At 58.2% G+C, this 115,343-nt stretch carries 98 protein-coding genes and 1 tRNA gene (1 of these 99 cut by a window edge); 52 read left to right on the top strand and 47 right to left on the bottom strand.

From position 1 onward, the window contains the following. Window positions 1-861: the 5' portion of a sn-glycerol-1-phosphate dehydrogenase gene (locus DD236_RS00300; protein WP_109092396.1), read on the bottom strand. 483 nt of this gene lie to the left of the window's left edge; 861 of the gene's 1,344 nt are visible here — the first part of the coding sequence; it begins with the start codon at window positions 859-861; its stop codon lies beyond the left edge, outside the window. A gap of 17 nt (window positions 862-878) precedes the next feature. Then, window positions 879-2,435 (bottom strand): FGGY-family carbohydrate kinase, encoded by a 1,557-nt coding sequence (locus DD236_RS00305; protein ID WP_109092397.1) that lies wholly within the window; start codon window positions 2,433-2,435, stop codon window positions 879-881. Window positions 2,436-2,686: 251 nt separating this feature from the next. On the opposite strand from DD236_RS00305, the gene DD236_RS00310 reads away from it, so the two are divergent. The 4 genes from DD236_RS00310 to DD236_RS00325 all read left to right on the top strand — a co-directional run bounded on the left by DD236_RS00310 (window position 2,687) and on the right by DD236_RS00325 (window position 6,116). After that, complete coding sequence (locus tag DD236_RS00310; protein ID WP_109092398.1) at window positions 2,687-3,448, top strand: amino acid ABC transporter ATP-binding protein; 762 nt, start codon at window positions 2,687-2,689, stop codon at window positions 3,446-3,448. A 71-nt stretch (window positions 3,449-3,519) separates the two neighbouring features. Continuing rightward, complete coding sequence (locus DD236_RS00315; RefSeq protein WP_109092399.1) at window positions 3,520-4,365, top strand: glutamate ABC transporter substrate-binding protein; 846 nt, start codon at window positions 3,520-3,522, stop codon at window positions 4,363-4,365. A 138-nt stretch (window positions 4,366-4,503) separates the two neighbouring features. Continuing rightward, window positions 4,504-5,190: an amino acid ABC transporter permease gene (locus DD236_RS00320; protein WP_109092400.1), complete on the top strand. Its 687-nt coding sequence runs from the start codon at window positions 4,504-4,506 to the stop codon at window positions 5,188-5,190. Then, window positions 5,187-6,116 carry an amino acid ABC transporter permease gene (locus DD236_RS00325; RefSeq protein ID WP_109092401.1) on the top strand — a complete coding sequence of 310 codons (930 nt, stop codon included), beginning with the start codon at window positions 5,187-5,189 and terminating at the stop codon, window positions 6,114-6,116. Before DD236_RS00320 ends, DD236_RS00325 begins: the two co-directional genes overlap by 4 nt. On the opposite strand, the gene DD236_RS00330 is transcribed toward DD236_RS00325, so the two are convergent. Both DD236_RS00330 and DD236_RS00335 read right to left on the bottom strand, forming a co-directional pair. Further along, window positions 6,070-8,145, bottom strand: a complete 2,076-nt coding sequence (locus tag DD236_RS00330) for a heavy metal translocating P-type ATPase (protein WP_243409861.1) — start codon at window positions 8,143-8,145, stop codon at window positions 6,070-6,072. The two genes, DD236_RS00325 and DD236_RS00330, sit on opposite strands and share 47 nt — an antisense overlap. Before the next feature lie 704 nt (window positions 8,146-8,849). Continuing rightward, window positions 8,850-9,707, bottom strand: a complete 858-nt coding sequence (locus DD236_RS00335; protein WP_109092402.1) for a hypothetical protein — start codon at window positions 9,705-9,707, stop codon at window positions 8,850-8,852. Between the two features lie 234 nt (window positions 9,708-9,941). On the opposite strand from DD236_RS00335, the gene DD236_RS00340 reads away from it, so the two are divergent. From DD236_RS00340 to DD236_RS00370, 7 genes are all read left to right on the top strand, one after another. Further along, window positions 9,942-10,463, top strand: a complete 522-nt coding sequence (locus DD236_RS00340) for a peptidylprolyl isomerase (RefSeq protein ID WP_109092403.1) — start codon at window positions 9,942-9,944, stop codon at window positions 10,461-10,463. A 10-nt stretch (window positions 10,464-10,473) separates the two neighbouring features. Next, complete coding sequence (locus DD236_RS00345) at window positions 10,474-11,172, top strand: rhomboid family intramembrane serine protease (protein ID WP_109092404.1); 699 nt, start codon at window positions 10,474-10,476, stop codon at window positions 11,170-11,172. Window positions 11,173-11,497: 325 nt separating this feature from the next. Next, window positions 11,498-12,109 (top strand): sugar transferase, encoded by a 612-nt coding sequence (locus DD236_RS00350; protein WP_165819774.1) that lies wholly within the window; start codon window positions 11,498-11,500, stop codon window positions 12,107-12,109. A 309-nt stretch (window positions 12,110-12,418) separates the two neighbouring features. After that, window positions 12,419-14,191 carry a polysaccharide biosynthesis protein gene (locus DD236_RS00355; RefSeq protein WP_109092406.1) on the top strand — a complete coding sequence of 591 codons (1,773 nt, stop codon included), beginning with the start codon at window positions 12,419-12,421 and terminating at the stop codon, window positions 14,189-14,191. Then, window positions 14,188-15,333 (top strand): DegT/DnrJ/EryC1/StrS family aminotransferase, encoded by a 1,146-nt coding sequence (locus DD236_RS00360; RefSeq protein ID WP_207785638.1) that lies wholly within the window; start codon window positions 14,188-14,190, stop codon window positions 15,331-15,333. Before DD236_RS00355 ends, DD236_RS00360 begins: the two co-directional genes overlap by 4 nt. Beyond that, window positions 15,330-16,517 carry a glycosyltransferase family 4 protein gene (locus DD236_RS00365; RefSeq protein WP_109092407.1) on the top strand — a complete coding sequence of 396 codons (1,188 nt, stop codon included), beginning with the start codon at window positions 15,330-15,332 and terminating at the stop codon, window positions 16,515-16,517. The genes DD236_RS00360 and DD236_RS00365 overlap by 4 nt, the downstream gene beginning before the upstream one ends. After that, window positions 16,514-17,782 carry a hypothetical protein gene (locus DD236_RS00370; RefSeq protein ID WP_133246017.1) on the top strand — a complete coding sequence of 423 codons (1,269 nt, stop codon included), beginning with the start codon at window positions 16,514-16,516 and terminating at the stop codon, window positions 17,780-17,782. The genes DD236_RS00365 and DD236_RS00370 overlap by 4 nt, the downstream gene beginning before the upstream one ends. On the opposite strand, the gene DD236_RS00375 is transcribed toward DD236_RS00370, so the two are convergent. From DD236_RS00375 to DD236_RS00415, 9 genes are all read right to left on the bottom strand, one after another. Continuing rightward, window positions 17,724-19,073: a tyrosine-protein kinase domain-containing protein gene (locus DD236_RS00375; RefSeq protein ID WP_109092409.1), complete on the bottom strand. Its 1,350-nt coding sequence runs from the start codon at window positions 19,071-19,073 to the stop codon at window positions 17,724-17,726. The genes DD236_RS00370 and DD236_RS00375 overlap by 59 nt on opposite strands. 41 nt (window positions 19,074-19,114) lie before the next feature. Next, window positions 19,115-20,074: an ATP-grasp domain-containing protein gene (locus DD236_RS00380; RefSeq protein ID WP_165819775.1), complete on the bottom strand. Its 960-nt coding sequence runs from the start codon at window positions 20,072-20,074 to the stop codon at window positions 19,115-19,117. Further along, window positions 20,071-21,255, bottom strand: coding sequence for a type III PLP-dependent enzyme domain-containing protein (locus tag DD236_RS00385; protein ID WP_109092411.1), 1,185 nt, complete (start codon window positions 21,253-21,255; stop codon window positions 20,071-20,073). The genes DD236_RS00380 and DD236_RS00385 overlap by 4 nt, the downstream gene beginning before the upstream one ends. Next, window positions 21,252-22,238 carry an ATP-grasp domain-containing protein gene (locus DD236_RS00390; protein ID WP_109092412.1) on the bottom strand — a complete coding sequence of 329 codons (987 nt, stop codon included), beginning with the start codon at window positions 22,236-22,238 and terminating at the stop codon, window positions 21,252-21,254. The genes DD236_RS00385 and DD236_RS00390 overlap by 4 nt, the downstream gene beginning before the upstream one ends. Continuing rightward, entirely contained in the window at window positions 22,235-23,437 is a 1,203-nt protein-coding gene (locus tag DD236_RS00395) for a type III PLP-dependent enzyme domain-containing protein (RefSeq protein WP_109092413.1), read from the bottom strand. Before DD236_RS00395 ends, DD236_RS00390 begins: the two co-directional genes overlap by 4 nt. Beyond that, entirely contained in the window at window positions 23,434-24,663 is a 1,230-nt protein-coding gene (locus DD236_RS00400) for a lipopolysaccharide biosynthesis protein (protein WP_109092414.1), read from the bottom strand. The genes DD236_RS00395 and DD236_RS00400 overlap by 4 nt, the downstream gene beginning before the upstream one ends. Before the next feature lie 13 nt (window positions 24,664-24,676). Continuing rightward, complete coding sequence (locus tag DD236_RS00405) at window positions 24,677-25,372, bottom strand: sugar transferase (protein ID WP_109092415.1); 696 nt, start codon at window positions 25,370-25,372, stop codon at window positions 24,677-24,679. A gap of 104 nt (window positions 25,373-25,476) precedes the next feature. Further along, entirely contained in the window at window positions 25,477-26,505 is a 1,029-nt protein-coding gene (gene galE, locus DD236_RS00410; protein WP_109092416.1) for a UDP-glucose 4-epimerase GalE, read from the bottom strand. Between the two features lie 21 nt (window positions 26,506-26,526). After that, a complete protein-coding gene (locus DD236_RS00415; protein WP_109092417.1) occupies window positions 26,527-26,814 on the bottom strand; it encodes a cell division protein CrgA in 288 nt (95 codons plus the stop codon). 159 nt (window positions 26,815-26,973) lie between these two features. On the opposite strand from DD236_RS00415, the gene DD236_RS00420 reads away from it, so the two are divergent. The 3 genes from DD236_RS00420 to DD236_RS00425 are packed head-to-tail and all read left to right on the top strand — an operon-like array spanning window position 26,974 to window position 28,568. Then, window positions 26,974-27,783, top strand: a complete 810-nt coding sequence (locus tag DD236_RS00420; protein WP_243409862.1) for a class E sortase — start codon at window positions 26,974-26,976, stop codon at window positions 27,781-27,783. A 9-nt stretch (window positions 27,784-27,792) separates the two neighbouring features. Then, on the top strand, window positions 27,793-27,948 hold the full coding sequence (locus DD236_RS11985) for a hypothetical protein (RefSeq protein ID WP_165819776.1): 156 nt from the start codon (window positions 27,793-27,795) through the stop codon (window positions 27,946-27,948). Continuing rightward, a complete protein-coding gene (locus DD236_RS00425) occupies window positions 27,948-28,568 on the top strand; it encodes an anthranilate synthase component II (RefSeq protein ID WP_109092418.1) in 621 nt (206 codons plus the stop codon). Before DD236_RS11985 ends, DD236_RS00425 begins: the two co-directional genes overlap by 1 nt. Here DD236_RS00425 and pknB read toward each other — a convergent pair. From pknB to DD236_RS00455, 6 genes are read right to left on the bottom strand one after another with little or no spacing between them, the layout of a single operon-like run. After that, window positions 28,565-30,412: a Stk1 family PASTA domain-containing Ser/Thr kinase gene (pknB, locus tag DD236_RS00430; RefSeq protein ID WP_109092419.1), complete on the bottom strand. Its 1,848-nt coding sequence runs from the start codon at window positions 30,410-30,412 to the stop codon at window positions 28,565-28,567. The genes DD236_RS00425 and pknB overlap by 4 nt on opposite strands. Before the next feature lie 33 nt (window positions 30,413-30,445). Further along, entirely contained in the window at window positions 30,446-31,894 is a 1,449-nt protein-coding gene (locus DD236_RS00435) for a peptidoglycan D,D-transpeptidase FtsI family protein (RefSeq protein WP_109092420.1), read from the bottom strand. After that, window positions 31,891-33,342, bottom strand: a complete 1,452-nt coding sequence (locus tag DD236_RS00440) for an FtsW/RodA/SpoVE family cell cycle protein (RefSeq protein ID WP_109092421.1) — start codon at window positions 33,340-33,342, stop codon at window positions 31,891-31,893. The genes DD236_RS00435 and DD236_RS00440 overlap by 4 nt, the downstream gene beginning before the upstream one ends. Next, window positions 33,339-34,604 (bottom strand): Stp1/IreP family PP2C-type Ser/Thr phosphatase, encoded by a 1,266-nt coding sequence (locus DD236_RS00445; protein WP_109092422.1) that lies wholly within the window; start codon window positions 34,602-34,604, stop codon window positions 33,339-33,341. Before DD236_RS00445 ends, DD236_RS00440 begins: the two co-directional genes overlap by 4 nt. Beyond that, window positions 34,601-35,089, bottom strand: a complete 489-nt coding sequence (locus tag DD236_RS00450) for an FHA domain-containing protein FhaB/FipA (RefSeq protein ID WP_109092423.1) — start codon at window positions 35,087-35,089, stop codon at window positions 34,601-34,603. The genes DD236_RS00445 and DD236_RS00450 overlap by 4 nt, the downstream gene beginning before the upstream one ends. Then, window positions 35,086-35,781: an FhaA domain-containing protein gene (locus tag DD236_RS00455; protein ID WP_109092424.1), complete on the bottom strand. Its 696-nt coding sequence runs from the start codon at window positions 35,779-35,781 to the stop codon at window positions 35,086-35,088. Before DD236_RS00455 ends, DD236_RS00450 begins: the two co-directional genes overlap by 4 nt. Window positions 35,782-36,261: 480 nt before the next feature. Here DD236_RS00455 and DD236_RS00460 point away from each other — a divergent pair, with 480 nt between their 5' ends. Further along, entirely contained in the window at window positions 36,262-36,852 is a 591-nt protein-coding gene (locus tag DD236_RS00460; protein WP_109092425.1) for a hypothetical protein, read from the top strand. A 285-nt stretch (window positions 36,853-37,137) separates the two neighbouring features. Next, window positions 37,138-37,224 (top strand) — tRNA-Leu (locus tag DD236_RS00465). A 22-nt stretch (window positions 37,225-37,246) separates the two neighbouring features. On the opposite strand, the gene DD236_RS00470 is transcribed toward DD236_RS00465, so the two are convergent. Next, window positions 37,247-38,308 (bottom strand): NAD(P)-dependent alcohol dehydrogenase, encoded by a 1,062-nt coding sequence (locus tag DD236_RS00470; RefSeq protein ID WP_109092426.1) that lies wholly within the window; start codon window positions 38,306-38,308, stop codon window positions 37,247-37,249. Between the two features lie 94 nt (window positions 38,309-38,402). Continuing rightward, window positions 38,403-39,728: an MATE family efflux transporter gene (locus tag DD236_RS00475; protein ID WP_109092427.1), complete on the bottom strand. Its 1,326-nt coding sequence runs from the start codon at window positions 39,726-39,728 to the stop codon at window positions 38,403-38,405. Between the two features lie 391 nt (window positions 39,729-40,119). On the opposite strand from DD236_RS00475, the gene dnaB reads away from it, so the two are divergent. Continuing rightward, entirely contained in the window at window positions 40,120-41,478 is a 1,359-nt protein-coding gene (gene dnaB, locus DD236_RS00480; RefSeq protein ID WP_109092428.1) for a replicative DNA helicase, read from the top strand. 44 nt (window positions 41,479-41,522) lie between these two features. Here dnaB and thiD read toward each other — a convergent pair whose 3' ends face one another. Continuing rightward, window positions 41,523-42,356, bottom strand: a complete 834-nt coding sequence (thiD, locus tag DD236_RS00485; protein ID WP_109092429.1) for a bifunctional hydroxymethylpyrimidine kinase/phosphomethylpyrimidine kinase — start codon at window positions 42,354-42,356, stop codon at window positions 41,523-41,525. A gap of 102 nt (window positions 42,357-42,458) precedes the next feature. Further along, window positions 42,459-43,280 (bottom strand): aldo/keto reductase, encoded by an 822-nt coding sequence (locus tag DD236_RS00490; RefSeq protein WP_109092430.1) that lies wholly within the window; start codon window positions 43,278-43,280, stop codon window positions 42,459-42,461. 74 nt (window positions 43,281-43,354) lie between these two features. Between DD236_RS00490 and DD236_RS00495 the strand changes: the two genes are divergently transcribed. Next, the gene (locus tag DD236_RS00495) at window positions 43,355-44,716 is read left to right on the top strand and encodes an alpha/beta fold hydrolase (protein ID WP_109092431.1); all 1,362 of its coding nucleotides are present in this window, start codon (window positions 43,355-43,357) and stop codon (window positions 44,714-44,716) included. On the opposite strand, the gene DD236_RS00500 is transcribed toward DD236_RS00495, so the two are convergent. The 3 genes from DD236_RS00500 to ilvA all read right to left on the bottom strand — a co-directional run bounded on the left by DD236_RS00500 (window position 44,713) and on the right by ilvA (window position 47,144). Next, window positions 44,713-45,138, bottom strand: a complete 426-nt coding sequence (locus DD236_RS00500) for an ArsR/SmtB family transcription factor (protein ID WP_109092432.1) — start codon at window positions 45,136-45,138, stop codon at window positions 44,713-44,715. The two genes, DD236_RS00495 and DD236_RS00500, sit on opposite strands and share 4 nt — an antisense overlap. A 73-nt stretch (window positions 45,139-45,211) precedes the next feature. Beyond that, window positions 45,212-45,823 (bottom strand): 1-acyl-sn-glycerol-3-phosphate acyltransferase, encoded by a 612-nt coding sequence (locus DD236_RS00505; protein ID WP_109092433.1) that lies wholly within the window; start codon window positions 45,821-45,823, stop codon window positions 45,212-45,214. A 67-nt stretch (window positions 45,824-45,890) separates the two neighbouring features. Further along, window positions 45,891-47,144 carry a threonine ammonia-lyase IlvA gene (gene ilvA, locus DD236_RS00510; protein ID WP_109092434.1) on the bottom strand — a complete coding sequence of 418 codons (1,254 nt, stop codon included), beginning with the start codon at window positions 47,142-47,144 and terminating at the stop codon, window positions 45,891-45,893. An 81-nt stretch (window positions 47,145-47,225) separates the two neighbouring features. Between ilvA and DD236_RS00515 the strand changes: the two genes are divergently transcribed. From DD236_RS00515 to tgt, 5 genes are all read left to right on the top strand, one after another. Beyond that, window positions 47,226-47,894, top strand: coding sequence for a CYTH domain-containing protein (locus DD236_RS00515; protein ID WP_109092435.1), 669 nt, complete (start codon window positions 47,226-47,228; stop codon window positions 47,892-47,894). Window positions 47,895-48,046: 152 nt separating this feature from the next. Further along, window positions 48,047-49,585, top strand: a complete 1,539-nt coding sequence (locus DD236_RS00520; protein ID WP_207785639.1) for an HNH endonuclease — start codon at window positions 48,047-48,049, stop codon at window positions 49,583-49,585. A 244-nt stretch (window positions 49,586-49,829) separates the two neighbouring features. Next, window positions 49,830-50,651: a DUF4261 domain-containing protein gene (locus DD236_RS00525; RefSeq protein ID WP_109092437.1), complete on the top strand. Its 822-nt coding sequence runs from the start codon at window positions 49,830-49,832 to the stop codon at window positions 50,649-50,651. Window positions 50,652-50,811: 160 nt separating this feature from the next. Further along, window positions 50,812-51,510, top strand: coding sequence for a queuosine precursor transporter (locus DD236_RS00530; RefSeq protein WP_109092438.1), 699 nt, complete (start codon window positions 50,812-50,814; stop codon window positions 51,508-51,510). Next, window positions 51,510-52,760 carry a tRNA guanosine(34) transglycosylase Tgt gene (gene tgt / locus DD236_RS00535; RefSeq protein ID WP_109092439.1) on the top strand — a complete coding sequence of 417 codons (1,251 nt, stop codon included), beginning with the start codon at window positions 51,510-51,512 and terminating at the stop codon, window positions 52,758-52,760. Before DD236_RS00530 ends, tgt begins: the two co-directional genes overlap by 1 nt. Window positions 52,761-52,832: 72 nt before the next feature. Here tgt and DD236_RS00540 read toward each other — a convergent pair whose 3' ends face one another. From DD236_RS00540 to DD236_RS00560, 5 genes are all read right to left on the bottom strand, one after another. Further along, window positions 52,833-54,464, bottom strand: coding sequence for a sensor histidine kinase (locus tag DD236_RS00540; protein WP_109092440.1), 1,632 nt, complete (start codon window positions 54,462-54,464; stop codon window positions 52,833-52,835). Next, window positions 54,445-55,191, bottom strand: a complete 747-nt coding sequence (locus DD236_RS00545) for a response regulator transcription factor (protein ID WP_109093236.1) — start codon at window positions 55,189-55,191, stop codon at window positions 54,445-54,447. The genes DD236_RS00540 and DD236_RS00545 overlap by 20 nt, the downstream gene beginning before the upstream one ends. 80 nt (window positions 55,192-55,271) lie before the next feature. Next, complete coding sequence (locus DD236_RS00550; protein WP_165819777.1) at window positions 55,272-57,017, bottom strand: carbohydrate-binding domain-containing protein; 1,746 nt, start codon at window positions 57,015-57,017, stop codon at window positions 55,272-55,274. Further along, window positions 57,001-57,822, bottom strand: a complete 822-nt coding sequence (locus DD236_RS00555; RefSeq protein ID WP_109092442.1) for a polyphosphate polymerase domain-containing protein — start codon at window positions 57,820-57,822, stop codon at window positions 57,001-57,003. The genes DD236_RS00550 and DD236_RS00555 overlap by 17 nt, the downstream gene beginning before the upstream one ends. Further along, window positions 57,819-58,505 (bottom strand): DUF4956 domain-containing protein, encoded by a 687-nt coding sequence (locus tag DD236_RS00560; protein WP_109092443.1) that lies wholly within the window; start codon window positions 58,503-58,505, stop codon window positions 57,819-57,821. Before DD236_RS00560 ends, DD236_RS00555 begins: the two co-directional genes overlap by 4 nt. 152 nt (window positions 58,506-58,657) lie before the next feature. On the opposite strand from DD236_RS00560, the gene DD236_RS00565 reads away from it, so the two are divergent. Then, the gene (locus DD236_RS00565) at window positions 58,658-59,647 is read left to right on the top strand and encodes a phosphodiester glycosidase family protein (protein WP_109092444.1); all 990 of its coding nucleotides are present in this window, start codon (window positions 58,658-58,660) and stop codon (window positions 59,645-59,647) included. Continuing rightward, window positions 59,644-60,747, top strand: coding sequence for a bifunctional glycosyltransferase family 2/GtrA family protein (locus DD236_RS00570; protein ID WP_109092445.1), 1,104 nt, complete (start codon window positions 59,644-59,646; stop codon window positions 60,745-60,747). Before DD236_RS00565 ends, DD236_RS00570 begins: the two co-directional genes overlap by 4 nt. A 177-nt stretch (window positions 60,748-60,924) precedes the next feature. Here the strand turns inward: DD236_RS00570 and DD236_RS00575 are convergent, their stop codons facing one another. The 4 genes from DD236_RS00575 to DD236_RS00590 all read right to left on the bottom strand — a co-directional run bounded on the left by DD236_RS00575 (window position 60,925) and on the right by DD236_RS00590 (window position 66,126). Further along, window positions 60,925-62,004 carry a transaldolase family protein gene (locus DD236_RS00575; protein WP_109092446.1) on the bottom strand — a complete coding sequence of 360 codons (1,080 nt, stop codon included), beginning with the start codon at window positions 62,002-62,004 and terminating at the stop codon, window positions 60,925-60,927. Window positions 62,005-62,121: 117 nt separating this feature from the next. Beyond that, window positions 62,122-63,756, bottom strand: coding sequence for an MFS transporter (locus DD236_RS00580; RefSeq protein WP_109092447.1), 1,635 nt, complete (start codon window positions 63,754-63,756; stop codon window positions 62,122-62,124). A 121-nt stretch (window positions 63,757-63,877) separates the two neighbouring features. Next, the gene (locus DD236_RS00585) at window positions 63,878-65,062 is read right to left on the bottom strand and encodes a Gfo/Idh/MocA family protein (protein WP_109092448.1); all 1,185 of its coding nucleotides are present in this window, start codon (window positions 65,060-65,062) and stop codon (window positions 63,878-63,880) included. Window positions 65,063-65,361: 299 nt separating this feature from the next. Next, on the bottom strand, window positions 65,362-66,126 hold the full coding sequence (locus DD236_RS00590; protein WP_109092449.1) for a GntR family transcriptional regulator: 765 nt from the start codon (window positions 66,124-66,126) through the stop codon (window positions 65,362-65,364). 157 nt (window positions 66,127-66,283) lie between these two features. Here DD236_RS00590 and iolC point away from each other — a divergent pair, with 157 nt between their 5' ends. The 9 genes from iolC (at window position 66,284) to DD236_RS00635 (ending at window position 77,276) form a co-directional block, all read left to right on the top strand. Further along, the gene (iolC, locus tag DD236_RS00595) at window positions 66,284-67,273 is read left to right on the top strand and encodes a 5-dehydro-2-deoxygluconokinase (protein ID WP_109092450.1); all 990 of its coding nucleotides are present in this window, start codon (window positions 66,284-66,286) and stop codon (window positions 67,271-67,273) included. A gap of 6 nt (window positions 67,274-67,279) precedes the next feature. Further along, on the top strand, window positions 67,280-68,143 hold the full coding sequence (locus DD236_RS00600) for a Cgl0159 family (beta/alpha)8-fold protein (protein ID WP_109092451.1): 864 nt from the start codon (window positions 67,280-67,282) through the stop codon (window positions 68,141-68,143). Continuing rightward, complete coding sequence (iolB, locus tag DD236_RS00605) at window positions 68,140-69,015, top strand: 5-deoxy-glucuronate isomerase (RefSeq protein WP_109092452.1); 876 nt, start codon at window positions 68,140-68,142, stop codon at window positions 69,013-69,015. The genes DD236_RS00600 and iolB overlap by 4 nt, the downstream gene beginning before the upstream one ends. Before the next feature lie 62 nt (window positions 69,016-69,077). Beyond that, window positions 69,078-70,991 carry a 3D-(3,5/4)-trihydroxycyclohexane-1,2-dione acylhydrolase (decyclizing) gene (gene iolD / locus DD236_RS00610; protein WP_423716451.1) on the top strand — a complete coding sequence of 638 codons (1,914 nt, stop codon included), beginning with the start codon at window positions 69,078-69,080 and terminating at the stop codon, window positions 70,989-70,991. Window positions 70,992-71,410: 419 nt separating this feature from the next. After that, window positions 71,411-72,904 carry a CoA-acylating methylmalonate-semialdehyde dehydrogenase gene (locus tag DD236_RS00615; RefSeq protein ID WP_109092454.1) on the top strand — a complete coding sequence of 498 codons (1,494 nt, stop codon included), beginning with the start codon at window positions 71,411-71,413 and terminating at the stop codon, window positions 72,902-72,904. A 231-nt stretch (window positions 72,905-73,135) separates the two neighbouring features. After that, on the top strand, window positions 73,136-74,068 hold the full coding sequence (locus tag DD236_RS00620; RefSeq protein WP_109092455.1) for a sugar phosphate isomerase/epimerase family protein: 933 nt from the start codon (window positions 73,136-73,138) through the stop codon (window positions 74,066-74,068). 47 nt (window positions 74,069-74,115) lie between these two features. Then, window positions 74,116-75,123: a Gfo/Idh/MocA family protein gene (locus DD236_RS00625; RefSeq protein ID WP_109092456.1), complete on the top strand. Its 1,008-nt coding sequence runs from the start codon at window positions 74,116-74,118 to the stop codon at window positions 75,121-75,123. 191 nt (window positions 75,124-75,314) lie between these two features. Continuing rightward, entirely contained in the window at window positions 75,315-76,181 is an 867-nt protein-coding gene (locus tag DD236_RS00630; RefSeq protein ID WP_109092457.1) for a sugar phosphate isomerase/epimerase family protein, read from the top strand. Between the two features lie 96 nt (window positions 76,182-76,277). Further along, window positions 76,278-77,276, top strand: a complete 999-nt coding sequence (locus tag DD236_RS00635; RefSeq protein WP_207785640.1) for a LacI family DNA-binding transcriptional regulator — start codon at window positions 76,278-76,280, stop codon at window positions 77,274-77,276. Here the strand turns inward: DD236_RS00635 and DD236_RS00640 are convergent. Together DD236_RS00640 and DD236_RS00645 are read right to left on the bottom strand one after the other, a co-directional pair. Then, window positions 77,273-78,238 carry a sugar phosphate isomerase/epimerase family protein gene (locus DD236_RS00640; RefSeq protein ID WP_109092458.1) on the bottom strand — a complete coding sequence of 322 codons (966 nt, stop codon included), beginning with the start codon at window positions 78,236-78,238 and terminating at the stop codon, window positions 77,273-77,275. The genes DD236_RS00635 and DD236_RS00640 overlap by 4 nt on opposite strands. Continuing rightward, window positions 78,238-79,269 (bottom strand): Gfo/Idh/MocA family protein, encoded by a 1,032-nt coding sequence (locus tag DD236_RS00645; RefSeq protein WP_109092459.1) that lies wholly within the window; start codon window positions 79,267-79,269, stop codon window positions 78,238-78,240. The genes DD236_RS00640 and DD236_RS00645 overlap by 1 nt, the downstream gene beginning before the upstream one ends. A 372-nt stretch (window positions 79,270-79,641) precedes the next feature. Between DD236_RS00645 and DD236_RS00650 the strand changes: the two genes are divergently transcribed. Continuing rightward, complete coding sequence (locus DD236_RS00650; protein ID WP_109092460.1) at window positions 79,642-81,228, top strand: MFS transporter; 1,587 nt, start codon at window positions 79,642-79,644, stop codon at window positions 81,226-81,228. Between the two features lie 170 nt (window positions 81,229-81,398). Here the strand turns inward: DD236_RS00650 and DD236_RS00655 are convergent, their stop codons facing one another. Further along, window positions 81,399-82,385, bottom strand: coding sequence for a LacI family DNA-binding transcriptional regulator (locus tag DD236_RS00655; RefSeq protein ID WP_133246019.1), 987 nt, complete (start codon window positions 82,383-82,385; stop codon window positions 81,399-81,401). 313 nt (window positions 82,386-82,698) lie between these two features. On the opposite strand from DD236_RS00655, the gene DD236_RS00660 reads away from it, so the two are divergent. After that, complete coding sequence (locus DD236_RS00660) at window positions 82,699-83,700, top strand: sugar phosphate isomerase/epimerase family protein (RefSeq protein WP_109092462.1); 1,002 nt, start codon at window positions 82,699-82,701, stop codon at window positions 83,698-83,700. 136 nt (window positions 83,701-83,836) lie between these two features. Then, complete coding sequence (locus tag DD236_RS00665) at window positions 83,837-85,030, top strand: Gfo/Idh/MocA family protein (protein WP_109092463.1); 1,194 nt, start codon at window positions 83,837-83,839, stop codon at window positions 85,028-85,030. A gap of 18 nt (window positions 85,031-85,048) precedes the next feature. On the opposite strand, the gene DD236_RS00670 is transcribed toward DD236_RS00665, so the two are convergent. Continuing rightward, window positions 85,049-86,038 carry a LacI family DNA-binding transcriptional regulator gene (locus DD236_RS00670; RefSeq protein WP_109092464.1) on the bottom strand — a complete coding sequence of 330 codons (990 nt, stop codon included), beginning with the start codon at window positions 86,036-86,038 and terminating at the stop codon, window positions 85,049-85,051. Window positions 86,039-86,360: 322 nt separating this feature from the next. Between DD236_RS00670 and DD236_RS00675 the strand changes: the two genes are divergently transcribed. The 4 genes from DD236_RS00675 to iolE are packed head-to-tail and all read left to right on the top strand — an operon-like array spanning window position 86,361 to window position 89,401. Further along, window positions 86,361-86,558 carry a hypothetical protein gene (locus DD236_RS00675; RefSeq protein ID WP_109092465.1) on the top strand — a complete coding sequence of 66 codons (198 nt, stop codon included), beginning with the start codon at window positions 86,361-86,363 and terminating at the stop codon, window positions 86,556-86,558. A gap of 12 nt (window positions 86,559-86,570) precedes the next feature. After that, window positions 86,571-87,560, top strand: coding sequence for a Gfo/Idh/MocA family oxidoreductase (locus DD236_RS00680; protein ID WP_109092466.1), 990 nt, complete (start codon window positions 86,571-86,573; stop codon window positions 87,558-87,560). 26 nt (window positions 87,561-87,586) lie between these two features. Further along, the gene (locus tag DD236_RS00685) at window positions 87,587-88,477 is read left to right on the top strand and encodes a sugar phosphate isomerase/epimerase family protein (RefSeq protein WP_109092467.1); all 891 of its coding nucleotides are present in this window, start codon (window positions 87,587-87,589) and stop codon (window positions 88,475-88,477) included. A gap of 36 nt (window positions 88,478-88,513) precedes the next feature. Next, a complete protein-coding gene (gene iolE, locus DD236_RS00690) occupies window positions 88,514-89,401 on the top strand; it encodes a myo-inosose-2 dehydratase (RefSeq protein WP_109092468.1) in 888 nt (295 codons plus the stop codon). Window positions 89,402-89,527: 126 nt separating this feature from the next. Here iolE and DD236_RS00695 read toward each other — a convergent pair whose 3' ends face one another. From DD236_RS00695 to DD236_RS00710, 4 genes are read right to left on the bottom strand one after another with little or no spacing between them, the layout of a single operon-like run. Next, a complete protein-coding gene (locus DD236_RS00695) occupies window positions 89,528-90,160 on the bottom strand; it encodes a YczE/YyaS/YitT family protein (protein WP_109092469.1) in 633 nt (210 codons plus the stop codon). Window positions 90,161-90,193: 33 nt separating this feature from the next. Further along, the gene (locus tag DD236_RS00700) at window positions 90,194-90,991 is read right to left on the bottom strand and encodes a sulfite exporter TauE/SafE family protein (RefSeq protein WP_109092470.1); all 798 of its coding nucleotides are present in this window, start codon (window positions 90,989-90,991) and stop codon (window positions 90,194-90,196) included. 9 nt (window positions 90,992-91,000) lie between these two features. Then, on the bottom strand, window positions 91,001-91,990 hold the full coding sequence (locus tag DD236_RS00705; protein WP_109092471.1) for a Gfo/Idh/MocA family protein: 990 nt from the start codon (window positions 91,988-91,990) through the stop codon (window positions 91,001-91,003). A 10-nt stretch (window positions 91,991-92,000) separates the two neighbouring features. Continuing rightward, the gene (locus DD236_RS00710) at window positions 92,001-92,525 is read right to left on the bottom strand and encodes a heme-degrading domain-containing protein (protein ID WP_109092472.1); all 525 of its coding nucleotides are present in this window, start codon (window positions 92,523-92,525) and stop codon (window positions 92,001-92,003) included. A gap of 333 nt (window positions 92,526-92,858) precedes the next feature. Between DD236_RS00710 and DD236_RS00715 the strand changes: the two genes are divergently transcribed. Next, entirely contained in the window at window positions 92,859-93,992 is a 1,134-nt protein-coding gene (locus DD236_RS00715; protein ID WP_243409863.1) for a zinc-binding dehydrogenase, read from the top strand. A gap of 168 nt (window positions 93,993-94,160) precedes the next feature. Here the strand turns inward: DD236_RS00715 and DD236_RS00720 are convergent, their stop codons facing one another. Both DD236_RS00720 and DD236_RS00725 read right to left on the bottom strand, forming a co-directional pair. Further along, window positions 94,161-94,409, bottom strand: coding sequence for a hypothetical protein (locus tag DD236_RS00720; protein WP_109092473.1), 249 nt, complete (start codon window positions 94,407-94,409; stop codon window positions 94,161-94,163). A gap of 153 nt (window positions 94,410-94,562) precedes the next feature. Continuing rightward, a complete protein-coding gene (locus DD236_RS00725; protein WP_109092474.1) occupies window positions 94,563-96,053 on the bottom strand; it encodes a hypothetical protein in 1,491 nt (496 codons plus the stop codon). Between the two features lie 107 nt (window positions 96,054-96,160). Here DD236_RS00725 and DD236_RS00730 point away from each other — a divergent pair, with 107 nt between their 5' ends. The 4 genes from DD236_RS00730 to DD236_RS00745 all read left to right on the top strand — a co-directional run bounded on the left by DD236_RS00730 (window position 96,161) and on the right by DD236_RS00745 (window position 101,717). Beyond that, a complete protein-coding gene (locus tag DD236_RS00730; protein ID WP_165819778.1) occupies window positions 96,161-97,189 on the top strand; it encodes a LacI family DNA-binding transcriptional regulator in 1,029 nt (342 codons plus the stop codon). A gap of 9 nt (window positions 97,190-97,198) precedes the next feature. Continuing rightward, on the top strand, window positions 97,199-98,638 hold the full coding sequence (locus DD236_RS00735; protein WP_109092476.1) for an NAD(P)H-quinone dehydrogenase: 1,440 nt from the start codon (window positions 97,199-97,201) through the stop codon (window positions 98,636-98,638). A gap of 192 nt (window positions 98,639-98,830) precedes the next feature. Then, on the top strand, window positions 98,831-100,201 hold the full coding sequence (locus tag DD236_RS00740; protein ID WP_109092477.1) for an MFS transporter: 1,371 nt from the start codon (window positions 98,831-98,833) through the stop codon (window positions 100,199-100,201). 40 nt (window positions 100,202-100,241) lie between these two features. Next, the gene (locus DD236_RS00745; protein WP_109092478.1) at window positions 100,242-101,717 is read left to right on the top strand and encodes a glycoside hydrolase family 32 protein; all 1,476 of its coding nucleotides are present in this window, start codon (window positions 100,242-100,244) and stop codon (window positions 101,715-101,717) included. Between the two features lie 4 nt (window positions 101,718-101,721). On the opposite strand, the gene DD236_RS00750 is transcribed toward DD236_RS00745, so the two are convergent. Both DD236_RS00750 and DD236_RS00755 read right to left on the bottom strand, forming a co-directional pair. Next, entirely contained in the window at window positions 101,722-102,360 is a 639-nt protein-coding gene (locus DD236_RS00750) for a hypothetical protein (protein WP_109092479.1), read from the bottom strand. A gap of 6 nt (window positions 102,361-102,366) precedes the next feature. After that, entirely contained in the window at window positions 102,367-103,734 is a 1,368-nt protein-coding gene (locus DD236_RS00755; RefSeq protein ID WP_109092480.1) for a PspC domain-containing protein, read from the bottom strand. A gap of 103 nt (window positions 103,735-103,837) precedes the next feature. Here DD236_RS00755 and DD236_RS00760 point away from each other — a divergent pair, with 103 nt between their 5' ends. From DD236_RS00760 to DD236_RS00785, 6 genes are all read left to right on the top strand, one after another. After that, window positions 103,838-105,034 (top strand): ATP-binding protein, encoded by a 1,197-nt coding sequence (locus tag DD236_RS00760; protein WP_109092481.1) that lies wholly within the window; start codon window positions 103,838-103,840, stop codon window positions 105,032-105,034. 89 nt (window positions 105,035-105,123) lie between these two features. Continuing rightward, window positions 105,124-106,023, top strand: coding sequence for a glycine betaine ABC transporter substrate-binding protein (locus DD236_RS00765; RefSeq protein WP_109092482.1), 900 nt, complete (start codon window positions 105,124-105,126; stop codon window positions 106,021-106,023). 317 nt (window positions 106,024-106,340) lie between these two features. Continuing rightward, window positions 106,341-110,219, top strand: a complete 3,879-nt coding sequence (locus DD236_RS00770) for a glycoside hydrolase (RefSeq protein WP_109092483.1) — start codon at window positions 106,341-106,343, stop codon at window positions 110,217-110,219. 216 nt (window positions 110,220-110,435) lie between these two features. After that, window positions 110,436-111,089: a LuxR C-terminal-related transcriptional regulator gene (locus DD236_RS00775; protein WP_109092484.1), complete on the top strand. Its 654-nt coding sequence runs from the start codon at window positions 110,436-110,438 to the stop codon at window positions 111,087-111,089. A gap of 56 nt (window positions 111,090-111,145) precedes the next feature. Continuing rightward, on the top strand, window positions 111,146-111,973 hold the full coding sequence (locus DD236_RS00780; RefSeq protein ID WP_165819779.1) for an HAD family hydrolase: 828 nt from the start codon (window positions 111,146-111,148) through the stop codon (window positions 111,971-111,973). Between the two features lie 18 nt (window positions 111,974-111,991). After that, complete coding sequence (locus tag DD236_RS00785; protein WP_109092486.1) at window positions 111,992-115,264, top strand: efflux RND transporter permease subunit; 3,273 nt, start codon at window positions 111,992-111,994, stop codon at window positions 115,262-115,264. The last annotated feature ends 79 nt before the right edge of the window (window positions 115,265-115,343 follow it).

The raw sequence follows: 115,343 nt of genomic DNA on the forward strand, positions 1-115,343 counted from the left end.
CTTGAAGCCGTGGCTGAGCGGAGGATCTAGTTCAGCGCCCAGATGGTCCAGCTCCCAGAGGTGACTGAAGTAGTGCTCGGCCCCAGAGGCCGGCCGGGTTCCGCCGGCTACCTGCATGGCTAGCCCGGACATGATAAGGCCGTTGCACAGTCCCTCGTAGGCCTCGGGAATTCCGGCGGCCAGATCGCTCGGCCGGGACAGAGCCTCTTGGACCCCTCCCTGGACAAGCTTCCACGCGAGGGGATGGATAGCATCAACGCCGGCGGCATCCGCGAGGATCCAATCGGCTCCAGCGGGGATCTTTGCCGAAAGATCGCCGTAGCCGGAGGCGGCCATCGGGGCGGGCGCTGCAGCGGCCACGTCCAGATCAAACACCACCACACGCGGGGCCGGGCAGGGCATCGTGATCTTCAGGCCACCGCGGGTCATTGGCGCACCGAACCCGCTGTACCCGTCCATCGAGGCGGCCGTGGCTAAAACTCCGTACGGCTGCTCGAGTTCGCCGGAGGCCAGCTTCGCTAGATCGTTCAGTGTGCCTGATCCGATCGCAATGGCGAGTGCCCCGGTTCTGCGTAGCTCCTCGCGTATTTCCTCAGCGTGATCGTAGGAGGCGTACAGCGTGGGCTGGCCGGGATAGATCAGTGGATCTACCAGAGTAGCCCCAGCGGCCTTGAGTTCCTCGGCAAGCGTGGCGCCAGCGGCCGCCCACGTTCGCTCATCGGCCACGAGGAGGCAGGGCCGATCCCCGAGAAGGCCATCGACGAACGTTGAACCCGCCTGGTTGATTACTCCGCGACCAACCGAGATTACCTTGGTGGATTCAGCCTGCTTCAGTGCCTCGTCAACAATGGCTGTGCTCATGGAGATGTCCTTCCTTCTTAACCCTCGAGATCACTCATGTGATCCGCGATAGAGTGCTGGATATCGCGCATTGCTGGATGAATCTCCGTGTACCGATCCACCCAGAACTTGTACTCCTCGTGCTTTTCCGGATCTGGCGAGAGCGTGTAGTGCTCGTGCACCATGGCCTGCGCCGCCTCCTGCAGGCTAGCGTACCGGCCCGCGGCAACTGCGCCGAGGATAGCCGAACCCAGAGCGGGCCCGTCCTGAACCTTTGTCACGTTAACATCCATACCCAAGATATCCGCGTGCATCTGGAGCCATGCGGGGCTCTTGGTGGCACCCCCGCACACAGTTAGCGACCGAGGGTGATACCCCAGAGACTTCATTGTGCGCAGATTGTGCTCTACCCCGTAGCAGTTGGCCTCTTGGATGGCGTGATAGATGTGTTCGCGCCTATGGTGCAGGCTGAGTCCGGTGATCGTGCCACGCGCCCGGTTATCGGTGTAGGGGCTGCGATTGCCCTGAAAGTACTCGGTCACAACCACGCCGTCCGAACCAGGCGGTATGTCATGAGAGAGCTCGTTGAGAACCTCGAAGGCGGATGGTCCGCCGCCCGCCTCCTTCTCCATGAGATCAACGGCCGATGTGCGTAGGAACCACTGCATCACTGAACCCGCGGATCCTTGGGAGGCCTCGAGCGTGTACTGCCCGGGAACAACGGCGTCCTTATGCCCGCCGAACATGCCGGGGCCGTGCAGAGCCGTGGCGCTCTGAGCCAGCAGGCAGTTGCTGGAACCAGTAATGAGGGCCATATCGCCGGGAGTCAGGACGTTCATGCCCACCATCCCGGCCTCCGCGTCGATTCCGCCCTGCCCCACGGGAGTTCCGGCCACGAGGCCGAGCTCCTCTGCCGCGGCAACACTCAGTCCGCCCAGCAGGCTCCCCATTGGCTGGACCTTCGAGGGGACTTTGGACAGGATGTCCTCGCCGCCAAGCTTCGCGAAGAAGTCCTCTGGCCAGCCGCCGTGATCGGAGTTGTAGTAACACTTGATGGCCGCCGAACAGGTGTTGTATGCGAGCTCGCCCGTAAGCTGAAGCCCTATCCAGTCTGGAGCATCGAGCAGCAGGGCCGTCTGCTCCCATATCTCCGGCTGGTGCTCCTTGAGCCAGATCGCCTTGAACGGGAACCATTCGGCCGAGGCATCATCTTTACCTCCGCCGTTGTACAGACGAGCCCAGTGATCGATATCTGAGGCCCGTGCGGCAATGGGGGCCGAACGTACGTCTGCCCACAGGATCGCTCGGCGCAGGGGCCTACCATGGGAGTCTAGCGAAACGGGCGTGGCGGATGTGGCGTCATACCCGATGCCAGCCACCTCCTGTGGGCGCACACCGGCATCGGCGATCACTCCCCGCACTGCGCCAACGATGGCCCGCCACCACTCGTCCGGATCCTGTTCCACCCAACCGGGCCGCGGATAGTAGCTTTCAACTGACTGTGCACTGAAGGCCAGCGCCACGCCATGCCCATCGAATAGCCCCGCCCGGGCACCACCCGTGCCCAGATCGATTCCTAGATACACGCTGTCCATGGGATTGCCTCCTTGCAATCGCAGTTATCTGTGATCTCAGCAAGTCTACTGGCATGAGGTGGTGGGCGTCACTCTTCGTCGTCGTTACGGATATTTCGCCGAAGGCAAGACCAACGAGACGATGCTCCACCGGTTATGTCACGAAACTGTTCTCCACCAGAAACTCGGAAGAAATATCGCTCTGTGAGCATTGGCTACAAGTCACTTCCACTTAGGTGGTCACGAAACCCAGACTGACACGGTGAGGACCCATGCACAAGGAAATCGAACATCGCGGAGAACCACTGGTGCAGCTTGAGAACGTCAATAAGTGGTTTGGGGACCTGCACGTCCTCAAGGACATAAACCTGACGATATCCGAAGGCGAAGTAGTGGTGATCGTGGGCCCGTCGGGCTCCGGCAAGTCCACCCTTTGCCGGACGATCAATCGCTTGGAGCCCATTCAAGGAGGAACCATCATCCTTGGAGATAAGGAGCTGCCGTCTGAAGGCCGCGCTCTTGCCCAGCTTCGCGCCCAAGTGGGAATGGTATTCCAGTCGTTCAACCTCTTCGCACACAAGTCTATCTTGGACAACGTGACGATCGGCCCCATCAAAGTCAAGAAGGTCTCCAAGAAGCAGGCAGAAGCCGAAGCGATGGACTTGCTGAAGAGGGTAGGCGTTGATTCTCAGGCATCGAAGCGGCCGGCACAGCTCTCCGGAGGGCAGCAGCAGCGAGTGGCTATCGCCAGGGCGCTCGCCATGAAGCCAGATCTGATTCTCTTTGATGAGCCGACTTCAGCACTTGACCCAGAAATGGTGAACGAGGTGCTGGATGTTATGACGAGCCTTGCCCGCGAAGGGATGACGATGGTGGTGGTGACCCACGAAATGGGCTTCGCACACCGGGCCGCGGACCGAGTGATTTTCATGGACGACGGCCTCATCGTTGAAGAAGGAACCCCCGATGAGTTCTTCAACAATCCCCAGTCCCCAAGAGCCCGGGACTTCCTATCCAAGATTCTTGTGCACTAGTTGGCCTTCAGGTTGACTCGCAGCACTCCAAGTACCACTCGAAATACACCGTTGGACGAAGGGAAAGAACAATGCGTCAGAATAAGTATGGCGTTCCAGCAATGGCGGCCGCGGCCGCGCTCATGCTCAGTGCGTGTTCCAGTTCCGGGGACGATGAATCCTCGGGCGGTGACGGTGGCAGCGGTGACAAGCTCACCGTTGGCATCAAGTTCGATCAGCCGGGGCTCGGCCTGCAAAAAGGTAGCGAATACTCCGGTTTTGACGTGGATGTAGCCTATTACGTGGCTGACAAACTCGGCTATTCGCAGGATCAGGTGGAGTTCGTCCAGTCCGTCACCGCTCAGCGTGAGACCATGCTGGAGAACGGGCAGGCGGACATGATCGTGGCTACCTATACTATGTCCGACGCCCGCAAGGAGCAGATCGATTTCGCCGGTCCATACCTCGTGGCGGGCCAGAGCCTCTTGGTTGCCGCGGATGACAATTCGATTAGCGGTCCGGACAACTTGGATGGAAAGAAGCTCTGCTCAGTTTCGGGAGCTGTCCCCGCCCAGCGCATTAAGGATGAGTACGCTTCCGATGTTCAGCTCTACGAAGCCTCAACCTATTCGGAATGCGTTGAGCTTCTAGGCAACGGCACCATCGATGCCGTGACCACCGATGACAGCATTCTTGCTGGGTATGCTGCCGTTCCCGAGTATGACGGCAAGTTCAAGCTGGTTGGAGAGGCCTTCTCGGAAGAGCCGTACGGCGTGGGATTCCCTAAGGGCTCCGATAAGTGCGAACCCGCAAATGAGGCGCTCACCGAAATGATTGACGATGGCTCGTGGGACCAGTTCCTCCAGGACAATCTTGGGGACGCCTACACGCCCGATGCTTCGCTTAATCCTCCCGAGGTGGGAGGCGCCTGTTCCTAACGGGCTGGGGCTAGCCCGGTTCTTGGTTGACGCGATCCGAGCCGGCCTGACTTTAACCTCACTGCAATAACGGTCTAGCAGATCGGGAATCTATGAGGTCTGCATGCTTTGCATACGCAAGACGATGGGAGCGGACGAGTGGGTGACTTCTTTTCGAGTTTCGGCACACTGTTTAGCGATTATGAGATCTTCTCTGCCTTCTGGGTAACGATCAAACTGACCTTCTTCTCGGGGATCTTCGCACTGATCCTCGGAATTGTGCTCGCGGTTTTGTGCGTTTGCCCGGTTCCTGTTTTCAGGAAGTTCGGCAGCGGTTACATCAACATCGTGCGCAACACCCCGCTCACTCTGCTGATGGTGTTCTGTTCTCTGGTCCTGTGGTCCTCCTTGGGTGTGGAGTTCTCTAACGACATTGCGAACAACTCCTTCTGGCTGGCCGTACTGGCGCTTTCCGCGTACACCTGCAGTTTCGTAGCCGAAGGGATTCGTTCCGGGTTCAACACGGTTCCGCCGGGTCAGGCGGAAGCCGCCCGGGCACTTGGCCTCACCTTTACGCAGACCTTGGGGACCATCGTGCTGCCGCAGGCGCTGCGAGGTTCGATTGCCCCGATCGGTAATGCCATGATTGCGATGACGAAGAACACCACGGTTGCCACCGCCGCGGGCGTGGTGCAGATGTCCACAGTAATGAACGAGATGCTGGAGAATCGCCCAGATCTCCTCATTCCGATCTTTCTCACGGTGGCATTCTTCTTTGTGATTCTTGTGCTTCCCCTCGGGATGATCACTACATACTTCTCACGAAAGATGGCGGTGGCGCGATGAGCCGAACAATCTCTGACTTCTTTGATGAACCGGGGCCGATCGCACGGCGCAGAACCAACATCATAACCGCCGTAGGGCTAGCCATCTTTATCGGTGTGATCGCCTGGATCGGCTACATGTTAGCTGACAAGGGGCAGTTCGCCGCCGAAAAGTGGACGCCCTTCCTTGAGACATCCACGTGGACAACATACTTCATTCCCGGAATCCTCGGCACGCTGAAGGCGGCCGCTCTAGCCATAGTCTTCTCTAATGCCCTTGGCTTGATCTTGGGAATCATGAGGCTTGCCCGAAACAGGCTAATCCGGATCGTTGGAGGAACTCTGGTGGAGTTCTTCCGGGCCGTGCCGGTATTAGTCCTTATGCTGTTCTTCTACTTCATGTTCGCGGCCGCGCTCGATAACCCCGCCGATGCGCCGTTCTGGGGTGTGGTGTGTGGATTAACCATGTACAACGGAGCAGTCATCGCGGAGCTTGTTGCTTCGGGCGTCAAGAGCCTTCCTTCTGGCCAGAGCGAAGCTGGGCTTGCCTTGGGGATGACCAGCGGGAGAACCCTTGTATCGATCCTGCTTCCGCAGGGACTAATCGCGATGATGCCATCGATGGTGGCCCAGCTTGTTGTTATCCTCAAGGACACGGCGCTTGGCTACACAATCACTTACTTTGAGCTGCTCAACAGGGCGAAGACGTTCGGTTCGGCATACCAGAACTACCTGCCCGCACTCTTCGTTGCCGCGGTGATGTTCATTATCGTGAACATCCTCCTTGGGCAACTGGCGCGAATCCTCTCGAGGAAGCTCGAATCAGCAACCGGATTAACCGCGCCTGAGCAACAGGGAGACCCCGAGGAGGACCTCGCGCTCAGCGAGATGAATGCTGATATTACCCCGCCGATGAAAGATCTATCCGCCGCAAAAGCTGCGCATTGAGGGCAACCACAACGGTGGAAAGCGACATGAGGATCGCGCCCACGCTCATCGGAAGGATGAAGCCAATGGGTGCTAGCACGCCAGCGGCCAGCGGCACGGCCAGCAAGTTGTAGCCGGCGGCCCACCAAAGGTTCTGCTGCATCTTGGAGTAGGTGGCGCGGGAAAGCTTGATCACGCTTAGGACGGACTCCGGGTTGGAGGACGCAAGGATCACGCCAGCCGAGCCAATCGCAACGTCAGTTCCAGCGCCAATCGCGAGTCCAACATCAGCGGTGGCGAGGCCCGGCGCATCGTTCACGCCGTCTCCCACCATCGCGACCTTATGACCCTCGTCCTTGAGCTCGCCGATCTTCGAGGCTTTATCTTCGGGTTTTACCCCAGCGAACACGCGGTCAATCCCGAGTTCGTCGGCCACGGCATTCGCAGCGGCCTCAGCATCACCGGTAATCATCACTACGTCTGTGCCCTGATCGTGCAGGGCCTGAACGGCGGCCTTGGATTCGGGGCGCACCTCATCTGCAAGCCGTAGGGCACCGGCAACTTCGCCATCAACCACAACGTGGAGCACGATAGCGCCCTCATTCTTCCAATTGCCCACGGCCTCCAGTTCGGTCAAATCCCGTGAATCGAGGAGGTTCGGCCCGCCAACCTCGATCTTCTGCCCATCAACCTTTGCGCTAACGCCAAGCGCCGGTTCTGAGGAGAAATCTTGGGCGTGTGGGACATCGATCTCCTTGTCGCGGGCGGCGGCGGTGATGGCGCGCGCGAGCGGATGCTCACTATCAGCTTCAGCCGCGGCGGCCAAGGAGAGGAGCTGATCCTCTGAATCAGCTGCGCTGTGATCCGCCAAGGCGGTACCGGTCACGCGCGGCTCTCCAACGGTGAGCGTACCGGTCTTATCAAACACAACCGTGTCCACGGTTCGCATGGATTCGAGTGCCAGCCGGTCCCGGATGAGGATACCGCTCTTGGCGGCGCGTTCCGTGGCAATCGAGACCACGAGGGGGATGGCCAAACCGAGTGCGTGTGGGCAAGCGATCACTAGCACAGTCACCGCGCGGGTCACGGCGTCTTCGGGTGCTCCCACGATCAACCAGACGATAGTTGTGATGGCCGCGGCGATCAGCGCGTACCAGAAGAGGAGGGCGGCCACGCGGTCCGCGATGCGTTGGGCGCGCGAGGACGAAGACTGAGCATCCGAGACGAGTTTTTGTATGCCTGCGAGCGTGGTTTCCTCTCCCGTCGCAGAGACTTCCACGCGCAGTCCCGAGTCCGTTGAGATCGTCCCGGCCACCACGCGATCGCCTTCGCTACGGGAGACGGGCCACGATTCGCCCGTAATCATCGATTCGTCCACGTGGGCGGAACCTTCTACAATCGTCCCGTCCGCTGGGATCGAGGATCCGGGACGAATAACGACGACGTCGCCCTCCTCCAAATCCTCCGGCGCCACATTCTCGGTGGAATCACCGCGCACTACCTCTGCTTCATCAGGCAGGAGGGCCGCAAGGGAATCGAGGGCCGAACTGGTTTGGGCCAGTGAGCGCATCTCGATCCAATGGCCAAGCAACATGATGACCACGAGGAGGGCTAGCTCCCACCAGAAATCGAGTTCGTGACCCAGCAGATGGAGGCTGGACCCCCACGAGGAAACGAATGCCACGGTGATTGCCAGAGCGATGAGAAGCATCATGCCGGGCTGGCGGTCCTTGATCTCCTGAAGGCCTCCGGAGAGGAAGGGCTTGCCGCCCCACACGAACATCACCGTTCCAAGGATCGGTGAAACCCAATCAACCCACGCGGCGTCCGGCAACGAGTAACCAATCAAGCTGGCAAACATTGCGTTGAACCCGATCACCGGGATCGCGAGAACCACCATGATCCAAAAGAGACGCTGGAACATGGCCACGTGGTCCATGTGTCCCGAGTGGTCGTGGCCCGATTGCTCGTGGCCAGAGTGTTCATCGCCGGGTTGCCCATTGTCCATGTTCATGGTGCTGTGTTCGTAGTCCTGATGCTCCTGTTGCATTGCGTTAACCTCAGTCTCTTCACCTTGGGAACACTGAGTACAACGCGTCTTTGCGGCCGAGTATTCCCGCCAGCACCTCGCATCATTTCCGTGAGCGCACCCATTTTCGTGAGTGCGGCGGATCGAACCCTTACTCTGAAGGCGGAACACGCACTCTCACGACCCGCGGCGGTGCTCCGTTTCGTGAGCGCCCCCTTTAAACCGTGAGCGCCCCGTTTCTGCCCCGGTTTACCCGTCACCCTCGATCGCGAAAGGCCCCTTGTAGTTTGAGGGCGATCTCAGATGTGAATACGAGTGATGAATCGTCTCGGCATGATACGCGTACGGCAAATGCACGATGAATTGAGGCGAGATGCCTGACTTCCCAAGGTTCTGAGATGGAAGAGTAAGAGCTAACCGGAACGTAGATACCGCGTCGGAGCTGGACCAAGCAATGCTCCTCGGGTTGTTTGCGCTGTGCTCTGCTAAGTCCTGCTGTGGTCAGAAGATCATAATGAGAGGTGTCCATGAAGTTTAGTAGGGCATGTAGCCCTAGCCATGACGTGGCGTAACTGGCATCCTGTGGAGAGTTTCTTCACGGAGCGGGCCTGTGGGAACCGTGAGGGGTGTGCTCAGGGGATGGTGTACCGAGGGCTTCGGTGTGACCACAAAAGTGCCCTCGCCAAGGCTAAAACTTGGCGAGGGCAATTCGTCGCTTAGGAGGATTACTCAGCAGGCTTGTCGGTTGGATCCGTTACGGTCGGCTCAGGTTTGCTGGCCGTCTTCTCGGGCTCGGCCGCAGCCTCATCGTTCAAGGCTCCCTCGGCCGCCTCTTCTGCAACTTCCTCGGCTACTTCCTCAGTAGCTACTTCGGGGGTCGGGGCGATATCGGGCTCGGGCGTATTCGCGCTTGCTGGAGTTGCGCTCTTTACGTCCTCCCAATAGGCCTCGGCCCAAGGATCCTCAACGGGCTGGCTGCGCTTCCACAGGTAGAAGACGCCGCCACCGAGGGCACCGAGTGCTGCGAAGATACCGAAGAACTTCTTGGCCCGCCCCTTCTTCTTGGGGCTCGTGGTGAGTGCCTTCGTGGTTGATTCCTGAACAGCTACTGCTTTGGTCTTAACGTCCCCATCGGACCGAGCGGCCTCGTTTGCAGCCTTTGCGGCGGCCTTGGCACGCGGTACGTAATCGTTGAGTACCTTGTCCTTGGCGTCGTTGGCCTTATCGAGTGCGTCTTCTACGTGAGGGGTGGCCCAGTCGATACCTTGCTTGGTCAGCTCGGTGGCGTGATCAGCGTACTCGGATGCCTTCTTCACGGCGTCTTCTACGTGAGGGGTGGCCCAGTCGATACCTTGCTTGGTCAGCTCGGTTGCCTGATCGGCATACTCGGATGCCTTCTTCGTTGCATCCTCAATGTGCGGGGCGGCCCATTCCGCTCCCTGAGCTGCGAGAGTCTGGGCCTGCTGTGCAATCTGCTTGGATGTGGCGTTGGCACTGTCCTTCAGAGTCTCTGCCACTGCGCGCACCTGATCAGGAGTCTGCGCGGCGATTTTCTTCTGGGCCTTCTTCTTTCGGCAGAACATCAAATCCTCCTTGGTCAACTCCTCACATCGCGATCTGGTTGATCGCTGGTAGGCCAAGTGAGGGGTCCTATGTCACTATCTTGCCTAGATATTGGTGCTCTGTCAGCATAACAGCCGAATTCACCGAATCTTTACGCGGTGAGCCAACTGAAAACAGCGTGTTGTGGAGCACGGAGAGTGGCCTGTGTGGATGGAATGCGGCACTGTGCCCACTCCTGTGCAAGGATGGACCCTATGGAAGCTACTTTGCATACTAACCACGGGGATATCAACGTGGAGCTATATCCGAATCAAGCGCCTCAGACCGTTGCGAACTTTACGGAACTAGCAACGGGAGAGCGCGAGTGGACAGATCCGGAAACGGGTCAAAAGACAACCGATCCGCTGTACAACGGCACGATCTTCCACCGCTGCATCTCCAACTTCATGATTCAGGGCGGCGATCCGCTGGGAACTGGTACTGGTGGTCCCGGCTACCAGTTCGATGATGAGATCCATCCCGAGCTCAACTTCAATGATCCTTACGTCCTGGCCATGGCAAACGCAGGCAAGCGTTTCGGCCGCGGCACCAACGGTTCCCAGTTCTTCATCACCGTTGCACCTACACCGTGGCTACAGGGCAAGCACACCATCTTCGGCAAGGTCACGGATGACAAGTCCAAGGCTGTTGTGGATGAGATCGGGCTGGCTCCTACGGGCCGTGCAGATCGCCCGGTAGAAGACGTAGTGATCGAGTCCATTTCGGTCAACGAATAAGCCAACTCTTATGAGTGATGTCAGCTCGTCAGGGTTCTGGGCGAAGTCACGCCGTTTCCTAGGGATCGAGAACGTGAACGCGCCCGTCACGTTATGCCTGATTGGCGTGTGCGTGGCTGTTGCGATAGCCGAATTCCTTAACCAGAGAATCGGCGCCGCACTCGTTTACGCCCCGGTTCTTGGCGAGGATCAGCCCTACCGAATCCTCGGTTCCGCTTTTCTTCATGCGGGCTTCTGGCATCTTGTCTTTAACATGTACGCCCTATGGCTGGTTGGGTCCGCGCTCGAGCCAGCCATAGGGCGTATACGGTTTCTTGGGATCTATCTACTTTCGGCGGTCGCCGGAAATATCGCTGTGCTCCTAACCGCCGATCCCTCCGGTCAAAGCTGGATCACGGCAACTGTAGGCGCCTCGGGCGCCGTCTTCGGAGTGTTTGGTGCCCTTTTCATCTTGGTGCGCCACTTCGGATCAAATGCCACGAGTCTCATCATCGTGATCGTGGCCAACCTGCTTTTGGGCTTCGTCCCCGGCATGAACATTTCCTGGCAGTCCCATGTAGGTGGCCTACTCATCGGCGGCATCTTGATGCGGCTGATGACGATGGGACGCGAGAGCCTCACGCCCACTCGCCGCCGAATCCGCGATGCCGTGGTATTTCTGGTTGTGGCCTCTGCGCTCGTTGGACTCTTCTTTTGGGGATACCGCTAGTCTCCTCAGGGCACCATTACCCACAATCACTCACAATCTGTGGGTAAAGTTTTCCACAATTGCCGTATGTCGGTGGATAACTCTGAATAGAGTAGCCAACCTCCGACCCCGATCTTTCCGCACGATCTCGAGGAAATCGTGTGAGAAGCCCATTCCGCTACTAATTACACGCCTGTCATTATCCACAGACATACCCACAACTGTGGAGGAATTGAGTTGTGTATAAGTTGTGGTTTTGCCGTGGAAAACTGCGATCAATGTGGCAAAATTGGATCTATCGCGCGGCTCAGCTACGCCGCATCTGTTGAACAGAAGGGCACGGGTAGTGGGAGCTGGTGCGGAGCACAGCGGAAAGAGATTCCAGTTGGATTGGCATACGGTTCGATTGTTCCTCTATCGCTGCTTCAAACGCCTTGGAGACATCATCGTTTCGGCGCTAGGAATCATCCTGCTGGGCATCCCCATGGTGATTGCCGCTGTGGCGATTAAGATTGAATCCCGCGGCCCCGTACTGGATCTGGCCGAAAGGATCGGTAAAGACGGCCGTCCTTTCGTATTGATGAGGTTCCAGACCGGCCACGAATTTTCCCAGTCAGACGAACCAGCACGTACAGCTAGTTTTCTCCGAAGGACTCATTTGGATGCGGCGCCCCAGTTGTTCAACGTCCTTATGGGGAGCATGAGCATCATCGGACCGAGCGCCGAATCCAGAGAGTTCTACCGGGCCTCGCGTCAGGAGATTCCGCAAATCCGTCAGCGCCTGCTCGTCAGGCCGGGAATGTCTGGATTGGAGAAGGCGGCTGGGGCCACGGAGCTGGCAAGGGGAACCGAAAGCCCAAATGTTGAGTACGTGAGAATGCAAAGCGGGCTCTTAGATCTGAAGATATTTGCTCTGACGCTCTTCGTGTTGTTTCACGATGATAATGGCAGTGCTTAGAACCAAATAGCGGTGGTTTCTTCGTAATAAGATCTGGCAATCTGCCCTATTGTGACGCGGCCAATACCGGTATGATGCGCCTTACGAACTTGGTCACGCTCCTCCGCTGCTCGGGTGCTGGCAGCGGAGATGATTGAACTCTTACCCTTGGGGCACTCCCTCAAGGATGAATCTTCTAGATATTTACTAAGACGTTTGGCATAACGAAATCGCTGATCCGAATCCGCGCTACTCGTTCAACGCTCTCAGTGAATATCATTTCTGGATCCTGGTTGATCTACCCGTTTCACGCACGGAGTAGGGGACAAAATGAAATACAAGTGGAGACGAGTGTGCTTGGATTCGGCAGTGTGGGTCCTAGCTCTTGTTCTAGCAGCCTTACTGCGTCACGATTTTGTAACGCAGGATGTTCAGTGGTTATGGCTCGGTTTAGACGGCGTCATCGCCATATTGCTTCAATTCATGACCGGAACGGCCGTGAATCTTTACCATGGCCGATACGCCAAGGGAACGTTCGAAGAGGTCAATGCGATCACTCGGGCGGTAGGGGCAACGGGCCTCGTCTTATGGATGACGTCCCTGCTTTTCAGCATCTGGGTACCCGTATCACGGTCGATTGCCTTGATTGCGATGTCTATTGCGCTATCCATCATCCTTGCAAGCCGGTACCTCGCGCGCGTTATTGACGAACGGCAAAGAAAGCCGAGCAGAAACACAACCCCTGTGTTGGTTGTTGGCGCGGGGTACGTTGGCACCTACCTAGTCAATTGGCTCTCAAATGATCCGGAATCCCCCTACACAGTGGTTGGGATCATCGATGATGATCCGGTTAAGCAGGGCAGAAGAATCCGGCGTGCCTTTGTGCTCGGCGATTCTCAGGCGATACCTGTGGTGGCGGAGAGGACGGGGGCACGGATCGTCGTCGTCGCCCTTAATAACCCCTCAACCACCTATCTACGGGAGCTTCAAAGGATCGCCGAATCCGCGAACCTGACGGTGAAGATCATGCCGAACATTGCGCGGCTCTTTACCAATCAACTCGAGCCGGGTGATCTACGAAACCTCTCCATAGAAGACCTTCTAGGGCGAACGCCGGTGGATACTGACGTTGCCGAGATAGCTGGATATCTCACTGGGAAGCGCGTGCTTGTGACCGGGGCGGGTGGATCGATTGGTTCGCAGCTGTGCGCGGAGATCAAGAAGTACGGTCCCAGTGAGCTCATCATGCTTGATCGGGATGAGACTCAGCTCCAGCAGGTGGAGATCAATATTGCGGGTAATGGGCTGCTCTCCACGCCAGAAGTGGTTCTTGCGGATATCCGTGATGGGGAGGCGCTCCGGCAAATCTTCGCCGAACGCCGCCCCGAGGTAGTGTTCCACGCCGCCGCACTCAAGCACCTTCCGATGCTCGAACAGTATCCAGATGAGGCTTGGAAAACTAACGTGCTGGGCACTCTCAACGTGCTGGTGGCCGCGCGTGCAGCGGCAGTGTCTACTTTCATCAACATCTCCACCGATAAGGCAGCTAATCCCACCAGTGTTTTGGGCCATTCCAAGAGGTATGCGGAACAGCTCACCGCCTGGATGGGAGGGGAAACCAGCCACCGATACATCTCTGTGCGATTCGGCAACGTGATCGGGAGCCGGGGCTCCATGCTTCCCACGTTCACACGGCTGATCGAGGAGGGCAAGCCGATAACGATCACCCACCCCGATATCACGAGGTTCTTCATGACCATTCCCGAGGCGTGTCAGCTCGTGCTCCAGGCCGGAGGAATTGGGAACTCTGGGGAAGTACTGATCCTTGATATGGGTGAACCTGTCAAGATCATGGATATCGCCCAGCGGATGATTGCGATGTCAGGTAAGGACATTGACATTGTCATCACGGGACTTCGCCAGGGGGAGAAGCTCCATGAAGAGCTTACGGGGATCGGCGAGGCCACGGCGCGGCCGCATCATCCAAAGATCTTCCACACCACGGTCCAAGGCATCGAGAGTACTTTGCTGGATAAATCCGCATGGGACACGATCCATTCCAAGCGAGATACTCTGGCGCCGGTAGCGGAGGCCGGCCCGTGAGGATCTACCTGTCCGCTCCGGATGTTGGTGAGCTCGAAGAGCGGTACGTGGTGCGGGCGATGCGGAGCGGATGGATTGCACCGCTCGGGCCGGACGTAGACGCCTTCGAGGAGGAGGTGGCTGCGCGAATCGGACGCGCCTACGCCGTGGCGCTGAGTTCAGGAACTGCCGCCCTCCATCTGGGCCTTCTCAGTTTACGAGCTCGCCCTGGAACGGTCGTGGTGACGTCAACGCTAACCTTTGCTGCAACGGTCAATGCCATCATGTACACGGGGGCTACTCCCTACCTCGTGGATTGCGATCCGAACACGGGCAACATGGATCCGGCGCTACTTCAGGAGGTATTGGCAGGGCTGGCTTCCAGAGGGGAAAACGTGGCCGCCATTGTCCCCGTGGATCTTCTGGGGAAAGCCGCCGATTGTGAGCGAATCGGGGAGATTGCTGAAGATTGGGGGATCCCGGTGCTTGTGGACGCCGCGGAATCCCTAGGAGCAGCCAGCCGGGGGCGTCCCGCCGGAAGCCGCGGGGATCTAGCAATCTTCTCCTTCAATGGCAACAAGATCATGACAACCTCGGGCGGCGGCATGCTGTTGACCGACGATCCCGAGATCGCGCAACACGTCCGCTACCTCGCAACGCAGGCCCGCCAGCCCGTGGCGCACTACGAACACGAGGACATCGGTTTTAACTACCGGATGAGCAACCTGCTGGCGGCGCTGGGCCGCGCGCAGTTGAGCAGGCTCGATGCCATGATCCAGAGGCGCCGGGAGATTAGGGCTTTGTATCGGGAGAGTTTTGCGGAAGTCCCTGGGGTCGCCTTTTTTGGGGGCGACGACGACGAAGAGGACAACTTCTGGCTCACCTCGATTCTGGTGGATCCGGCGGTGGCTGGATGGGGGGCTCGCGATCTCTTGGCGTGGCTGGAGAGGGCCGATATCGAGAGCCGGCCGCTGTGGAAGCCAATGCATGCCCAGCCTGTCTTCGCCGGTGTGCCAGCCACGCTCAATGGGAGTGCGGACTACCTGTTCCAGCACGGCCTCACACTTCCTAGCGGATCTGGGCTGACGGATGAACAGGTAGGTTTCATCACCTCCGCGATCGGGGAGTTCCTGGCGCTGCAGCCAGCGGGTGCGCTGCCATGAACGGGCCGCCGCGCGGGGTAGTGGCCATTCTGGTGACCTCGGAAGATACGGCGGTGGCCTTCCTTCCTGGATACATGGAGTTCTTGGCGCAGCGGGGTTGGCGGGTGATCGTTGGGGCAAACTCCCCAACCGGTCAGCTCTTCGAGATGGCCAGAGACGCTGGTGCCGAGGCTTTCCACATCGGATGGGAGCGGGATCCGGCTCCTCTCTCTGACTTGCGGGCGCTGTGGAAGCTGACCATCAGGCTGCGAAAGGCGCGGCCGGATGTGGTGGTCACGGCCACCCCAAAGGCTGGATTTGTGGGGACGCTGGCTGCGTTCATCGCGGGTGTGCGGCTCCGGGTGTATCAGCTCTGGGGCCTACGTATGGAAACCAGTACAGGGTTGTTGCGGAGCATTCTGGCGGTTCTCGAGTGGTTCTCCATACGGCTCTCCACTGAGTGCGTGGCCAATAGCACCAGCCTCGCGGCGCGAACGGAGGCGCTCGGATTGGCACGCAAGGGGAGTATTCAGGTGCTTGGGGAGGGCAGCTCTCACGGGGTTGATGTGGAGTATTTCCGTTCGGCCGAAGCCGGGAACCGTGTGCCTCCGCTTGACCCAGCCACGCGTGCGTTCCTGACGGAGAATCCGGCAGAGCTCACGGTTGTTTTTGTGGGGCGTCTGCACCCAGACAAGGGTATAGACACACTTTTGGCCGCGTTGGCTGCGTGCGCACGAAGGGGTACCGGCTCTCCGGCGGTCCGGGCGGTCATAGTGGGAGGCGATGAAGGCTTTGCACCCGGCCAATACGCCAATGATCTCCCGCCCGGGTTGATCCACCTGACCGGGAATGTTCGCGATGTTCGGCCGTACGTGCTCTCGGCGGACGTACTCTGCCTCCCTTCACTGCGCGAGGGCTTCCCCAACGTGGTACTGGAGGCGGCCGCGATGGGCGTTCCGTCAGTGGTATCGGATGCCACGGGATGCATCGATTCGGTGAAAGATGGCATCACGGGCAGGCAATTTCCTACAGGAGATGCCGAGGCGTTGGCCGCCATTTTCTGTGCTCTGGCCGCCAGCCCCTTAGAGATCTCCCGGATGGGGCAGGCAGCTCGCGCGTGGGCTGTGGAGAGCTTTCCTCAGGAGCGCATCTGGGATCTTCAGGCCAGCTTCTTGGAGGGGCTCCTGAATCGGAAGCGGCCGTGATGATCTCGTATATGCAAGGTCTGGACACGTTCAACGGCTTCGTGGGCACGGTCCTCATCTTGCTGTGCGGGTTGGGCTGCGCCCTGGCCTTCGCCCCCAAGCGCACAGGCGTACACGCTGCGATCTGGGGCGCGCTGGCCGCGGACCTCCTTGTTCTCCTCATGTTGGTCGCGGTTTTTCGATACCTCTCCGATGATTCGGAAACATGGCATATTCTGGCAACTCAGGCATCGGATTTCCTTACTGGCCGGACCGAGTATTCGGTGACCTACGTGGATGGCAAGCTTGGTTATCTGTGGATCGTGGGCGGAATCTACGCTGTCACGGGGTCAACCCCCATGGCCCCGATCATGCTGGGGATTGTCTGTCACCTACTGCTTGTCACGGTGATCGCACGCATCACGGCGCTCCTCGCGCCGTCACAGCCGCCGCAGGCCATCCGTCGCAGCGCCTACCTAGCCGCGTTCTTGCCCTGCATCGTCTGGTGGACCCCACACATACTGCGTGAATCTCTCACGTTTATGCTTGTAGCAACCGCCCTTTACGGGGCTATGCGGATTGTTAGTGGGAGGGGTCAGCGTGCTGCCACCCTAGCCTTCACATGCGCCGCCTTGGCTACCCTCATTTGGATTCGAGGCTCGCTCGGCTACATGGTGACGATTGGGGTGGTGCTTGGAGTGTTGTACGTGCGTGCTGGGCGCAGCCGGTATCACACGGCAATCCGATCGGCTCTTATAGGCACGGGAATCGCTGCCTTTCCCTTCGTCTTCCAAGTTCTGTCCGAATCGTTGGGTCTCACGGAGGATGGCATTGCGATCGTAACGTCCGAGCTCTCGGATATCGCCGTTAGTGGTTTCCCGGGCTTAGTGAATGAAACGAATCTTCTGCGGATCCTGAGCGTCACTATTCCGCGCGTGCTAGCGGGCCCTTTCCCATGGGAGCTTGCTCCCAACGGTGTGATGGCGCTGGCGTTCATGGAGCTCGTGTGCTGGCTGGCCATTGGGCTTGGGGCCATTAGGGCCCGCAAGGCATTTCTGCCCAATCAGCTGCTTGCGGATCGGCGCTACCTGATTGGCCTTATCATCGTAGTGTTCGCCGTGGTGATAGTGGCGCTGGCTATCACCGCGGGTAACTACGGGATCTTAGCGAGGTTTCGGCCGATCGCTACCGTGGTAATTATCCCTCTGGCGGGAATTGGGTTCTCATTTACTCGCTCACCGAGCCGTAGTAGGTCCCAGTCCCTATCTTGGGTATCCGGTTCATGATGATGCCAAGAACATGGCCGTTAATCCGCGCGATAGATCCGAGTGCCTCGGTCAGATCGCCCTTCCTCGTCCGCCCCGCGGATACCACCACCAGCGCCCCAGCGGTGAGCCGCGAGAGGATCGCCGGATCAGTGACCGAAAGGGCTGGCGGTGCGTCGATAATCACGTAATCATAAGCGGCGAAAACCTCGGTGAGGAGCTGTTTCATAGCCTCGGAGCTCAGCAGCTCGCTCGGATTGGGAGGGATGCGCCCGGCTGGCAACAGATACACGTCCCGTGGGCCCCACTGTTGAATGACCTCTTCCTGAGTAACGCTCCCGATGAGCAGATCGGAAAGCCCCACGCCGCCCTCGATACCGAAGAGCTGCGCCACGTTGGGCTTGCGTAGATCTCCGTCGATGAGGAGGGTACGGGCGCCGGCGTCCGCCATGACGATGGCCAGATTGGCAGCGATCGTGCTCTTGCCATCGCCGCTAGTTGCCGAGGTAATGACCACCCGATTCAGCGAACCATCCACCATCATGTACCGCAGATTCGTGCGGAGGGCCCGGTACGGTTCAGAAAGCGGACTCATGGGATCGGTGAACGCAACGAGCGGATCGCTCGAGGACTCGGGGTTTCGGCCGATACGCCCAATCACGGGCAGATCGGTGAGCGTTGTGACGTCCTCCGGTGTGCGCACTTTTGTGTCTAGGATATTGCGGAACAGGGCGATGGTGATCCCAAGAGCAAGCCCGCCCACGAGCCCTAGAACCAGATTGAGCCACACTCGAGGGGTTATCGGCGCGTCCGGGACATCTGCGGGTTGAACGATATCAATCTGAACCCGCGCGGGCGATTCTGAGGACACGCCCTCCAACTGGTCCGTGATCACTTCGGCCAGCACCGCGCTAGTGGTATCCGAGATGAGTGCGGCTTGCTGCGGATCAGGGTCCGTAGCCCGGATGTTGATCAAAACGGTACCCTGCGGCGAATCTGCGCTGATGCGCTTGGCAAGCTCCCGCCGGCTTTCGGTGAGATCAAGCTCCTCACGCACGGTGTCCAGCACAATCGCGCTATCGGCTATCTCCATATAGGAGGCCACCGCCTGCTGAGCGTACGCCGAACCCTGCGTCAGTTCCCCAGCCGACGAATCACCGGAGCGGACCGAGACGAAGAGCTGGGTGGTTGCCTCATATTGCGGCGTTCTGGTGAACGTCCACGCTGCCGCCCCTCCAAGTAGGAGAAGCGTCGAGACGATGATGATGAGCCAGTTCTTTCGCAGCACGTTGAAGTAATCACGTAGGACCATGATGAGCCTCCTGAATTGCTTTGGGGGACGACGGCGGTGGGCTAGTTACGGTTCCGGTTGAGGATGACCGAGTCATAAGCGAGGGCGTGCCACTTGGGCCGAGCGGTGGCGACGCGATCTAGGCGTTTGCCAGAAACATCGGCGAGCAGTGCCTCGATGAAGTTCGCGCCGCATTCGTGGGAGTGAGCATAGGACCAGCTGAACCGAGGGTTGATTTCGAGCAGTGAATAGCCGGTGGGGGTGGCGTACAAGTCCACATCAACAACTCCTCGGAAGGCAGCTTTCGAGAATAGGTCTTCAATGAAGTTCGTCAGCTCCGGATCGTCGAAGATGAGAGCTTTATCCGTTGTACCTTCCCGCATCCGTAGCTTCAGCTTTGGGTTGATACCGCGAACTAAGCCAGAGTGGAGGTCAAGATAGACGTCCACATCGAACGGTTCGCCGTCCATGAATTCTTGAACGAGCATCCGTTGAGAGCTGGCGAATATATTGTCTAGATCGCGGCTATCGCGTGCGATGCCTATATCAACGCTTCCGGCGCTCCTTACCGGTTTGGAGAAGAGTGGGAACCGGGCTTCACCGCTGGCAAGATCGCGATCCAGAACGTCCCGATCAATCCAAGTGCGTGGTGTTGGGATGTTATGAGCTAGGCAAAACTCGTACATCTTCCACTTGTCTGCCGCCAGATCTATAGATGGCGCTGGCGAGATCATGAGAGTGGTTCCGAAGCTGGCAAATTCTTCGCGATACTCAGCTAGTGGATCGAGATCCAGATCTAGCGTAGGAATGCACAGATCAACGCTCTCGCGCTTGCAGATATCACGTACTGCCGGAGCATATTCGGGCGTGGTTGAACGTGGAACGATGTAGAAGCTGTCTGCCACATACAGGGCGGGTGCGAGTTCGCTACAATCGGCGGCGATGATGGTCTCCACACCGGCCTGCCGCAGATACTCAATGATCTTAACGCGCTTGCCCGCACTGAGAATTAGCACTTTCATTGTTGCTCCCATACGTTTCCGGCAAGGTAGCGTTCGGTGGTGCCGCGTTCGCGAACCTGGCGAAGGTCGCCGCTGATTTCGCGGACGTAGACGGGTGGCAGGTAGTAAATGAACTGCGAATCAAACGTTCCTGTGTAATGCCCGCGCCCGCGGAAGATCACGGTATCCCCCTCGCGTAGTTCGGGGTGTTCATCTAGCTCGGCTAAGCGATCTAGATCGATGCATGTGGATCCGCAAATGGTCTGGTGCTTGACGGTTCGGTCCGAGTCACTCACGATCGTGAGGGTGTGCTTGGCGCCAAACCACATGGGATCCACGTGGTTCCGGGAGCCGTCGATCACCACAAACCGTGTGTGACGTGCGGACTTAGCATCGATCACTGTGGTGAAGTAATCTTGGGCGGCCGCAACGAAGGCGGTGCCCGGTTCGATGACCAGCCGGGTGTGTCGCGGATCCACCGTGGGAGTGAGTACCTGCCGAATCCCTTCGAGATACTCATCGGGGCTGGGATAGCGGGGATCCTCCCCTCCGAAGAACCCTCCTCCAAGATCGATGTAGTCAAGATCGAGGCCGTGGCGTCGAATAACGTCAACAGCTTTGCGTGCGGCCGATCGGTACACGTTGAGGCTCCGAGTCACGCTCGTTGCATGGAAATGGAGCCCCGTTACTCTTACTCCGCCGCGCCGTAGCTGGAACAAAGCACCGTCGAAATCGCCGCTGATATGGGAAAACCCGAACCGCAGCTCGGCGGGGCCGCTGGTTGATTCCCCCGGAACCTCCGTATCTAGATCCCAGTTCACTCGCAGGCCCACGGCGGGCTGAGAATCGGGAAGCTCAGCGGCCTCCTCAATTGCCCAACGGATTTCACGCTGTGAATCAATGTTCACAATGGAACCGGCGCGGAGCGCCTCGACGAAGCCCTCCCGCGACTTCACGGGTCCATTGAAGATGATCCGCTCTGGATCATGGCCAACCCGGGTAGCGAGGCTGAATTCGTCGTCGGACACAACTTCTGCACATACGCCGTGACGTGCCATCCAAGCAACCACCCATGGAAGCGAGTTGGTTTTGACGGAGTAGCCGATAATGCTGCCGGGCCATACGCGTTCCATTGCGTGCTGGAACGCGGCCACACGCACCGAGAGTTGGTCTTCATCAATCACGAACGCGGGTGTAATCATGCTGCCTCCGGCCCCAAGGCATCCGCTGGCGGAATCGACACGATATCCTCGTAGGTCATCATGATCCAACCGGCCTCGTAGGTTCCGATATCGGCTCGGTTCGAAGCACCCGAGACGTTGTTCAGAAGAAGCTTCGGGAAGTTCAGGCCACATTCATGTGCGTGGGGATACACGCCGCCGAATCGTGGATTAACCTCTAGAACTGCGAATCCTCTCTCCGTACGGAACAGGTCAATATCGATGGCACCCCGGAATCCGGCTACCTCGCAGAATGTGATGACGAATTGCTCCAGATCTTTATCCAGCACGGAGATAGCCTTGTCCGCGGTCCCTTCGCGCATCCGAAGCTTTTCTTTCGCGAAGAGGGACACAACTTCGCCGCTGACCATATCCACGTATACGTCAACATCCAGCGGCTCGCCTGATTGAAACTCTTGGATGAGGATTCCGGGGTAGCGCTCGGCCACGTTGTGCAGCTCGCTCAGCGATTCGATCTGGAAATTGTCTTTGCTCGCGGAGCCTGTGCGGGGCTTTGCGTAGAGGGGAAAGCTTAGATCGCCCGAGGCTAGGGCGGCGCGCACGGGCTCCGGGTCAATCCAGCTACGAACAGTGGGGATCGCGTGCTGCACACAGAATTTATGCATCTGCCACTTGTCAAAGGCTCGCGCCACGGCCTCCGGCGGGGAGATCATGACTTTGGTGCCAATTTCCTCGAATCGATGCTGGTTCGCCGCGAGTAGGGGCAGTTCGGGGTCAATGAGCGAGAAGCATACGGCAACCTGTTCACGCTGGCAGATATCAAGGATGGTCTCCATATAACCCGGAGCGTCAACGCGCGGGACCACGTAGTAGCGATCCGCAACGTAGAGTGCGGGTGCCAGATCGCTGCAATCGGTTGTGATCACAAGGCTATCTCCGGCCACATCTTTCATGTACTCCACGAGCTTGCACCTTGTGCCGGCGCTCAGAATCAACACGTTCATGTTGCCGTCCAATCGTCTTTTGCCAGATACTGCGGGAGGGACCAAGGTTCTCGTGCCACGAGGATCCGGCCGTCCTCACGCCTTACGTAAGTTGCCGGGAAAAGGTTGATGAATAGAGGGGTGAAGCACATCGTGTAGGAACCGACCGCCTCATATATGATCCGATCTCCTTCAGAAAGGTATGGCGCGGCATCGAGCGCCATGAGCCGATCATTATCCAGACAGGTGAAGCCGCAGATGATCTGGTGTTCCGCAGATGGTGGGCCGGCGGATTCGATCCGGAATCTGTAAGACGTTTTCCGAAAGAAGGGATCGATGTTGGTGCGAGAGCCGTCTGTGACAACGATCCGCCCGCCCGGGACCCGCTTCGTATCAAGCACGCTCGTGTGGAACTCCAAGGCAACGGCAACAAGAGCCGAACCCGGTTCGATGATGAGGCGAGTTCGGCTGGGATCTACGGGGCTGTTGGGGTCGGTCAGTTCTTCGCGGATGGCGCGCAGGTACTGGTGCGGAGTGGGGAAGCGCGGATCAGCCCCACCGAAGAAGCCGCCGCCGATGTCAATGTAGTCGAGCATCAGGCTGCGCTCGAGAAGGATGCGCCGGACTGTCCGAGCGGCCGATTTGTACACGGAGATTTCTCGTTTGAGGCTTGTCACGTGGAGGTGGAGTCCGGCGATACGAACTCCCGCGCCGCTCAGAGTATCGATCACGTTCCATAGATCGGTCTCCACGTGGAAACCAAAGCGAAGGCCGTCCGCCCCGCTGGCGGTGGCTCCGGGACAATCGCCGTCCACGTCCCAGTTCACGCGCACGCCCACTGCCACGTCGTGGGCTGGATGAGCCCGGGCATATTCGGCAACCCACCTGACTTCACGGTGCGAATCGAGGTTGACGAGCGCGCCAGCGGACAGAGCTTCTAGCATGACCTCCCGTGACTTTGCGGGGCCGTTGAAGATGATGCGTTCGGGGCGGTGGCCAAGGGCTAAGGCGAGCTCGTATTCGTGATCGGATACCACCTCTGCCCAAACGCTCTGGCGTGCCATCCACGAGACGATCCAAGGCAAGGCGTTGGTCTTGACCGAGTAACTGACAATGCCGGTTGGCCAGTACGTTGCCATTGCTTCCTGGAAGGAATCGACTTGAGCGGCCAACGCCGATTCATCAACCAAGAAGGACGGGGTGGGCAGGGAGTTAGTCATTGTTCCTCCCGCACTGGTGGCCGATCTGGCGTTCGTATACGTGCTGCTGCTTGACGGGTGAAAGCGAAAACTCCAAAGAAGCGGGTCCAACTGAGCAGTGCGGCAGTAACCATCCCAGCATTGAGCGGATCGAATGCTGCGGAAAGCAGGAGCACCCCGCCTGTTGAGGCGATCGCTATGGCAACAACCCAGATCAGAGCCTCAACTCGGAACCGGTTGTATACGGCCAGCACGGCGCTGAATAGGTAGGACGGCGCGATCGGGATGATGGCGATTCCCAGAAGAATGAGGGCCGTGTGGGGAAGCGAAAACTCCGGGCCGTAGACGAACCGAAGAATGGGATTGCCGAGGTATACGATCACCGGAATGAGGGCCAAAACTAGGGCGAGCAGCACGATGGAGATTTTCACGGCACGCTGGTATGTGTGCCATGCCCCCTGAGAGAAGAACTGGGTTCGGAAGGACGTGATGAGGATGGTATGGGCCACCGAGCCAACAAGGTTGGCTGCGGTAATAAGGTAAGCGGCACCGGTAAACACGCCTACAACGGCGTTATCGGCCCAACGGCCAAGAAGAAGGATGGGCAGGTAGGCGGCCACACCAGCGATTCCTTGGGAAATCGTGACCGGGAGGGAAGCCTTGAGAATTGTGGCGGCGCCGCCCAGCGGGCCTCCCGGAGGTTCAGTAACATCCTGATCCACCGGCCCCGCGGTTTTCCAGTAGACACCGAGGAACGTCAGATAAACCAAGGCAGACGCGCCCACCGCGGCGGAAAGAGAGCCGCCGGCTAGCACCGCCGCCGCGACGGCTCCTGCAGTCAGTAGGTTCGTCGCGATCCCAAGAGTCCCCAGCCACGCGAGCCGCTCCTGCCGCTGGATGGCAGCCCCGTAAATATCGATCACTAGATCGATCGTGCGAACCGTAACCATCGCCAGAATGAGGGAAACAGTGAACTTGTCTTCCAGAAGTGCCGCGCCCAGAAATACCGCACCGCCGGCCGCCAAACCAATGAATCGTAGGTTGAGGTAGGTGCGTAGTGGCCACACCCGGTGGTGAGTCAGGTAGATCGTGCGCAGGCCGAGCGAGGCCACAATGAAGACGGGGGTGAGCAGTGAGAGCAGCGAGGAGTATTCGCCCGCGGCGGCCGGGCCGCCTTGCCGCGCAAAGATCCACACCATGAACCACTGCGTGATCGCCCATGAAAAGGTGCTGATGGTAATCAGCACCCCGCCCGCTTTCCTATTCGCCGCGTGCATGTGCGGAACCGGCGTTATTGGTGGCCCCATCAGTGGACGGGGCAAACGATGCGGCAGTGGCGAAGCCTTTTTGGTTCACATGCCTGCGGCTGAGAACCACACCAACGGTGCGCAGAAGGATCTTTGTATCGAGAAGTAGGGAGCGGTTCTGGACGTACTCAACGTCCATTTCGAACCGCTCCTCCCAGCCTAGCGAGTTCCGTCCGTTCACCTGAGCCAGTCCGGTGATCCCGGGGCGTACCTCGTGGCGGCGAAGCTGCCGCGCGCTGTAAAAGGGTAGGTATTCGGGCAGAAGTGGCCGGGGCCCCACTAACGCCATGTCACCAATGAGCACGTTCCACAGCGATGGCAGTTCATCCAAACTCGTGGCCCGAAGCTGTGAACCCGTCCGGGATACCCGCTCTTCATCGGGTTGGTCAGGCGAGGTGGCTGGCTTCATCGTTCGGTACTTGAGGATCGTGAAAGGAGCATTGTCCTTGCCGATACGCTCTTGCCGAAATAGGACGGGGCTTCCGAGACTGGCCTTGACGTACAGGCCAATGAGCGCGATCAAGGGTGACAGCACGACGAGGGCACCGCCCGCCGCCAACACGTCTCTAAACCGCGCGATTGCCGTATAAAATCCGGTGTGCGTAGGGGTTGAACGTTGCGTGAAAAGCCGGTATCTAGTTGTGCGCATCGATCAGACCTCTCTCCTAAAATCCAATCGGTGAGCTTAGTGTAACTTGAGTCACTCGAATTGGCGAGAGGTGATTTTGTGGTGACCGTCCGCCGAAAAGCTAGCTAGAACCCGTCCGGATTATTGGATTGCCAGGCCCAGCTATCGCGGCAGGCATCTTCCACCGTCAGCGAGGCGCTCCACCCCAGCTCTTCGCGCGCCAGATCGGCGCTGGCGTAGCAGGAGGCAACGTCCCCGGGGCGTCGCGCCACGATCTCATAGGGGAGATCGCGGCCAACGGCAGCGCTGAACGCCTTGATGATCTCTAGCACGGAGACTCCCCGGCCGGTCCCGATGTTGTAGGCCTTGTACACATCCGGATGATCAAGATGGCGAAGGGCCGCAACGTGCGCCCGCGCCAGATCCGTAATGTGGATGTAATCGCGCACGCCGGTGCCATCCGCCGTGGGGTAGTCATCGCCGAAAACCATGACGCGATCGCGCTTGCCCACTGCAACTTGGCTTACGTAGGGCAAAAGATTATTGGGGATTCCGCGGGGATTTTCCCCGATCAGCCCGGAATCATGGGCGCCCACGGGGTTGAAGTAACGCAGGGAGGTGATGTTCCATCCCTCTTGGGTATTGGTCAGATCCTCGAGGATCTGTTCGATCATCACCTTGGTCCATCCATACGGATTGGTGGATCGGCGCGGCATCGATTCGGTGAGCGGGAGTTGCTCGGGAACACCGTATACGGTGGCGGAGGAGCTGAAGACCAGCCCCAATACCCTGTGGGCGTACATCCGGTCCAGCAGGGTGAGGGTTGAATCGATATTGGTTCGGTAATAGGAGAGCGGTTGGGACACAGATTCGCCCACGGACTTCAGGCCCGCGAAGTGAATCACGGCCCCGATGTTGTGCTCCTCGAAGATCTGGTCAAGTAGCGCGCTGTCCCTCACATCGCCCTCGTAAAAGGGAATGTCCCCTCCGTAGCTGGGTACGGAAGATCCCAGAATCTTCCTCACGCGCTCCATGGCGTGCGGCGAGCTGTTGGAGTAGTTATCAATCACTACTGGCGTGAAACCGGCCGCGGCCAGTTCAATTACCGTATGGCTACCGATGTACCCGGCGCCGCCAGTCACTAAGACGTCCATAGCTCAATCCCAGACCGAAGCTCAGCGCCAACCCATAGTCATAAGGAAACCGACCAGCATGATGCCGAACCCAATGAAGAGGTTGCCGTTGCCCAGACCCGGAACCGGTAGATCGCCGCTAAACAGGTAGGCAAGAACTACCACGATAAGACCGATGATCATGAGGGTTACCATGAGGGGCGCCCACCAGCGTGGAGAGTGCTTATCCGAAGGGCTCTGCTTCTTCGGCCGTGCGGCCGCTGCCTGCTTCTGTTCTTCGATGCCACGCTTGGTTCCCTTGGCAGCCTTATTCTTATCGTCCTCGGCCATGTTGATCCTTCCTCAGATGAACTGACTTAAGCCTATCTATTCCGCGGCAATCTGGCGATTCGTAGACAAAAGCGTGGCGAACTGGGCACGGTTCTGTCTGGCCGGTTCGGGGCTGGCGCCATTCAGGCTAGAATCGTCTAGATTAGCGAAGGGGGCTCAATGGCCGGCAGGCACTCCATACCAACGGATCCGATTGACGATTCGTTCTTTGAATCGATGCCTGAAGAGGCGGAGGAAAACGTCGTCGTTAAAAATCCTCCCGTCTACCGGAAGAAGCCTTCCATCTTCTCGCGCATTATCGGCTTCATCGGGGAACTTCTTATCACGGCCGGGCTGCTCCTCGGCCTTTTCGTGGTGTGGCAGCTGTGGTGGACAGATATTGGAGCCAACCGCGCTCAAGCCGAAACGATTCAGGAGCAGACTCAGGATTGGGAACAGTCCCAGAAGATCGGGGAGCCGCGCTACGACGATCCTCCGGCCTTCGAGCACACAGACGTGGAGGGAGCCTTCCTTGGTGTCATGAGGATTCCTCGGTTCGGTAAGGATTACGCGTACTCAATCGAAGAGGGAACTGGTTTGGCAACAGTGCTAGACACCGGCGCCTTCGGTCACTACCCGGACACGGCCTTCCCGGGGGAGATTGGCAACTTTGCCACGGCGGCTCATCGGCAAACATACGGCGCCCCGATGCGTGACGTTGGGAACCTTCAGGAGGGTGATTCCATCATCGTCCAGACCAAGGATGCCTACCTCGTGTACAAGATGACCGATTCCTACATCGTGAGCCCGAGCGAATCCGATGTTGTGCTGCCGGTTCCTCGCCAACCCGGGGAGGAACCAACTGAACGGATCCTTACGATCACTACGTGCCATCCACCCTTTGTGTCGAATCAGCGCTGGATTGTCCACGCGACGTTCGATCACTGGGTTGATCCAAGTGATGGTATACCTGAAGAGCTCGCGGATTAGGGGGAAGAAATGTACGGATTGATTTGGCGGGCTTTGCCAGGGCCCAAGTGGCTCAAGTTCATCGAGGCGTTGATCCTCATTCTGGTCATCGTTGGCGTGCTCTTCGAAGTGGTTTTCCCCTGGGTGGCTGCCAACATTCCAGCCTTCGATAATACGGTGGGATAATGGCACGCATTCTGGTTATTGATAACTATGACAGCTTCGTTTACACGATTGTTGATTACCTTCGCCTTCTTGGGGCGGACACGTTGGTTGTGAGGAACGACGACGACGTACCCTCACCCTCCTCCTTCAACGGCGTGCTGGTCTCCCCAGGCCCAGGGGCTCCGGCGGAGGCCGGATGCTCGATGAGCATTATTGGGGAGTGTGCGAAGGAGGGCGTGCCAATGCTGGGCGTGTGCTTGGGCCATCAGGCGCTCGCGGAGTATTACGGCGCCACAGTGGGGCATTCGCCCGAGCTCATGCATGGGAAGACGTCCGTGATCACCCATACCGGGGATCACGTCTTTGAAGGCATCGAGAGTCCGCTGGTTGTGACCCGGTACCACTCACTGGCCGCTGATCCCGCAACGATTCCCGATTCGCTGAGGGTCACTGCCCAGACCGAATCTGGCGTGATCATGGGCTTGGAGCACGTGTCTCTGCCGCTGTGGGGCGTACAGTTCCATCCGGAGGCCGTCCTGACGAAGTCCGGCCACCGAATGTTTGCTAACTGGCTGGCGCTATGTGGCGATGAAAATGCCGTGGAGACAGCTCGCGGCAAGGCCCCGCTGGTGCGGAGCTAGCCTTCATCGTCCCCATTCTCCCCGTCATCGCTGGACGGGGACTCGCTGGGCTCTTCGGTTGGTGTTGGTCCCGGGTTCTCGTTCTCAGGTTCTCGCGCCACATAGATCGTCACTTTAGAACCAACCTCTGCACGACTCCCTGCATCGGGGTTCATGCCGAGCACGGTGTCAGGAGTTTGGTCAGAATCCTGATAGTTAGGGTTTGCCACGAATCCAGCATCTTCGAGTGTGGCTTTGGCTTTTGCGAGGTCGAATCCTGTTACATTAGGGATCTCGTTCATTCCCGACGCAACCTCAATGTTTACAGCGGTTCCTTCCTCAACGGAGGAGCCGGCTTGAGGATCAGATGAAACAACGGTGTCCTTTTCCGAAGTACTATCAACGGTTTCGCTGGAGCCGATTCGCAGCCCTTGATCGGCTAGGAGGCTAGAGGCCTCGGAAGTTGTCTTACCAACGATGTCTGGTACCTGCACCGAATCGGGCCCGGAAGAGAGGATTACTTCAACCTCGCTGCCTCGTTCAACCGATGTTCCGGGCGTTGGCGTAGAGCTGATGAAGTAACCCTGCTCCACATTGTCGTCTGGCTGGGGGATACCAGCCTTATAGACCAGGCCAGCATCCTCCAGAGCGCTCTGGATGCCGTTGCGGTCCAGCCCGTCGAGGGACGGCACGTCAACCATCTGCACGGCCGTGGCGGTTGGAGTGGGGGTCGGCTCGTCGTCGCCGCCGCTGGTTGTAATGGCATACACGATGCCAGCGATGGCGAGGATCAGGATGATCACTCCGGCCCAGATCATAATCTTGTTGCGCTTCTTGGACTTTTCGTCCACTGCTGGCTGGACACCCGTGTCCTCCGGGTCTTGCTCGCTCAGGGCCGTCATGGTTCCCGTGGTGGGATTGCCTTCAACGGCGGTGGCCACTTGGGTTGGTGCAACCACTGGGACCGGGCGCATGTTCCACGAGGTCACAGAAGGTGCATCAACGCCCTCACCGCGCGCTGCGGACAGCACGTCCTCGCGGAATTCCGCCGCGCTCTGGTAGCGATTGTCGCGGCCCTTGGCCAGCGATTTCATGACAACACGATCGATCGAATCCGGAATGTCCGGGGCGATGAGCGAAGCCGGACGCGGGGTTTCGGATACGTGCTGGTAGGCCACAGATACGGCGGAATCTCCGGTGAAGGGGGGCTTGCCGGTCAGTAGCTCATAGAAGAGGCATCCTGCTGAATACAGGTCAGAACGGGCGTCCACAACCTCGCCGCGCGCCTGCTCAGGGGACAGGTACTGTGCGGTTCCCACAACGGAGTTCGTTTGGGTCATGGTTGCGGCGGAATCGGCGATGGCACGCGCGATACCGAAGTCCATGACCTTGACCTTGCCGTCAGGGGTGAGCATGACGTTCCCAGGCTTGATATCCCGGTGGATGATTCCCTCGTGGTGCGAGTACTCGAGGGCGCTGAGAACACCAACGATGATCTGCACGGCCTCAGAGATCGGAACAGGATCGCCGTCGGTCAGCAACGAGGCCACCGTGCGGCCTTTAACGTATTCCATGACGATGTAGGGCAGGGGGATCTCCTTGCCCATCGTGCTCACGATCTGCTCCTCGCCCGTGTCATAAACGGACACGATGGAGGGGTGATTGAGTGCGGCAGCCGATTGTGCCTCGCGCCTAAAGCGTGCAAGGAACATTGGGTCCTGTGCCAGATCAGTGCGCAGAATCTTGATGGCTACCGTACGAGAGAGCCGGGTGTCATATCCCAGATGTACCTGAGCCATTCCGCCACGGCCAATGAGGTCACCGACCTCGTATCGATGGCCTAAAACGCGGGGGGTATCACTCACGTCGCGTCACCTTTCATCCTAAGTATGCTCATCCTACTGCCCGAGCTTTGCCTGAATAATCTCGCGTGCCACAGGAGCGGCGGAAGTGCCACCGTCACCCGGATCGTTCTCTAGAAGAACTACTACGGCAATTTGTGGATCGTCTGCGGGAGCAAACGCCGCGAACCATGCGTGTGGCAGCACTCCGGAGGCAATCTCCGCGGTGCCCGTCTTTCCTGCAACCTCGACGCCGTCAATGGCCGCCCGGTGGCCGGTACCCGATTTTACATCCTCGACCATCATCTCCTGCATGTAGGCCGCGGTCTGCTCGCTCATCGTATCGCCGTACTTGTTTGGTTTCGTGGTAGAAACCTCTTCAAGATCGGCCGTTAGCGTCCGGTTTACAAGGTATGGGGTCATGAGCTCGCCATCGTTTGCGATAGCCGAGGTGATCATCGCCATCTGCATCGGAGTAACCCGGATATCCTGCTGGCCAAACGAATCCATGGCCAGCTCGGCATCGTTCGCAGGCTCCGGGAACCGGGAGGCAGTCACGAGAAGTGGCGTCTCAAAATTCTCCCCGAACCCAAACTTGTTCGCCTGATCGATCATATTGTCCGCACCCACATCAACGCCGCCAATTGCGTAGGCGGTGTTACAGGACTGAATGAACGTTTGGCGCAGCGTCGCTTCACCGGAACCATCACCACAGGCGATCTGTCCAGGATTGTAGATCTCATGACTGGTACCCGGCGGGCTCCAGCTGGTCGGAGCCTCCACGAGGGTATCCGGAGTCATATCCGGATCATTCTCGAGCATGGCCACCGCGGTGAGCATCTTGAACGTGGATCCTGGGGCGTACTGATCGCCGCGGGACGTGCGGTCCACAAGGGGCTTATCCTCGTCCTCGTTCAGTGACGTCCACGCCTCTTGGGCCGCGGCCGAATCCTGAGTGGCGATCGAGTTGGCATCGTAGGTGGGAAGGGAAACCTGAGCGAGGATCTTGCCTGTGCTGGGTTCGATGGCCACAACGGCGCCCTTGCGCCCGGCCATTGCGCTGATGGCCGCTTCTTGCACCGTATTGTCCAGAGTGAGCTCAACGGCTCCACCTTGAGGCTGCCGGCCCGTCACGAGTTCCTGCAGGCGTTGGCCAGCCAACGAGGAATCGGATCCGCCCAGAACCCCGTTCTGGGCCTTCTCGATACCGGTCATGGAGTTGAACGTGGTGGAGAAGTATCCAGTGACGTTCGAATAGGCGCCATCGCTGCGATAGGTGCGCTGGAACTTATAAGGCGTATCTACGGGCTCGGAGGTGGCGATCGATTCGCCGCTCACGATGATAGGTCCACGATCCGTTCCGAACTCCCGGTAGAGGGTCCGCACGTTTCGCGAATCTGCGTTCAGACTTGAGGATTGGAAGTATTGGATAGAGGTTGCGGAGGCCATGAGCGCGACGAACATGACCAGCATGAGTATTGAGAGCCGACGGACGGGACGGTTCACTTGATCCTCACCACCTCTGTGAGCTGGGAATCAGACTCGGTTTCCTCGGGCTCAACGGGGCCCTCTTCGTCAGGTGATGCCTCATCGATACCTTCCAGCATCTCCTTCGGAGGAAGGGGATCGGTGTTTGCGGGCCGGCGGGAGGCGTCAGACATCCGCAAGAGCAACCCGATCACAATCCAGTTCGTGAGTAGCGCCGAACCGCCATGAGCGAGGAATGGCATTGCTAGGCCGGTCAATGGGATGAGACGAGTTACTCCGCCAACAACGATGAAGCACTGCAGAGCAATCGTGAACGAAAGGCCGGTTGCCAGAAGCTTGCCGAAGCCGTCGCGTAGGTGAACTGCCGTCCGGATCCCGCGCATCACGATGATGAGGTAAACGGCTAGCAGGGCCAATAGGCCCGTCAGCCCGATCTCTTCGCCGAAAGACGCGATGATGAAATCGGAGTTCGCCGCGAAGGACTTGGAGGGGTAGCCCTCGCCGAAGCCGGTCCCGAATAGGCCCCCCGAGGCCATTCCGAAGAGACCCTGAACCAACTGGTAGGAGCCATACTGGGCATCGTAAACGTCGGGGTCCAATGCGCGGAGCCACACGACGAAGCGGGCCTGAATATGAGGAACCATTTGGACGATCGCGAAGATGCCGCCAGCAGCAAGCACCCCGCCAATCACCAACCAGGAAATTCGCTCCGTCGCCACATAGAGAAGGGCTACAAACATTCCGAAGAAAAGGAGGGCAGTCCCGAAATCCTTCTGGAAGGCCAGTACGCCCATGGACAGGCCCCATGCGAGCAGAATCGGGAGGAAGTGCCGCAGCTTCGGAAAACGCATACCCAGAATCTTGGGCCCAGCAAGGGAGAGGTTATCGCGTTCTTGAGCCAGATATGCGGCAAAGAAAACGGCGAAGAAGATCTTGGCTAGCTCGGCGGGCTGGAAGGAGAAGCCCGCTATGCTGATCCAGATGCGAGCGCCGTACACGGCACGCCCTAGTCCCGGTACAAGTGGCAAAAGGAGCAGAAGGATTCCTGCGACGAGCGAAACCCACATGTAGTTGCGTAGGATCCGGTGGTTTCGCAGCACCAGCACCGTGACCATCATGAGCACGATACTGACGGCCGTGAGCTGAAGCTGGCTCTTGACGGCGTTGGTTTCATCTGCCACATCGATCCGATAAATCATGGCAAGGCCGAGTCCGTTGAGCAGCAGAGCGGACGGGAAGAGAATCGGGTCTGCGTAGGGAGCGGTCCACCGAATCGCCAGATGCGCCACGAGAACAACAGCCGCCGAGATACCGGCGATCATAGGGAATCGATCGGGCAGCCCCGTTCCACCTGTACCGATATGGACAAGGAAGTAGGCAAGCAACCCCGTGGCCAGTGCCAGCACCAGCAAGAGGAGTTCAGGGAGGCGGCCCTTACGAGCAGGGGCCGAGGTCACTACACTCATTCCCCTCCTTTGTCAGAGCTTGCGGAGGGCTCTGGGGTTGGTTCGGGCCTCTCTGGGAGCAGCTCCAAGTTAGCCACGACGGCCTGCGCACCCTCTAGGCTGGACCGAGTAATTGCCGTGTTGAGGCGATCCTGAGCCACCGGCTGGAGTTCAGATAGCTCGATATCCGTTGTCTCGTAGACGTGGGAGAGGTGAAGCGGTCCGATCGTTTGTGGAATGCCTTGATAGATCGCAACCTGGCCGCCGGCCGTATACACGTAGTACTGCGTTTGACTCCATCGATAGCCCAAGAAAACGCCACCGCACACGAGGATCAGAATGCCAAGTAACGCAGAGAGCTTTGCAACGATCCGGCGCGGTGGCTTTTCCGGTTCATCGTCCTCATCAGGGCCATCTGTGTTCGAGGCGGTTGGGGCTGCCAGCGCGGCCGCCGCTGCGGCCGCGGAGCCACCTCCGCGTGTTGGGCGGGACCTATTGAGCGCCGCCGCCCCCACGATGATGGGCTGCTGACTCAGGGGGATTTCCCCAGAATCCATATCGCTGACTACATCGGCCAACACCGCGGTGACGTTGTCAGGGGCGCCGGCCGCTAGCGCGAGTTCAATAAGGTGCTCGCCGCATTCGTTGAGATCGTGGTATTCGGTCAGTGTGCGGGCAATCGTTTCCTTTGACACCACGCCAAAGAGGCCGTCCGAGCACAGAAGCCACCGGTCTCCGGGAACGGCCTCTCGCACGGATTCGTCAAGCTCCACCTCATTCGGCGTATCGCCCAGAGCGCGCATGATGACATTGCGCTTCGGGTGGTTTTCCGCCTGCTCCGAGGTAATCTGCCCGTGGTCCACAAGGTATTGAACCAAGGTGTGATCGTGCGTGACTTGGGTAAGTCTCTCATCGCGCAAGAGGTAGGCGCGGGAATCGCCAATGTGGACCATCGCAAGCTTGTTGCCTGAGCGCAGGATGGCGATGCACGTGGTACCGAGGCCAGCTAGCTCAGGATCTTCTTCAGATCGATCCATGAGGTCATCATGTGAATCCTCAATGGCGCGGCGTAAAACTGGAAGGAGGTCATCTGCGGCATAGACGTCGTCGTCGATCGAAGCCAAATGGCCCACCGTAACACTGGAGGCGATGTCTCCAGCCGCGGCGCCACCCATCCCGTCTGCCAAAACTAGGAGGTTCGGCGAAGCATAGCCGCTGTCCTGATTGGAGGAGCGGATCAATCCGATGTCCGAAAAGGCTGCAAAATGCAGCTGTGCACTCATGAACGAAGCTCCATGGTTGTCTTGCCCACGACAACCGGCACCCCGGGCTGAAGCTGCTGTGGGGTGGAAATGCGCTGGCCGGATACATATGTACCGTTGGTGGAATTGAGGTCCTCAACCCACCACTGGCCGCCATCCTGATAGATGCGTGCGTGGCGTGAGGAACTATACGAGTCATCCAGAACGAGGGCGCTATCGGCAGCTCGCCCGATCACCAGTGGAGCCCCAGAGAGCGGAATCGTTGTTCCGGCTAGCGGGCCGGCCGTGACTGCCAAGGCTAGGGAACGGCGCGGTGCTGGTGTTGCGGGCCGAGCGGGAGAAGCGGGTTGGGGGTGAGGGGCCGGAGCCGATCTGCGCGAAGGCTTGCGCTCACGAATCGTGGTTCCGTACACGTCTTTGCGCAGTGTCAGAACCAGCGCCATGACGAAAGCCCAGAGAAGGAGGAGGAAGCCCAGCCTCAGGAGAGTGACCGCGAGGGTGCTCATGCGTTCTCCGGGGAGTTCCAGAACATAATGTGTGTGCGGCCAATCGTTAGGGTATTTCCGTCAACCAGCGTTGCGGCACTGATCCGGTGGCCTTCTACAAAGGATCCGTTGGTGGAACCAAGATCTGTTGCGATGACGCCCTGCGGGGTAACGCGTAGCTCTAGATGGTGCCTAGAGGCGCCCGTATCATCCACCGTGATGTCGCAATCTGAGCCCCGGCCAATCACCGTGACTGGACCCGTCAAGAGGTAGCGGTTGATTCCTATTTCGATAATCGGGTGTTCGGCCGATGCTGCGTTTGAAGTTGCTGGTGCAACCGCGCCGCGCCTCGTTGAAGCTTCCACTTTGACCGTACCTGCCTTCAGCTCTTGGTCCTCTTTGAACCTCATGCGGATGGGACCGAGGAATGCGTAATCCTGCTCTGTTGCGTAATCCGTCACAGTTTGGGTGAATTCCTCGATCAGGGCGGCCTCGCCCCATTCTGTCACGCTCTTGCGGTCCGATGGGCTCAATGAAATCGTGAAGTAATTAGGGCTGACCGTGCGCTCGCGGCTCATTGCCGCCGCGTGTTCGTCCAGCGCCTTCTTGAGTGCCGATGCGATCTCAATCGGCTTGAGTTCGGAACGAAACCGCGAGAAAGCCCCGGCAACAACGTTGCCCACGCCCTTCTCCAGCTTATCGAACGCGCCCATGACACCTCTTTCATCTCCAGCCCACGCTACCTCGTGCGTGGATGTGGACACACTGGTCCTATTGCCCACCTGTTTACCTTACGATGTCCGGCCCACTTGTGGCATCCCAACGTGGCAAGTTACCCATCGAGTGTGTTCGCGCATGGCTTGCGGCTAGGTCCGGCCGCGGTTAATATCATGTGGTCAACGTGACATCGGAGTTAGGTTAGCGGACCCTATTCTAGGTACTTGGTCACAGGCGCAAATGGCCGAAGCGCTGTATGTAAACTTGACTCATTCAAAAGTAGTTTGAGTTTCAGTATGGGACTTAGTTGTAATTTGAATTAGTCTTTTTGCGCAGGCTTGAAGAAGCAAGCTGAGGGTCCGAAACCTTGGCGGGATTGCGGCTCTGAGTTCTACGAAAACCGGCGCTTCAACGCCTTCTATAACATCATCGAGCTCCTGATTTGTGGGAGCTCCCTCATACAAAGTGGAGAATAAATGCAAAAGACCGTTTACGGTGTGCTCGCACGAGTATTCTCAGTTGTACTCATTATCGTGGGTATCGCTGCGATCTTTGGTGGCAACTTCGCACATGGCTATGTTACCGATCAGCTCAAGCAGGAAAACCTGACCATGCCTAGCGAAGACGGCGTTAACGCCCTCGAGGATCAGGCATCACAGGACAAGCTGCGCCCCTACATCGATGAGCCGATGACCACCGGGCCGCAGGCCGAGGCCTTCGCCAACAACTACATCTGGGAGCACATGATGGCTTCCTCGGACGGCAAGGGCTATCAGGAAGTCTCCGGCGAGTACAACGCCATGGCCGCCGAACTCTCGGACGAGGAGAAGGCCACCAACGAGGAGTTCCAGGCACTTGATTCCCTCCGCGATTCCCTTTTCATGGGTGACACCCTTCGCGGCATGCTGCTGAACGCCTACGGCTGGTGGCTGCTCGGCACCATCGCTATGTACGTGGGAATCGGCGCAATCGTTGTGGGCGTTATTCTGGGCGGTGTGGGCTTCGGTCCTCTCCGCGCGAAGAAGACTGAGGCTGCGGCCGCCGCTGCCTCTACTTCCAAGGAGTAGGCAATTACCTAGCATGAAGGGCCCGCCACCTCGCTTTCGGGGCTGGCGGGCCCTTCTTGCTGCCTCCAGTTTTGGTGACAGTGCCACGTAGATCTTGGGAGTGACCTCTAAACTAGGTATTTAAGGTCACCCTGAAAGCGGAAACGGGGCTCTCACCACCCATCCTGAGTCCAGAGCCGGGCCGCCGCCCGTTTAGAGACGGGGTGCACACCGATCCGGCTTTGAAATCGGCGCACCGCCCAGCTAAGCTCTTACTGCACTAATCGTTATGCGATGAACGCACTTGCTCAAGTGGCGGAATAGGCAGACGCGCACGGTTCAGGTCCGTGTGCCCGAAAGGGCGTGGGGGTTCAACTCCCCCCTTGAGCACCAAATTTCTCGGCCCGAGCTCGGCCTACTCCAACACAGACTCCTTGAGTGTCGGATCAATGACGGCCCTGCCAACGATCGCTCCGGCCTCCAGGCGCCTGTAGGCCTCCGGCGCATCATCAAGCGCGTACTTTTCAGTATGAATGTTGATGATTCCCTTACGGGCCAGATCCACGACGTCGTAAAGGTCCGCGCGCGTGCCCCAGTATGGGGAGAACACTTGACACTCGTAGGGAAGTAACCCAAATCCAACCTTGGCTACGCCGCCGCCGATGCCCACTAGGTTCCAATCTCCGCGCACGCGTGTCATCTGTGCCCCAAGGTCCGCGGTGGCCTGAATTCCCACGAAGTCAAAGACAACTTCGGCCCCAAGGCCCTCTGTCAGGTCCTTGACGCTCTTGACCGCGTCCTGATCGGACTTGAATACGTAATCGGCCCCGACTTTGCGGGCCAGTTCAAGGTTCTTCTCCGAGACGTCCAACGCGATGACCGTGGAGGGAGTGAGGTGCTTGAGGAGCTGGATGGCAACGTGGCCGAGCCCGCCAACGCCAAACACCACGGCGGTGGAGTGTGCCTTGAGCTTGGGTAGCGAGTGCATGACGGCGTGGTAGGGCGTCAGGCCCGCGTCCGTAAGCGGCGCCGCCGTGATCGGGTCCAAGTCCCCGATGGGCACGAGGTACCGTGCACGGTCCACGAGCATATATTCGGCAAGGCCACCAGCCCGGCCGAGCCCCGGTGGGAAGATCCCGAACTTGCCTGCGTTATAACAATAGTTTTCGTATCCTTGCGCGCACTGGCGGCAACGGCCGCATCCCCACGGCCCGTAAACCAGAACTTTCTCACCCATGGTTATCAACTCGCGTGAGCCAGCGCTCGCATCGATGATGGTGCCCACGCATTCGTGCCCGAGGGTGAGGGGTAGCTCCCCGCGGTACTGCTCCTTGGTCCACGACATCACGGCGATGTCCGAATGACACAACCCTGCGGCCGTCATCTTGAGGAGAACTTGTCCTGGCCCCGGAGTGGGATCGTCGATCTCCACAACTTCCGGCCGGCCACCAATTTCGCGATACTGTACTGCCTTCATCAGAAACTTCCTTGTTCGATGTTGATGGTCCTTCCACCATATCCCGCAAGGAAGGGAATTGTAAGTGGAACGACGACGACGTATGCCTCGCGATCTAGCGGTAATGCCCCAGTCGCATCCACTCATCGCCGCGTACACGCCATAGCATCGTGCCGCCGCGCATTGCCATGAAGAGGATCGCATAGGCGGCCCATAGGAGTAGCAATCCGGGCTGTCCGCTCCCCCAGGTCATGATTGCTAGGGCTGCCGGAGTGAAGGCGGCGAGCGAGAGAAGCATGTACTTGGCGAGTTTGCCGGTATCTCCGGCACCGATGAGCACTCCATCAAGCATGTAGGCCACGGAGGCGATGGGCAGTGCGAGGGATGTGATCCACAGGGAGTGGGTAGCTAGGTTTTGGACGGCCGGGTCGGGGCTCATGAATTTGGGAAGGAGCCAGCTCAGTGAGGCAAGTGCCACTCCCAGTACGGACCCGTACGCTACGCCTCTGTTGAGGCATCGCCCTAGCACGGCCTTCACGCGGTTCTTGTCAGATGATCCAAGGCCTTGCCCCACGAGGATCTGTGCCGAGGTTGCCAGTGCGTCGAGGCCGTACGAGGCGAAGTTCCACATGGTCATTGTGACCTGATTAGAGGCGAGTGCCTCCGTTCCCAGCCCGGTGGCCGCGGCAATCTGAAGCAGGATGGCTGCGCGTAGGCATACCGTCCGGATGATGAGGGGACCGGCATCCCGCAGTGAGCGGAGCACGCCTGCGCCCGAAGGTAACACGGCTGTGCCGGCCTCCCTCCCGGATCTGATCACGATCGAGGCTAGCCAGATACCCATGCCCGTCTGCGCCAGAGCAGTTCCAAGGCCCGCGCCGAAGATGCCTAATCCGGCCGGGTAGATCAGGACGTAGTTCAGAGGAATGTTGGCTAGCGCCCCAACTGTGGCAGCGTACAGGGGAGTCTTGGTATCTCCCACTCCTCGGAGCGTTCCGGTTGCTGCGAGAACGAGCAGCATGCCGGGAAGGCCGAATGCGGACGATCGCAGGTAGCGCGCCGCCTCTTCTAGGACGTCGGCCTCGGGCCCGAAGATGCCAAGTATTGGCCGTGCCCAGATGCTGAGGATAACCATGAGGAGGACTCCGAGACCAACGGCCAGCCACATGCCGTCGATACCCTGCCGGTAGGCTTCCTTTGGCTTTCCGGCGCCGAAGAGTCGCGCGGTTGCACCGGTTGTTGCATAAGCCAGAAAGATGCATAGTCCGACCAACGTGGTGAGGACTGTGGAGGCAAGAGAGAGCCCAGCGAGCGGGACGGTGCCAAGATGGCCAACCATGACGGAGTCCACGGCCACTAAAAGCGGTTCGGCTAAGAGAGAGCCTAGCGACGGTAGTGCTAGACGGCGGATTTCTCGGTCAATGTGGCGGTGATCTGACACCCAATTAGCCTAGTCCGTTTACACCTCCGAGTCCCGGATACTTCAATCACAGGTTGAGGACTCAGGTTATTGATTGAATGAGTTTTTCCACTGAAAGATGCGGGTAGTTAATCCCCAACTGTGGATAAGTCTGGGGACGGAAATCCGCCAAAAAGGCAAAAGTTATCCCCAGTTGTGAACAATGTGGCGCAAAAATGTGGATAAAGTGGCTGGTTTACACACAGATTCACCGAAGTTACCCACAAACTTCACGGCGTGTATCCACAAAACGGCTGTTCGAACAATTTGCCTTTGAGTTCCGCATTGGTATCATGACTAGCTATTTTTCCCGGAGAAATATGTGGTGGAGCTAGCCGTTAGGATGGGTACGGCAAAGAGTAGGAGAGTGTCTATGGCATCGGTTAGCGAAGGCGCAATGGCGGGATCGTCGTTTGAGCGCACGCCCCCTCAGAACATTGACGCGGAGATGTCTGTTCTTGGCGGGATGATGCTCTCTAAGGACGCCATCGCGGACGTCATCGAGATCATCTTGGCTTCGGACTACTACCGTCCGGCCCACACGACCATTCATAACGTGATCGTTGATCTGTTTGGCCGGGGTGAACCGGCAGATGCCGTGACGGTGGGTGCTGAGCTCAAGCGTATCGGCGAGCTAGACCGCATCGGTGGCCTTCCCTACCTGCACACGTTGGTCTCCGCCGTGCCCACAGCTGCCAACGCGGGCTACTACGCCCAGATTGTCCGCGAGCAGGCACAGCTCCGTGGCCTAGTTGAAGCCGGTACGCGCATCGTCCAGCTCGGTTACACCACGGACGGCGCGGACGCCGAGAGCCTGGTCAATATGGCCCAGTCCGAGGTGTATGCGGTCAGCGAGAAGCGCGAGAAGAACGATTACGCCACCCTCGAGGAGATTATCCCGGGGCTCTACGATGAACTTGAGGCTAACGAGAATCAAGGTGATGGGCTTCAGGGAATACCCACGGGCTTCGACGAACTCGACGCCAAGTTGAACGGCTTACGTCCAGGTCAAATGGTTATCGTTGCCGCGCGCCCCGGTGCCGGAAAATCTACGCTTGCGATGGACTTCTGCCGCTCAGCATCCATCCGCCACGGCATGCCCTCCGCATACTTCTCCCTAGAGATGAGCAAAAACGAGCTCTCGATGCGCCTGTTGGCCGCGGAATCACGCGTGTTCCTTGACCGCATGATTAAGGGAGACATGGACACCGAGGATTGGCAGCGAATCGCCGTTACCCTAGACCGCATATCGAAGGCCACGTTCCTCGTGGACGATTCCCCAAACCTCACGATGGGGGAGATCCGCGCAAAGAGCCGCCGCATGAAGCAGCAGTACGATATCCAACTTATCGTGATCGACTACCTGCAGCTCCTCACCTCCGGTGCACGCTCCGTGGAATCGCGCCAGCAGGAGGTATCTGAGTTTTCTAGGTCCATCAAGCTGCTGGCAAAGGAGCTTGAGGTGCCAATCGTGGCGGTTGCCCAGCTTAATCGTGACCCGGAGCGCCGCAACGATAAGAAGCCCATGGTCTCCGATCTTCGTGAATCGGGTTCGCTGGAACAGGACGCGGACGTGGTTCTACTGATCCACCGCGACGATATGTACAACCAAGATTCTGAGCGTGCCGGGCTTGCCGAGGTTATCGTTGGCAAGCAGCGATCGGGCCCCACCGGCAGTGTCGAGCTCGCGTTCCAAGGCCACTTCTCAAAGTTCGCGCAGGTGGCCAACTAGCGGGAGCAAGCAACGCTTACTCCCGCTCAGCTTGGCTTGAAAAACTACTTCGCGCTAATGACCGAACCTGCCGGCTTCTCTGGCGTGTAGGCTCCCTGCCACACCGTATCGAACGGGGTGTGCGCGCTCACGCGTGCACGGATGCCCTCGGTCACCATGTCCTTGGCAACGCGCACGGCGTCGTGGATATCGGCGCCTTTCGCAAGCTCGGCAGTGATGGCCGCAGCCAACGTGCAGCCGGCGCCAGAGACGCGGTGCTGGCCGATCTTAGGGGCGGAGTATGCAGTGGCCGATTCGCCGTCCCACAACACGTCAACGGCTTCTTCACCCGGGAAGTCGATGCCGCCCTTGACCAGAACGTACTTGGGGCCGAGCTTCGAGATACGCTCGCCGGCCTCCGCCAGGTCTTGAACGGTCTCTAACTTCTCCATGCCCGAAAGTGTGCACGCCTCGAAGTAGTTCGGGGTGGCAACTGTGGCTAGTGGCAGGATTTGCTCGCGAAGTGCGTTGTCCGTATCTAGGGCCGCGCCGGGCTCTTGGCCTTTGCAGATAAGTACAGGATCAAGAACAACGTTTGTCCACTCTTGAGAGCGGAGCCCCTTGGCAACGGCCGTGATCGTATCCGGGTGGCCGAGCATACCGATCTTGACGGTATCCACGTCCTGAGCGGTCAGCGCTGCCTCCATCTGATCCGAGATCACCTGGGGATCAACGGGGACAAAGCGGTGATTCCAGTTGTCGTTTGGGTCAAAGGACACGATGCACGTAAGCGTTCCCATGCCGTATACCCCGAGCTGCTGGAAGGTCTTCAAATCCACCTGAAAACCCGCACCGCCCGTGGCTTCCGAGCCGGCTACTGTATACGCGAAGTTGACCATTTTTCTCCTTGATAGGTCCATAGGACGCGCGCCGAATCGCGGCTCGCCCACTATGATGCTAGGCGGCTCACTGCAATGGTGTACAGGGCGCCCACTCTCTGACTAGTTGTTCTTCTCCGCGGGATCAGCGTTCTGACGCTCGCCGGTTTCGAGGCCGTCGATGCGTGCAAGCTCCTCCTCGCTCAGCTCCAGCTCGGTAGCCGCAAGGTTTTCCTTCATACGCTCGGTATGGCGAGACTTCGGGATGACGATACGGCCTTGAGCCATGTGCCACGCCAGAATGACCTGTGCGGGGCTGGCATCGCGGGCGCTCGCGATCTCCTGAACAACAGGGTTGGACAGATCGGCTCCGTGACCGATGGGGGAGTAAGCCTCCACGGCCATGCCGGCCTCCCTGCTTGCCTTCTCGTAATCGCGCTGTTGGAGAGTGGGATGGGCCTCGAACTGGTTGACCATGGGGGCGATAGCCGCGGAATCTAGAAGAGTGCTAATGGCGCTGGGCATGAAGTTCGAGATACCGATGGCCTTGGCGCGTCCGGAGGTGTAGATCTCCTCGAACGCCTTCCACGTTTCGGTGAAGAGGCCGCGGGCTGGCAGTGGCCAGTGGATGAGGTACAGATCCACGTAATCTAGGCCCAGACGCTCCATCGAGGCGTCGAATGCCGTGAGGGCCTGATTGTAGCCCTGATCGGGATTGGCTAGTTTGGTGGTGACGAACAGTTCGTCGCGTGAGATTGCAGTGGCACGAATCGCCGCGCCGAATCCCTCTTCGTTACCGTAGGCGGCGGCGCCATCGAAGTGACGGTAGCCAATTTCGAGGGCGTCCTCAACGTTCTTCTGGACTTCGTCTTCTGGGACCTGCCAGAGGCCCAGCCCGATGTTCGGGATCTTCGTTCCGTTGGACAGTGTAGTAATTGTGCTCATGTGTCTAGTCTGCCGCGAAAGGGCCACAAGTCCTAGTGTCCTCGCCCAGCGCGAAGCGGAGTAGCCTTGAATATATGGACACTGCAACGTATCGCATTGACGGGCACACGATGTACGAGCACTGGCTCAGTGTCCCGCTCGATTATTTCAGTGTGATCTCGCTTCTCTCACCTGAGCAAACATCGCGGATGATTCCGGATCGTATCAACGTGTTTGCCAGAGAGTACGTGCGCGACGGCCATGAGGCTGATCCGCGCCTTGTCTTCTTTCAGGGAGGTCCGGGCTCTGCTGGCCCACGCATGGCCCCGATTGGCTCGTGGTTAGATGCGGCGCTTGAGCACTTCCGGGTGGTCCTCATCGATGAGCGCGGCACTGGCAACTCGCATCCGGTGGACGCTCAAGCGCTCGCCGAGGTGCGTGCGCCCGAGGCCCAGGCGGCCTATCTCTCCTGTTTCCGCCAAGATTCGATCGTGCGCGATGCAGAAGCCCTGCGCCACGAGCTTCAGGGCGATGAACCGTGGGCGGCGCTCGGCCAAAGCTTCGGCGGTTTCACGGTCACTTGCTACTTGTCCCAAGCCCCCGAGGGCCTGAGCGAGGCCTACATTACGGCGGGCCTCCCCTCCCTCACGGAGCATGCCGATGAAGTGTACCGGCTGACGTATCGGGAGATGGCTAAGCGGAACAAGCAGTTCTTCGGCCGTTACCCGGGTGATGAAGACACCGCGTGGTACGTGGCCTCGCACCTCGCGGACGTGGAAGAGTTCCTGCCCACGGGCGAACGGCTCACTCCGGCCCGATTCCGGGAGATTGGCATCGTACTCGGTTATTCCTACGGGCTGGAGCAGTTGCACTTCATGCTGGAGGACCCGGTGTGGAGCGTGGGAGGCCAGCGCCGCCTCCGCCCGCAGTTCCTCTCGCGAGTGGGTCAGCTAGTCTCCTTCGCGGACAACCCGCTCTACGGCCTGATCCACGAATCCATCTACGCCCAGCGCTCGACTGGTCCAACGGCATGGAGTGCCCAGCGCGTCCGTTCCGAGTTCCCCGAGTTTACACTGCCCGCCCCCAGTGCGGGCGCCTCCGGAGAAGTGGATCTCCGCAAGCAAGGGATGGGTTTCCGCTTCACAGGAGAGCACGTCTATCCGTGGCAAACAGAGCAGGATCCCGCGCTTTCGCCCCTAAAAGAGGCCGCGGAGATCCTAGCTTTCGAGCAGCGTTGGCCCGAACTCTATTCCTCCGCCGCGCTCGCGGAGAACACGGTTCCGGCCGCCGCGTGGATGTATATCGACGATGTTTTCGTCCCCTACTCGCTATCCCACACCACCGCCGAACAAATCCGTGGCCTCAAGCCGCTCATTTCTAACGCCTATCACCACGACGGGCTACGAACGGGAGGGCCAGCGATGATTGAGCAGCTGATTAAGGCAGTACGCGCCTAGCGCTTGATAACGCTCAAGATGAGAGCCAGAGCATCGACGCGGGCCGGATTGAGGCGATAGCTGGACCGCCCAGCATTCTCTACCCACTCGAAATCGAGCAGCGTGCGCAGGTGGTGATACACCTGCCCGGTGGTGCCCATCCCGAGCCTGTCCACAAGGTCTTTAACGGACACGGGTTCGTTGGCAGTGAGCTGGCAGATCTGCAGGCGGATGGGGTGGCCGAGCGCAGAAATGTCATTCGCGGCAAGCTGGAAGGACATACCGGAGAAGTTAAGGGCGGGAATTGGCGTGGCATCCTGCCCGGTGACGTAGTTGTGGAGTGCTTGACCAGCCTCAACCGCCCGCTGTGACAGCTCAGCGAGCTTAGGGTCGGAATTGGCTAGGTTGGGCTCTGATTGCGGTGTTGATGTGTTGGTATTCACAGGACCCCCTTGTGTTTGTGCATAGCGTACCGCTCCGCGGGGGTTTCGTCTGCTGTTTTTCGTAAACTTCTTGCTACAGATCGATGCCTTCAAGTAGCCACTCGCGGGCCGCCGGATCGTCCTCCGCACGCAAACGCGCGACAGTTCCGTTACCGGGGTGATACCCCTGCATGCCGTCGTAGAAGGCGCGGAGTCTGTCCATGTCCGCCTCAACATCGCCGGTGAGCCAGATATGGCCGCGCCAGCCGTACGTCTTATTCCTACGGTCGATGAAGCCCAGCTGTACGGGCAGTCCCGTTTCCAGTGCGATTCGGTAGAAGCCGGACTTCCAGTAGTCCTTCTTGGAGCGCGTTCCCTCGGGCGCGATGATCAGCGTGAACGTATCCTGCGTTTCGGCGGCGTGAACCATCGATCCCACGAGTCCCGTGTGCTCTCGCCTATTGGTCGCAATTCCACCAATGGCCACAAACAACCGTCCAAGAACCGGCACCTTGAGGAAGTTGTCCTTCATGAGGAACTTGAACGGCCGCCCAACCTTCCAGAACGCCATTGCCATGAGGAATCCATCCCAGTTAGAGGTATGGGGCGCCCCAATCACCACGGCCTTCTGCGGTATCTCTTCATGTACGAAAGTCCACCTAGAGAACCGCATGTAAGTGCTCGCAATAGCGTGAGTAATCTTCATGGAAATCAACTGTAAACCAGAAACGGAGGTGAGGGGGTAACAACCCGTCGTCGTCGCCTTAAAGTATCTACAACAAGAACGAGAAGGCGGGGGAGTTGGGCTCCAACTTTTCGATGTTGAGTGGCGAATCGGCCATGCGGTCCAGTAGGCCGGCCAGGTGCGAGCGGTCGTCGATCTCGATGCCCACCAGTGCGGGGCCGGTTTCGCGGTTGTTCTTCTTGGTGTACTCGAACAGCACGATGTCATCGCCTTCACCCAGCACGCGATCCAGGAAGTGGCGCAGTGCCCCCGGTTCCTGCGGGAAGGTGACTAGGAAGTAGTGGCGCAGCCCTTCGTAAACGAGCGAGCGCTCAACGATATCGTCGTAGCGGGAGACGTCGTTGTTTCCGCCGGACACGATGCAAGCGATCGGGCCCTCGGGTAGGTCCGGGAGGAAACGGGCCACGGCCGCGCTTGCGAGGGCCCCCGACGGTTCGGCGATGATGCCCTCCACCTGATAGAGGTCCAGCATTTCCGTGCAGATCGCTCCTTCTGGGACGGTGATGATTTCGTCCACCAGATCACGTGCAACTTCGTACGTGACTTCCCCAACCCGGGCCACGGCGGTGCCGTCTGCAAAGCCGTCGACCGATTCGAGGGTGACCGGGCCACCAGCAGCCAAGGCCGCCTGCATCGAAGCTGCCCCCTCCGGCTCAACGCCAATAATCCTCACGTCAGGGTGGAACTCGCGCAGCCATGCGGCCGTGCCGGAGAGCAGGCCGCCACCGCCCACGGGCACCACTACGGTTGTCGGCTTTTCGCTGGCCTGCTCGAAGATTTCCTTGACTACGGTTCCCTGGCCCGCGATCGTGCGCGGATCATCGAAGGGATGAACGTAGGTGGCGCCGTTTTCGCGGGCGTACTCGATAGCGGCGGAGGATGCCTCATCGAACGTGGCACCGCCAATCACCTGCTCGATCCACGGCCCGCCGATATCTCGGATGCGGGAGCGCTTCTGGCGCGGAGTGGTGGAGGGCAGGAATACCTTCCCGTGGATCTTGAGCTGCCGGCACGCGAAGGCAACGCCCTGCGCGTGATTTCCGGCCGACGCGCACACCACTCCCGCCGTGCGTTCCTCGGGAGTAAGCCCCGAGATCACGTTGTAGGCGCCGCGCACCTTGTACGAGCGCCCCACCTGCATATCCTCGCGCTTGAGCAGAACCGGCTGGCGGCGAATCCCCGAGAGCCGAAGCGAGAGTTCGAGTGGGGTTTTGCGTACCGTTGAGCCGAGCGTTTGGGCGGCAACAACTACGCCTGTTCCAGTGGGTAATTCGCGAGCCATAGGCTTAGTCTGCCTTGCCCGGTGGCGCGTCTCCACCCGTGTCCACAGAGCGTCAGGGTGTTTTTCTCGTATTCTGGGGATATGAGCGATCTACCAGATCTCGAGACCCTCAACTTTGAATTCGAGCGGAAGTTCTTTGTGGAGGAGCTTCCCAGCGAAGCGTTGGAGCACGGCTCCCATCAGGTGATCGTGCAGGCCTACCTTTTCGCGGCGGACGGTTACGCGGTTCGGATGCGCCTGGCGTTTCCGGGGCGGGCCGTGGATTTGCCTCCGTTCGATGACACGGTTGATTTCCTTGGGGCATACGAGCGGCGCTTGCTGGTTGGGCTTCTCGCGGAGGCCGGGGACGAGGTTGCAGCCTGGATCGCCGTGAAATCTCCCGCTGGCACCGGCGAGCGCTACGAGATGGAGGCCGAAGTAGACGTTTCCGTTGCCGAGCAGATCCTCCGCCGTTCGCCCAACGTTATCCTCAAGAATCGGTACTCCCTCTGGTACGACGAAGACGGCTGGGAGTTCGACGTTTTCGGCGGCCAGAACGAAGGCTTGATTATCGCCGAATGCGAGCGGCTTGCGCCCGTCACCGACCTCCGTATCCCCAGTTTTTGCCGCACCGAGGTGACCGAGGATCTCCGCTTCACCAACGATTACCTTTCCAAGGAGCCGTGGCGCCAGTGGAAGGACATGTACCGTCAGGAGTTGCGTGCAAAGGGTCCGTATTTTATGGATTTGCGTGGGCCTGAAGGTATTTAATAACGACGACGACGTTTTCTCCTCTCTCCGTATTTATTGATGCTGTTTGGGTGTGTTTAGGCATTGTGTTTCGAATGGTCGTTCGGTAAACTCGGGCTAGAACAATCATTCGGACATATAGCAGTTTTTGGGAAGGCACGAGGGGGGTGGATGTGGTGGGCGCAGTAGAAGATCAGGCTCGCGAAACAGTGACATGTGGTTCGCAGCGGTGTGCTGACCAGCTCGCCCTCCTTGTTCATATGACTGATCCCGACGTGCAGCTGCTTCCTCCCACTGAGGTGGAATACGCGGCTCAAGAGGCCGAGTGGGTGGCTGAGTCAGCCGCCGTGCTCGCCGGGTCAGCCACTGGCGACGGCGCCGGGGCCGTGCGGGTCCTGCAGATCGTGCAGGATTTGCTGCGCGGACAGCTGGCTGCTGGTAGCGAGGCGGCCTGTATTGATCAGATCCGCCTGTTAGAGGACATTAAAAGCGCCGCCGCCGCAGCACAGGTGGTCGCGACCGAGGAGTTTCGCCATCGTCGTGACCAGGCCGAGGCAGATGCTGGTATCAAGCTGGAACAGCGCGCCAGAGGCATCGGCAGCGAGATCGGACTCGCTAGGAGGGTTTCACCCCAGCAAGGATCCGCAGCGGTACGCACCGCCCACACTCTCACCACCGACATGCCCCACGCGTTAGCTGCCCTTTCGGACGGGAGGCTGTCGGAGTACACGGTGGGGCTGGTGGTCAAAGAAACCAGCCACCTAGACCCGGCAGGCAAAACCGCGATCGATCGGCATATGGCACCCCGCTACGGAAAGACCGGCTCGCGCCGTCTGGCCGGTGAGGTCCGGGCCCTAGCCCAGCAGGCCGACCCAGTCGCCTACCTGAAAGCCCACGCCCTGGCTAAGTCTGCCCGGGCGGTGAACATACGTCCGGCACCCTCGGGGATGGCCTACCTGACCGCCCTACTACCGTTAGGGCAGGCTTTTGCTTGTAAGAAAGCCCTCCACGAGGCGGCCACCTCTATGGCCTTCAGCGAGGAGACCGTGCAGGCTGGCCCGACCCAGCTCGAAGCCGACCTGCTCGTCCAGCGCCTGACGGGGCAATCCCATGCTGAGGCAGTCAACATCGAAGTCCAGCTGGTCATGACCGACGAAACACTGCTCGGCACAACCAGCACAGTTCAGACTCCGGGGCATACTGCTTCCGTCTCTCCGGTCATTGATAATACGGGCCGGCACGCCGAGGATGTGTTTACTGCCGCGTGGATGCCCGGCTATGGTCCCATCCCTGCAGCACTCGCGCGGGACATGCTTGACCCGGTCCATGATCACCAGACCCCAGCTAGGGTGTTTCTACGGCGAGTGTTGACCGATCCGGTCACCGGCGACATCACAAAGATCGACACCCGGAAACGCGAATTCACCGGCGCACTACGACGAGCTCTGGTTCTGCGTGATCAGCAGTGCCGGACCCCATGGTGTAACGCACCCATCGCCCATTTAGACCACGCCCACCCGTTCGCCAAAGGCGGCCACACAAGCGCTGGCAACGGGACCGGGCTCTGCGCCCGCTGTAACTACACCAAAGAAAACCCCGGCTGGCACCACACCCCAACCAGCCCCAGCACCCGAAACATCACCACACCCACCGGCCACACATACAGTTCAACCCCGCCCCCAATAACGCCAAGTCTCAACAGGCGGATCTAGATTGCTCGAAATATTGGCAGGGCCGATGGAACCTGCCTACACTATGGCTAGGAGATCTTTTGCAAGGGTGTCCTGTCACAAATGAAGCTTGCGTCTCCGGTTTCCGGATGTGCGCACGGGCAAAGCAACGCCGACCCAACTGAGGTGAGCGGATGGGAGCATCGGGTTCTTTGCCTACTAGCTGGGTGGTGCGAGAATGCTGCTGTCGTCTCGCACCACCCAGTGTTTTTATTGAGGAGAATGAATGAGCGAGCAGCTCCCACTTTCGGCATTGCACCCTATGGCCCCGGAGTTCCTCTCCACCGCTGTCCTGTATACGGCGCCCATCGACGTTGATGCGGCAGTGGCACGAATCGGTGAACTGTGGAGTGAGAAAATCGAACCTGAGTGGCATGAGATCCCCGAGGGTGCACTCGGGGAGGGGAGTCCGGCTGGCCGGATTATGCAGTTCATGGTGGACGAAGTGCTTGTCATGATCACTCCCGAACGCGGCCAGCTCCCCGTCGAGGGAGGGCACCTCCCTAATCACAACTTCTATGTGGCGGTCAGTTGCTACGCGCCGCTGAAGGAAGCACCGGTAGCCGAGCCACAAAGTCCATCCGATCTTCCCGAGGCCAAGCGCAGGAAGCGCATGGTGAGTGCCCATATCGTCATGACGGAGGTAATGGACGCCTTGGTGCGCGAGCAGGCAGCCATTGGCGTGTTCCGCAACGAGTTGGGCGTTGTGCAGCCACCCGACATGGTCACGGAGCTTGCCAATTCGCTCACCGAGGGGCAAGCGCCCCTTCCACTCTGGGTGGCCGTACGCATTTTCCATCCGGATCTGGTGCATGGCCGCACGCTCGGTCTCCCACTCTTCGGTCACTTAGACCTTGAGGTGATTGACTCGACGCACAGTGAAGAGGATGTGTTCGCGATGCTCGCGAACATCTCGGACTACATCATTAGCTCGGATTCATTCCTCATGCCCGGCCAAACAATCGGCTATCGCGAGGGCGAGGAACTCCAAATCAGCCAAGCCGTCAGCGATGCAGATGGCCAGCCGGTGATCCGCATACAGTTCTAGAGAGCGTGCTATTTAGCAACGATCCGCTATACTTTCCCTCGGATTGCCGAGTGATCGGCGGTCTCTGGGCATCGCACTTCGCTACAGCTTGGCGGTGTCACAGGTCCTGGTGGTGGCAGCGCCGGGCGAACTGGAGATACACGTATTGACAGGAAGCCGTATGCGCGAAACTACTGAAACCACCCAAAAGCCTGCCACGATCCGCGGATATTACGACATTATTGCCGTCTTATTTGTGGCGTTCCTCTTGGTATCCAACATTGCCGCCACAAAACTCATCGGGGCGAGTATCGGCCCGATCAAGCTCGTGTTTGATGGTGGCGCGATCCTGTTCCCTCTGACTTATATTCTGGGTGACGTCCTTTCCGAGGTATATGGATTCCGCCGCGCCCGTCGCGTCATCGTCACGGGCTTTCTAGTCCAGATCCTCGCCTCGGTTGTGTTCGCGATCGTGGTGGCGCTTCCACCTAACTCGGACTACGCGGACCAAGAAGCATTTGCGGCAGTGGTGGGTGTGGTCCCGCGTTTCGTTGCGGCCTCGACGCTTGGATTCCTGTGCGGCCAGCTCCTGAACTCCTATGTGTTAATACGCATTAAGAAACGCTGGGGCGAAAAGCACCTGTGGGCGCGGCTGATGGGCTCAACCCTAGTGGGCGAGGCCGTGGATACCGTGGTGTTCTGCGCCGTTGCATGGGGCGGTCTCATCCTTGCAGGTGACATGCCATTAGAAACCATCCTCAACCTGACCGTCGTGGGCTTCATTTATAAGGTGGCGGTGGAAGCGATCCTCCTGCCCGTCACCTATGCTGTTGTGGGCTGGCTCAAGGCCCGCGAACCGTTGTACTTAGAAAGTAAGTAATGGAAAACACTGGCTTCACGCTTCAGAACCGCCTCGAAAATGGCCTCGGACGCACGGGCATCATCCACACGCCGCACGGGGACATTGAGACTCCAGCGTTCATCCCGGTGGGTACGAAGGCAACGGTCAAAGCAGTGCTGCCAGAATCGGTGGCGAGCATCGGTGCGCAGGCTGTTCTGGCCAACGCGTATCACCTCTACCTCCAGCCGGGTTCGGACATCGTGGATGGGGCTGGTGGGCTCTCTAAGTTCATGAATTGGCCCGGACCCACCTACACGGATTCCGGCGGCTTCCAAGTACTTTCACTCGGCTCGGGCTTCAAGAAGGTCTTGTCCGAGGAGTTTTCCGGGAAGGGCAAGAGTGATTTGGACGTGGCGCCTTCGAAGGAGAGGCTCGCTAACGTTGACGACGACGGCGTATCCTTCCGATCCCACCTCGACGGCTCTATGCACCGCTTCACGCCAGAAGTCTCCATGAAGATCCAGCATGAGCTGGGCGCGGACATTATGTTCGCGTTCGATGAGCTCACGACGCTGCTCAACTCGCGCGGCTATCAGGAGGAGGCACTGGAGCGCACCCGACTGTGGGCCGAACGCTGCCTCGTTGCCCACCGCGAGCTTACCGAGGCGCGCAGCAACAAGCCGTATCAGCAGCTTTTCGGTGTGATTCAGGGTGCTCAGTACGAGGATCTACGCCGTAAGGCCGCCCGCGACTTAGGGGCCATGGAGGTGAACGGCCAACGGTTCGACGGCTTCGGAATCGGCGGTGCACTTGAGAAAGAGAACCTCGGAACCATCGTTGGATGGGTGAGCGAGGAGCTCCCTGAGGATCGTGCGCGCCACCTGCTCGGTATCTCGGAGCCGGACGATTTCTTCGCGGCCGTGGAGGCCGGTGCGGACACCTTTGATTGTGTGAATCCCTCACGCGTGGCCCGCAACGCCGCCATCTACTCGCCAGATGGGCGCTTCAACGTGACGCGCCAGCAGTTCAAGCGTGATTTCGGACCGCTCGTGCCAGGGTGCGCGTGCTATACCTGCACGCACTACTCGCGTGCATACCTACATCACGCCTTCAAGGCAAAGGAAATGATCAGCTCTACACTGGCCACCATCCACAATGAGTATTACACCGTGCAACTGGTAGCCAGCATTCGCCGTGCCATGCAGGACGGCACATACGCGGAGTTCAAGGCGGAGACGCTCGGCCGCTTCTACGCCGGCGAGTGGGGCCGCGTGGATTCTGCGAATTAACGCAAACGTGGGAACACTGCGTTCAAAAGACCTCAACTGTGCAGGAGATGCCGGGTACTGAATGCGATTTGGTTATGCCAACGGCAGCTTGACGGTGAACACTGTGCTGCCCGGCGCCGAGTCCACCGTGATGCTTCCGCCATGCGCTTCGGCCACCGAGCGTGCGATCGAGAGTCCCAAACCCGTTGATCCTTCGGATGGGGCACGCGCATCACTTCCGCGCACGAACCGATCGAACACCTTAGTGACTAGCTCCGGCGCAATTCCCGGCCCATCGTCCGCGATCGTCAGCACTGCTTGGCCCTCTTCGCTCAATAGTCTCGTGCTTACGTTCGTGCCCTCCGGGGTGTGCTTGCGCGCGTTCGAGAGCAGGTTTGTCATGAGCCGCGAGAGCTGTTCTGGGTTTTCTGAAGTGATTGAGACTGGCTCATCCGGCACCTGCACCTCCCAGTGGTGATCGCGTCCTGCAGCGTGTGCATCGGAGACGGCATCCATGAGGAGCTCGCCGAGGTCCACCTGTGAGACCTGGGCGGGCTCAGTCTGGAGTTGGGAGTGCGCCTGAGCCTCGGCCGCATCCATGCGCGCGAGGAAGAGTAGCTGTTCAACCAGTTCACTCATGCGCTCCGATTGGGTCTGTACGCGCCCTAGCAGCGTGCGCCCGTTCTCCGTGAGGGGCTCGGTGAGGACCATCATTTCTGAGTAGCCGCGCACGGCAGCAAGCGGTGTCCGAAGTTCGTGCGATGCGTCGGCCACGAACTGGCGCAGTTGATTCTCTGACGCCGTGCGCTCGGCCAGAGCTGAGTCAACGGAATCGATGAGCTGGTTGAGGGCGAAGCCAACATCGCCTACCTCGTCGGTTGGTTGCGCCAGATCGTTCGGCACGCGGTACCGAGTTAGATCCACCGCCCCCGATTCCATTGGTACGCGGGAAACCCGCGCGGCAACACCGGAGACGTTCCCCAGCGGGAGCATCGATCTGCGTACCCACCACCACACACCGAATCCCACGATCACCAGGGCGATGGCGGCACCAGTAGCTTCGATGACTAGGAGGTTTGACTTCGTCTGATTCGCGTCGGTTGCGGGAATTGCAGTAACAAGTGTGGTTGAGTCGCTGCCCGAAACCTCGGTTTCGCCAGGGGCATTGAGCGTATTGAACTGAACTAGGTATTCGGCGCCCGCCAAATCTAGACGCGTGAACGTGTGGCCTGATCGATCGGTTCGTGAGTTTCCGCCCGAGACGGCGGCTTTGATCGTTTCCGCATCATCATCGTCCAGCTCCTCGGTTGTTCCTTCCGAATTCACTATGCCGGATTGAACAGAATCCTCGCCCACCAAATACACAATGGTGCCGATCGGCAGGCCGGGCGTCTCGAGGGGATCACGATCCATAGGATCTACGGGTCCGGTGGGAGTGGGAGTGATGACGTCGTCGTCGTCAAAAAGATCGTCGAAATCGTCTGGATCGACGGGAGGCGCGTTCGTCTCGGGCTTTTCCTCAACCAGAAAGCCGTTCGTGCGCTGCCAAACCTGCTCAAGGTTATCCTCGAGTTCGGAATCAACAACGCGCCCAGCAATCACGTAGGTGGTGGCAGCGAGCGCTACGAGTACAACCGCGACCAGCGAGACCACACCCACCATCGTGCGGGTGGCAAGCGACGTCTTTCGCTTGACCACGGGCGGGCTAGACGGGGCGGATGACATAGCCCACGCCCCGAACCGTGTGAATCATCGGTTCACGGCCCACATCAATCTTCTTTCGCAGGTAGGAAATGTAAAGCTCCACGATGTTGGAGTGACCACCAAAATCGAAGCCCCATACGTGATCGAGGATCTGGTTCTTGGACAGGACAGCCCGTGCGTTTTCCATGAGGTAGCGCAGTAGCTCGAACTGGGTAGCAGTCAGATCGATCTCCTCGCCGGCGCGGGCGACCTCATGCGTTCTCGTGTTCATTCGGAGATCGCCGACGGTGAGCTCGCTCGAATCTTGCGCGATTACACCCGAGCGCTGGACTAACCGGTGTAGGCGGATCAGCAGCTCTTCCATGGCGAAGGGCTTCGTCAGGTAATCGTCTCCGCCCGCCGTCAGTCCCTCGATGCGGTTCTCAACCGAATCCTTCGCCGTGAGGAAGAGCGCGGGGACCTCTGAATCGAAGGCGCGGATCTTGGAGAGAACTTCAAGGCCGTCCATCCCTGGAAGCATCCAGTCCAGTACTAGGACGTCTGGGTTCGTGCTGCGCGCCTGCTCAACGGCGCTCCGCCCCTCGTTTGCTACCGTAACCTCCCAACCGCAGATCGTTAGGCCCATCGCCACGAGATCGGCGAGAGTTGGCTCATCGTCAACCACTAGCGCGTGCAACGGGGTGCCGTCTGCATGTTGGAGCTGGGGGAGCTTATCGCGAAGCTTGATGAGCTCGGGGCCCACCCCCATGGACAGCGCAGAACTTTGATCAGGTGAATCCGCCATGACTATATTATGCGCTGCCATAGGGGGTGCCTCTCAATCTTCCGTCAGTTAGGCTGCATCGCGTTGGTGTACTCGCCAGCCGTGCCCGTGCCCAGCTGGGTGCCATCCGATACGTCCGTTGCGCCATCCTCTACCTGATACACCGTGTACTCGGTGCCGGACGTGACGTCCGCGGAGGAGAAGACCACCGACTGGATTTCCTTAATCGTGGTGAACGTTGTGACAATGTTGCCGTCCGCATCCGCAACCGCGAGGGTTGCTCCGGAATTGACCGTCTCGGAGAGCGTGATGCTCAGGGAAGCCTGATCCGAATCCGTATCCGGGGCCTCGGCCATTCCCGAGCTTCCGATTGCGAGGAGCGTGCCGCCGCTGATATCGAATGTTCCCGCGAAATCGATCGCCCCGTTCCCTCCGTTGACTGGCCCATTGACCGTTACGTCTCCGCCCGTCATCGTGATAGACCCATTCGAATCGAGGCCGTCACCTTCGGCATCCATGACGATCGTTCCACCCGAAATCGTGATGGACTGGTTGCCAGCCTGATCCATGCCGCCACCGCCTTGGGGTGCTTGACCGTCTCCGCCCTCAGCCATGTCCGTGGGCATGTCCGTGGGCATATCCGTTGGCATGTCAGTGGGCCTCTCGCCGTCTTGCGGCATCTGGCCGCCCATGTCACCCTGAGGATCATCGGCCGTATCCGATGATTCTGTGCCGTAGCCGCCGGAGGCATTGATGGCATCGTCGGCAGAAGTAAGATCGATATCGCCGCCGAGGATCTCGATGTTGGCGGCCTCAATGGCCTCTTCTGAGGCGGTAACCAGAACGGTTCCCTCTGCGATAGCTAGGGCGTTTTCGGCCTTAATGGCATCATCCCCTGTGTCTACTGTGATAGATCCACCGAGGATTGAGAGCCATCCGCGATCGGCATCGTCCTCATTATCTGAGCCGAATCCGGTATCCACGGACGTGATGTCCACGGTGCCATCTACTAGGACCAGATAGTCCTTGCCGATGATTCCGTCGTCCGCAGCCTGCACGGTGACGTTCGGCCCAGTGATGACCAGGCCGTCCTTCGAGTGGATTCCGTCCTCATAGGTGCCGTCCACGGTCAGCTGGCCCGTGCCGGTGATCGTGAGGTCGGCCTTCGAGTATAGGGCGGCGTTGGCCACGAAAGACTCATCGTCAGTGGCCTCTTCAGTTGCTTCTGCGGCTTCCGCTTCCTCGGCGGTTTGCCCGTTGCGTGTTGAGCCATCGGTGAGGGTGTTTTCCGTTCCGTCAGCCACGATCACGGTGGCATCATCGGCCTCTGTAATCGAAACGGCGGCATCCGTATCAGACGTGATGGTGGCGCCGTTCAGGATAATCTGGACGTCCTCTTCGGAATCTGCCGTGATCACAACATGACCGGAAAGCTCTCCCGAGAAGCGGTAGGTTCCGCCGCCCGTCACGGTAATAACGGCCTCGCCATCAGCTTCCTGGGCGGCCACGCCATCGGAATTGGCGCCAGAGGCGCTCACGGTATCGCCATCTAAGGCGATCTCGGTAACGTGCGCCTCCTCGAAATCCGCGTCCGATTCGCTGTAGTGTGTGGCGTCTTCGAGATTGCTCACATCCGTGATGGCCACTGCGGTTGATTCCGTTGCCGTTTCATCGGCCGAGGCCTCGTCTGAATCGGAGCTGCAGGCGCTCAGGGTTACCGCGCTGGCTAGCGCTAGGGTAACGAAAGCTGCGGTGTTCTTTGAGTTGTGGGAGGTCCACTTGCGCTCTGAGAACCTATTTGACAAGGTCACAATGACGTCCTTTGCGTATTTCTTGAGCGTTGAGTCGCTTGATTGCGCGTGTCCAGCGCTGCGTGGGTAGTGCGTTATGCGTGAGAGAGATGCCGATGGAGTACTTCGATGAGGGGATCGGGCGCTGCCGCCGGTCCCACAGGAAGTGGTCCACGGCTGATGGGCTGCCTGAGGTCTTGGTTTCTAGGATCACGCCGCCCAGCGCCTCAATCCAAGACCCCGAGGGATCCTGCCAGCGCAGCTTCTGATCAAGGGTGATGCGGGCGTGATCGCTCGGCAACAGCAGAGTGGTGCGGAAGTATACGGTTCGCAATGCCGGGACAAGCTCCGGTCCCGCCACGGGCTGGCCAAGATCGTCGTGATTTACCGCAAACGGAGTATCGGCTAGGGATTCCGCTAGGAACTCGCAGGGTGTGTCATCCTCAAGGCTCCATTCCTCGCTCCACGGGATGCGGTTCTTCACCGTTTTGCCTTGGTTGGACTTCGTCTTGGTCTCAAGAAAGCTGTCCCCGGAATCCACGTAGCAGCGTGTCCGCACCTTGAAGCGGCGCCTGTTTTGCTGGAGCGCCATTCGGAAACAAGTCAGGTTTTCCGTGTCGTAGTACATCGAGTCGTAGAGGCTGGCACGCTCGCCCTCTACTTCCAGCACCTGAGTGTCCGGATGTTCCTGACCGATCCACGCCACGAGATCTGCGGTTTGGTCCGCCGTGAGCACATACTTGCGGTCTATCCGGGTCTGGAGGGAGGCTTGCCTGTTCATGTCACTGAGAGAAATGGACGGCAGAGTTGTTGCTAGTTCACTCATCGTTCGTCCACCATGATTGAGGATTCCTCGGCCTGAAGAGTCCACGGGGAGGCGGGATCTTCAATGCCTAGGCGGTCTTCGCCGGGCTTGACGTGGGCAGACCGCTGTTTCTTTCCGAGCCCACTGTTTTTCTGGCGCCCATCTACTTTGTAGGTGACGTCCACGATGGTCTTATCTTGAACCATGTCCGTCATAACGATCGAAACGTCAACAACTTCGGCCATGAGAGAGCGCTCCAATTGAAGCTTGAGCTCGCTTTCTAACGGATAGGCGTGGTCCAAGATCATGCGTTGGTGCCTAGACGCACCGAGGAACCGGGGGTGATCGATGATCGCAAGGGCCACAACAGGTAGCGACATGAGAGCAACGGTGAGCACCGGTTCGCCAACGCCCAACCCCGCGAGCAATCCCATTGCTAGAGATGAGAAGAAGTAGGCAACGTCGTACTGCTCAAGTTCGGTGGAGCGCAGGCGGATGATGGAGAGAACGCCGAACAGTCCCAGCCCGACTCCCAGAGAGGATGAGGTGGAGGCGCTTGACAGGGCACCTGCCACAATCAGGACGCCGATGTTCGCGCCGATAAACGAAATGACAAGATCTTTACGGCCATGTCGGGCCCGGTAAAAGCCGAGTACGAGAATGCTGATGAGGACAACATCGGCTGCGATGAGTATCCAGTTCATGGGAGGTTTTCCTTTCGTCGTATGGCTCTAGACTGAAAGCGAAACCTGTGTTGAAACTGTGTTTGTAACAGGTGGATGTTAAGACTTCTTTTCATAGGTTCTTCATAAGTTCGCCTCACGCCTACACAAAGTTCGCGCCTCACACTCGAAGCATGAACAACGAATACGAAGCGGAAACCCCCGAGGAAAAGCCGCGCAAGCCAAAGAATAAGAAAGTACGCCGGGCAATCATCGGCAGTAGCCTTGCCGTTTCCCTTGCTGTGGCAGGCGTAGGCGGCTGGGCGCTTGATCGCTTCGTGATAGATCACGTCCAAATCGCAAGTGCGAGCGAATACGAAGCTGAGCAAGGCTCAACTGTCACGGAGTACGCGAGTGACGGCACGGCAACCGTCACGGATTCCACATATGAAGGTGAAAACGCATCGATCACCGTGGAGCAACAGACCGCAGGATCGGGTGAGGATACCGTCACCTATTACGTTGCCACCGTGGATCTAACGGATGCCACAGCACTGCGATCAGCCTTCGCGAACGATCAGTTCGGCCAGTCCATCACCGATACCACCTCAAACATCGCAGAGGACAACGATGCCGTCTTCGCCATTAACGGCGATTACTACGGCTTCCGTGACACCGGAATCGTGATCCGCAACGGTGTTGTGTATCGCGACGAGGGCGCCCGCGAAGGTCTCGCCTTCTATGAAGACGGAACTGTGGAGCTTTATGACGAAACGGCCACTACCGCGGATGAACTTGTAGAGGACGGCGTGTGGAACACCCTCTCCTTCGGCCCGGCCATTGTGGAAAACGGCTCTGTCATCGACGGTATTGACGATATTGAGATCGATACGAACTTCGGTAATCACTCGATTCAGGGAGAGCAGCCGCGCACCCTCGTAGGTGTGAAGTCGGACGGAACGTTGGTATTCGTCGTCGTCGATGGAAGGGACGATGGCTACTCGCGCGGAGTCACCATGACGGAAGCGGCCGAACTCATGGTCTCACTCGGATGCGAAACGGCTTACAACCTAGACGGCGGTGGCTCATCAACCATGTATTTCAACGGCGAGGTTGTCAACCAGCCGTCCAACGGCAGCGAACGCGGAACCTCGGACATTCTCTACATTGAGGATCTCTCATGATTATTCTAATTCCTACTCTTGAACCAACTCTTGCGCTTGTGGAGCTGATTGAATCGCTCCAGACCGAGTTGCCGGCCTGCCGTATTTTGATTGTCGACGACGGATCAGGTCCCGAATACCAAACGGTCTTTAATGCGCTGGACCGCAGGAACGTGACCGTGATCGGATACGGCATTAACCGAGGGAAAGGCTACGCGCTGCGCACCGGATTCGAGTGGTGCATGCAGCATGCGTCAGACGAGGTTGTGGTGTGCGCCGATTCAGACGGGCAGCATCGCCCCGAGGACATCGCAAAGGTGGGGGAGGCTGCTAGGGCCCACCCCGAGGCCGTTGTGCTGGGCGTTCGGGAGTTTGTGGGGAAGGTGCCGGTGCGCTCGCGGTTCGGGAACTGGGCCACGGCGGCGTTCTTCCGGCTGGCAACTGGTGTGAAGATTCGTGATACTCAGACCGGGCTGCGGGCATACGGGCCGGGACAGCTGGGGCGGCTTTTGGCGGTGCCGGGAGATCGCTTCGAGTGGGAGCTCAACGCGCTGCTGGCCACGGCCGATTCTGGGCAGGAGATCATCCAAGTTCAGATCGATACCGTATATGAGGATGGGAATGCTGGTTCCCACTTCCGGCCAGTCACGGACTCCGCGCGGGTGTTCCGGCCGCTGCTGTCCTTTGGCGCAGTGGGGTTCGGATGCTGGGCGTTGGAAATGTTCGTGTTCGTGGTGCTGGCGAGCGTGCTCGGGCTGTCTGGACCCGTTGGGCTGGCCTTCGCGGTGGTTGCGTCGCGGGTTGCCTCAGGCGTGGTCAACTTTCTCGCGAACAAGAGCCGAGTGTTTGGGGATACGTCCCGTGACCGCATCAAGCGGCAGGCCGTTCAGTACGTGGCTCTGGCCGTGGCGTTGCTATCCATCACGATCGTGGGTGTAGAGATCCTGACACTCATCGGGCTGGCTCCGTGGATCGCCAAGGTGATCATGGATGTCTCCTGCTTCGTGCTGAGCTTCTCCGTGCAGCGCCGGTGGATCTTTCGGCGGCAGCGCTTAGTCGGGGAGCGAGTTGGCAGCAAGCAGGTGAACTTCAGCCGCCAGGATCAAGACGTGGTGTCATAGGCACCAGTGAGCGGGGCACATTGGTGGATTCGCCCCGATAGGGAAGCCTGAGATCAGTTCAGCGGCGAACGGTCTCAGGCTTTCCGCTTTCTGAGCTGTGGTAACGGAACTGCTCCCCAGACATTGGCTAGAGCGACCAAAACCAATATCTGGAGAGCAGTTAGAGCGTGTTGCTGCTTACGGTGCTGGGACCAGCAGGTCGCGGACCAGCGCGTCAAGGTCCGCATCAGCATTCAGGAACTGGCGGAGGGTCTTGGCAGTGGGGCCGAAGGACTCGAACTCTTCTACCGTCATGCCGTCAACATCATATGCACGGTTGAAGTCGGGGATCCGGCGCAACTGCTCGATGTAGTACTCATCAACAGGGATGTCCATGCGGGCGGTGGGCTCGTAATCGGAGTTGTTGATGATCTTCTGCCACTTGAACGGCGGGGATACCACTACATCGCCGCCCTGGAATTCGGACCACTGCAGAACGTTACGGAATGCGGCCACGAGCACGCGCGCACGCAGCCCGCGCTCGTTGAAGATGCCGTACGCGCGCTTGACCGCTGCAACGCCAGCCCACTCAAGCGCGGAAGGATCGATGTAGATGCCGTCGCGTGCCACTACGGACTTCAGCCAGTCATCGAGGCGGCCAACCATGATGGTAACAACCGGCCCCATCTTTGAGATGTCCTTGCCCTCAGCCTCACGGCGCTTGAGGCCGCGCTCGATTGCCTCGCCGGCTTCAACTGCCTGAGGTACGGAGAAGGAAACGGTGACGTTCATGGAGACGCCGCGGTAGGTGGCGTCCTCGATAGCTTCGATACCCGTTTTAGTTGCGGGAACCTTTACCACGATGTTCGGCGCCATCTCGGAGAACTCAACCGCCTGATCCGCAAGCTTCTTAGCGTCGCGGTGGAAGCGGGGATCAGTTTGGACGGAGAGGCGGCCATTACGACCGTCGTACTTCTCGAAAGCGGGCTCAAGGAGCTTGGCGGCCTCGATGGACATGTCCTTGACTGCGCGCCAGCCAATCTCAGATTCACCCCATGTTGGGTTCGCCTCCGCGATCGCCTTGATGCGCGGGCCCCAGATCTCGGGATGCTTGGAGATTGTGGTGTAGGCGATTACTGGGTTGCAGGTGGCGCCAACTCCGCCAAAAGAAATGGACTGCGTAAGCTCATCAAGGTCTGAGGAATCGTTCCACAGAACAGTATCGAAGCTCTGTGCAGCGGTTAATAGTGGGCCGGGGGTCAGAGAGGGGTTACTCACTTTTGCTCCTAAGTGTGGACATGTATACAGACCGTCTTTGGAATGTCTTTGACTACAGTTACAAAGATACTGACATGAAACAGCTAATGTCAATACTTTGTTCCAAGACTTGTGGTGTTACGAGTACTGCTCTTCGAATTGCTCTTCAAGTTCTTCGAGGGATGCGAACTTCGTTTCAGGTACCACCTTGACCATCCATGTGATGGCAATGATGTTGATGACAACGAAGATGACGTAAGTTCCTGTTGGGCCAACGACGTCCATAATGGGTGGGAATGCGAAGGTGATGATCGCATTGGAGATCCAGATGCAGGAGACCGCCAATCCCATTGCAACGCCACGAACGCGGCTGGGGAACAGTTCGGACATGATTACCCAGGTAGCTGGAGCATTCCCAGACTGCATGAAGAGCATGAAGAAGATAATGGCAACGACCACCAGATAGGGGATGAATGTGGGCATCGCGGCCATATTGTCCGCCTCAAGATAAGGGGTGATGCCGAAATGGAACACGAGAGCCAAGACTGCCAACATGGTAGTCAGGCCAACTGTTCCTCCGATCAGGACGGTTCGGCGGCTGAATCTATTGAGGAGATAAAGGCCTAGCGCGGAGCCGATCACGGAGGCTACTCCCGTGAGTACGGTAAGCGTGATTGCAGCTTGCGTCCCGAATCCTGCTTGCTGAAGCACCTTAGGCGCGTAGTACATCATCGTGTTGACACCGGTGGTCTGATTGAAGATCCCTACCAGAGCGCCAATGATGAGTAGCTTACGAAGCCACTTAACCTTGAGAATCTGTTTGAGGCTGAGCTTTTCTTCTTCCTCTTGGCTCTGACGCGCCACGACCATCTCAGTAAATTCTTCTTCGATATTGTCGTCTTCTGTGCGTACGCGCTTGAGGCATCCAATAGCTTCGGCGAACTGGTAGTTTGCGGCGTGCCAGCGCGAGGATTCGGGCATCATTCGCATGGATATCCACAGAGCGATGGCCGGGATCGAACAGACAATGAGCATCCATCTCCAGGTGTTGCCATTACCGGAGTCGATTGTAAACAGAGATGGATCGATCGAGTTCAACACGTCCCAGGAGTACATTTGACCGGCTTGTAGTGCTGTCTCAACTCCGTTGATCTTAGCGGTGGTCCCTGCTTCAACTTCTGCTAAGACAACATCGGGGCCACCAGTGATGTTTGCAATCACGGCGTTCACAATGAAGGCCAGAAGCTGTCCGGTCACGATCATGAGTTGGTCAATACCCACGAGCACCCCGCGTATACGCTTCGGTACAGTTTCCGCAAGATAGACCGGAACGGTAGCTGATGCTCCACCTACCGCACAGCCCAACACGAAACGCGAAGGGTAAAGGATGATTAGGTTCGGGGCGATCGCGCAAGCAATAGCACCCACGAGGAAGATTCCAGCAAGCAGCAAGATGTTGTGCCGCCGCCCGTACTTATCTGAGAGCCGGCCACCATATAAAGCACCGAATGCGCACCCGATAAGAAGGAAGAAGCCCACGAGGCCCTCTTCAACCGGGGTCAGGGCGAGCCCGCCGCCATCCTGTGGCATCTGCATATACGGCAACGCACCGGAAATCACTCCCGTGTCATAGCCAAAGAGTAGTGATCCGAGGGTTGCGGCAAGCGCAACAAACTTGACTGAACGCTTCTTGCCGGATGGTGGTGTATTTTGTGCGAGTGCGCTTATTTCTTCTGGAGAAAGCGCAGTGGGGGTAGTTGAAGGGGATGACATCCTTGTCTCCTTTGTTTTCCTCACCGTGTGAGGCGGAGTAAGAGAGCACGGCCCCTCACACAGATGCGGAGTATGTGGCCGTGGAATCGGTGGGGCGGGAACCCGCCCCACCGTATGAGTACTACTGGATTTCGATGCGTGTTCCGCCGGCCGCGGCAGAGCGTGCGATGGCATCGGCGATGCGCATCTCGCGGTAGCCGTCCGCGAATGTAGCGCACTTCGGCAGTCCATCCTCAACTCCAGCGACCTGCTGGAGGAAGGCATGCGCCTGATAGGTGAACTGCTCGATCTGTGTGAGGCCAACCCCGGCAACTGGCATTGAGTTGCCCCGGCCGTAATATGGGAAGTCTGGGTTCACGAGCACCTGGCGCGGGCCGCCGAGGCCCGCGGGAGAATTCACGTCGTCGACCTTAATCTCACCCGTGCGAGCTAGATCCCACTCAGCGCGTCCCTTCGTACCCAATACCTGAATCTGCAGCGAATTCGGCATATTCCATGCGACTCGAGAACAGGAGAACGTGCCAATCGCACCATTCTCGAACTCGGCGGTGAAGGTTGCAACATCATCATTTTCGACGGTGTCCAACTCCGCATTTTCAGTATCCAGTGCGGTTCCGCGCGTGACGTGCCCCTTGGCAACCGGACGCTCCTTGATGATCGTGGCCATCGTTGCGCCCGAAACCGCTTTGAGCGGACCACACACAAGCTCAGCGGTGTCAATGAGGTGTGAGCCCACATCGCCGAGGGCACCCGTACCCATCGGGCCCTTGTAACGCCACGCCATCGGCGTATTTGGATCGCATCCGTAATCGCACCAGTAACGGCCGTCTATATGGCCAATCTCCCCGAAGTGGCCTTCCTTGACCAGCTTAGCAATCTCTGCAAGTGCCGCGTTGCGGCGGAAAGTGAAGCCAACAGACGTCACCACGCCTGCTTCCTTCTCTGAATCCGCCATCGCCTTAGCATTCTCCAGCGTGTCCGCGATCGGCTTTTCACACAGGACATGCTTTCCAGCGCGGATTAGGGCTTCAGCGATTTCGCGATGTAGCGCGTTACCCACAACGATCGAAACGATATCGATCTCTGGGTTATCCGCCACCTTCCTCCAGTCGTCTACTGCATTGTCGTATCCGTAACGCTCAGCTGCATCTTCCGCGAACGGCATGTATGCATCTGCGATCGTGTGCAGGTGGATTTTCGGCAATCCCAGATCGTAAACGGTTCCGACCTGGCGCCACGCGTTGGCATGCGTGGTTCCTGCCATACCCGCGCCGATCACGGCAACGTTGAGCACGTCCTTGCTCATTTTGAACCTCCATTGGCTCCATTGGGTTTAGATCTAACGCGCGTTAGCACGTTGCAATGAGTATGGCTGAACCTAAATGTCCTGTCAATAGAGATTTTGGGATGGGCTTTATTAGCGCGCTCCAACGGTGCTGTCCATAAGTTTTTCAAAACTGCGAGCCGGCGCTCAATTCAGTGTTTTGGTTGAACTGGCGGGGGTTTGCGAGATCTTCTATGGGAAATCTGCGGGCGTTAACCAGCGGATGTGAGCTGTAACGCAATGCGCTTGGTGGTGTTCTGCGTTTCTGAATCGAGAGTGGATTACTCCGCCCCAAGGGCTAGGTGAAATGAGTAGAGGTTCGCGTTGTAAATGTGCGATCCATACTCCACTACGTTGCCCGCGGCGTCATACGCAGTGCGCTCCATGGTGAGGAGTGCTGCACCAACTTCAGTTTCCAAGAACTTGGCATCTTCCTCTGTGGCATTACGGGCGCCGATGGACTGTTGGGCGGTTGCGGGCTGGACGCCGCGTCTGGCGAGGCAGGAGTAGAGGCCGCCATTGGACAGTTCGGTCAATGTAGGTGCGCTGCTTGCTGGCAAAAGATTCATCATGATCGCCAGTGTCCGTTCGTCGATGAAACGGCGGCGACGTACCTGAATGATCTCTGTTCCCGGAGCGCATCCCAGAAGATCGGCTTCGTCAGCTGCTGCCAGCTTGACTTCATAGCTCATCACCTCGGTACGTGGTTCGAAACCTGCTTTGACAAGATCGTCATTGAGTGAGGTAAGAGAGAGCGGCCTGCGGACCTGCGAGGGGGTTACGCGTGTGCCAACACCCCGCCGGCGCGTGAGGAGTCCGCGCGCTACAAGGTCCTGAAGTGCCCGGCGGGCTGTTGGGCGTGAGACGCTTAAGCGTCCAGCCATAGAAACTTCATCTTCAATGAGACGACCAGGCTCAACTTTGCCGGATGTAATCGCTTCTTCGAGAGGCTTGGCAATCTGTTGATATAACGGTTCTCCAGAATCGCGGTCTAGGACGATCTCGGGTGCATACGGGTTCGTAAGCTTTGAGGACGAGTCGGCCATGACATTCCCCTAACATATCCGGCATATCAGTGTATTTCCTTGATACTACTAGAGAATTGCCCATGAAGCGTTATGTTAGAACAAAGTGTTGACATGGGAAGGGGTATCGCATACATTGTAGTTGTATCACTCCCCAGAGCTGTGGAAGGAACTGACGATGGGTAGTTCAGGTGGTGGCAATACGTTGGATTTGCTGTCGATTGGTCGGTCCGGTGTTGATGTATACCCCTTGCAAACAGGGGTAGGACTTGAAGATGTGACGAGTTTCGGAAAGTTTCTTGGAGGATCTCCGACGAACGTAGCCGTTGCAGCGTCCCGGCTGGGTAACCGCAGCGCGGTTATCACAGGCGTTGGTGAAGATCCGTTTGGTCGGTTCGTACGCCGCGAGATGCGGCGCCTCGGCGTTTCTGACGAGTATGTTGCCCGAAACGCGAACTTCAATACTCCAGTGACGTTTTGTGAGATCTTCCCGCCTGATGATTTCCCGCTTTACTTTTATCGGGAGCCTTCAGCGCCCGACCTCCAGCTCACCCCCGATGATATTCCCGATGAGGCCGTGGCGAATGCCAAGGTATTCTGGCTATCCGTCACGGGCCTGTCGCAAGAGCCTTCCCGTGAAGCTCATCATTACGCGCTTGATCTGCGGAACGGTAGCGGGTGGACTATCGCCGATCTGGACTACCGTCCCATGTTCTGGGAAAACGAAGAGATTGCGCACGCTGAAGTTGAGCGCATGCTCTCGAAGGTGAATGTTGCGATTGGCAACAAGGATGAATGTCGGATCGCTGTGGGTGAGACTGAACCCGACCGTGCTGCAGATGCGTTGCTCGAACGTGGTGTAGACATCGCTGTGGTGAAGCAAGGACCACTCGGAACTCTCGCAAAGACCAAGGAAGAACGCATCGTGGTTCCCGTGACCCCCGTGGAGGTCTGCAACGGACTTGGCGCTGGAGATTCCTTCGGTGGCTCGTTCTCCCATGCGTTACTCCAAGGATGGGACTTGCCTAAGGCGCTGCAGTTCGCCTCGACGGCAGGTGCGATCGTTGCCTCGCGGCTTGAGTGTTCAACTGCAATGGCAACTGAGGTGGAGATCCTTCATAAGATTAAGAACCACCCCGAGACCACCCCAGTGATTGAGAAGCGGTGATAACAGATGACTCTCATTGAGAAACTCTCGAGTATTCGCGCAACAGACCCGGTCCAGATTGAAAAGCGTTTAGCTGATCGTCCACAACCCGCTTTGGCGGAGATTGATCGGCTCATGGTGATCGCGTGCGATCACCCAGCGCGCGGAGCACTCGGCGCAGGTGCCAATCGGATGGCGATGGAGTCTCGAGAAGATGTGCTTCAGCGATGTGTAGCGGCACTATCCCGACCTGGAGTTAACGGATTCCTTGGAACCGCCGACATGATCGAAGATCTCGCACTTCTGGGAGCGCTTGATGGTAAAGCCGTGTGGGGTTCGATGAACCGGGCGGGCCTTCAAGGTGCATCCTTCGAGATGGACGATCGGTTTACTTGCTACGACGCAGAAGGCATCGAGGCCCAAGGACTCGTTGGCGGCAAGATGCTCTTGCGCTTCAACTACTCGGATGCAGCCACGGCGGCAACAATGGAAAGCTGTGCCCACGCAATCGACGAGCTTGCAGCACGTGGACTGAACGCAATGGTGGAACCATTTGTATCCGTATGGAAGGGAGATCGAATTGTCAACGATCTCTCAGCTGATGCGGTGATTCGCTCTATCGCGATTGCGTCCGGGCTTGCGCGAACTTCCGCACATACGTGGCTGAAGCTGCCCTGCATCCAGGACATGGCTAGGGTCATGGAGGCAACGACTCTGCCGAGTCTGATCCTTGGGGGCGAAGTATCGAATGACCCCGACGCCACTCATGCCCTGTGGGCTGAGGCTCTCGCCCAGCCCAACGTACGCGGCCTTGTGATTGGCCGTTCACTGTTGTATCCGCCCAATGATGATGTTGAGGCGGCCGTAGACCAAGCTGTGGAGTTGCTATGAATAACGAAAAGTATGTAATCCGTGCGGGTCAAACCGCACACGACGAATATGCCCTTGACCTTTCGCCAGAAATCGCAGGTTGGGAATGGTCTTCACTCCGCGTCGTTGCCCTCGAGGCTGGCGCGAGTGTGACGGTTCCAGGCGGCGAGGCCGAGTTCTTGGTCCTGCCACTTCAGGGAGGATGCGCTGTTGAGGTTGACGGGCGCAGCTACGAGATTGCTGGCCGTGAATCCGTGTTCACAGATATCACTGACTACATCTACATCCCTCGCCACACGGATATCCGCGTGAGCTCAAAGGAAGGTGGGCGCTTCTCCCTCCCGGGTGCCAAGGCAACTAGGGATTTGCCGGTGCGATACTGCCCACGCGATGAAGTTCAGGTTGGCCTCCGAGGTGCTGGACCGTCCTCACGCCAGGTGAACAACTATGCGCTCGGCAATGATCTGGAAACTTCGCACCTGCTTGCAACCGAGGTGCTTACGCCAGGCGGCAACTGGTCTTCTTACCCTCCGCATAAGCACGATGAGCACAACGATGTTGAGCGCGTCCTCGAAGAGGTCTACTACTACGAAGTGCGTCGCGGAGATAACGACACCGAAGGTTTCGCTCTTCAACGGATCTATCCTTCCCCGGGCCACGATATTGATGTGTGCACCGAGGTTCGAGACGGAGATATCGTTGTGATGCCCTACGGTTACCACGGCCCATCTGTTGCTGCTCCGGGCTACGATCTCTACTACCTAAATGTCATGGCTGGCCCGGCTGAGGATTCGGTATGGCTAATGACTGACGATCCGCACCACACATGGGTACGCCAAACATGGGAGACCCAAGAAGTAGATTCACGCCTGCCCATGACCCCAATGGAGTAGTAGGCCCGCATCCGTTTTGGCCTCATCGATGAGCGCCACTTATTCCAAACCCATCAGGAGAAATTATGAGTAAACCCCTAGTTGAAACGGTCCGCCTAACGGTGGCGCAGGCAACGATCCGTTTCCTTGTTAATCAGTATTCCGAGCGTGACGGCGTGGAGCAGCGCCTGATTGCCGGAGCATTCGGCATCTTCGGGCACGGCAATGTAGCGGGTCTAGGCCAGGCCCTACTGCAAAACGAACTTGACCCCGAGCCGGATGGCGGCGAAATGCCCTACATCATGCCGCGCAACGAGCAAGGTGAGGTCCACGCGGCCTCCGCGTATGCCAAGTCGACGAATCGGCTGCAAACCTACATGTGCACGGCCTCCATTGGTCCAGGCTCTCTGAACATGGTGACAGGCGCAGCGCTGGCAACAACGAACCGCGTACCCGTTCTGCTGTTCCCATCGGATCAGTTCGCCACGCGCTATCCAGATCCAGTACTACAGCAGATCGAGAATCCTCAAACGTTGGACACCACCTGTAACGATGCGTTCCGCCCCGTTTCGGCGTTCTTCGATCGCATCAACCGTCCTGAGCAGCTGCTTCCCTCGTTGATGCAGGCGATGCGCACGCTCACGGATCCCGCAGATACGGGCGCTGTTGTTGTGGCCATGCCTCAGGATGTCCAGGCTGAAGCCTTCGACTTCCCCGTGGAGATGTTCAACAAGCGTGTGTGGCACATTCGCCGCGCGCCACTTGACGATGCGTCGCTCAAACGCGGTGCGGATCTTATCCGCGGCGCCAAGCGTCCGATCGTCGTTTCGGGTGGAGGAACAATCTACTCGGAGGCTTCGGAAGAACTGCGGGCCTTTGCTGCTGCCACCGGAATTCCGGTCTCAGACACTCAGGCTGGCAAGGGAGCCATCAATTGCGATCACCCTCAATCTGTAGGTGGGGTAGGTTCGACCGGCGGTGACGCTGCCAATCACCTAGCTGATAAGGCTGATTTGGTCATCGGAATCGGCACTCGCTACTCAGATTTCACCACAGGATCACGGACGCAGTTCAAGAACCCCGATGTCAAGTTCCTTAATATCAACGTCAAGGCGTTTGATGCTGTGAAGAATGCTGGCGACATGCTTGTTGCTGACGCCCGCGAAGCTCTCACCGCTCTCACGAAGGAGCTTGAGGGTTACAGCGTGAGTGAAGATTACGCCGCTGAGGTTGCTCAGGAGAAGGAAGCGTGGGAGAAGCTTGTTTACAAGCACACGCATCTTGATAACCAGCCGCTTCCTGCACAGACTGACGTGTTTGGCGCTCTCAACGAAATGATGGGCGATAACGATGTCATGATCAATGCCGCAGGCTCCATGCCTGGTGATCTTCAGGCGCTTTGGCGTGCGAAGACTCCAGTGCAGTACCACGTTGAGTATGCGTTCTCGTGCATGGGATATGAGATTCCTGCTGCGATGGGTGTAAAGCTGGCATTGCCTGATTCCGAAGTGGTCTCGATCGTTGGTGATGGCACTTACCAAATGCTCCCGATGGAACTGGCTACCATCACCCAAGAGGACATCAAGGTAATCTTCGTTCTGCTCCAGAACTACGGCTACGCCTCTATCGGTTCGCTCTCCGAATCCCATGGCTCCCAGCGATTCGGTACGACGTACCGTCAAGGCGGAACCGGTACCGATCACACGGCAGTCAACACACCGAAGCTGGATGTAGATATTGCGGCCAACGCGCGCTCGTGGGGGATCGACGTTATCGAGGTACATACGATGGAGGAGTTCAAGGATGCCTACCGTCAGGCTGAGGCCTCCGATAGGGCAACCATGATCCATATCGAGACAAACCTATACGGGCCGAATCCGCCCTCCTCCTCGTGGTGGGATGTCCCAGTTTCCGAAGTGTCTCGCATCGAGAGCACTCAGCAGGCCTATCAGGAACACCTCGAGTACAAGAAGCCACAGCGGCATTACTTGCGGTAATCCATTGCGGCAAAAAGTGAATAGCTTCCCTCTTGGCCATCGTGCCTTGGGGGAGTGAGCACGCGGCGGCGGGGTGTGAACGACGTGGAGTCTGAAGGACTTTGCGGAGCTGCTGGCCAACGCCCTAACTATGTGGGCTCATGAATGCGGGAGGCTATCTGGCAAATGGTGGGTCCAGATTGTCTCCCGCACTCTATTAGTCACTATCTAACTGTGAATCATAAGAACATGAAGTTTGCGTCATAAAGCCGAAGAACCTAGCAACTTCGGTAGACGGTGCGTTTGCAGCACAAGAAAGAATGCAACACTTCACATATGTCATGACAAAAGTCCTACGATGGGTTAAAGTAGTGGTGAGCATGGCACATGCGCCTGCAAGCACCATAAGGTGTGAAACATTGAACAAGGAGTTCGCGACGATGAAGACGATTGAACACTGGGTAGACGGTGCTTACTACGAGGGCACCCCAACTGGCCGTTTTGCTGTGGAAAACCCAGCTACCGGTGAAGTGGAAGCCGAACTGCTCCAAGCCTCGGATGCAGATCTGGATCATGCCGTTGAAGTTGCTAAGAAGGCCCAAAAAGAGTGGGCGAATGTCCCGCTTGCCAAGCGCGTGGACATCATGTTTAAGATGCGCCAACTCGTATTGGACCATCAGGATGAGATGGCCAAGCTGATCGTTGCAGAGCACGGCAAGAACTACTCAGACGCCATCGGCGAAATCCAGCGCGGTCGCGAGACCCTCGACTTTGCATGTGGAATCAACGCGGCACTGAAGGGTGAGCACTCGTTCAATATCTCTCGCGGTGTTGATATCCATACAATGCGCCAGCCCGTCGGTGTTGTTGCTGGCATCTGCCCATTCAACTTCCCCGCCATGGTTCCGATGTGGATGCATCCGGTGGCTATTGCCACTGGTAACGCATTTATCCTCAAGCCTGCATCGGCCACGCCCTCCGCGGCGCTGCTCACAGCCAAGCTGTACAAGGAAGCCGGGCTTCCCGATGGCGTGTTCAACGTGGTGTCCGGTAACCGCACGATGGTGACGAAGGTGCTGGAGCATCCCGGTATTGATGCTATCTCCTTCGTGGGTTCTACCCCGGTTGCCCACATCGTTCAGGACACCGGAGTTTCGCACGGCAAGCGCGTTCAGGCACTCGGTGGCGCCAATAACCACGCGATCGTCCTCCCCGATGCGGACCTAGACTTCGCGGCAGGCCACATCTCGGCTGCAGCCTTCGGAGCAGCTGGCGAGCGATGCATGGCCCTGCCGGTTGTGGTAGCTGTTGGTGGCGTTGGCGAAACTCTCGCTAACAAGGTCAAGGCCCATGCCGAGGGCATTAAGGTTGGCCCCGGTCTAGAAGAGGGCGTTGAGATGGGTCCTGTTATCGACGCAAAGGCGAAGACACGAATCGTTGACCTTATTGATGACGCCGAAAAGCGTGGAGCAGATGTGGTTATGGATGGCCGCAACTTCGTGGTGCCAGGCCACGAAAATGGCCACTTCCTCAAGCCAACCATTCTCAACAAGGTGACGCTGGATTCCCCGGTTTACCAAGAAGAGGTCTTTGGCCCGGTTTTGACGATCGTTGAGGCGGACAGCTACGAAGAGGCCATCGAAATCGTCAACTCCTCGGAGTTTGGCAACGGTGCGGCAATCTTCACGAACGATGGCGGCATGGCCCGCCGCTTCACACTGGACGTTGAAGCTGGCATGGTGGGTATCAATGTTCCGATCCCAACGCCGGTGGCCTACTACTCGTTCGGCGGATGGAAGGATTCACTGCTTGGCGATACCCACATCCACGGTCCCGAAGGCGTCAAGTTCTACACCCGCGGCAAGGCAATCACGTCCCGCTGGCCCTCCGAGGCTACGTACGAAGCGACGATGTCCTTCCAACGCGAGGATTAAGAGATTCGCTGAGTGAGGAGTGGGTGGTTGCCTTTTAGGTGGCCACCCGCTTTTCTTATGCTTGTTCGCGTACGGGTGCTACGCCGTCGTCGTCAAAACCGGACCTTTGCCCTAAAGAAAGAAACAAATGTACTCAAGTTTCTTCAAATGACTGTACAAATCTGAACCTCGTGCGATAGAGTATTAGCGCGCTCCAAAGATGGAGTCTCAAGGACGAGGAGAGGAGAGGCCATGGCCTCGAAGGCACGGAATACGAACGATCCCAAGTACTCGAAGCTAGCAATTGGCGTTTGTCCTGATCAGTGGGGAGTCTGGTTCCCTGAAGATGAGAAGCAGATGCACCCGCGCCAAGCAATGGAAGAAATGGCGGCAGCAGGTTTCGAGATCATCGAAACTGGCCCCTACGGCTACTTCCCGAAGGATCCGAAGGAGCTCGCGAAGTGGACAACCGAGCTTGGTCTCAAGGTTGTGGCGGGAACCGGCTGGGGAATCCTCCATAAGAAGGAAGCTTGGGCCGATACAGAGAAGACGTTCCGCGCGATCGCGGAAACGCACGCCGCTGTAGGTGCGGAATACATCGTGCACCTGCCTCCGCTCTACCGCGATGACAAGACGTGGGAGTGGACCGATGATCGCGTCCTGTCCCCAGATGCTTGGAAGCTATACGTAGATAACGCAAACCGTCTTGGCGCTATGCTCCTTGATGAGTACGGACTCAAGATGGTGCTGCATCCCCACGGTGATTCCCACATTGAAACCCCGGAGGAGATCGCCCGGATCTTCGATGCAACGGATCCGAAGTACGTGAACCTGTGCCTCGATTCTGGCCACGTTGTGTATGGCGGCGGCGATCCGGTACAGCTGATCAAGGATTACCCCGAGCGCATCACCTATGTTCACATCAAGGCGTTTGATGAGGACATCACCAAGGAAGCGCATGAGAAGGATTGGCCATTTGGTGAGGCCGTCACCAAGGGTGCATCCGTGTGTCCGCCTGCAGGCCTGCCTGAAATGCATGCATTCGTGGATGCGTTGGCGGAGCTGGACAAGGATATCTACTGCATCTGCGAGCAGGACTGCTACCCGTGTGAGCCAACGTTCCCGAAGCAGAACGCAATCAATATGCGCAACTACCTGGCCGAATGTGGTCTGGGCCTGAAGTAAGAACGCACGTAAAGCAGAAACTGACTCATAGAAGAGAAGGACAAACAATGACTGTTCGTATTGGACTCATTGGTGCTGGCGGCATGGGCCGCGCACACGTAGATCGTATTGAGAACGACCTAGCTGGCGGCAAGATCGTGGCCGTTGCTGATATCAACATTGAGGGCGCGAAGGCCGTTGCCGAACCGCTGGGTGCCAAGGCCTACGGTACGGGCGCGGAGCTGATCGCTGACCCGGATGTGGACGCGGTTCTGATTGCCACCTTCGGCAAGGTGCACGCACCGGACGTTATCGCTGCAATCGAGGCTGGCAAGTACGTACTCTCCGAGAAGCCGCTGGCAACCACCCCCGAGGATTGCATCGCCATTATGGAGGCGGAGCAGAAGGCCGGCAAGCATCTGGTCACTGTTGGCTTCATGCGCCGTTTTGACAAGGGCTACAACGAGATGCGCGATGTTCTCAACAGTGGCGATCTTGGCTACGCTACCCTAGTTCACTGCCGCCATCGCAACCCCTCCGTCCCGGAGAACTACACCACTCGGAACATGATTGACGATACGGCGATTCACGAGATCGATACGTGCCGTTACCTGCTGGGCGAAGAGATCGTTTCGGTCCGTGTAGATACTCCGCGCGCCACCTCCAAGAAGTTTGATCACCTGCAGGATCCTCTTGTCCTGGTGGCCAAGACGGAGAATGGCATCCTTATCGACGATGAGGTTAACGTCAATATCCAGTTTGGCTACTCCATTGAGTGTGAGCTGGTTATGGAGGCCGGCACGGTCCGGCTAACCGATCAGGAGCACTCGGCCATTCGCACTGGACAGGTTGATAAGCACGCAATTTGTCAGAGCCACGTGGATCGGTTCCAGGACGCGTTTAATCAGGAGTTCCAGCAGTGGATTCGCGCTGTTGAGCGCGATGAGCACACTGGTTCATCGTCGTGGGACGGCTACGCAGCAACCTGCGTTGTGGATGCAGGTCTGGAATCCCTCGAGAATGGCGGTAAGGAAGTTGCTGTCAAGATGATTGAGAAGCCAGCGTTCTACGCCTGATAGTTGAGTAGGTAGGGCCCGCGTTTGTGTGGGCCCCACCTCGCTACGTAAGGTGCGGGATTACCTCCAGAGGTTCTTAACTAACGCGCGTTATGCTAGATTTGTTATTACATTGTCGACGACGACGGCCGCCGCCCGTTCTGCTATACCGCACGGCTCGGGAGGCGCTCTCTAGATGAAAGGAGCATGTCATGGTTGATATCGCACTAGACCCGAACATGTATTACCGCACGATGTCCACGGCCCAGACCCTGCACAAGGCGGCAGAGCTTGGCTTCAAGCACGTTGAGCTTTCCCCGAACACTGAGTTTCACCTATGGCACCACTACCCGAAGGGCGACGATCAATTCGTTGCGGAGCTGAAGCAGGCATCGAAGGATACGGGTGTGACGGTTCGTACCCTCAATCCGGTGTTCAACTGGTCCTCGACCGATGAAACGGAACGGCAGGCTCAGGTCCGTAACTGGCGCCGCCTGCTGGAGCTCGCTGACCAGATCGGCGTTCGCGAGATTGTTTCTGAGTTCTCAGGGAACCCGAACACCCCAGGAGAGTGTGAGGCACAGTGGTACCGCTCTCTTGAAGAGCTGGCCCCTGTGTTTGAGAACTATGGGATCTCGCTCAATATGGAAGCCCATCCCTACGATTTCGTTGAAACACAGGAAGAGGCGTACGCGATCATTCGCGGCGCAAACCTTGAATGGTTGGGCTACGAATACTGCGCCCCGCATACTTTCCATCTGAGCAAGGGCCTCGGTAATGCTGGTGAGATGATCAGGGCCGCTGCGCCGAAGTTGCGAGAGGTCCATATCTCCGATTCCTACAATCACCTTGCTAATGACGGTAATCGTTACATCATCAATCCTCCGGGTGTTGATGCTCGCGTGCACCAGCACAATGAGATCGGCCAGGGCGAAGTCCCGTGGGATGAGGTCTTCAGTGCGTTGCGGGAGATCAATTTTGACGGGGTTCTTTCTGTGTGTATCTTCGGGTGGCATGAGTGGGCGGATGAGATGAACGTGCGTGTTCTTGAACGCCTGAAGAAGGAGTTTAACCAGTAGCGATATAGTTCAGCTGGTGGTGGCTGCGGGGGTGAAGCTTAACTTCACCCCCCGCAGTTGCATGCCGATCGTATGGATCAGTATTTAGGGGGACTCATGGCTTCGCGGCCAACTCAGGCGGATGTGGCGGTTATTGCCGGCGTTTCACGGCAGACTGTTTCCCTCGTAGTTCGTGATGATCCGCGCGTTTCTGATCAGAAGCGAGACGCTGTCCATGCCGCAATGCAGGAGCTGGGCTACCACACGAATCTTGCAGCACGTGCACTGGCGAGTAACCGGACTCGGTTTATCGGGATCGTTCTCTCGGTCATGGACAACCCGTTTCATTCTCACCTCGTGGAACTGATCCGCCAACACTGCGAGACCGCTAATTTAATCCCCTTCATCGCTCCCGTGGGAGAGAACACCGCGGAGGAATCGATTGCCATAACCCGATTCAGCGAACTCAATGTGGACGGTCTCATCCTCATCTCGCCACTTCTTGAAGAGGACCAGATTCAAGGGATTGCTTCTCGAACACCAACGGTTTTGGTCACGCGCAACGTTGGTCCAGAGAATGCGGATTTGGTGCATACCGATGATGTGGCTGGCGGCAGGATGGCTACCGAGCATCTTCTTGACGCGGGATACGAACGGGTGATCTTCCTTGGGTACGATCGCCCCGTTCCGGGGGATTCGTCCGTTCTGCGTTGGCGCGGCTATGAGCAGGTGATGGGCGAAGTTGCCCAAGCACCGCACAGCTACCTCAGGCCGAAAGAAGCCGTTACCGCTACCGCCCGCTCAATCTTGGAGCAGTTCGGTGCCGGAACTGGAATTGTCTGCCACAATGACATGATCGCCATCGAGGTGATCGGAGTTCTTGGTGAGTTTGGTCTAGCGCTTGGTAAGGATATTGGAATCGTCGGTTTTGACAACACCAGAATTGGGGCGCTGCCGGCGATCTCTCTGACGTCGATTGATCAGCAAACCGAAGAGATCGCCCGGAAGGCGATGAACTTTCTGACAGAACGAGTCGAGGGACAGCGGAGTGACCGCAAGAATCTCTCACTGCCATCAACGTTGATCCCCCGAGGGTCTACTCAGAGAACCCGCTAAATATCCTGAGGCTTCCAGCTTGCCGGTTTGACGGGGAGCACGCCGCGCAACAGGTTGACGGTTTGCTCGAGTCCCTCAACTGAATCGAGGACAACGTCCTCATGTTCGATCGCGAGGGTACCGTCGTAGCCGGCTGAACGCAGCTCGCACAAGAACTGGCCCCAGAACTGTTGGCCACCTGGGTATCCGAGACCGAGGGTGACGTAGTTCCATGGCCTCTCCCCGTGTTGCTCGGGAGGTTGGGTTCCGAGGATTCCGTTTGCAGCAACAACGTGGTGCTGGAAGCGTGAATCCTTGGCGTGGACGTTATAGATCGCGCCATTGAGAGCGCGGGCGACTGCCAGCGGATCGGCACCCATCCACATCGGATGCGATGGATCGAGGTTTGCGCCCACATTCTCACCCACCGCGGATCGCAGCCGTAGCAATGTGTCCGCGTTGTAGACGAGTTGGGAACCGTGCATCTCAATAGCGAAGCGAACACCGCGTTCCTGACCAAAAGCTGCCAGCTCACGCCAATACGGAATCGCCACGTCGTTCCACTGGTAATCGAGTATCGTCTGGGTCTCGGGCGGCCACGAGGTGGTCACCCAGTTGGGGGTTGTGTCCCCGGCTGCACCGCCGGGCAATCCAGACATGAGCACAACGGTGGGGACGCCGAGCAAAGAAGCGAGTTCTACGGCATTGCGAACAACGCGATCGATTTCCGGTCCGATCACTGGATGGAGCTGGTTACCGTTGGCGTTTAGAGCAGAGATGCGGAGTCCACGAGATTCGATTGCGCCCACGAAGCGTTGGCGCGCCGCTGAATCGGCAAGGAGCTCGCGAGCATTGATGTGAGGGGCCGAAGACCACCCGCCGGTGGGGAACTCAAGATCTGTGATACGTAGGGTCGCGGCTTGGTCAAGCATTTCCTCGAAGGGGAGATGCGCGAGGGAGTCTGTCACCATTCCGATGCGCATTAGCCCAATACCTCCTCAATGGCTGGGACGGCTACTTGGACACCGCCGCGTTCCATGGATTCAACAAGCGCGTTGGCAACGTTTGTTGCCCGCAGCGCGTCTGTTGCGGTAGCTGCGCCTTCTGGGATCTGCTTGGCGGAGGCCGCCTGAACCCAAGCATTGAGTTCTGCACGGTAGGCGGCAGCAAACCGCGGCCGCCAGTCCGCGGGATACGCCGATGATGCTGTGAGATTCTTACTGACAAGTACGGGGTTTTCCTCAACCAATGTTGGGACCCGTGGGAGTTCTACGTTGGCTGTCTCGCACACAAGCTCGCAGCGGACATCGTAGCCGTATTGCGCCTGGACCTGAACTTCGACTGTATGGAGCACGCCAGCTGCATCTGTCATGAGGTAGAACTGGGGGTCGAGGCGCTTGGTGATGAGAGAAGATCCTTTACCGCTTGTCCACTGAACGTGGGCGATCGGACTACCTGCCAGCCAAGGAATCGTGTCGATCTCGTGGATGCCAGAATTCGTGATGGTGTCTGATGAGGTGCCATCTGGATGGGCATCGACATTGCGGTGGACTGAGTGAGACATGAGTAGTGCTCCGTCCATCCCGGTCACTAGACGCTGCTTGAGAGCGAGGTAGCCAGGATCGAAACGTCGCATGAAACCAACGGTCACGAGGGATTCGCCTAGCTCGCGCTCGCGGTGTACAACCCCTGCTGCCTCGTCAGCGGTAGGGGCTAGAGGCTTCTCGCATAGGACGGGAAGGCCGCGCTCCATTGCTCTGATGGTGAGCCCGGCGTGGAAACGATCAGGTGCGGCGATGATCACGGCGTCCACCTCACCAGAGTCGATGAGCTCTTCGCCACTGCTAAAAACGTGCTCCGCTCCAGCTTGAGCCGCGAGGCTGCTGGCCGCTGCGGTGTTCACGTCGGCTACGGCCACGAGCCGTCCTCCAGCAATTCCAGAAGCGAAGTTTCGTGCATGGTCCTGTCCCATGACGCCGGTACCGATGATTCCAACTCTAAGTGTTTCAGCCATTGTTCCTCCTTGAATGACGGCAAATGTTTGATAAATGTAGCGTATCGCTCAAAGATTGAGATGACAAGGAAGTATTCCTAACTGCATGTGCTCTTGAGGTGGTTTGGTTTCTCTTCCATCAAGTTTTGTGAAAATCCTAGGCTGTTGAGGATGTGATACACACTGAGGATGAAATAGGATTACGGAAGAGCATGACAGTAGGTACCGATGTGTTGGCGTCGCGAGTCACTTAAAAACTGCTTCAAACTTTGTCTGGACAAACAACCGTTAGCGATGTACCCTCGGTTTAGAGCGTTCCAATCGCTATAAGCGCTCAACTCAATGATGAGTGCCCCGCCAACAGGAGGCGGGCTCGGATGGAGGTTAATCCACATGACAGCTACACCTGAAGGGGCGATTCGGCGCGATCCGACGTCCGCAGAGATTGAGGAGTTGGTGGCGGATACGCCCCCCTCGGGGAAGAAGCGTTCCCTCGGCTTTCTGGCAATCGTTGCCTGCCTTGGCTCACTTCTCTTTGGTTACGACACTGGCGTTATCGCTGGCGCGTTGCCGTTCATGCACATGCCGACTGATGCAGGTGGACTGCAATTGACGTCATTCGAGGAGGGCCTCATTGGAGGCCTCCTCGCAATCGGCGCGGCACTCGGGGCAATTGTTGGTGGCCGGATGTCGGACCGTTGGGGACGCCGCCACAACATCACGATGCTCGCTATCGTGTTCATCATCGGCACAGTTGGGTGCACTATTGCCCCGAATATCTGGGTTCTCTACCCCTTCCGCATAGTCCTCGGATTTGCTGTTGGCGGTGCCTCCGCAACGGTTCCGGTGTTCCTTGCCGAGAGCGCGCCCAAGCGACTACGTGGTCCGCTAGTGGCAATTGATCAGTTCATGATCGTGTTTGGTCAGCTCGTTGCCTACACGATGAATGCATGGATTTCTTCCCATAACGGTGGGCCGCAGGTAGAAACCACTGACGGCCACATGTCTTGGGACGAAGCAATCCCTATTCTCGAGCAGCTCACCATCACCGGAGGAAACGGTGACGCATGGCGCCTCATGCTTGTTCTGGCAACGATCCCGGCTGTTGCCCTGTGGATCGGTATCCGCATGCTTCCCGAGTCCTCGCGCTGGTATGCAGCGAACTTCCGGTACCCGGAAGCGATCGGAGCTCTCAAGCGTTTGCGCGATGAAGAGAAGGACGGTCCCGTTGCCATCGAAATTGAACAGATGGTGGAGGTCAATCGTCAGGAGGAAGAGGCGGAAAAGTGGACTCTTCGTCAGGCATGGAACACCAAGTGGACTAAGAAGATCCTGCTCATCGGCATTACACTGGGCTGTTTTGATCAGCTCACGGGTATTAACACGGCTATGTACTACTTGCCGAAGGTTCTCCATGCGGTGGGCTTTAGCTCGGCGGATTCCATCACCCTGAACGTTTATACGGGCATCGCTTCGTGTATTGGTGCTGGTACGGGCCTATGGGCGGTTGCAAGGTTCCTGCGCCGCCACGTGGGAATGTATCAAGAAGCTGGCATTACCATCGCACTGTCCTCACTAGCACTAGTGTTTGCCTTTGGTGTTGCACCGTACGAGCTGGAAGATGGCACCTTCTCTGCGAATATGCCAGCGATGGTTCCGTGGCTGGTTCTGGTGCTAGTTGCCCTCTTTGTGTTCATCAAGCAGTCGGGCACGGTGGTGTGGATCTACATGGGTGAGCTCTTCCCCGCCAAGATTCGTGGTATTGGAAATGGGCTTGCCGTTGGATGTCTCTGGATCATGAACGCTATCGTGACCGCAGTGTTCCCGCCGATGATCGAGAACCTCGGCGGTGCGATAACCTACGGAATCTTTGCGGCGATTAACCTAGTGGCATTCCTCTTCTACTGGAAGGTTGTGCCCGAGACGAAGATCTACACGCTCGAGGAGATCGAGGAGCGCCTCGAAAAGGAGTACTCCTGACTTGGGATCCATCCCAAACAAGTGGGATGAGTACACTGTGAGAAATTTGGGAGATCGTGGCTGACTCCTAAATGAGGATCATTCCTTCATTTCCATTGGGTTTAGATCTGACGGGTGGTCCGGTGGGCGCAGTTCTTCGGAACTGCGCCCACTTCCTATTCCCGTGACGATTAGGACGTAGTTCGAACAGTCAAGGTTGGCTGAACGATGGAGTTGATCGCCACGGCATTGTCATCATTCTGTCTGCGGTTGACGTGGTTGAGTGCTGTCTGGATCAGCTCATGTGCGTCTTGGTGGATTGACGTCAAGGACCATTCTGGCCTTTGAGCAACATGGGTATCGTCGTAGCTGATAACCGCCACGTCCTTGCCCGCTGTGAGATTCAGCCGGTGTAACGCAGGGATCACATCCATGGCGAGCCTGTCATTGTGCACAACAATTGCTAACGAGTGTTCCTCATTCTGGGGGACGAAGCGGGCGATGAGCGGAGAGAGCGGTTGGTCCGCCTGAATGAGGGCAGAGTCCAGAGGAGTCTGCCCCAGTGCCACTTCAAGAGCTTTGAGCCGGTTATCTACCCACACGTTTCCGTCGTCAATCTCAGATGAGAGGTGGAGGATGCGCTTCCAACCACGTTCGCGGATATGCGCAGCGATAAGTTGAGCTGCTGCATTTTCATCCATATGGACGGTGTCCACTGCTCCGCCGATAGCTCCAGCGCCGATTACAACGGTTGGAAGGGAACGCCCCTGCTTGATGAGTTCTTCTGGAGGTTCCACCGGCGATACGACGATGACGCCGGCAACATCGAGCTCTTGAAGCTTGCGCAACACCTGGGCCTCGTGATCGGAGCGATTCAGCGACGTCACGATGAGGGGAAGGAGATCCAACTCCGTGGAGCTCTGCTGCAGCTCCGCTACGAGCGTCTCATAGAACGGGTTCCTGAGATCCGGTAGCACGAAGCCAAGCGTGGAGTGGAACTTGCCGGCTAGGGCTGCTGCGCCGATGTTCCGTACATATCCAAGTTCGTCGGCAATTGTGACGATACGGGCACGGGACTCCTCGCTAACGCCAGACGATCCTGACAGGGCGAGGGACACCAGACCGCGCGATACTCCCGCTGCGCGAGCAATATCGGATTGGGTGGGCCTTTGTTTCAATGGGATCCTCTGAGTGTCTGGGGGTGCGGTGCCTTGTTGTGGTGAGTCTTTTGGCGAGAGCTTACCAATAATTCGCCGGTATAGGGCCAAAGGCCCGGGTGGTGGATGTCCGTGCCTTGAGATTCGCAAATACCCGCTATTCTCTATTGACCTTACAAATATACCAATGTACTCTAAATATAGTAGCTAACGCGCGTTAGGTATTGAGATCGGAACCAATGGAGGCTTGTCTGGCTTGTTCTCGTGACAACCGATCTCACACCGTTGAGTCAGAAGGCCCAACGGAATCAATCGAAGAACATAGGAGTTCCTTATGTCGCTTAAGTACGGCGCATACACCGCTTGTCTTCACGATCGGTCGCTTGGCGATGCCCTTGACGTCCTCAAGGATGCCGGCCTCAGCGGTGCCGAAGTCAACGTTGGCGGATTCATCCCTTCTCCGCACTGCCCTGCCGAGGTTCTGCTTGGCTCCCAGGCTGCCCGCGACGAATACCTCGGAGTGTTCGAGGAGCATGGCGTTGAACTGACCGGCCTCAACACGTCCGGTAATCCCCTTTCCCCACTGCCTGAGGAAGGTATCATCCAGGCACATGAGCTCAAGCGTGGCATTCGTACCGCCGGAGCCCTCGGTATCAAGGAAATCGTCGCGATGTCCGGCACCCCGGGCACTGATGCAACAGCGAAGTACCCGACCTGGATCGTCAACCCTTGGAACGGCATTGATCTAGATATTCTGGACTACCAGTGGTCCGTTGCAGTGCCATTCTGGAAGGAAATCGATGCACTTGCTCGTGACAATGGCGTGGATGTGTGCCTAGAGCTACACCCCCGTAACCTCATCTTCAACGTCCCGGCCTTTGAGCGCCTTATCAATGAAACTGGTGCAACCAATATCAAGGTCAACATGGATCCCTCCCACTTGTTCTGGCAGCAGGCTGAGCCGATCGAGGCCATCAAGCGCCTCGGCTCCCACGTTGGTCACGTTCATGCCAAGGATACGAAGGTTTTCCCAGGGGTCGCTTACCGTGGCGTGCTGGATACAGATTACGGCCACCTGCCGCCCGAGGCGGCTGGCTCGGCTCCGTGCGCGGTTGGTCATGACTGCTCCGTGTGGCCCGAGGCTCCGGCGTGGCGCTTCGTTGCCTTCGGCCTCGGCCATGATGAGCAGTACTGGGCCGACTTCCTCAAGGCGCTCTCCGATGTAAATCCCAACATGGTCGTGAACATCGAGCACGAGGATGCCGAATACGGCAATGTCGAAGGCCTGAAGATCTCAGCCTCCAACTTGTTGAAGGCGGCGGCTCGGCTCGGCTAGGTCAAGTCGGCCACGACGCTGATGTACTGGTAGGGTCCCTGAAGCGCTATGGCGTATCGGGGGCCCTACTGTGCGTGGAAATCCATGATCGAGCGACAGCCCCCGGTAGAAGCAACGAATTCAATGGAGAGTTCTCATGTCAAGAGAAGTATTAGGAATCGGAGTTATCGGCCTCGGATGGATGGGACGCCTCCACACACGGTCGTACAAAGCACTCACGGAGCATTACCCAGAACTGGACGTGCAGATTCGGCTGGTCAACATCTGCGATCCGATCGAAGCGAATCGAGCCTTCGCCGTCGAATCGCTGGGGTTCGAGCGAGCAGTCGAGGATTACCACGATCTTCTCGCAGATCCAGAGGTTGACATTGTCTCAATCTGTTCACCGAACTACCTTCATCGGGAGATCGCGCTGGCAACCGCTGAGGCGGGCAAGCCTTTCTGGATTGAGAAGCCCATGGGAGTGTCCGCTGAGCAGTCAAAGGACATCGCCGTTGCGGCCCAGAATGCGGGAGTTGTAACCTGCGTCGGATTCAATTACCGCCACGTGCCCGCCATTGAAAAGGCGCGTGAGTTGGTTCGAGCCGGACGGCTGGGCCGCATCACCAACATGAGGTGCTGGCTTCTGGCCGATTACGCTGCATCTCCTCAAGGTCCACTTACGTGGCGGTATGATCGCAAGCTTGCTGGCGCCGGAATCGTTGGAGATCTCATGAGTCATGGTGCAGATCTTGTCCAGTACGTCTGTGGCCGGATCTCCTCTGTGTCCGCTCTGACGGATACGTTCATCATTGAGCGCCCCGTCCCCACCAAGGCCGGAATCGGCCACAGCGGTTGGGAGGTCTCCGATCAGCGTGGATCCGTGGGCAACGAGGATTACGTCGCCATGATGGTGCGATTGGACAACGGGGCTGTGGGTACGCTCGAATCCTCGCGCGTCTCTGTCGGGCCAAGAGCCGAGTATGCCCTAGAGGTGTATGGCACCGCGGGATCGCTTCGCTGGAACTTTGAGCGAATGAATGAGCTTGAGGTGTGTTGCGGATTCGAGAATGAGTTTCAGGGGTACACGCGCGTGATGGCCGGCCCAGACTTCCCGTCTTTCTCCCTCTTCCAACCCGGCGCCGGTGTGAGCATGGGTTTCGATGATCTGAAGACGGTTGAAGCGGCACAGTTTATTCAATCGGTCGCGACGGGTAGGCAGTTGGCGCCTTCGGCCGCAGATGGTTGGGCTGCAGCTGAGGTGGACGAGGCGACTGTTCTATCAGCGACTGATGGCCAGTGGCACGATGTCGCCAGAGTCACTGGGCAAACCACCCACGACACGGTCTGAACTGCAAGAGTCTTCTCGTTACGACGACGACCGCTTGACCAGACGGGGCGGGAACACCAGCTCTCGAGCCTCCCGATCGAAATATTCGGCACGCGAGTTGATCAGTTCGAGTACTGCTTGTGCTTGCCGCTCTAGCTTTTGGTCCACTGAGGTAAAGTTGCCGGCAAATTCGGCTGCCAGGCGGGTATTGTCGTAGCTGATGACGGCAGCGTCCTTGCCTACACGGAGGCCCGCACCGCGAAGCGCAGAAATGACTTCCATCGACAGGAAGTCGTTATGGCAGATGAATGCGGTTCGCGACTGACTTTGATTTGCCATCGCGTGTGAGATGGTGGCATCAATACCCGATGAGAACTCGAGCACGTCCAGTTTGACACCGAGGGCGGTGGCTTGGGCGGCGAGTGCACTGCGTCGGCGATCGAGGCCGCGGTCATGCTCGGTTGCGACATCCACGAGGTAGATGGCCTCTTTCCATCCGCGTGTTCGCACGTGCTCCAATACTGATTGAGCAGCGGCCGCCTCGTCGAGTCGGATGGAATCCACCTTGCCGCCGATATCGCTATCGCCAATAACAACGAGCGGAATTTTGGAGCCTGTCTCAACAAGATCCTTGCGATCCAACCCCGGGCTGAACACGGCGAGGCCTCGCACGCGTAGCTCCCGGAATCGCCGGATAACGTTCGCTTCCTTCGCAGGATCATTGTCGGCGGTGGCAACAAGGGGAAGTAGTGCGGATTCTTCGGCATTGGCATCTAGTGCAGCAATGAGGTCTTGAAAGAATGGATTATTGAAGTTTGGAGCCACTATCCCGATGATGGGCGAGTTAGAGGCCGAAGCGAGGGTTGCGGCAGAAAGGTCGCGCGTGTATCCCAATTCGGCGGCAACCTTTTCGATGCGCTGCCGGGTTTCGGCGGCCACACGCGGGGAGCCGGAGAGTGCCATGGATACCAGAGTGCGCGATACACCCGCTTGACGCGCAACTTCAGCTTGGGTGACAGCCGTGTACATTGCGCCTCCTCTCCTGTGCTGCACTTTTGACGCTCTGCTTGAACTTATCCTAGGTGTTGGCGAGACAGACTTCAGACGGCTGCAGATTTCTGAATTGTGCGCACATTTAACCTACGGGAGCAAGGCCCTGACAACGTTGACACGCTTCAATGTCGAAATCAAAAGGTAAATATAAGAGATCTCGGGCTTGACATAGCCTATTTATACGCTAGCCTTGACGTTGTAGGTGACGCGCGTCAATAGCGTGGATCACGTACTGGTCCCGTAGCTTTTGCGGAAAAGTGAAAACAAAGGCCGAATCGGTCGCATGCAAAGGAGCACAATGCGAGCTGAAGAAATGTCTAAAGCGGGCGTCGCGGCAGATGCTGACCTCGATGTACGTGATGATTCAGCGCAACCATGTGAAACGAAACGATGTATCGGCGCGCCAGCGATCGCTTTCTTCGTCAAGTTCGTGCCAGAAACCAAATATCACTCGCTCGAAGAACTCGAGATCCAGTTCCAAGAACAGTACAACTGATAGGACATCAAAATGATCAATATCGCTCAATTCGGCGCTGGCTTTATCGGCCAGGTCCACGCCAAGAATCTGTCCGAGCATCCGAGCGTCAATTTCGCTCGCGTCTATGATGCAGATCCGGCCCGGGCTCAGGCAGCGGCTGAAAAGTTTGGCACCACCGCCGCCGCCACGATCGAGGAGATCCTCGGGGATACTTCGATCGATGCCGTGCTGATCGCCTCCTCGACGAACACGCATGCAGACCTGCTCAAGGCGGCAGCCCGCGCTGGCAAGGCTGTATTCCTCGAAAAGCCTATCGATCTGAGCTACGAGGTAGCCCAAGACGCCGCGGCCGTGGCCAAGGAAGCGGGCGTGCCCGTGATGATCGATCTCAACCGCCGGTTCGATGCGTCGAACGAGGCCATTCGCGAGGCCGTACTCTCCGGTGAAATCGGCGATGTAGAACTCATTGAGCTGAGCTCGCGTGGCCCATCGCTGCCACCGATCGAGTACCTCAAGGTATCGGGTGGCCAGATGCGCGATCAGAACGTCCACTTCTTCGATCTCATGTGCTGGATCACGGGGTTGGAGCCGGTATCGGTTTCCGCTATGGGTTCAGCTTTGGTTGATCCTCAGGTTGCGGGGGTGGGGGACGTTGATACCTCCGTTGCCATCCTTAAGCTCTCCAACGGTGCACTATGTCAGATCGATGCCCAGCGGCGCATCGGGTATGGCTACGACGAGCGGATCGAGGTGAACGGATCGAAGTCCATGGTTGAGGCCGGGCGTCAACGCACTGGTTGGGTCAATCGGTACTCCAAAGATCAGATCTCTACCAACGGAATGCATGCGGGTTGGTTCGAACGAATTGAGCCCACCTATCGTGCGGCTCTCGATGCCTTCGTGGATGCACTAGAGAAGGGAGAGGCTCCATCGCCTTCCCTCGAGGACGGCCTGCGTGCTCAGCGCATCGCGGAAGCAGCCACCGAGGCTCTCACAACCGGAAAGGCCGTGCAACTCTAACGCCCACACTGAATCAAAGGAGCACTATGAAACTCTCAATGAACGTGACGTCCACCTTCTTCGGAAACGTCGTCAATGACATCAAGGTGGCTAAGGAAGTCGGATTCGACGGCATCGAGCTTCAGAACCCGAAAATGGATCGCTACCTCGAAGCCGGGTACACCGCCGAAAGCGTGGTCCCTATGCTCGATGGCATCGAGGTATCAGCATACGGTGCCCTGCAAGAAATGGAAGATGATGCTTTCCGTGCTGAGGCCGAGCGCTTAGCAAGCCAAGCCCAGCTTTTCGGAGCGCCAACGCTTCAGATGTGCACAGGTCCGGTGGACGTTCAGGTGGTTAAGGATTTCAAGGCGGGCAAGCTCGCTGCGAACGATCCTCGTTACCGCGGCCTGCTCGGCGTGCCGGAAAAGGAACTCATCGAGAAGACGGCCAAGCGCATCGGCCTAGCCGCGGACATTGCAAAGGATCACGGCCTTGGCCTGTTTATCGAGCCACTCGGATGGGCACCGGTCAACGCTTTGCCTCAAGCGTTGCAGATCCTCGAGTTAGCCAAGCGTGACAATCTCGGGATCGTTGTTGATTTCTGGCATTTCTTTGTTGCCGGCGATACGCCCGAGGATGTGGCCAAGCTCGATCCGTCGATTATCCACGCGGTTCATGTATGCGACGGCCTCACGGTACCCGCAGGCGAGGTCCCCGATCAGGCCATCTCCCGCAACATCTGGACTGGTGGAGGTGATATCCCGTTGCAAGAGTGGGTGGATTCCGTCAAGGCCACTGGCTATGACGGGTGGTGGACCTCGGAGATCTTCTGCGATAAGACCCAAGAACTCGATTTCAATCTGGTAGCTGGGGCACTTCGCGACAACATGCAGATTCTCGTATCTGGAAAGCCAGGCGGAAAGTTCGCCAAGTAAGAGTATCGATCTATACAACGAAGTAAAGGAAGAATAATGAGCAAGATTGAACTGGGAATCCACCCGATCGGCTGGACGAACGATGATATGCCCGAATTGGGCGATGAGAACACATTTGAGCAGTGCATCTCCGAAATGGCACTTTCGGGCTACACGGGAACCGAGATTGGACACAAGTACCCGCGCGACCCCGCCGAACTGCATTCCTATCTAGACCCGCGCGGGCTCCGCGTGACGTCCTGCTGGACCTCGCTGTTCCTCACGACGAAGCCCTACGAGGAAACTGAGAAGGACTTCATCGATCAATGCAAGTTCCTTCAGGCGATGGGTTCTAAGTGCGTGGTGGTATCCGAGCAGGGACACTCGATCCAGGGCCAGACTGAAACCCCGATCTTCGATGAAAAGCCGGTCTTTACCGATGAAGAATGGGATCGCCTGACTACAGGTCTAGAGAAGCTGGCGGACGTTGCCGCCCCCTACGGTCTGAAGATCGCATTCCACCATCACATGGGTACGGGTGTGCAGACCACCGAGGAGATCGATCGCCTCATGGCTTCGACCGATCCATCCAAGGTGTACCTGCTGCTAGATACCGGCCACCTCGTGTTTTCCGGTGAGGACCCGATGGATATCGCGACCCGCTATCTGGATCGGATCATCCATGTGCATCTCAAGGACATTCGCGGCCCAGAACTGGCGCAGGCTCACGCGGAGAAGCAGTCCTTCCTTGGTGCTATCCGTAACGGCGTGTTCACTGTTCCAGGGGATGGGATCGTGGACGTAGCCTCTGTCATGAGCCTCTTCAAGGATTCGGATTACGAGGGCTGGTTCGTTGTGGAGGCCGAACAGGATCCCGCCAAGGCGAATCCATTCACCTACGCCACGATGGCACGGAAGTACATCAAGGAAACCACAGGGATCTAGAACTCCATATTCTGTCCCTGAACTCCGAGGAGGTTGAACCTCATGGGGTGATGGTGGAGGGTCCTGCGCTTACTGCGCGGGACCCTCCAGCACATCAGCCAGTGCAGTTTCGGTCAGCAACCTCGACTACGCCGGAGGCCCGAAGCGCAAGAACTTGCCTCGATCTAGGATCCGCAGCGAAAATTGGAGCGAGGTCCCTAAAAGGAATACGCAGGCGATTGTTCCGAATCCGAACGTTCCGCCCATGAGCACACCGATGGTAAAGAGTGTGGCGTCGTAAGCGACTCGTACGGTGCGGTATTGGAATCGTCGCTGATGTTCGAAGATTGCGAGGGGAACGTTATCGTTGGGGGCCATACCAAGATGGGCAAGCTGCACTAGGGCTAAGCCGAACCCGATAACGCAAGGTCCAATAATGACGGCCGCTATTCGGATGCCAAGGTGGGAATCGAGCAGCCACTGTCCGAACGCTAAGGTGCAGACGTTCACTGTGCTGCCAATGAGCAGGACGCCGAGGACTGTCCCGATTCCAATGTGCTGCCGTGCGGTCAGGAGCAGAACGATGAGCAAAACGCCCTGATTGATATTCGCAATGGTGCCTACGAGCAAACCGGTGTGTATCGAGACCCCCTGTGCCAGCAGATTGAAGGGGTCTGATCCAAGTCCGCTGTTCACAAGAAGGGAGCTGGCAAAGCCGATGATGATGAGGCCAAGCACAAGTAGCGTGAGGCGCCGTCCAAAATACCGAGGCCTTTTCATGTTATTCCTTCAGTGTGGTGAAGAGTGGCCGGCTCAGAACAGCAGATAGACGGAGCTGAGTACCGTCAACACGATGATGAGCGGATTGAAGATTGCGGGATTCATCCGTTTGATAAGCCACCGCCCGAGGGCCGCACCCACGATCACCGTTGGTATCAGAAGGAGGTCGGAGGAGAGCGAGTGTGCAGAATGTAGCCCCAGCGTGGCCTGGAACGGCACCTTCGCGATGTTCACAATGAAGAAGAACCACGCCTGAGTGCCGAGGAATCGCACCATGTCGAACCCGGAGGCAAGGAAGTACATCGTCATGGGTGGCCCGCCGGAGTTCGCGACCATCGTTGTGAAGCTTCCGATGAAGCCGTAGATCCACCGCGCGATGGGGTTTTTGGCGAATTTTTCCGACGACGACGAAGTGGTCCCGTCCGCAAGCTCTTTCGTTATGCGGTCCTTACGTTTCCCGTTGAACATTAAGAGAAGCGTGATCGCCGTGAGTGCCAGCAAGATAATGCCAATCATCTTGCGCATACCACCGTCAGAAATAAAGTTGAGGACGATTGCGCCGGCAATAAGTCCAATGAAAACTGGGGGCACGACGAAACGCAGTGCCTTCCAATCCACATCGTGCCGGTACGCCCACACGGCCAAAAGATCGCCCACGAGCAGAAGGATCAGCATCACGGCGGTGGATTCTTTGGCGGGTAGCACGGCAGCGAACATCGCTACCGCTAGTGTTGCGAGGCCGGGTAGGGCAGTTTTGGCAATACCAATGAGCAAGCCGGCCAGGATAAGGATTACCCAGCCGGAAGTCGCGAGATCGTAAACAGGGAGCATGGTGTGTGGTCAGCCTAGGACCGTAGCGGGTGTGTTGTGGGCTTGGATGGTTGCCGCCTCAGCGAGGGCGAGTGCTTCTACACCGTCCTGAAGGCTGGGGGAGAGCGGGCTCCCCTTATCTAGTGCGCGAGCAAAACCGGCAACCTGTGCCTCAAATGCAGCACCATATCGTTGTGCGTTGTTGCTCGTTACGCGGCCATGGGCGCTCGTAGTGTTCGTACCCGATGATACAACCGAGGTTGCGTGTTGGTTCGTCATGGACAGTGAACCCAGTGAGCCGAATGCCTCGATGCGCTGATCCCAGCCATAGACGCACCGGCGGTCATTGATGATCGTGCCGATTGCGCCTGATTTGGCCCTCAGCACGGCAACGGCACCGTCGAAATCTCCCAGCTCCTTGACTCGTGGGTCCACGACGTTCTGGCCCACTGCATGGATGGATTCGATCAGGCCCAAGAAGAAGCGGGCCAGATCCAGCTCGTGGATCATCATGTCCTTGAAAATCCCACCAGAGAGTGGAACGTACTCTAAGGGTGGCGGGAACTCATCGCGTGAAATGAGCGTCAGCTGCTCGAGTGTGCCTATCTCCCCGGCGCTTATCCGCTCGTGAATTTCGAGAATGCTGGGGTCATAGCGGCGGTTGAAACCCATCTGTACCTGCCCACCAAAGTCCTCAACCCGTTCAAGGCACTTACGTGCACGGTCCAGATCAAGGTCTACAGGTTTCTCGCATAGAACGGCTTTGCCCGCATGAACTGCGGCGAGAATGTATGCAACGTGGGTTTCGGTGATGGTGGTAATGATAATCGCGTCAACGTCAGGGGCTTTGATTGCTGCGTAGGCATCGGAGCTTACTTTGACACCGGGGCCAGCAATCGCGTGGGCCTTTTCGATCGTCCGATTGGTGATCCACGTAAGGTTCGTCAGTTTGCAGCGGCGTACCGCATCTGCATGTACGGCTGCGATCTTGCCGGCTCCGATGATGGCGATGTTGATCATAGTGATCTGATTACTTGTGAAGTACTGAGGAGAGGGCAGTTACAACAAGCGCATGGTCATGTGCTGCCGCCAAACCCGAAACAGCAACATAGCCGAGTGAAAGACCACTGGTGAGCAGGAGAGGAAACGCGCCGCCATGAGCGGCATAATCTTCCGCGGGTAGCTTGCTTTGCTCATCGAATCCTCCCTCACCATCATTGAGTTCGTAAGTGAGGCCTACGCGGAGGGATGACTGCGTGTACTGTTCTACAACGCGGCCCTTTCGGCGTGCCCAGCAATCGTTAGTAGTTCCTGCGCCTGGCAGAGCCGTATGGAAGATCGTCTGTGTTCCTACCCGTATATCCACCGCCACCGGCAGGTCTTCGGTACGAGCTATCGAGCGAATGCTCGTACCGATCTCCCAGATGGTGTCTAGATCGAGGGATTCGAAGCGCAGATTCTTCTCTTGATCGTGAACCTCGGCCAAGAGCTCTGGCTGACTTAGCCCGTCAAAATGCTGGCAGAGCTCCACAAATGATTGAGAAAGATTACTCATGATTACCCGTCACCTCGTTGTAGGGATGGCCGCGGCGATGGAGCCATGACCAAGAAACTTATAATGACAGTACAAGGATTCGCAATCTTGGTCAATCGAATGAGAGTCTGGCGGTTCGTTAGCACACATCGTCTGTTTATGACCGAACTGGTTGGGGACGTTAGTCGCACTATTGCATGTAAATCTCGAAGCACTACCGTAAATTTAGCTATTTGTTGTAACAATTAGATGAAAAGGCTTGAAATTGTAGGTACGCTTGCTGATGAGGCCAGGTGATGAACGTCAGAGCCGGCGTTTTGGATGGCTGAGACTTTCCTAGTCAAGGAGGACGAGATGGCCGTAGAAATTCCGTCAACAATGCGGGCAGCGGTACTGAGGGATTATGACAAGGGCTTGCAGGTTGAGGAGATACCCACTCCCCGGGCCCGCGCCGGAGAAGTATTGGTGAAGGTGAGTGCGTGCGGACTGTGCCACTCAGACCTTCACGTTATTGGCGGGGCGATTGCTTTCCCACTTCCATGTGTCCTCGGGCACGAGGTGGCGGGCGAGATCGTAGAGGTTGGACCGGGTAACGAGCACAACGAGCTAGAGGTTGGGCAGCGGGTTGCTGGTGCCTTCCTCATGCCTTGTGGACAGTGCGAGGCGTGTGCAGAGGGCCGCGACGATCTATGTGCGCCTTTCTTTGACCTCAATCGAATTCAGGGCAAGTTGTATGACGGCGAAACACGACTCTTCGAAGAGGACGGTTCACCCATCGCTATGTACTCCATGGGCGGCCTAGCGGAATACTGCGTGATTCCGTCGACCTCCGTCACTCCGGTTCCGGAGAATATCGATCCCGTATCCGGTGCGATCCTCGGTTGCGCAGCCATGACAGCATACGGAGCAGTACGCCGCGGTGCGGATCTCCGGTACGGAGAATCGGTGGCCGTGGTGGCAACGGGCGGTGTCGGATCTAATATCATCCAGATTGCCAAGGCGTTCGGCGCCAAACAGATCATCGCGATTGATGTTTCCGATGAAAAGCTCGAAGCGGCACGTGCGCTCGGGGCAACCGACGTTGTGAACTCTGCAAAGGAAAACGTTCGGGAAGCTGTGTTCTCCAAGACTGGTGGGCGCGGTGTTGACGTGGCGTTTGAGGCACTTGGCCGTCCACAAACATGGAATTCGGCACTTGATGCTTTGCGTGATGGCGGGCGTATGGTTCCCATCGGGCTTGGAGCTGGTGTGCAGACGGCCGAGGTTGAGATCAACCGGACGGTTCGCCGTTCGCAGTCCATCTTGGGCTCATACGGTGCGCTCACCCGGCAGGACCTTCCTGAGGTGGTGCGTATGGCTTCCAACGGCTCGATCCATTACGAGGAGATCGTTACGCGGCGGTTCTCTCTTGACGAAGTGGCTGAGGGCTACGATCTGCTCCGCAAGGGCGAGATCCAGGGCCGAGGCGTTGTAGATATGTCGCTCTAGGGTGTACTGGGGTCGTTGCCTGTAGCTGGGTGACGGCCCCAGTTTCTGGAAGTCTGGATGCAAAAGGATAAAAAAGTGGGCGGTACTTCGCTGTACCGCCCGAATTATCTGGTGAGATTGTGTTGGTTGCCGTTAACGCGCAATCTCGGTTCTAGCTGTTTCCTCTACTTAGGCAACAGGGGAGTCGATAGCATCCTTGATGGTGCCAGCAACTAGTACCAGTGAGAGGATGGCCGTCATAACGCCAGCGCCAATCACAACGCCTGAAGCTTCTGCCAGGGCACCCGCGAAGGCTACCAAGAAGAACAGGGTCATGAGGCCGAGAATAACGCCAAGGCGAATGCTTCCCTTGGACTCGACTGTGGCGGTCCGGACTACGGCCGGTGTGCGAACTGAAGTTGCTGCGATTGCAGTCATTATTGTGCTCCTTTATTCCTATGTTGAGGACATGTAGGAGCACCGGGATGTTCCTACACATCCATGTGCTGTCCAATGTTTCTTGGACACTTACAATAGTAGTGACAAAGGGCCTACGCGCCAAGAGTGCATAGCGTACGTTCCATCACAACCCTAGTAGTTGCGGTGCGCCGCCTCGTGGAGCTCCTTGAGCTGGTCGGGCGTGGGGAATCCGCTCACGTCCCAACGCGGGGGCCACACGCCCTCTGCTTTGCTGAATCCTTCGGGCCAGACGTCGCGGGCGACGTGGAAGCGGATCGTCACGGTTTCACCCTCGTCCTCATCCCACGGCAGTCCGCTGCCTTTACGCACAAAGGTGATGAAATCGGTCTGTGGTAGAGAGGCCGATTGATCTAGAGTCGAATACTGGCAGTTGGAAACCCAGCGGCCCGAACGGAGCCGGTGAACGCTATAGGGCTTAAGCTCCATCTGTGTGCCCTCCCACGCCGCGATCTCCTTGGTCTGGCAGTCATACATCCGCTTGCGGTAGGTGGTCCGAAGCTCCTCCAGAACCTTTGAAGCAGGATGATCGGACATTGGGATCCATTCCTTCCACCCGTCCGAGGCAACGGTATGGGGGAGGGGATATAGGGCGTCGTCGTCGTTCTCATGGCCTCGAAGCTTCTCCATCAACTTCGGGAGGCGGGGATCATCGGCCATGACCGCGAAAAACGACGTACGGCTCGCGGGGATGAAGAGCGGGAGCGAATCCGGATACTCCTGAACAAGGGAATCGGAGATAGTCTGGGCCATGTCCAGATCGGCGAACCATGAACTCTGGTAGTTATTCGGCGAGGTGAGCCAGAAAACGCGCGCTCCAGCCACGTCCGCAATTCCCAGCTCGATGCCAGCCTGGCCTTCGCTGAAGTTGAGCTGGCGGAGTTCCTCCACGGCGTCAACGAACAGGGGGCCAAGCTCGGGCGCGATGGCCCGCTCGGCAAGATCGGAGAAGAACAGGGGCTGGATGGTATCGGGATGATCCTCGGCTAAGCCCACGCCAATGAACTCCGTCAGTGGGATGTACACCATGGAATCGTCGCGCTCGCGGTCATGGGAGGGTAGGAAGTAGTCCGCGGGGCGCACGATCGGGAGGCGGCGGATCTGGCCGTCGTGCTCCTCTTCGTCGTCGCCAACCACGAGCGAGTCCTCTTTGGTTTCGGGGCCCGCACCCAGTCCAGCAGTCAGCGGATTCTGCGAGGTGAGCGCCCCCATGATTGCATCAAACACGGAGCTCAGGGAGGGGCGTGCGCTTTGATCCTGTGGCTCGGCATCGGCAAGCTCCACCGAATCGCCGGAAGCATTGGCATCGCCAGTATCGCCGGGATCGCTAGATTCACGTGCAGGCGTGCTGGCACCCGCACCGCCCTCGCCTTCGGCCACCGCACTATCGGCCTGTTGTACGCCGATCTTCAACAGCTTATTCAGGAGGCTACGCCTAGTTTCCTCGGGCTTGGATTCATCGATCATCTGGCTAGGGCGGAAGCGGAATGCGCGCCCATCGGCCAACAAAACATCGAGCCACTCCCCGTCCGCGTCAACAAACGCGCCCTCTAAATCAGGGTGGGAGGCGGCAACATCCAGAACCCAGTCCATGAATTGCGACATAGGCCCATTGTCTCCCGCCTGCCCACTATTGTGGAATGAGTTCTCCGATGGTGAAGTGGGCAACTCGCTCCCGTTAGACTGTGATCCGTGAAGATTGGGAGATCAACGTGGCAAAACGGGTAACCCTCGCGGACATCGCGTGCCACACCGGACTGTCCGCCGCTACAGTCAGCATGGCGCTGAATGAACGCCCAGAGTCCCGCATTCCGGAGCGGACGGCTGAGAGAGTTCGGACCGCGGCCGCAGAGCTTGGGTATACGCCAGACGTTAACGCTCGCGGCCTGCGAACGGGGCGCACGGACGCTATCGGCTTCGTCTCGGATGAGGTGACGCTCACGCGCTATGCTTCCGCGATGATTCGCGGCTTGCTGGACGAATCGGCCCGCCGCGGTTTCGCCGTCATGATGGCTGAAGCAGAGACCGATTCGGCTAAGCAGGACCGCGCGGTTAAAGCACTGCTCGAACGGAGAATAGATGGCCTCATCTTTGGGCAGATGCGCGCGCATCAGATTGAGCTTCCATCCCTCGATATTCGCGTACCCATCGTTCTGATCAATGGGACGGCGCCCGGAATGCCCGCAGTGCTCCCAGACGAATATCAAGCCGGACGCGACGCCGCGAACTACCTGATTCAGCATGGCCACAAGAAGATCGCCATGATCGGGCGGTCTAGCGATCATCAGGATCCCACGTTCTCGGCCACCATTCCCGAACGCATGCGCGGAATTGACGATGTTCTGGAGGGGGCCGGGCTTTCGCTGACGCAGGAGGTTTACGGCTCCGGGTGGGAACCAGAGTTCGGCTACGAGGGAACCCTGAGAATCCTCGATTCGTCGGAGATTACCGGACTGATCGCCGCCAATGATCGCGTGGCCTTCGGTGCCCTTCAAGCGGCGCAAGTTCGTGGGCTCTCCGTTCCGGATGATCTTTCGATTATGTCTTTCGACGACGAGTTGCTGGCCACCTACGTACATCCTCAGCTCACCACCATGAGGCTCCCGTACCAAGAGATGGGGGAGATTGGGATGCAGCTACTCGCCGATGCCATCACGAACAGAACGGCCCTGGAGCCTGAGACGGTACTGGTGCCGATGCCTCTTGTTGAAAGGGAATCAGTCCGCCAGATAGCAGGATAGGATGGTGTTATGTCAGCACAGAATCCTGGCCCTGCTGGCCACGACAATGCGTCTCCCGTCCGCACTGGAGCACAAGTAGCGATCATTGGTGGAGGGCCCGGCGGCTACGAGGCGGCAACGGTAGCGGCCCGGATGGGCGCTCAGGTTACGCTGATAGAGGCCCGTGGGCTTGGCGGTTCGGCAGTGCTGACGGACGTGGTTCCGTCCAAGACGCTGATCGCCACGGCCGAACAGGCTCAGGAAACGGCCGAGGCGGATGATCTAGGTATTGCCACCTCCGGTGTCTCTATCGACATGGCGCGAGTCAATGAGCGCGTTCGCCACCTCGCGCGCTCGCAATCGGGCGATATTCAGGTCTCTCTGGAGACGCTCGGGGTCCAGGTGATCAATGGGTGGGCCAGCTTGAAGCCCGGCCTCGATGATCGCGGGCGCCGCCAGATCACCGTCCGCCTCGCCGAACCGGAGGATCTTGACCTCGAACTGACCGCGGATATCGTTCTGATCGCCACGGGTGCTAGCCCGCGAGAGCTTCCCGCCGCCAAGCCGGATGGCAAGCGGATCCTCACGTGGGCACAGCTCTATGGGTTGGATGAGTTGCCGGAGCACTTGGTCGTGGTTGGTTCTGGAGTCACCGGTGCCGAATTTGCCGGCGCCTATCGCGGACTTGGGGCGAAGGTGACCCTCGTTTCCTCGCGGGATCGGATTCTTCCGGGGGAGGATTCGGACGCCGCGGAGATCATCGAGCGTGTATTTGTGGAGCGCGGAATGTTCATCGAGCGGCGGACGCGTGCCGAGGCGGTCCGAGCCAGCGAAGACGGCGTGGACGTGACTTTGAACGACGGCCGCGTTATCTACGGCTCCCACTGCCTGATGGCCGTTGGGGCTGTTCCAAATACCGAGGGGTTGGGGCTCGTCGAATCCGGCGTTGAGACAACTGAGTCCGGGCACATCCGGGTTGATCGTGTCTCGCGAACCACTAGTTATCGGGTGTACGCGGCCGGAGATTGCACTGGAGTTTTGCCGCTGGCCTCCGTGGCCGCCCAGCAGGGGCGGATCGCCATGTGGCATGCGCTCGGCGATTCGCTGGATCCTTTGAAAACAGACACCGTTGCTCGCGCAGTGTTCACCTCACCGGAAGTCGCGGCAGTGGGTATCTCCGAAGAAGAGGCTCGTTCCACGGGTCGCAAGATCAACGTGGCGAAACTCCCGCTGGCCCGCAACCCACGCGCCAAGATGCAGAGCGTGGAGGATGGATTCGTCAAGATCATCTCCTCGCGATCGGGGATCGTGATTGGGGGAGTGATCGTGGGCCCACATGCCTCCGATCTCATCTTTCCCCTCACCTTGGCTGTGCACTCCCGGATGACGGTTGACCAGCTCTCCTCCGCTTTCACCATCTATCCGTCCATTTCGGGCACGATATCTGAGGTGGCCCGGATCCTTCATTAGAAGGACGAAACCACCGTACTCACACAAGTGACGTACCTCACAAGTAATCCCCCTCGAAAACCTTGATCATTTCGCCGCGCAGACATAGGTTTAAGTCATGCTTAATCGATTAAGCAACGAACGCGAGATCGATGAGTGCCCATGGCGGCCCACCGGATGTGCCGCCACTGCCCAAGGAAGGAACTGCCCACGATGGCCAGCTTCACGAAATCGTTCAAGAACACGGGGTACCTGCAAAGCTCCGTAAATCTTTTACTGTTCTTCATGTCATGGGGGATCTGGTGGTCCTTCTTCCAGCTGTGGCTGAAGAAAGACATCGCCGAGGGAGGCTTGGGGTTTACCAACACGCAAGTTGGAACCGTCTACTCCATGAACTCGCTGGCAACCTTGATCCTCATGTTCCTGTATGGAACGTTTCAGGACAAGCTTGGTTACAAGCGCACAATCCAGATCTTCATCGCGGCGATCTCCGCGCTGGTAGGCCCCTTCGTCATCTTTGTGTATGAGCCGCTTCTGCACAGCAACTTCATGTTCGGTGCGGTGCTCGGGGCGATTGTTCTGTCCGCCGGATTCATGGCCGGTGTGGGCCTACTTGAGGCCCTGGCCGAGCGCTTCTCCCGCCTCTACAACTTCGAGTATGGCCAGGCCCGCATGTGGGGATCGTTCGGATATGCCATTGTTGCTCTCATGGCGGGATTCCTCTTCACCATCGATCCCAAGATCAACTTCTGGCTGGGTTCGGCCATGGGGCTTTTGAACCTCCTCATCGTGGTGTTCTGGAAGGCGCCCGCACCAGAAGGAAAGGATTCGGCCGAGCAAGTAGTGGAAGAAGCCACAACCCCGAGCATTGGCGAAATGGTAGGCCTCCTAAAGATGCCGGCGCTCTGGCTCGTGATTGTGATCGTGTTCTTCACATGGACTTTCTATACGGTGTTCGATCAGCAGATGTTCCCAGATTTCTACACCGGGCTGTTCGATTCAAAGGAAGCTGGTGAGCGCACCTACGGCGTGCTCAACTCCGTGCAGGTCTTCTGCGAGGCGGCGATGATGGGTGTTGTCCCCATCATCATGCGCAAGATCGGCGTCCGGAACACGCTCCTGTGTGGTTTCGCTGTGATGACACTGCGGATCTTGGGTTGCGCGGTGTTCGCAGACCCGATCGTCATCTCCTTCGTCAAGATGTTCCACGCCCTTGAGGTTCCACTGTGCATCCTGCCCGTGATGCGCTACTTCACCCTGCACTTCAATCCCGCGATGTCCGCAACGCTCTACATGGTGGGCTTCCAGATAGCATCCCAGCTTGGCAACGTGGTGCTCTCCCCAGTGCTCGGAGCCCTCAATGATTCCCAGGGATACCGCTTCACCTTCTTCGTGATCTCCGCCGTGGTTGCATGCTCAGCGGTATTCGCCTTCTTCACGCTAAAGAAAGACGATCAGCAGGTCCTCGGGGATCCGTTCATCCGCGAGACGAGGAAGCCCAAAGTAGAGGCGCCTTCGGACATCACGGCACCTGTGGCTCCTTCCGTTCCCGCCACTCCAGAAGATCCCACCGAAACTAAGTAACGTCAGATACAACACGCCACATCCCAAAGGAGAGAGTGACATGAAAGAACAACTAGCCAGAGCCGAAGCAGCGGTTGCCGCCCTCCGCGAAACCCGCAATGATCGGTGGTACCCCACTTTCCACATCGCCGCACCCGCCGGCTGGATCAATGATCCCAACGGCCTGTCCTTCTTCAAGGACCGGTATCAGGTGTACTTCCAGCACCACCCATATTCCACCCAGTGGGGTCCGATGCACTGGGGCCATGTCTCCTCAACGGACATGGTGACGTGGAAGCGCGAGCCGATCGCCTTCGCCCCGTCCATCGAGGCAGATCGCGACGGAGTGTTCTCCGGTTCGGCCGTCCCCTCCCCGGATGGTGAAACCCTCTACGTTTACTACACCGGCCACCGGTGGGCGAACGGCGTGAACGAGGATGACGGCAACGATCAGGTCCAGTGCATGGCAACCTCAACGGACGGCATCAACTTCGAAAAGCATGGAGTTGTTGTGGAGGGCCCGGCCGAGCTCCCGCATTTCCGTGATCCCAAGGTGTGGCAGATTGGTGATACTTGGTACATGGTGTTCGGCGCTTGCTCGGCGGATAACCGCGGGCAGGTATGGCTCTACACCTCCACGGATATGGAGGATTGGGAGTTCGATTCCATCCTGTTTGAGGATCCTGATCCGGACGCCTTCATGCTCGAATGCCCGGACTTCTTCCCCCTCGGGGACAAGTGGGTGCTGACATACTGCCCGATGGGTCCGAAGCCGGCGGGCTACGCCAACCGGAATGGCCACAACGCGGGATACGTTGTGGGCACGTGGGCGCCCGGGGAGGCTTTCGTTCAGACGAAAGATTATGTGCTTGAAGACTGGGGGCATAACTTCTACGCTCCACAGACCTTCGAGGCTCCTGACGGCCGGCGCATCCAGTACGGGTGGATGGGGAGCTTCGAGGAGCCGGTGGCCTCTCAAGCATCCGACGGATGGTCCGGCCAGCTCACCCTGCCGCGCGAGCTCACTTTGGGAGAGGACGGTAACTTGGTGGCCCGCCCCATCGACGAGGTGAAGAAGCTAAGGAACGCAACCGAGGAATTCGGGAATCTCTCCCTCGGATATGGCGAGAGCTTGGTTCTTGCCGAGGATTCGACCGCGGTGGAGATCGAGCTGGATCTTGATTTGGCGGCTACTACGGCCGATCGTGTTGGCCTTCAGGTTCACAAGACCTCCGATGGCCATCACAGCTACGTCTACTATGACGCCCTAGCCGGTCGGGTGGGAATCGATTCCCGCCTGAGCTACGCAGGAGCGAAGGGCTACCGTGCCGCCGCCGTGAGTGGGGATAAGCTTCGCCTGCGCATTTTCGTGGATCGCGGTTCGATTGAGGTGTTCGCAAACGATGGCGCCACCGCACTCACCTCGTTCTCGTTCCCGGCAGATGGCCCCCGTTCCATCGAGCTATGCTCGGAAAACGGGATTGCGGCCATCTCCGGGTTGCGAGTCCACACGCTGCGGACGATTTGGGAGGATTAGCCCCCTAGTTGGAATCGATGCGCAGGTTTGCGGATGGGGATTTAACGTCGACGACGATTTTCGCCTCACCTATCTCCCCAATACCGCGACCCAGCAGAATGGATTTGCTGCCATAGGTGGCAAACGAGTAATCCGTCAGGGAGGGCTGGCCCACCTCGTGCAGGCCAAGCCCAACGTCAACCGCAACTGACCCGCTTCCAAGGGCAAGCCGGATGGCGATGGGCAGATCTGCATTCATGAGGAGGGCGATGTCCCCTCCGGTTGCCTCTAGCGGCACGAAGGTTGTTTCATCGCCGGGCTCCAGCCACCGAAGATCTGCTACGACCCGGCCCCCTGCGGAGGAAGCTCCAACTGCGGCATCTTGGGCCGTGAGAGGAACGAACTGGCGTTCTGGCATAGTGCTGGTAGTGCCCGTGTATGCGTTAGACGTGTATGCGGGCATTTCCTTCTTTCTGGGCCAGAATGCGGCGGTCAGCAGCAGTACGGCCGTGACTAGAAGCAGGCCTACCACAATCCACGTCAGGCTGAATGCCGGCGAGAAAAAGATGTTATGGCCGTAGGAGGAAAGGAGCCCGGCTCCTCCCACCAGAAGAGCGATCAGGCCGATAAAGATCGTGCCAAAAACGGGACGGTAATTCTTCATGGTTTCTTACTCTCCTGGAGTAGTTGTAGGTTCGGGTGTTGCGGTGGAGGACGCGTCATCGTCCGGATAACCCGCAACTTGTTGTCTTATCGTGATGCTGGACATGGAGCTTTGAAGGTCAATGACGATATCTGCATCGTTGACGTTGGTGATTCCACCGAGGAAGATGGTTCGCGAATCGCTGCCCTCGAAGGAATCACGGTAGGCGTAGGTATTTGAGTGGTCTTCCCAGCGCTCCTCCCATTCGTCGGTATCAACGTCGTCACCCCACTCAGGGTCCGTCTCATAGTAAAGCTCAAACGGTGGGTCCCCGCCGTCCGTGTAAGGTAGCTCGGTCTGGATCGAGGACATCCTGATATTCGTGTTGATGGCGACCTTTTGGTCTTCTGCAAATTGAAGGTGGAGGTCAGCCATCGAGGCACTCACGTTGATCGGCTCGGTCGAATCACCTACATCCAAGTTGGAAAAGTCAACCTTGGAGGTCCCCATCGTCACCGAATATCCAGTGCCGATATCGGAAACGGACGTTGGCTTCCAGCTCTTGTCACTCATCGTGGTCTCATTCGAGTACACCGTGGTGTTGATCAGCATGACCGGGACGGCTAGCATCGCGGCGATCAGCGCGAAGAAGGAGAGAACCCCGCCGCGCCTGCCGAAGATACCGATCACCAGCACGATGGCTCCGAGGGCCAGCGAGGTGAAAGCGATTGTGGCAGGAAGCTGATGCACACTGGAATCCGTGACTTCAAGCAATAACAGGAAGCCCGCGATCGAGAGCAGCGCAACCGCTAAAACCGCGGCAACGGACCGTCCCGAAAGGCGGCGGCGTGCCCGCATCTCCTCGCGCTGGTGCCGGGCCTCGTCGCGCTCGCGGTTCTTTTGTAGATTCTCTTGGGAAGGATAATTCTCTGCCCGCCCTGAGGTGGTCTCTGTAGCAGGCATGACGGTGGTTGGAGGCGTTACGTCGTCGTTATCAATCTCCCTATTGCGCCGGAAGGCGTTGTAACAAACGGCACCGATAATAACGGTGACAATAAGGCCAAGCGTGCTGGTGAAGCTGAGACCAGTAAATACTACGATGGCGGTCAGGAGAAGAGCGGCGGCACCCACGAGGCCGCCGGTGACGTTGCCGCGGGTGACTTCCTGCGCGTGGATCTGGCCGGTGCGCTCGTCCGGGAGGAAGGCCCAGGCCAGTGCATAGAGCATGGCGCCGGCGCCACCCGCGAAGGTGAGCGCGATGAAGCCTGCACGGACTAGGAGCGGATCAACGTTCCACTTGCGAGCGAGCCCGCTGGAAACGCCGCCGATCGGGGCGTCCGCATTGCGCTCAACGCCCAGAGATCGGATCTGTCCAAAGAAGGATGTATCTTTCATGCTTCTAGTCTGGGCGTTGGTGGGCCGAGCCGGTATTGGGGATCACCCTGAATAAACCCTGAATCTGTAGGAGGGTAGGGCGTGGGCGTGACAGGATCAAGGTATGGAAGGAAGCAGTCAGACAGAACGCGCGCAGCGATACCCGCTACGCCGGCCCAAAAGTGGGCGAGTGATCTTCGGTGTATGCCAGGGAATCGCCGATCATCTTGACGTGCCGGTCAAGACAGTCCGGATGGTCGTTGCGCTCTCCGTGCTAGTTTTTGGTGCCGGAATCGTCCTGTATCTGTGGCTCTTCATTACCGTTCCCGCCTCCAGTGAGCGGCCCGCTTCTGTGAAGCTCGCACCCGTTCCCCGGAAGGAATTGGGGAGGCGGCAGAAGCTGCTGCTGTACGCGGGGATTGCCGTGGCAGCGGCAGGTCTAGTGCTGTTGGGCGGGGCACTCAATATTGCGTGGGGAACGGTCCTCGGCATTGTGTGTATCGTGGCCGGGGCTGGGTTCGCGTGGTCCAACCTTTCCGCCGAACTCAGCACCAACCAGGCGCTGGCGCGGCTGGGGGGCGGCATCGCGCTCCTCGTGATCGGCGTGCTGGTCCTTACCGTGCGGGATCAACCGATGGGACGCGTGATTAGTTCTGTTGTTCTCGGAGTTGGGATCCTAGCGGTTGCAGGGCTGGCACTGTGGCCAGTGATCCAGCGGCTTGTGCGCGAGGTTCAGGAGGCCGAAGAAAAGAGTGCTCGCGAATCTGAGCGCGCGGAAATGGCTGCGCACCTTCACGATTCCGTACTCCAAACCCTCACGCTTATTCGCAATCAGGCGGGTGATCCTGAGGCTGTTGGGCGCCTCGCGCGCGTTCAAGAGCGGCAGCTCCGGGCGTGGCTCTATAGCGATTCGGCGGGAGGCGAGGAAGGTAGCGGAAGTCTGAGCCTTGCCGAGGCCATTCGGGCCGCCGCCGGGCAGGTCGAGGACCTTTACGGGGTACCGATCGAAACCGTTGTGGTAGGGGAGGCCGATGGCGACGGCGCGAGTGAGATGTTGCTGGGGGCAGTGAAAGAGGCGCTGGCGAACGCTGTGCGCCACGGGCAGGCGCCAGTTACTTTGTACGCCGAGCTTTCGGGTGATGGCACCGACGTCTCTGTTCGGGATCACGGCGAAGGCTTCGATTTGGGCGCGATTCCAGCGGATCGGCACGGGGTTCGTGATTCTATCATCGGGCGGATTCGTGGGTGCGGCGGCGAGGTGAATTTCCGCCGGCGTGAGCCCGGAACCGAGGTGCAGATTCGGGTTCCATCGGGTTCCTGAACTTGCCCTATAGGCGAACGTCGTTGAAATGCTGAGTAAGAGCTGGAATGGTGTTGTGGCGTACAACATAGCTAACCGACGGAAAGATCATGCGAAAAAAGAATCCTGTGAGTCCCGCCAAAGTTGCTTCAGTCCTAGCTGTAGGCGCGCTCGTGCTGTCCGGTTGTGGCGGCGACGGGGGTGACGACAAAGGGTCAATCACCATCGGTGCCGTGCCCGGATGGTCGGATCAAACCGGCACCGCCTACCTCTACAAGTCCGTACTAGAAGAAGCGGGCTACGACGTTGATATTCAGGAGCTGGGCGATAACGCGCTGGTTTACAGCGGCGTTTCTCAAGGGCAAATCGATCTGTTCGGGTCCGGTTGGATCGATCGAACACATGCGTCCTACTGGGAGGAATACAGCGATTCCCTCGAGGATCTAGGTACCTACTACGATGACGCCCGGCTTTTCCTAGCAGTACCCGAGTACTCCGACATTGAGTCTATTGAGGACATTCCCGAGCACGCGAGTGAGCTGGAGAATCAGATCATTGGCATCGAACCAGGTGCCGGCCTCACGATGATCACCGAGGACGAAGTGATACCGCACTACGGGCTGGATGCTGATTTCGAGTTTGTACAGTCCTCCACCGCCGCGATGATCAGTGAGCTTGAAAGCGCATTAAAGAACGAGAAGGACATTGTGGTGACCTTGTGGACGCCCTTCTGGGTCCCTGTCAACATGGACGTCCGCGAGCTTGAGGATCCCGATGGAATCTACGGCGAACCAGAGGCTCTTCACACGCTTGCGCGTGATGGCTTCTCTGAAGAACATCCCGAAATTGTGAATATGATTGAAAACTTTGAGCTGACCGGCGAACAGTACGGTGACCTCGAGGACACGATGATCAACGAATACGGCGGCAACGATGACGAGGCTGCCGTGGAAGCTTGGCTGGAGGAGAACCCCGAGTTCCGCGACGAGCTGGTCGAAGCCCTCTCCTAAGATTCACCCCGGCTCTCCCCTCCCGAGATTTGACGCAATCTCGGGACGGGGAGCGGCTCGAGGGGCGAGGGGCCTTTGAGGTTTCATCCCCGCTTAGAATTCACCTTATGGTTCCGCATGACGGTTATATCCCTCGCGCTGAACGACAAGGTGAATTCTGAACAAGCTTGACACGCATGTGTTCTACCTGACAGGCTCTTGTCACCGAATGTTCACGTGAACATGTGTGTGGCCGCAAATGTTTACGTAAACACTCGTCGAAGGTATCTGGCCTACACAGTGATGTGCGCTGGATTTCATCCACCGAAGGAGAACCAATGACGTGGTCTCGAAGAACCCACCGGGCCTCATCGAAAAAGCCAAGATTGGCGCGAACAAGCAAGAAAACAGGTGCGGCGCTCACGGGCGGGGCGTTGATCGCCTCAGCCTTCGCGGGGCTAGCGATTCCCGCAACCGCGGCTCCGGTAGCCATCGCCCCCGCCGCAAGCGGCGTTACCATCACACCGAATCCTTCCTATAAGAGCGATCCCTTCGAGGGCTGGGGCACCAGCCTCGTCTGGTTCGCCAACGCCACTGGAGAATACCCCGATGAGCTGCGCGAGGACATGCGGGATAAGCTCTTCAGCGATGAGGGTCTGAACCTCAACATCGCCCGCTACAACGTGGGTGGCGGAGACGCCACGGACGTTCCGCCATACCTGCGCGCAGGAGGCGCCGTTCCCGGTTGGTGGAATACCGAGATTAAGGGCGACGACGGCGAACTAGTTTCCACTGAATATGCTGACCGTCAGGCCTACCGTGATGCTTGGGACGGCGACAACCCGGAGCACTACAACTTTGATGCCGATCAGGGCCAGCAGTGGTGGCTGAAAAACACTGCAAAAGATGTGGATCATTTCGAGGCGTTCTCAAACTCCCCTCCCTACTTCCTCACTGAGAGCGGCTTTGTCTCCGGCGGCATCAACAACGCCACGAGCGTGCAGCTGGCACCCGAGAACATGGAGGCCTTCGCCGATTACATGGTGACCGTGGTTGAGCACCTCGAAGATACATACGGCGTGGACTTCAAGACCATCGATCCGTTCAACGAGCCGAACACCAATTATTGGTCTGCAAAGCTCGGGCCCGATGGTTGGCCAACCAGCGCCTCCCGCCAAGAGGGCGCCCACATTGGCCCCAAGGCTCAGGACCAGATGATTCAGGTTCTTGCCAATCGGCTGGCCGAGGACGGCACTAAGACTGATGCCGTGATCTCCGCGATGGACGAGACTAACCCGGGGACCTTCATTACTAACTTCGACGCATACAGCGCCGAGTCCCGAGAGGCGGTTGGCCAGTACAACGTTCACTCCTATGGTCAAGGCAGCAGCCTCGGCGCTCGCGACATCGCCAAGGCCGAAAGCACTCCGTTGTGGATGAGCGAGGTAGAGGGCGATTGGGCTAGCGCGAGCGGCTTCGACGTTCTTGATATGGACAATGGCCTGGGCCTGTCCAAGCACATCGTTGATGACCTCCGTAATCTCGAGCCCACTGCCTGGGTGTTCTGGCAGCCGGTTGAGGATACCTACAACATGGAGAAGACAGAGAAGCTCAACTGGGGCACTGTGTTCATCGATTTCGATTGCGATGACGAGGGTAACTCAGCGCGTCGCCTCGCGGATGGCGATGAGGATCCTTCGTGCAAGGTGCAGACCAACGCCAAGTACAACACGTTCCGTAACTTCAGCCATTACATCCTGCCTGCCGATCAGCTGATCCCCAGCGGGAACAACAACGCGACCGCAGCGGTAACGCAAGATGGAAACGGCATGAACGCCGTGTACGTGAACGATGGCAGCAGCTCTGAGTCCGTTACCATCGATCTGTCTGGTTTCGAGAACTTCAGCGGAGCAACAGTTACCCCGGTTGTCACCACCGCACCCGAGTCCGAGGCTACCATCGAGGATAATGCGCTGGTTGAGGGAGAGGGCGTCGTCGTCGGCGAAAATGGTAAGGCAACACTACAGGTGCCCGCCAAGTCCGTAACCACGTTCGAAGTTGAAGGCGTATCGGGCGTTTCCGAGGACGCGCCTCAGTTTGTGGACGGGGATACCTACCAGCTGACCGGTGTGGGATCGGGCCTCCCGCTTTCCGCGAAGTCTGACGGTGGCGTGGAGATCAACGAGCTGAGCGCGGATACCGCGGCGCGTCAGACGTGGACCGTGACTTCCGTGGACGGTGCCGGCACGAACCATCAGGAGATCGTGCTGACCAACGCTGAAGGTCAGGTGCTCACCGAGGTGGACGGGGATGTCAAGGCGGTTAAGCCCGATGGCGATCCCGCGGCCAACGCCTCCATGCGCTGGATTCCTTCCACGCAGAATGGCAAGGATTTCTCCCTGCAGCCCTCGAATAACCGCAATGCTCTGGACATTAACGGACAGGAAAGTACGGCGGGTTCGCGGGTCGGGCTATACCAGCATTCGGGCGGAAGCCATCAGCGGTGGATCCTTCAGGACACCACGCTGGAAGGGTTTAAGCCCATCACGATCAACGCCGAGGCCGGCGTGGCACCCGTTCTACCCGAGACCGTGACGCCGATCTACGCGTACGGTGTGGGCCAGAACGTTGACGTCACCTGGGATACCAAGGGCGTTGACTGGGATACCGTGGGGACCGCCCGGCTCAAGGGTTCCGGTGTTGACGGCTATGGGCGCGAGTTCGATAACGCTGAACTGACAGTGGAAATCGGTGGGGCAACCTTCTCCGATCCCACCTCGATGACGGTTCGCGTGGGAATCTCTCAGGACATCGTGGCCGCGCAGGCCCCGACGGTTGTTCAGGGACAGTTGGGGGTCTCCGAGAACCGCTTCGATATGGACGTGGAGTGGGACTGGAGCGGCATTGACGATGCCGCCTTCGCCAAGACCGGCGTGGTTAAGGTCCCAGGTACCGCAACCGCTGCTGGCGGATCGGTTGACGCCGTGCTCAATGTGCTGGTGACCGAATCGATGGACGTGAACATTGCTCCAGACTCAACGCCCAACGCGACAAGCACCGAGTCTGGCTACAGCGTTGCGGACACCATCAACGGCGTGACAACCGATAAGGCGTGGTCCAACTGGAAGAGTGGGAGCCAGAATGCCTCGGATACGCTCACTTACGAGTGGGATGCCGATAACGAGCTGACATCGGCGAAGATCTTCTTCTTGAAGGACGGGACGGATAGCTGGCCCTCTGAGATTACTCCCGAGTATCGGGACCTAGAGACGGGCGAGTGGACGGCTCTAGACCCCGTTGAGGTTTCCGAAGGCAAGGACGATCCAGCGCCCACCGTGAAAATCGATCTGGGCGTGCACACCGACGCCGTGCGGTTTGTTATGACGGCGCGCGATAACACGCACATGATCGTATCCGAGACCGAGGTGTATTCACCCGATGCCGGCCCGGCCTCATACGCGGATCTGGCACGGCTGACCGTTGGTGGCAAGGACGTTGAAGGGTTCGATCCTGAGACGCTCGATTACGAGGTGGAATACGAGGGGACTGATTACCCCACGGTGAATGCGGTGGCGCTGGATAAGGATGCGACCGTGGAGATTACGCAGGCGACCGAGGATAAACCGGTGGCTACCGTTACCGTGACTTCGGCTGATGGTGAGAATACGGCCACCTACACGGTTACGATCGATCTCGTGGATCCGCCCGCTCTTCCCAGCGTGGAGTTCACGAGCAGTGGCGAAGCACTGAACGAGGGTGCCGCAGTGTTGCCTGGTCAGGAAGTAACCGCGGTTGTCTCTGACGCCGAAGAGGGGTCCGCTGGCGAGTTCAGCTTCCACTCCGATCCCGTGGTTCTGAGCGAAGGGACGGCCAATGAGGCCGGCACCATCGAAATGTCAGGCAAGGTTCCCGAGGATGCGGCCGCTGGTGCGCATGCTCTGGTTGTGACGCTGGATGATGAGGAGCTCGGGCGAGTAAACCTCAACGTTCAGGACGAGGATCCGGGAACTGACCCGACGGATCCGGGGACGGACCCAAGCAACCCGGGGACGGATCCGACTGATCCAACAGATCCGTCAACCGTCCCGAGCGCAACCCAGAGTCCCGGCGATAGCTTGCCGAATACCGGAGGTAACGCCGCGCTAGCGGTTGTGGGCCTAGCGCTGGTGGCAGCGGGAGCAGCGGTTCTGATGATCCGCCGCCGCGCAACCAACTAGCCGTGCAATTAGCGAGCTGCGCAAGTAACTAGCAGCACGATCAACCATCTGCGCGAGCTGCGGGCAACGGGGGAGGGACCATTGGGTTCCTCCCCCGTTTAGCATTCACCTTGTCGTTCAACTCGAGGGATATAACCCTCATGCGGAGCTACAAGGTGAATGCTGAAGGTGGTGGGTGGGTGAATGCTGAATCCGTTTGGCAGGTAGGCTTAACCCATGCTTCGTGTTCTCGTGGTTGATGACCATCCCCTCGCCAGAGCTGGCATGGTGGGAGAGCTCCAACGTGTGGGCGAAATTGAGATCGTGGGGGAAGCTCACGATGTTGATTCGGCCGTCCGGGCAGCGCATGAGCTTGGGCCGGATATCGTGCTGCTCGATGTGCACCTGCCGGGCGGGCAGGGCGGCGGTGGAGCCGAGGTTGTGGCGAAATGCCAAGACCTCTACCCGGACACAAAAACCCTCGCCATCTCCGTGTCTGATGCAGCCAAAGATGTTGTGGGCGTGGTCCGGGCCGGCGCTCGCGGATACGTGACTAAAGATGTGACGGGCGAAAAGCTGGCAGACGCCGTTACCCGTGTGGCTGACGGCGATGCGGCATTTTCCGCGCGCCTAGCAGGCTTTGTACTCGATGCATTTGGGGCATCCAAGGATGATGTTGCCGAGCGGGATAACGAACTCGACCGCCTTTCCGCCCGCGAGCAGGAAGTCATGCGGCTAATAGCACGAGGCCTCTCATATAAAGAGGTAGCCTCCGATCTGTTCATCTCAGTGAAGACGGTGGAGACTCACGTCTCCGCGGTGCTCCGTAAGCTCCAGCTCTCGAATCGGCATGAGTTGGCGCGGTGGGCGGCGGCCCGCAGGATCGTGTAGCCGCAGTCCACGTGGTCAGATGCGAAGTCGCGCGCCAAATCTGCGAAGATGGTCAGGTGAAGCGACTTGTATTTCTGGATGTAGACGGCACGCTGATAAATGAGAACCAAGAAATCCCGGCATCGGCGCGCGACGCGATTGCGGAGGCCATAGCCGCCGGGCACACTCTGATTATCTGCACGGGCCGTGCCAAGCCAGAGATTTACCCCTTCCTCTGGGAGCTGGGCTTCCAAGGATTCATCGGCTGCAATGGCGCATACGGCGAGCTCGAGGGCAAACAGGTATTCGCCGATTTCATGCCAGCATCAGAAGTGACAGAGCTTTCGGATTGGTTGGAATCCCACCACGCCGGGTGGATGTGGCAGGGGCCAAACACTCTGTATCCACACAGCTTCTTCCTAGACGTTTTCCGCACGCCGGAGGAGGAGGGCGGAACGCCTGGCGATTGGACCAATTTTCTCAAGCAGATCGAGCCAGCTCTGGACTGGCACCGCCCCGAGCGTGCGTTCAAGCTGACGTTCGTGTTTCCCCACGGTTCGCCGGTAGGGATGCAGGACGCCATGGATGAATTCGGCGACCGCTTCTGCATACTGCCCGGCTCTCTTGCACCCACGGGATTCCGCGATATGTCGGAACTCACAGCCAAGGGGATGTCCAAGGCTGTGGGCGTCAAGCACTTTGCCGAACACATGGGCATTCCGCTCGAGGATGTTATCGCTTTTGGGGATTCTGCCAACGATCGCGAGATGCTCGAGGTTGTGGGCCACGGTATCGCGATGGGGAACTTCAAAGATGGAATCGACGAGGTTGCCTCTTGGATCACCAAGCCGGTAAACGATGGAGGCCTAGCGCACGGCTTCCGGGAAATGGGACTGATCGGGTAATTCGCTAGACTGCCCACCATGGATAGATTGGCACGGGCATCCCTCCGAAATCGGTCATTTGTAGCTCTGGTCTGTATCGTTGCAGCGATTCTGGGTGGAATCTCGATGTCATCGATGCGCCAAGAGCTCATCCCGCAGGTGGAGCTCCCTGCCGTTTCCGTTGTTGCCGTTTCCCCTGGCGCCACCGCCGAGCAGGTGAACGAGCGCGTTGCGGGACCCATTGAGCAGCAGATGGCAACGATTCCTGAGGTGAAGGAGGCGAGTACTAATTCGTCGTCGTCCTACGGAATGATCACCATCGAGCTGGAGTATGGTACTGACCTCTCCCGCGCCACCTCAAAGGTTGAGCAGTCTATCTCTCAGATCGAGGATTCGTTCCCTGATGACACTACAACGCAGGTGACTTCGGGTGGTTCGTCCGATATCCCGCTTTCTATGGTGGGAGTTACGAGCGACGACGACGCACTCCAGACCGCGCAAAACGTCCGCGGCTCCGTGATTCCCCATTTGGAGAAGATCGACGGGGTTGCCTCCGCCCAGCTGATTGGGGCACCAGAACAGCGCGTGACTATCTCTCTCAACATGGAGAAGGCTGCAGCTGCGGGTGTGAGCGCCGATGCGATTCAGGATGCGTTGGACGATAACGGCCTTTCTGTTCCCGCTGGCACAGTCGCGGGCGATGACCATACTCTTGACGTCACGATCGGGCAGGATATCGATTCCCTCGATGGGCTTAAGGAGATCCCACTTCTTGCCACGGATCCCCTTACGGGCGAGGACACTTCCGTAGAACTTGGCGAAGTTGCCAAGGTTGACCTGACGGGAGAGACGTCGGACCTCATGGCCCGAATTGACGGCAAACCTGCCGTTGCCATGATCATCTTCCCCACGGCCAATGCGAATATCGTGGAAACCTCGGGTGAGGTGAACGATGCGCTTGCAGATCTGACCGATATGGCGGGCGAGGGTGCCGCCTTCACGACAATCTTCGATCAGGCGCCCTTTATCACCACGTCTATTCAGGCACTTGCTCAAGAGGGCGGCTTGGGACTGATCATGGCTGTGGCCGTGATCCTCATCTTCTTGGTTGCGGTGCGTCCCACGCTGGTGACAGCTGTTTCTATCCCGCTTTCGCTGCTACTTGCGTTCATCTTCATGAATGTCGCGGGATATTCGCTCAACATGCTGACGCTGTCAGCGCTCATCATCACGATTGGCCGGGTGGTAGACGATTCGATCGTGGTGATTGAGAACATCAAGAGACACCTCGAATACGGCGATCCTAAGCGGCAGGCGATTCAGACGGCCGTCAAGGAAGTGGCCTCGGCGGTCACTGCTTCGACGATTGTCACCTGCCTTGTGTTTATCCCGGTCGGGTTTATCTCAGGTATGGTGGGCGAACTCTTCAAGCCGTTCGCTTTCACTGTGGTGCTGGCGATGGCCTCGTCACTGTTCGTATCGCTCACAATCGTTCCGGTTCTCGCGTACTGGTTCCTCCGCCCCTCGAAGGCCGCTCGTGCTTCTGAAGATGCAGTCAGGGCCGCACACGCCACCACCGAGGTCGTGGAGGGGCGTAGCGTGAGCGAGGCACGCGAGCGCGCCGAGCGGCTTCTAGCCGAACAGCGCGCGGCCGCCGAAGCCAAGGAAGAGAAGTCGTGGCTCCGCCGGATCTACCGGCCAGCGCTCCGCGGCACCCAGAAGCATCCAGTGATCACTTTCGTTGTGGCCGTTGCGATTCTTGCTGGCTCGGGTGCGTTGTACCCAATGCTTAAGGTGAATCTGCTGGGAGATACCGGCCAGAATATGGTGATGCTTTCGCAGGAGGCTCCGGCTGGCACAGATATGGAGTCACTGACTGATCGCGCAGCCGTTGCCGAGGAAGCCCTTGGCAACGTGGCTGGCGTCGAGTCCGTTGCCACCACTATTGGCGGCGCAGGAATGGGCCAGTCCGCCGCATCCATCTCCTACGTGGTGACAACTGACGAGGATGCCGATCAGGAGCTCCTCACCCAGAAGCTGGAAGACGCCCTTGCTGAAAACTCCTCGGGGGATCAGACAGGATCCTCTGAGATGGAGGGAATTACCTCCACGAACGTGGACGTCAATATTGTGGCGAACAATGAGCAGACCCTGCAGGAGGCCAACGATCAGCTATTTGAGGCACTGCAAGATACGCCCGGTGCCAAACAGGTAACTACGAACCTTTCCGCGGAGCAGCCCTCCGTCAAGGTGACAGTGAACCGCGAAGCAGCGGCCGCTGCGGGGCTCTCCGAGAATGACATCGTGGGTCTGATTGCTTCCCAGATCGTCTCCCCGTCAATCGGCCAGATCACACTGGATAATATCGACACTGATATTTACGTGAAGCTTGCAGATCCAGTGAGCAGCCTCGATGATCTAGAGAATATGGAGATCATGGGTCAGCCGATTTCGGCCTTCGCAACCGTTGAGGAAGTGGACGTTGTTCCCAGCGTTGTAACCATCAACGGGCAACAGACGGCCACCATCTCCCTAACCCCAGAGGATTCGGACGAACTTGGTGCTCTGCGCGATAACGTGGCGGAGACGGTGGATTCCACCGATCTACCTACCGGTGCAACCACAACGGAGGCCGGAGCGGCTCAACAGTTGGACGATGTATTCAACCAGCTTGGCTTGGCGATGGCCGCCGCGATCCTCCTGATGTACGTGGTGCTGGTCTGGATCTTCAAGAGCCTGTCCCAGCCACTGATCCTCCTAGTCTCCATCCCGTTTGCCGCGATCGGCGCCTTCCTCGCGATGCTCATGACCAGCACGCCACTGGGCGTTTCCTCGCTGATCGGTTTGCTCATGCTCACGGGCATCGTGGTGACCAACGCGATTGTGTTGATCGATCTCATCAATCAGTACCGCCGCCAGGGCATGTCTATGGACGAGGCGATCGATCTTGGCGCCCAACGCCGTATGCGTCCCATCATTATGACCGCCGTGGCCACGATTGCCGCTCTGGTCCCAATGGCGCTCGGCATCACGGGTCACGCTGGATTTATCTCCCAGCCGCTTGCGGTCACGGTGATCGGAGGCCTCATCTCCTCCACGCTCCTCACACTGGTGCTTTTGCCGGTGCTCTACCGCCTGACTCAGAAGAACGCGATCAAGGCGGAGGACTTGGAGGAAATTCCAGTAGTACCTTCCGGGCAACCGGCTGAAGAATCTGCTGAAGAACAGGCCGCAGAACCAGCTGCCGAAACAGCGCAATCGCCCTCCAAGAAGCACCGCTCCCGCAGGCGGCGCTGGTTCGGCCGCAACTAGCTGCCCTAGGCGCAAAGTCCCCCGATCCCGGGGTAAGATAAGGCGGAAAGCTGGTCATTTCCGAGGAGACCGGAAACAG

Origin of the sequence: Ancrocorticia populi (assembly GCF_003123745.1) — a bacterium.
In the GTDB taxonomy this organism is placed as follows: domain Bacteria; phylum Actinomycetota; class Actinomycetes; order Actinomycetales; family Actinomycetaceae; genus Ancrocorticia; species Ancrocorticia populi.

Excerpts from the sequence above, each read along its gene's own strand:
- DD236_RS00305 (WP_109092397.1), bottom strand. The coding sequence starts at position 2,435 with ATGGACAGCGTGTATCTAGGAATCGATCTGGGCACGGGTGGTGCCCGG.
- DD236_RS00310 (WP_109092398.1), top strand. The coding sequence starts at position 2,687 with ATGCACAAGGAAATCGAACATCGCGGAGAACCACTGGTGCAGCTTGAG.
- DD236_RS00315 (WP_109092399.1), top strand. The coding sequence starts at position 3,520 with ATGCGTCAGAATAAGTATGGCGTTCCAGCAATGGCGGCCGCGGCCGCG.
- DD236_RS00325 (WP_109092401.1), top strand. The coding sequence starts at position 5,187 with ATGAGCCGAACAATCTCTGACTTCTTTGATGAACCGGGGCCGATCGCA.
- DD236_RS00330 (WP_243409861.1), bottom strand. The coding sequence starts at position 8,145 with ATGCAACAGGAGCATCAGGACTACGAACACAGCACCATGAACATGGAC.
- DD236_RS00335 (WP_109092402.1), bottom strand. The coding sequence starts at position 9,707 with ATGTTCTGCCGAAAGAAGAAGGCCCAGAAGAAAATCGCCGCGCAGACT.
- DD236_RS00340 (WP_109092403.1), top strand. The coding sequence starts at position 9,942 with ATGGAAGCTACTTTGCATACTAACCACGGGGATATCAACGTGGAGCTA.
- DD236_RS00345 (WP_109092404.1), top strand. The coding sequence starts at position 10,474 with ATGAGTGATGTCAGCTCGTCAGGGTTCTGGGCGAAGTCACGCCGTTTC.
- DD236_RS00355 (WP_109092406.1), top strand. The coding sequence starts at position 12,419 with ATGAAATACAAGTGGAGACGAGTGTGCTTGGATTCGGCAGTGTGGGTC.
- DD236_RS00365 (WP_109092407.1), top strand. The coding sequence starts at position 15,330 with ATGAACGGGCCGCCGCGCGGGGTAGTGGCCATTCTGGTGACCTCGGAA.
- DD236_RS00375 (WP_109092409.1), bottom strand. The coding sequence starts at position 19,073 with ATGGTCCTACGTGATTACTTCAACGTGCTGCGAAAGAACTGGCTCATC.
- DD236_RS00380 (WP_165819775.1), bottom strand. The coding sequence starts at position 20,074 with ATGAAAGTGCTAATTCTCAGTGCGGGCAAGCGCGTTAAGATCATTGAG.
- DD236_RS00385 (WP_109092411.1), bottom strand. The coding sequence starts at position 21,255 with ATGATTACACCCGCGTTCGTGATTGATGAAGACCAACTCTCGGTGCGT.
- DD236_RS00390 (WP_109092412.1), bottom strand. The coding sequence starts at position 22,238 with ATGAACGTGTTGATTCTGAGCGCCGGCACAAGGTGCAAGCTCGTGGAG.
- DD236_RS00395 (WP_109092413.1), bottom strand. The coding sequence starts at position 23,437 with ATGACTAACTCCCTGCCCACCCCGTCCTTCTTGGTTGATGAATCGGCG.
- DD236_RS00405 (WP_109092415.1), bottom strand. The coding sequence starts at position 25,372 with ATGCGCACAACTAGATACCGGCTTTTCACGCAACGTTCAACCCCTACG.
- galE (WP_109092416.1), bottom strand. The coding sequence starts at position 26,505 with ATGGACGTCTTAGTGACTGGCGGCGCCGGGTACATCGGTAGCCATACG.
- DD236_RS00415 (WP_109092417.1), bottom strand. The coding sequence starts at position 26,814 with ATGGCCGAGGACGATAAGAATAAGGCTGCCAAGGGAACCAAGCGTGGC.
- DD236_RS00420 (WP_243409862.1), top strand. The coding sequence starts at position 26,974 with ATGGCCGGCAGGCACTCCATACCAACGGATCCGATTGACGATTCGTTC.
- DD236_RS11985 (WP_165819776.1), top strand. The coding sequence starts at position 27,793 with ATGTACGGATTGATTTGGCGGGCTTTGCCAGGGCCCAAGTGGCTCAAG.
- DD236_RS00425 (WP_109092418.1), top strand. The coding sequence starts at position 27,948 with ATGGCACGCATTCTGGTTATTGATAACTATGACAGCTTCGTTTACACG.
- DD236_RS00440 (WP_109092421.1), bottom strand. The coding sequence starts at position 33,342 with ATGAGTGTAGTGACCTCGGCCCCTGCTCGTAAGGGCCGCCTCCCTGAA.
- DD236_RS00445 (WP_109092422.1), bottom strand. The coding sequence starts at position 34,604 with ATGAGTGCACAGCTGCATTTTGCAGCCTTTTCGGACATCGGATTGATC.
- DD236_RS00450 (WP_109092423.1), bottom strand. The coding sequence starts at position 35,089 with ATGAGCACCCTCGCGGTCACTCTCCTGAGGCTGGGCTTCCTCCTCCTT.
- DD236_RS00455 (WP_109092424.1), bottom strand. The coding sequence starts at position 35,781 with ATGGGCGCGTTCGATAAGCTGGAGAAGGGCGTGGGCAACGTTGTTGCC.
- DD236_RS00460 (WP_109092425.1), top strand. The coding sequence starts at position 36,262 with ATGCAAAAGACCGTTTACGGTGTGCTCGCACGAGTATTCTCAGTTGTA.
- DD236_RS00470 (WP_109092426.1), bottom strand. The coding sequence starts at position 38,308 with ATGAAGGCAGTACAGTATCGCGAAATTGGTGGCCGGCCGGAAGTTGTG.
- dnaB (WP_109092428.1), top strand. The coding sequence starts at position 40,120 with ATGGCATCGGTTAGCGAAGGCGCAATGGCGGGATCGTCGTTTGAGCGC.
- thiD (WP_109092429.1), bottom strand. The coding sequence starts at position 42,356 with ATGGTCAACTTCGCGTATACAGTAGCCGGCTCGGAAGCCACGGGCGGT.
- DD236_RS00490 (WP_109092430.1), bottom strand. The coding sequence starts at position 43,280 with ATGAGCACAATTACTACACTGTCCAACGGAACGAAGATCCCGAACATC.
- DD236_RS00495 (WP_109092431.1), top strand. The coding sequence starts at position 43,355 with ATGGACACTGCAACGTATCGCATTGACGGGCACACGATGTACGAGCAC.
- DD236_RS00505 (WP_109092433.1), bottom strand. The coding sequence starts at position 45,823 with ATGAAGATTACTCACGCTATTGCGAGCACTTACATGCGGTTCTCTAGG.
- ilvA (WP_109092434.1), bottom strand. The coding sequence starts at position 47,144 with ATGGCTCGCGAATTACCCACTGGAACAGGCGTAGTTGTTGCCGCCCAA.
- DD236_RS00515 (WP_109092435.1), top strand. The coding sequence starts at position 47,226 with ATGAGCGATCTACCAGATCTCGAGACCCTCAACTTTGAATTCGAGCGG.
- DD236_RS00525 (WP_109092437.1), top strand. The coding sequence starts at position 49,830 with ATGAGCGAGCAGCTCCCACTTTCGGCATTGCACCCTATGGCCCCGGAG.
- DD236_RS00530 (WP_109092438.1), top strand. The coding sequence starts at position 50,812 with ATGCGCGAAACTACTGAAACCACCCAAAAGCCTGCCACGATCCGCGGA.
- tgt (WP_109092439.1), top strand. The coding sequence starts at position 51,510 with ATGGAAAACACTGGCTTCACGCTTCAGAACCGCCTCGAAAATGGCCTC.
- DD236_RS00540 (WP_109092440.1), bottom strand. The coding sequence starts at position 54,464 with ATGTCATCCGCCCCGTCTAGCCCGCCCGTGGTCAAGCGAAAGACGTCG.
- DD236_RS00545 (WP_109093236.1), bottom strand. The coding sequence starts at position 55,191 with ATGGGGGTGGGCCCCGAGCTCATCAAGCTTCGCGATAAGCTCCCCCAG.
- DD236_RS00555 (WP_109092442.1), bottom strand. The coding sequence starts at position 57,822 with ATGAGTGAACTAGCAACAACTCTGCCGTCCATTTCTCTCAGTGACATG.
- DD236_RS00560 (WP_109092443.1), bottom strand. The coding sequence starts at position 58,505 with ATGAACTGGATACTCATCGCAGCCGATGTTGTCCTCATCAGCATTCTC.
- DD236_RS00565 (WP_109092444.1), top strand. The coding sequence starts at position 58,658 with ATGAACAACGAATACGAAGCGGAAACCCCCGAGGAAAAGCCGCGCAAG.
- DD236_RS00570 (WP_109092445.1), top strand. The coding sequence starts at position 59,644 with ATGATTATTCTAATTCCTACTCTTGAACCAACTCTTGCGCTTGTGGAG.
- DD236_RS00580 (WP_109092447.1), bottom strand. The coding sequence starts at position 63,756 with ATGTCATCCCCTTCAACTACCCCCACTGCGCTTTCTCCAGAAGAAATA.
- DD236_RS00585 (WP_109092448.1), bottom strand. The coding sequence starts at position 65,062 with ATGAGCAAGGACGTGCTCAACGTTGCCGTGATCGGCGCGGGTATGGCA.
- DD236_RS00590 (WP_109092449.1), bottom strand. The coding sequence starts at position 66,126 with ATGGCCGACTCGTCCTCAAAGCTTACGAACCCGTATGCACCCGAGATC.
- iolC (WP_109092450.1), top strand. The coding sequence starts at position 66,284 with ATGGGTAGTTCAGGTGGTGGCAATACGTTGGATTTGCTGTCGATTGGT.
- DD236_RS00600 (WP_109092451.1), top strand. The coding sequence starts at position 67,280 with ATGACTCTCATTGAGAAACTCTCGAGTATTCGCGCAACAGACCCGGTC.
- iolB (WP_109092452.1), top strand. The coding sequence starts at position 68,140 with ATGAATAACGAAAAGTATGTAATCCGTGCGGGTCAAACCGCACACGAC.
- DD236_RS00615 (WP_109092454.1), top strand. The coding sequence starts at position 71,411 with ATGAAGACGATTGAACACTGGGTAGACGGTGCTTACTACGAGGGCACC.
- DD236_RS00620 (WP_109092455.1), top strand. The coding sequence starts at position 73,136 with ATGGCCTCGAAGGCACGGAATACGAACGATCCCAAGTACTCGAAGCTA.
- DD236_RS00625 (WP_109092456.1), top strand. The coding sequence starts at position 74,116 with ATGACTGTTCGTATTGGACTCATTGGTGCTGGCGGCATGGGCCGCGCA.
- DD236_RS00630 (WP_109092457.1), top strand. The coding sequence starts at position 75,315 with ATGGTTGATATCGCACTAGACCCGAACATGTATTACCGCACGATGTCC.
- DD236_RS00635 (WP_207785640.1), top strand. The coding sequence starts at position 76,278 with ATGGCTTCGCGGCCAACTCAGGCGGATGTGGCGGTTATTGCCGGCGTT.
- DD236_RS00640 (WP_109092458.1), bottom strand. The coding sequence starts at position 78,238 with ATGCGCATCGGAATGGTGACAGACTCCCTCGCGCATCTCCCCTTCGAG.
- DD236_RS00645 (WP_109092459.1), bottom strand. The coding sequence starts at position 79,269 with ATGGCTGAAACACTTAGAGTTGGAATCATCGGTACCGGCGTCATGGGA.
- DD236_RS00650 (WP_109092460.1), top strand. The coding sequence starts at position 79,642 with ATGACAGCTACACCTGAAGGGGCGATTCGGCGCGATCCGACGTCCGCA.
- DD236_RS00660 (WP_109092462.1), top strand. The coding sequence starts at position 82,699 with ATGTCGCTTAAGTACGGCGCATACACCGCTTGTCTTCACGATCGGTCG.
- DD236_RS00665 (WP_109092463.1), top strand. The coding sequence starts at position 83,837 with ATGTCAAGAGAAGTATTAGGAATCGGAGTTATCGGCCTCGGATGGATG.
- DD236_RS00670 (WP_109092464.1), bottom strand. The coding sequence starts at position 86,038 with ATGTACACGGCTGTCACCCAAGCTGAAGTTGCGCGTCAAGCGGGTGTA.
- DD236_RS00675 (WP_109092465.1), top strand. The coding sequence starts at position 86,361 with ATGCGAGCTGAAGAAATGTCTAAAGCGGGCGTCGCGGCAGATGCTGAC.
- DD236_RS00680 (WP_109092466.1), top strand. The coding sequence starts at position 86,571 with ATGATCAATATCGCTCAATTCGGCGCTGGCTTTATCGGCCAGGTCCAC.
- DD236_RS00685 (WP_109092467.1), top strand. The coding sequence starts at position 87,587 with ATGAAACTCTCAATGAACGTGACGTCCACCTTCTTCGGAAACGTCGTC.
- iolE (WP_109092468.1), top strand. The coding sequence starts at position 88,514 with ATGAGCAAGATTGAACTGGGAATCCACCCGATCGGCTGGACGAACGAT.
- DD236_RS00695 (WP_109092469.1), bottom strand. The coding sequence starts at position 90,160 with ATGAAAAGGCCTCGGTATTTTGGACGGCGCCTCACGCTACTTGTGCTT.
- DD236_RS00700 (WP_109092470.1), bottom strand. The coding sequence starts at position 90,991 with ATGCTCCCTGTTTACGATCTCGCGACTTCCGGCTGGGTAATCCTTATC.
- DD236_RS00705 (WP_109092471.1), bottom strand. The coding sequence starts at position 91,990 with ATGATCAACATCGCCATCATCGGAGCCGGCAAGATCGCAGCCGTACAT.
- DD236_RS00710 (WP_109092472.1), bottom strand. The coding sequence starts at position 92,525 with ATGAGTAATCTTTCTCAATCATTTGTGGAGCTCTGCCAGCATTTTGAC.
- DD236_RS00715 (WP_243409863.1), top strand. The coding sequence starts at position 92,859 with ATGGCCGTAGAAATTCCGTCAACAATGCGGGCAGCGGTACTGAGGGAT.
- DD236_RS00720 (WP_109092473.1), bottom strand. The coding sequence starts at position 94,409 with ATGACTGCAATCGCAGCAACTTCAGTTCGCACACCGGCCGTAGTCCGG.
- DD236_RS00725 (WP_109092474.1), bottom strand. The coding sequence starts at position 96,053 with ATGTCGCAATTCATGGACTGGGTTCTGGATGTTGCCGCCTCCCACCCT.
- DD236_RS00735 (WP_109092476.1), top strand. The coding sequence starts at position 97,199 with ATGTCAGCACAGAATCCTGGCCCTGCTGGCCACGACAATGCGTCTCCC.
- DD236_RS00740 (WP_109092477.1), top strand. The coding sequence starts at position 98,831 with ATGGCCAGCTTCACGAAATCGTTCAAGAACACGGGGTACCTGCAAAGC.
- DD236_RS00745 (WP_109092478.1), top strand. The coding sequence starts at position 100,242 with ATGAAAGAACAACTAGCCAGAGCCGAAGCAGCGGTTGCCGCCCTCCGC.
- DD236_RS00750 (WP_109092479.1), bottom strand. The coding sequence starts at position 102,360 with ATGAAGAATTACCGTCCCGTTTTTGGCACGATCTTTATCGGCCTGATC.
- DD236_RS00755 (WP_109092480.1), bottom strand. The coding sequence starts at position 103,734 with ATGAAAGATACATCCTTCTTTGGACAGATCCGATCTCTGGGCGTTGAG.
- DD236_RS00760 (WP_109092481.1), top strand. The coding sequence starts at position 103,838 with ATGGAAGGAAGCAGTCAGACAGAACGCGCGCAGCGATACCCGCTACGC.
- DD236_RS00765 (WP_109092482.1), top strand. The coding sequence starts at position 105,124 with ATGCGAAAAAAGAATCCTGTGAGTCCCGCCAAAGTTGCTTCAGTCCTA.
- DD236_RS00770 (WP_109092483.1), top strand. The coding sequence starts at position 106,341 with ATGACGTGGTCTCGAAGAACCCACCGGGCCTCATCGAAAAAGCCAAGA.
- DD236_RS00775 (WP_109092484.1), top strand. The coding sequence starts at position 110,436 with ATGCTTCGTGTTCTCGTGGTTGATGACCATCCCCTCGCCAGAGCTGGC.
- DD236_RS00785 (WP_109092486.1), top strand. The coding sequence starts at position 111,992 with ATGGATAGATTGGCACGGGCATCCCTCCGAAATCGGTCATTTGTAGCT.